We start from the raw sequence: 90,727 nt of genomic DNA, 5'->3' as shown, positions 1-90,727 counted from the left end.
CCCGCCCCCACGGGTGTGGAGGTTGGTCATCGGCGGGGTCAGCAGCAGCCGCCCGCGACGGCCGGCTCCTTGACGGTGGCGTCGGCCGGGGTGGCGCAGCAGGTGCTGCCCTGCTGCTTGGTGAGGGTGTCGGCGTCGGCTTTGACGACGTACACCTCCCAAGGCTCTTGGCCGGGGCCATGGACCCAGACCTTGTCCTGGAGGGCGTAGCAGCAGGTGGTGTCGTTCTCCTCGGCCGTGGCCAGGCCCGCCTCGCTCAGGCGGGCGGTGGCCGCATGGACAGCGTCAGTCGTCTCGACCTCGACGCCGAGGTGGTCCAGGCGGGTCGCCTCGCCATCGGTGCCTTCGATCAGGACGAGCTTGAGCGGGGGCTCCGTGATGGCGAAGTTGGCATAGCCGTCACGGAGTTTGGCGGGCTCGGTGCCGAACAGCTTGCTGTAGAAGGCGATCGAGGCGTCGAGATCCGGGACGCGGAGGGCGAGTTGCACGCGGGACATGGCGAACCTCCTTGGTGTGGTTGCGGGTTCAGCAGCCGCCAGTGGTGGTGATCGGGGCCGCGCCGATGCCGATCTGCAGGGTGGCCGGGGCCGCGCAGCAGCCTCCGCCCTCGCTGCTCTGAGTGGCGTCGGGGTCGTCGTAGAGGCCCGCGCCACCGCATACGCCGGTCTCCGGCAGGGTGAGTTCGACGCGCTCGGCAGCCTCCTGGTCGCCGGCGAGTGCGGCGGTGATGGAGCGGACCTGCTCGTAACCGGTCATCGCGAGGAAGGTCGGGGCGCGGCCGTAGGACTTCATGCCGACCAGATAGACGCCCTGTTCGGGGTGGGAGAGCTCGCCCACGCCGTGCGGATAGACCGTGCCGCAGGAGTGCACATTGGGGTCGATCAGCGGGGCCAGGGCGGTCGGGGCCTGGAGGCGTTCGTCGAGGCCGAGGCGGACCTCGGAGAGGAAGGACAGGTCAGGGCGGAAGCCGGTGAGCACGATGACCTCGTCGACCGGGTCCAGACGGCGGCCGTCCTCGGCGACGAGGACGAGCTGGTCGCCGTCGCGGTCCACCGCCTGGGTGCGGAAGCCGGTGACCGCACTGGCGTGGCCGGCCTCGACGGCTTCCTTGGCGCGCAGGCCGAGGGCGCCGCGGGCCGGGAGCTGGTCGGCGTCACCGCCGCCGAAGGTGTTGGCGCCGATGCCCCGGCGCAGGATCCACGCCGTGTGCGTACCGGGCTCCTCCTTGGCCAGATCGGCGAGGTAGGCGAGTGCGGTGAAGGCGGAGGCGCCGGAGCCGATGACGGCGGTGCGCCTGCCCGCGTACCGGGCCCGGGCGGCCGGGTCCTTCAGGTCGGGGACGCGGTAGGCGATGCGGTCGGCCGCAGTCTTCTCGCCGAGGGCGGGCAGGCCGTCGGCGCCCATCGGGCTGGGGATGGCCCAGGTGCCGGAGGCGTCGATGACGGCACGCGCGGTGAGGCGCTCCTCATGGCCGTCGGCCGACTGGAGGTGCACGGTGAAGGGCTGTTCGTCGCGGTCCGCGTCGACGATGCGGTCACGCCCCGCGCGGGCCACGCCGGTCACGGTGACGCCGTAGCGGACCTTGTCGCCGAGGACGTCGGCGAGCGGCTGGAGGTACTGCTCGGCCCAGTCGCCGCCGGTCGGGTAGATGGCGCCGTCGGGGCGGACCCAGCCGGTGGGGGCGAGGAGCTTCTCAGCCGCGGGGTCGGTGACCTCGGCCCACGGGGAGAACAGGCGGACGTGCGCCCAGTCGCGTACGGCGGTGCCGGCGGAGGGGCCGGCCTCCAGGACCAGCGGTTCCAGGCCACGCTCGACGAGGTGGGCGGCGGCGGCCAGCCCGATGGGACCGGCTCCGATGACCACGACGGGCAGCTGGTCGGTGGTGGGCACGCTGTTAATGGACACAGCCACGAGGTTCCCCTTTGTTTCGACGTCTGTCGATGTCTTGCGGGACCCAGGATGGCACCTGTATCGACAAGCGTCAACATAGACATTCACCGAATCAGTGGATCGGTCGGGGAGTGGATCAGAAATGCGGCAGTGATCGACGAGGGGCCACCGGGATGCCGTCCGCGTCGCGCGAAGCCTGGCGGCGCGCCCCGTCCGCGACCGAGCCGTTCACCGCTGGCCTGACTGGTTCGACGTGTGTCAACATAGATGCATGTCGAATACGAAGGTGCTGCCGCTGCTGGAATCCGAGGCGCCGGAGGCCGTGGCGCCGTGCTGCCCGCCCCTGACCGAGCGTCCGTTCACCGCGGAGGAGGCCGAGACGGCCGCGCGGATGTTCAAGGCGCTGGGTGACCCGGTGCGGCTGCGGCTGTTCTCCTTGGTCGCCTCGCACGAGGGCGGCGAGGCGTGTGTGTGCGACATCTCCGACGTCGGGGTATCCCAGCCGACCGTCTCCCACCACCTGAAGAAGCTCAAGGAGGCAGGCCTGCTCACCTCCGAGCGGCGCGGGACCTGGGTCTACTACCGGGTCGAGCCGTCCGTGCTGGCGGCCATGGGCAAGCTGCTCACCATGGCGCCGGCCGCTGCCTGACCACAGGCCGGACGGGGGCGGGTCCACCTGACCTTGCCCAGGCGCCCCGTTCAGTGGGCGATCTGCGTCACGCGCCACAGGCGGCGCGGCAGTTCGCCTTCTTCGAACGCGAACACTTCGGTCAGGTCCCACCCCGCGGCGAGTTCGTCGACCAGGCGTCGGGGGAAGAAGTGGACGGCGAAGCCGCCGTGTTCGTAGATGTCGTCGCCGTGTGCGACGCCGGCCCCGTAGTGGGCGTCGCCGGTGTGCCGCACGGTGTAGACGAACACCCCGCCGGGTCGTAGTACCCGTCGGACCTCGTCGATCAGGGCGTGGATCTCGTCGGTGGACAGTGCCATGCACAGCAGCATGTGCGCGAAGACCGCGTCGATGGAGGCGTCGGCCAGCGGCAGTGGGGTGCGGACGTCGTGCACCGTGGTGCTGATCCGCTCGGCGAGTTGCTCGGCGCGGGCGGCGTCGACGAGCTGGTCCAGGCCGACCGGGCTGAAGTCGGTGGCATGGACGCGGAAGCCCTCGCGGGCGAAGTGCAGGGCGTCGCGGCCGTGCCCGGCACCCAGCTCCAGCACGACCTCGGCACCGGCCTCGCGGAAGGCGGTGGCGGCGTATGCCGCGGGGCCGGAGGGTGCCGCGCCGTACATCCCGGGGTGGGCGGCGTAGGTCTGCTGCCAGTGCTCCTGCTGGGTGGCGGCGAGATCGCCGTGGTGCTGGTGCATCGGGTCTCCGGGCGCCGGTGAGTCTCCCGCCCGCGGGCGGTCTGTCCCGGCTGATCCTTCCACGGGGAGGTCGCTGCGCCGCGGGAGGGAGGCGGGTGTGCGTGGCGGAGGCCAAGTGCCAGGTGGGGGACCGGCAGGCGGCTTTCCGTCGTCGGTGGCCATGCGGGGTTCAGCAGCAGTCGCAGCCCGCGCGGCAGCCGCACCGGTCCGCCTCGGCGGCCGAGGGTGCTGTTACGGCGGTGGGCGCGGCGCAGCATCCCTTGCCCTGCCAGGCGTCACGGCCCTCCTTGAGGGCGATGACCGCGATGACCAGGCCGGCGACGGGGTCGGCCCAGGACCACCCGAGGGTGGCGTTGAGGACCAGTCCCGCCAGGAGGACGGCGGACAGATAGGTGCACAGCAGCGTCTGCCGTGAGTCCGCGACGGCGGACAGCGAGCCGAGCTCCCGTCCGGCGCGGCGCTGAGCCGCGGACAGGAACGGCATGACCAGCAGGGAGAGCGCGGCGAGCACGATGCCGGGGATCGATCGGTCGGCCTCACCGGTACCGGCCAGGGCGCGTACGGCATCGACGGTGACGTAGGCGGCGAGCGCGAAGAACGAGACCGCGATGATCCGCAGTGTGGTCTTCTCCCGGGCCTCCCGCACGGCGTGGTCGGCCGCGGAGAACTGCCAGGCCACGGCCGCCGCCGAGGAGACCTCGATGACGGAGTCGAGGCCGAAGCCGATCAGTGCCGTGGAGGACGCCAGTGTGCCTGCGGTGATCGCCACGATCGCTTCGACCACGTTGTATGTGATCGTCGCCGCGACCAGGAGGCGTATACGGCGGGTGAGTTGATCGCGCCGGGCCGGCGCGGGCCCCAGGGAGAGCGCGGTCATCAGCAGCAGCCCTTCTCGTCGGCCTCGGTGCAGGTGCGGTCCGTCTCGACCGCGACGACGGCGGTGCGCAGGTCGTCCAGGGCGTGCGCCAGACGCGGGTCGGCGAGTTCGTAGCGGGTACGCCGCCCGACGGGAACCCCGATGACCAGTCCGCAGTCGCGCAGGCACGCCAGGTGGTTGGAGAGCCGGGTGCGCGAGATGCCCAGCCGCTCGGCCAGGTCGGACGGATGCGCCGGGGCCTCACGCAGGGCCAGCAGCAGACGGCAGCGGATCGGATCGGCGAGGGCACGGCCGAAGCGCGCGAGCACCTCGACCTCGGAAGCGACAGTCAGCACGTCTTGACCGTACAAGAAATCCTGAATTCAGGAAACCGTGTACTCGTTCGCTTTGATGGAGGTGCCGTCACGCCCGGGCCCAGGGTGAGCTGGGCTCGGTGGGAGTTGAAGTGCTGGGTCGGCTTCCAGCGCCTCACAGCCGCCGCCGAGCGTCGGCACGCACACCGCCCGGGCCGTCGGCTACGTGGGGCGACGCCGCCGGTGTAGGTGCGGCCTGTCTCCAAGGTGCGGCAGCGGGCGGCGGCCGCGTCGAAGAGGGCGGGGCTGTCGATGGCGTCGGCCAGGTAGCGGGGCGGGTGCTGGGCGACCCAGGTCAGCTGGGTGTCGTAGGCGAGATCGGCGGCGATCTGAGCGCCGCAGTTGCCGCTTCGCACCACGATCACCCGGCGGCCGGACTGGGCCGACCGAGGAGAATCCCTCACTGGTCGCGGCCAGTCACGCAAACGCCCTGCGGGCCCTTGATTTCTCGGGCTGTTCGATTCGGCATTGCTCGTTCAACTTCCAAAGGCAGGCACCGATCTGTGCGACGCGTCTTGTCAATGGACGAACGGACTCCTACAGTCCGGCGACAAGTGGGGCGTGGGATCGCTCCCACGCCCCTTCGGTCGTCCAAGCAATGGAGCCGTGATGACCTCCATACCTCGTAGGCCGAGCCGCAGACGCGTACTTGGCGCCGCCCTGGCCGTGCCGCCCGCACTGATGCTCGGTGCGTCGGCGGCACGTGCCGATTCCTGGGGTGCGCCGGTGACGGTCAGCTCCTGGAACAAGATCAACGGAAGGTGGACTGCCAACAACGAGCTGGAGACGTACACGCCGGACTGCGTCTGGTACGAGGGCGACACGTTGGTGATCAAGGCGTACAACGCCGGGGGCGGGGTCTATTACTCGGGCCGCGTGGAGTCGACGGCACTGTACGGGTACGGCACCTACAGCTTCACTGCGAACATGCCCAACGGACAGGGCCTGCTCCCCGCGGTATGGGCGGCGTACCTGAATCCGTGGCTGCCGGAGTTCGACGCCGCGGAAATCGTGGGGCAGAACCCGAACGTCGTCCACCAGACGTCACATGACGTCAACAACGCCCAGCAACAGTTCTCGAAGACGAACACCTCCGGCTGGACGAATGCGTATCACACGTACTCGTTCAGCTGGTTCCCGGATCACATCGACTTCGCCGTGGACGGAACCATCACAGGTACTACGTGGTACCGCACTCCGGCCGGAACGGGCATGCACTTCATCGCCAACATCGCAGTGGGCGGTGACTGGCCCGGCAACCCGGACTCATCCACCTGGGCCACCGCCGACGGCGCCCGCTACCTCAAGATTTCCTCCATCACGCACACGCCGTACAACCCATGAGATGAACTGGGCCACGTCCCTGACCGGCAAGTCCGGGGGTGACCGTGGTGTCGAGCTGGTGCCTGGTCTCGGTCTCGATGGTCTCGTTCTCCACGTCCTCGCGCTTGACCTCGAGTCGGGCTGCTAGCGGTCCGGGTGATCGTGGTGGTCCGGGTCGGGGTTGAGCAGGGCGGCCCGCAGGTCGTCCTTGGTGATCTGGTCGGCAAGTTGGTGCAGAGTCCAGCGGCGAGCCGCGCCGTCCATCGGCAGTACAGCGACGACGGTCTCGACCGGCGGGCAGTCCGGCTCGGTGCGGGTGAGCTGGCGGACCATGACGGCGGTGTCGTCGTCGAGGCCGAGCAGGGTGCGCACGGTGTCCCTCAGCTCACGCAGTTGCGGGCTCGGCCCTGGGTGTCCGGGGCGCGCTCCAAGCGGCATGGCGGTTCTCCTTCTTCCCCGGAGGGCTGGCAGGTGGTGCAGATGCCGGTGAGTTCGACTGTGTGCTCCATCGCCGCGTAGCCGGTGGAGGCGGCGATCCGGCCGGCCCACTCCTCCACAATGGCCGAGTCCACGGGGCGGCTGCGGCCGCAGGCGCGGCACAGCAGATAGTGGCGGTGGCCGTCGGCGGGGCGGGTGCGATAAAGCCGTTCGCCGGCGTCGTCGCGTACGACGTCCGCGCCGCCCGACGCCTCCAGATCGCGCAGGGCGCGATAGACCGTGGTCAGGCCGACGCGGATGCCGTTCTCGACGAGCAGATTGTGCAACGCCTGGGCCGAGACGAAGTCCTCACAATCCGCGAGCGCGCGCATGACCGCCAGCCGCTGCCGGGTCGTTCGGCCGTCCATGCGGGGCACCTCCTCGCACTCGCCGAATCGGTGAGAACGAATCTAGATGAAAATGAAATCCATGTCCATATGATTCCTGGATCATGTATGGCGGCGGCGGGTGGCTTGCGGTCGCGGGCAGTGTGCGGAGGGCTCCGGCGTCTGCTGTCGAGGCGCCGGTGCTCGACGCGGTAGAGCGCGCCACTGCCGAGGAGCCGGCGGTCGGGTGTCGGACGGGACCAGCGGATGGTGGCCGCGACTCTCGCCGTGTTCGGTGCTCCGTCGGTGTCGGGCGAGGAGTTCTCCGAGGCGCTGCCGCGCGTCACCGATGTCCGGCCGTCGCCCGGATCCGGCCTGAGGGAGGGCGAGTTGCCGACGCCCGCCCCAGCGGCCGAGCATCCGCTGGCTCACGCGATCGTGGCCGCGGGGCGGGAGTGCGGCCTCGACTTGCCCGCCGCTGAAGGCTTGACCTCCGTGCCCGCCGTCGGTGTGAGGGTCGTCGCCGACAGCCGTACGGTCGACGTACTCGAAGAGTCCGGCCGCACCGTCGTACTGGTGCTGGTCGACGGCCAACCCGCCGGAGCCCTTGCCACGCTCATGGGCGCTGCTCACCTGGCCGCCGAAGCCGGCATCCAGGATGTGTGTGCCGGGCTGCTGCCGCAGGACGAGATGAGCGCGGTCAAGGAGTTGGAGGGCAACGGCTGCAAGGTGATGGTCATCGAGGGCAGGGTCCATGACGCGCCTGCACTGGCCACCGCCCACATCCGTGTCGCCATGGGCCAGCCGAACCTCGTCATCGCCAGGTGTCCATCGCCGGCCTCATCACCTGGGCCTGCTCGGCACCCTGCCGCTGCCGCTCGGCGTCGCGGGCCTCGTGGGTCTGAAGGGCCTGCGCCTGCTGCGGGAAGCGGCGTGGAACCAGGGCGCGACAGAACGGATCGGTTCACGGGATAGGGGTGTCCGTCTGGTTCACGGCAGCCGGAGCATGTTGCTCACGCCAGCCGGAACAGGCCGATTCGGTACTCGTCGACCTGCACCAGCCGCTGTTGGGCCAGCCCGGAGAGCATCTCCCGATACGCCGCCGGCAGCCGTTCGTGCAGCCGTGCCGGCAGGTCGGTGAGTGTGCATGAGGTGAGCAGCCGGGTTCCGGGACGCCAGCCGGTGATCTCGGCCGGGTCGGCGCAGGCCCACTGCATGCGGGCCTCGACCTTGCTCAGCGCGTCGTGCTCGTCCTGGGCGCCGGTGATTCCGGGGCCGGCCATGTCCAGGGCCAGCAGCGAGCCGGGGAAGTGTTCGGCGAGCAGGTCGACGGCGTGGCGGACGTCGCGCTCCTGAAGGAATGGCAGGACGGCTTCGGCCGCGAAGAAGCACGGGCCTTCGGCTTTAGAGGCGACGGACGTGGCCCAGGCGTCATCCGTCACCGACGCGGCGATCGTCGTCCGGCGTGGTGTGTCGGTGAAGAAGCTGCGGCGCAGGTCGATCACGTCGGGCAGGTCGAGGTCGAACCAGCGGGCCCGGCCGTTGTCGACGCGTTCGTAGCGGGTGTTGAGGCCGGCGCCGATCTCCACGACCGTGCTCACGGGGTGCTCGGTGAGGAAGTCCGACACCCACAGATCGAACAGGGCGGTGCGCAGGACGGTGCCCACGAGGCTGGGCAGGTTGTCGAAGCGGGCGAAGTCGTAGTCGATCGCTGCGACGATCTCCTGGGCCCGCGGATCGCTCAGAGCCGGCTCCTCCTTGCCGCTCTCCACCGCCCGGCCGTACAGCGGGATGAGGAGTGTTTCCTGCACCGTGCCCAGGCGCGTCTCGCGCTCTGTCGTCATGGCTGCCTCCCGGAGCGAGCATGCGCCTCGACGCTATATGAAAACGGGATCCATTGTAAGTAAGAAGCTCTGCGGCATGCGGGAAACTGGGAACGAGAACGGCCACCCGGGGCTGCCGGGTGGCCGTCGAGGTGGTGCCGTCTCGTGGCGGTGGACGCTACTCCTGTGCGTGGCGGATGGCGTCCAGCACGATGTGCGCCACGTGGTCGTCGGTGAGCGTGTACTGGGTTTCACGGGCCTGACGCCGGGCGGTGACGATCCGGGAAGTGCGCAGCACCCTCAGATGCTGGGAAACCAGCGGCTGGCTCACCCTCAGGGCGTCCACCAGTTCGTGGACGTACTTCCCGCCGTCGGACAACTCGCGCACGATGCCGAGGCGCACCGGTGACGCCAGTGCACGCAGCAGTTCACTGGCGGCCTGCAGGTCCGGGGTCGGCTCGTCCGCCGGAGGGCGGGGAATCGTTGCCATATGCACACATTAGCATGTGGTAATGACTCTCGGTTCCCCTGTCGCCGGTCCCCGAACTGGCGCGCCGACAGCCGGAATGTGGGTCAGTGATCGTCCCAGTGTCCCTCGTGGGCGGCGTGGCGGTGGCCGTCGTGCACATAGTCGGTGTGGTCGCCGTGCGGTACGGCGACGTGGCCGCAGCCGTCGCCGTGCGCATGGTCGTGCTCTTCGTGGACGGCGTGGCCGGATGTGGCGCACTCGTCGACATGGTCGTCGTGGGTGCGGTGGATGTGGCCGTCGTGGGCGTAGTCGGTGTGGTCGCCGTGCGGGATGGCGACGTGGCCGCAGCCGTCGCCGTGGGTGTGCGCGTGGTCGGCGTGCGTGCGGTGCTCTGTGGCGGTGGCCATGGAGGAACTCCTTGCTCGTGCTTGGTGCTGCCCCGGGCGGTGAGCTCGGGCTGCTCATAGCGACATTAACATATAGCGATCTATGCATGTGGAATGCGGATCGCTGTCGCCGTTCGCCAGTACGATCCTGCGCGGTAAAAGGTCATGGCGGGACCAAACCGTGGCAATAGGTTGTGGAATTGAGGCGTGGTGGGCGAATGCCGCAGCGACCGCTGCGGCGCAGATGCGTGGTGACGGGCGGGAGCGGCCTCAGGTGGTGGACTGCTCGGTGAACTGCTGGGCCGTCGTGGGGGAGAAGCTTCACACCGTTGCCCGGGCAGTGGAACTGGCGTCAGCGGATGGCGACGACGACGTGGCTGTCGTCGTGCTCCCGGCCCGCTTCGGTCCGTCCGAACCCCGGCTGCCGCAGCAGTCGGGCATGTGAGGCGGCGGCAGGGGTGCGGGGTGGCCGCCCGGGTCAAGGAGTCGCGGTTGCTGCGTTCGGCGAGGAGGTCCACGGCCGCGATGTCCGCGGTGGGGAGTCGCAAGGTCCGCAGCAGAGTCCACGACGAGGTGCCTGTCCGGGCGGCGCGCGCCGCTGTACTCAACGATGTCGGCGATGATCGTGAAGCGCTCGTCGAGGCCGACGGCGTACCGCTGTTGCCGACGTTCCCGTCGCTCGACTCATTGTTCTGCCCTCGTCGGTCACCCCACTCACGCGCGGCGAGGACAGTCACCGACCGGTCGGGCCTCGTAGGCGTCCAGATGACGCAGGCCGTCGGTGAGGCGTGTGGCCAGGCCGCCGTCCATCGCTCTATCCGGTCGGGGGTGAAGCCGTCGCCGAGCGCGTGCTGCAGCTCGCTCAGCGACGCGACGTCCACGCCGCGGACCATGGCGGCCAGCCGCCGGAGCAGGGCAGTTGGCCGGGGGCTTGTGAGCGAAGAACGCCTTGCGGACAAATGATGCCTGTCGTACGCCGACCGCAACTGTTCGTGATCCCCGCGTACTGAGCCGAGCCGCGGACCCGGCCGCGGCTCGGCGAGATGCAACGGACTCCCGCCCCATGCCCAGCCGGTGCGGTGTCGTTATGCGGCGAGTGCCGTCGGGATGCTTGCCGCATCCCGGACAGCGTTCCGCGAAGTGCGGTGCCACTTCGCCGAGTTACCGCTGGACTGGCTAGGGTCTGCCTTCGAACGGATCTCCAACAGAGCACCGGAGCAGGCGCGTCGGGGGGCAGGCATGGGGTCCGGAGTCCGTTGTGTTCGATCCGAACATCTGGCATTCGGAGCTGGCGTGCAGAAGACAGAGGAACTGGCCGAGGAGGCGGAGGCAGCCGTCGCGGCGCCTCCGGCGCCCGATGAAGCCCCCGAAGCCCGGCCCTGGTTATGGCCGCTCCTGTTATTGGCGGCGGCCACCCTTCCTGGTACAGCGCTCTTCGTGATCGGCCGGTGGGGGGACGAACCGGCCTTGCAGGCATGGCGGACCATCTGTCTCGCTGTCACTGTGCAGGCGCTGCCCTTCCTGCTGTTGGGAACCGCGTTGTCCGGCGCGATCAACGCGTTCGTACCGGCCCGGCTGTTCCGTCGGATGCTGCCCCGGAACCCTGTGCTCGCCGTCCCGGTCGCCGGAGCCGCCGGCGTTGTCCTGCCCGGCTGTGAATGCGCGTCGGTACCGGTCGCGAAGAGCCTGATCGGGCGCGGTGTCCCTGAGGCCGCCGCGTTCGCGTTCCTGCTGTCGGCGCCCGCCGTCAACCCGGTCGTCCTGACCGCCACAGCCATCGCCTTCCCCGGCAGTCCCGCCATGGTGGCGGCCCGGCCGCTCGCCTCGCTCGCCACGGCCGCTGTGATGGGCTGGCTGTGGCTCTTCCTGGGCCGTGCGGAGTGGCTCCGGCCGGGTGTGCGGCATACGGGACACCAGCCGGGGCGCAGCCGTTGGACGGAGTTCCGGCGCGGCTTGCGGCACGACTTCCTGCACGCGGGCGGTTTCCTGGTCCTCGGCGCCATGGCTGCGGCCACCTTCAATGTGACGGTCCCGCGCTCCGTCCTCGACACGTTCTCCGGCTCACTCTGGGTGTCGGTGCTCTTCCTCGGCGCGCTCGCCATCGTGCTCGCGGTGTGTTCCGAAGCCGACGCGTTCGTCGCGGCCTCGCTCACCGGCTTCTCACCTGTCGCGCAGCTGGCGTTCATGGTGGTCGGGCCGATGGTCGACCTGAAGCTGATCGCCCTTCAGGCGGGCACGTTCGGCCGGGCCTTCGCGGTCCGTTTCTCCGCTGCCACGACGGTCGTCGCCCTCCTGTGCAGCGCGTTGGCCGGAGGGGTGCTGCTGTGAAACGGCCCCTGCAGATGGTCCTGCTCGTCCTCATCGGCCTCGGCCTGCTGCATGCCTCCCTCTTCACCGACCTGTGCCTGAGGTACGTCAAGGAGGGGATGCGTCCACTGGTGATCGCGTCGGGAGTGCTGCTTGTCCTGCTGGGAGTGGCGGAGGCATTGGATGTGTGGTCGCACCGGCGGCCGGGCGGGGACGATGCGTCGCGCGAGGCTGGGAGCCACGACTACGGCGACCGCGGACATGGCCACGATCACTCCACCGCGCCCCATGTCGCATGGCTGCTGCTCCTCCCGGCGCTGAGTCTGCTCCTCTACGCCCCACCGGCCCTCGGCGCCTACACCGCCTCCCGCGAGGCGCCCAAGGTCGTCACGGAACGGGACCACTTCGATCCACTGCCCGCGACCTCCCCGGTCCCGCTGACTCTGACCGACTTCATCGGCCGCGTGCAGCAGGACCGCGACCAGGCCATCAAGGGGCGCAGCGTCGAGATGACAGGGTTCGTCACGCCCGACCGGCGGGGTGACGGCTGGTACCTGACCCGGACCATCTTCATGTGCTGCGCGGCGGACGCCCAGTTCGTGAAGGTACGGATCCACGGGAGTCCGGCCCCGCCCGCCGACACGTGGGTGTCGGTCACAGGGACCTGGCACCCCGGCGGAACCCTGGGGACGAGCACCGCCGTGGCCGCGCTCGACGCCCGTGCGGTCAAGCGGGTCGACCGTCCCGTGAACGCGTACACGGACGCCCTTCCGCTCGCCCCCTCCCCATGAGGCGTCCGCCCGACTACGGCTCTGGCCCGAAACCTGGGAGAACAGAGATGGAGGTCATTTTCAAACAGCGGGCGGCGCCGCTGTTCGGCAACGGTGGTGGAGGATCCCATGGCCGCCTCCTCGTCCCGGTGGCTGGTGCTGGTCCTCCCCGCTGTACGGGGACATCGCCGGGCAGGCAGGCGGCGAGAACGTGCCGATCCACGTCGCCTGCCGGCTGGCCGGCAATCACCGCCTCGGGCGCAATGGCCCCCCGTGAGCTGACGCCCCACGCGCGGGGCTCGTGCCGGCTCAACCTGAACACGGGCAACGCTGTTCCTTGTGCAACAAATGCGATGCAACGGCATAGGGGAGCACAATTGAGGTAGCTGTGCGATCCGCTGCACGGCCTGGACCCGGGGAGGTCCTCATGCATCCCGCCGCTCTCGCCGGTGCCACCCTCGGTCGCCTCGTTCATCACGCCGTATCCGGGCTGGTCGGCGTGGCTCTCGTGCGGGGCGCGAGCAAGGCCGCCCCCAAGGCCAAACCCGCGACCCGCAAAGCTGTGGTCGGCGGCCTCGCCGGAGGGATCGTGGCCGCCCGCTGGCTCGGGGCGGCCGCGGAGGAAGCCCGGCTCAAGGCGGGGGACATGATGGCGGAGGCACGCTCCTCACTGGGTGAGGAGGCACCACCCCCGTCCGCGGTCGACATCAGCGGTCACGACCACGATCACGAGCACTGATCATGACTGACGTCCTGGTCCGCTCCGCCGCCGCGGGTCGCGTGCGGCTGGCCGTCCCGTGGCTGAAGGCCCGGCCGGGCTGCGCCGGACTGGTCGACGATCGGCTCGCCGATCTCCCGGGTTTCCGAGCCCTGCGGATCTTCCCGCGCACGGGGAGCGTCGTCATCTGGGTCGCGCCCGAGCACCTCGATATCGACCGGCTGGTCGATGCGCTGGAAGAAGCTCCGCCTCCTTCCGTACCGGAGAAGCGGACCCGGTCGGTGCCCGACTCCTCCACCGGTGAGCTGGCCCGGCTGGTCGTGGGCGGGGCCGTGCTCGCCGTGGTGGCCGTGCACCGTCTGGTGCTCCGTCGGCCACCCTGGGTCACCGGAGCCCGTTTCGGCTTCCTCGGAGCCGTCACGGTCTTCAGTGGTCTGCCGTTCTTCCGCGGCGCGCTACGCACCATGACGGGCCGTCAGCATCCGGGCACCGACACCCTGGTCACCGCCGCGACGGTCATCTCCCTGCTGCTGCGCGAGAACGTGGTCGCACTCACCGTGCTGTGGCTGCTCAACATCGGCGAGTTCCTCCAGACCATCACCCTGCGCCGCACCCGCCGCGCCATCGAGGAACTGCTCAGCATCGGCGAGGAGCGCGTCTGGCTCGTACGCGACGACGTCGAGGTCGAAGTCGCGCTCGACGACGTCACACCCGGCGACGTGGTCGCGGTCTACGAACACCACAAGATCCCCGTCGACGGGACGGTGCTATCCGGCGAGGCGCTGGTCGACCAGGCCGCGATCACCGGCGAGGCCCTCCCGGTCTACACCCGGGACGGCTCCGAGGTGTACGCCGGCACCCTCGTCACGTCCGGCTCCCTCACCGTCCGCGCCACCTCCGTGGGCGGCGACACCACCGTCGGTCGGATCATCAGCCGCGTCGAGGAGGCCCAGGCCGACCGGGCCCCGATCCAGACCGTCGCGACCCGCTTCACCCGCCGTTTCGTCCCCGTGTCGCTGGCGCTGGCGACCGGGACGTACGCGCTCACGCGGGACGCCCGGCGTGCGATGACGATGCTGCTGGTCGCCTGCCCGTGTGCGGCCGGCCTGGCCACGCCCACCGCGATCAGCGCGGCCATCGGCAACGGCGCCCGCCACGGCACCCTGATCAAGGGCGGCACGCACCTGGAGGGCGTGGGCCGGGTCACTGCCGTCGTCTTCGACAAGACCGGCACCCTCACCTTCGGCCGCCCGCTGGTCACCAGCGTCGTCGCGCTCCACGCCGACTACACGGCCGACAACGTCCTCAGCCTGGCCGCCTCCGGAGAACTCCACGCCCGCCACCCGCTGGCCCAGGCCATCGTCAACCGCACAGAGGAACAGCACCTGCACATCCCGATCCACCAGGCATGCGAAGTAGTCCTGGGCATGGGCATGCGCGCCGAACTCGACGGCACCCGCCTCCTGGTGGGCAGCCCCGCCCTGCTGCGCCGGCACGGCCTGGAACTCACCCCGGTCGCCCAGGAGTGGACCGAGCAACTGCGCCGCCAGGGCGAGACCGTCATCTGCCTCGCCCACGACGAGGCCCTGATCGGCATGCTCGGCGTCTCCGACGCGGTGCGCGCCGGAGCCGGCACGGTCGTCCGGCAACTGCGCGACCTCGGTGTCCAGCGCATCATCCTGCTGACCGGCGATGCCCCCGAAACCGCCCAGGTCGTCGCCGACGCCCTCGACATCGCCGAAGTCCACGCACACGCTCTCCCTGAAGGCAAACTCCAGCTCATCCGCGACCTCCAGCAGGAAGGCCACATGGTGGCCATGGTCGGCGACGGCACCAACGACGCCCCTGCCCTCGCGCTGGCCGACGTCGGCATCGCCATGGGTGAACACTCCTCCCACGTCGCCCTGGAGACCGCCGACATCGCCCTCGCGGGCAACGACCTCCGCCAGGTCGCCGCCGTCGTGGAACTCAGCCGCCACACCCTGCGCGTCGTACGGCAGAACTATGGTCTCGCCATCGGCGTCAACCTCGCCGGCCTGGTTGCCGGCGCGGGCGGCTCCCTCAACCCGGTCGCCGCCGCCCTGCTGCACAACACCAGCAGCATCGCCGTCGTCGGCAACTCCGCCCGCCTGGTCAACCACACACCCCATCTGCCCAGCGAGGCGGGCCGGCCCACGCACGTGGCCCCGCTGGAGGAGACCCGGGTGCGCTGATCGCGCCGCCAAATCGCCCAGCTCTTCGAGGCGGCCGTATCCGGCTTGTTATTGAAAATGATTTTCGTCATGGGTAGGGTCGTCTACGTCGTATACCCCGGGCGTTCGACTGCCTGGGGCCGGTGTGTGTGCAAGGGGAGAGGGAACCAGAGTGATAACTCGGCGTGCCGCATTGCGCGGCGTCGCGGGAGGGGCGATGGCGGTGGCCGTCGGCGGGGTGCTGGCGGCCTGCGGAGGCGGGAGCGATGAGCAGCCCGCCGCCGCGAGGGCGTCCGCCACTCCGCGCAAGGGCGGGAAGCTGCGGGCGGCGTTCATCGGTGGCAGCACGGAGTCCACCGACCCGACGCTGGCCGCGGGCGTCGGCATCGACTACGTGAGGGCCCGCGTCGTCTGGGACGCCCTCGGTGAACTGGACGGCGGAAGGCCGGTGTGGCGGCTGGCGGAAACCGTCGAGCCCAACTCCGACGCCACCCAGTGGACCGTACGGATCAGAAAGGGCGTCACCTTCAGCGACGGACGCCAACTCACCGCGAAAGACGTGCTGTTCAGCCTGCGCACACTCGTCGAGAAGCGCAGCCCGCAGGCCGGGTTCATGACGCACCTCGACCTGAAGAAGGCACGCGCGCGTGACGCGCTGACCGTCGAGCTGCCGCTCACCATGGCCGACGGGTTCTTCGATCTCGCCCTCGCGCACTCGATGTTCGTCTTCCCCGACGGCACCAAGAACCTCGCGAAGGCCGTGGGCAGCGGGCCCTACGTGCTGAAGAAGTGGCAGGCCGGGCGCAGCAGCCTGCTCGTGCCCCGCGAGGACTACTGGGACGCGGACAACGGCGGCCCCTACCTCGACGAGCTGGAGCTGATCCCCGTCACCGACGCGGCGGCACGGCTCAGCGGCCTGAAGTCGGGCCAGTTCGAGTACGCGGGCGGGCTCGCCCTGACCGCACTGCGCACCGAACGCGGCAACAGCGCACTGCGCCTCGAAACCCCGTCCAAGGACCTGTGGGTCGACCTCAACCTCCCCATGAACCTCGGGCTGAAGCCGTTCACCGACGCCCGTGTCGTACGGGCTGTGAAGCTCGCGCTCGACCGTGAATCCCTGGTCCGGACGGTCACCCTCGGCCAGGGCGAAGTCGGCAACGACCTCGTGGGCGCGCACCAGCCGTACTACGACACGGGCATCGCGCAGACCGCCTACGACCCCGAGCAGGCCCGCAAGCTGCTCAAGGAGGCCGGACAGGAGGGGCTCGCCCTGCGTATCCGCACCTCCGACTACGACTACGGCACCGAGGAGAGCGCCACCGCGATGGTGCCGATGCTCGAAAAGGCCGGCATCAAGGCGACGCTCGACAAGGTGCCCGCCGCCGACTACTACAGCGACTTCAAGACCATCCTCAGCACGCCGGTCCAGACCGCCGCCTACCACCCCAACCCGCTGCCGCTGGCGATCCGGACGTACTACGGCTCGACGGCTTCGTTCCCGCTCACCGGCATCAAGGACGCGGCCGCGCTCGATCCGCTGATCGCCGCCATGAACCGGGCGACACGGGAGGAGCAGCGGCGGGCCCGGGTCGCGGACGTGCTGAAGCATCTGCACGAGCACGGCGGGGACGCGCTGTTCGCGCGCGTGCCGACCGTGTCGGGTTCGGCGGCGAAGGCGCATGGGGTCAAGTCGCGTGGTTACGCGGACTTCCCCAGCCTGCGGGACGCGTTCGTCGAATGAGCCGAACCGGCCTCATGGGTCGAACGGGCGGGAAGCGACTGGGGTTCTCGCGCTGGTGGCTGAACCGGATCGGCGGGGCGCTGCTCGTGCTGTTCGCCGTGTCGGTGCTGGTGTTCGCCGCCACCGAGGCCGCCCCCGGCGACGCGGCCACCGCCCGGCTCGGCCCGCAGGCCTCCGCGGATGCCGTCGCGGCGCTGCGGGACCGGCTGGGGCTCGACCGGCCCGCTCCACTGCGGTACCTCGACTGGCTCGGGCACGCCATCCGCGGTGACTTCGGCGCGAGTTACGCGAGCGGCCGTCCGGTGGGCGAGCTGATCGCCGACCGGTTCGGCAACTCCCTCGTGCTGGGACTCGCCGCCACGGCCGTGCTGGGCCCGCTCGCTGTCGGGCTCGGACTGTGGGCGGGGCTACGGTCCGGGCGGCGCGGTGACCGTATTGTCTCGGGCGGGGCGCTCGGCCTGGCTGCCGTGCCGGAGTTCGTCACCGGCGCCCTGCTGATGGCGGTGTTCGCGGCCGGCCTGGGCTGGCTGCCCGCCGTGTCCCTGCTCGGCGCCGGGCAGGGACCGCTCGACGATCCGGCCGTCCTCGTCCTGCCGGTGCTCACCCTCGTCTCGGTGAGCCTGGCGCAGAACCTGCGGCTCGTCCGGGCCGGAGTGGCCGAGGCCGCCCGGTCCCCGGCGGTGGACGCGGCGCGCCTGAACGGGGTGCCCGAACACCGGGTCGCCCTGCGCTACGTCCTGCCCGCCGGGCTCGGCCCCGCCGTCCCGATGCTCGCCCGCACCGTCGCCTATCTGCTCGGCGGGGCGCTGGTCGCGGAGTCCCTGTTCGGCTACCCCGGGCTCGCCGCACTCCTGGTGGACGCCACAGCGGCCCGGGACGTCCCCGTGGTGCAGGCGGTGGCCCTGCTCGGCGCCGCCGTCGCGGTGGCCGCGAACCTCGCCGCCGACCTGGCCGTACCGCTCCTCGACCCCGTGCAGAGGCAACCGCGATGACCCTCACACCCGTGCGCACGCCATCCGTGGCGGCCACGACGACCGACGCCCCGCCGCGACGGCGGTGGCGCGGGCGCGCCGCGCTCGCGGTCCTGCTGCTGGTCGTCGCCGTAGCCCTCCTCGGACCGCTGTTCGCGCCGCACGCCGTGACGGACCCCGTGGACATCCCGTACGCGCCTGGCAGCGCCCAAGCCCCCCTGGGAACCGACCGGTTGGGCTCCGACGTACTCAGCCGGGTACTGGCCGGCGGCCGCTCCCTGCTGCTGAACGGGCTCGCGGTCACGGCGGCGGTCTGCGCCCTCGCCGCGGCGGCCGGCATGACCGCCGCCTGGCGCGAGGGCTGGACCGACACACTGATCCTGCGCCTGGCCGACGTCCTGCTCGGCATGCCCGCCTTCCTGCTGCTGAGCGTGGTGGTCGTGGCCACCGGGCGCGGCCCGGCGGGCGTCGCGCTCGCCACGGGACTCGTACTGCTGCCCGAGAGCATCCGCGTGGTCCGCGCCGCGACCCTGCGGATCCTGGCCCAGGACTACGTGGAGGTCGCCGTCGCGCGAGGCGAGCGCACGGTGAGCGTGCTGTGGTGTGAGGTGCTGCCCAATCTCGCCCCGGTGCTCGCCGCCGACGCCGGGGTCCGCTTCCTCGGCGCGATCACCGTCGTCGCCACCGCCGCGTTCCTCGGCTACGGCGCCCAACCTCCGTCCCCCGACTGGGGGTTGATGGTGCTGGAGAACCGCGACGGGCTCACCCTGCAGCCCCTCGCGGTCCTCGCACCGGCGGCTCTGCTCCTCGTACTCCTGCTCGCCACGAACCTGTTGCTCGACGCGGCGTTCCCCGGGACCACCGCACGGGCGGTGGGCCGCCGCCGCACCCTCGCTCAAGCGGGCGACGTCTCGGGGAAGTCGGACGCCTTGCTCTCCGTGCGAGGGCTGCGTGTGGAGACCGAGGACGGGCGTACCGTGCTGGACGGAGTTGACCTCGACCTCGTTCCCGGTGAACTCCTCGCCGTCGTGGGGGAGTCGGGCAGCGGCAAGAGCACCCTCGTCCTCGCCGCCCTCGGACATGTTGCGGCGGGACTGCGGCACACCGGCGGCGAGGCACGGCTCGATGGCCACCCCACGCTGGCGCTCAACGAGCGCCGGCTACGGCGGCTGCGCGCATCCGTGTGCGGCTACGTCGCCCAGGACCCGCGCACCGCACTGGCACCGCACCTGCGGGTCGATGCCCAGATCGCCGAAGTGCTGCGGGCCCGCCGGGTACCCAAGGAGCAATGGCCGCAGAGGACGGAAGGGGCCCTGCGGCTCGCTGGACTGGACCGGCCCTCGCAGGTCGTGCACCGTCGGCCCCCCCAGCTGTCCGGAGGCCAGCGGCAGCGGGTCGCGCTGGCCGTGGCGCTGTCCGCAGAACCGCGGCTGCTGGTCCTGGACGAGCCGACCAGCGCCCTGGACACGGTCACCGCGGCCGCGTTCCTCACCGACCTGACCCGGTTGCGCCGCGAGACGGGCACGGCGGTATTGCTCGTCTCCCACGACCTCGGCGCGGTCGCCGCCGTGGCCGACCGGGTGGCGGTCATGGATGGTGGGCGGATCGTCGAACACGGCCCTGCCGAAGCCGTGTTGAGCGATGTGGGGGCGGGTATTGAGCCCCTCGCCGCGGTGGATGCGCAAAAGGGCTCCCTGCTGCGGGCCTCGGACCTCTCCCTCGCACGCCGCGACGAACCGGTCCTCGACGGCGTGTCCCTCGACCTGGGGCCCGGCGACTGCCTTTCCATCGTGGGCCCGTCCGGCTGCGGCAAGACGACGCTGCTGCGCTGCCTCGCCGGTCTCGACACCCCCACGAGCGGCGAGATCAGGCTGCACGGTGAGCAACTCGCGCGTGACGTGCGCGACCGCGCTCCCCGGCAGCGACGTCAGGTGCAGCTCGTACCCCAGGACCCGTACGCCTCACTCAACCCGCGGCACACCGTGGCGACGATCGTCGGCCGCCCGCTCGCCTTCCGCAGCGACATCCCGGCCGATCGACAACAGGCGGAGGTGGAACGGCTGTTGACGCAGGTGGGTCTCGACGCGGACCTCGCCAAGCGGCTCCCCGGCGCGCTGTCGGGCGGCCAGCGGCAGCGCGTGGCACTCGCACGGGCACTGGCGGCGAACCCCGAGGTGCTGCTCTGCGACGAGGTGACCAGCGCGCTGGACCCGTCCGTGGCGGCCGGCGTCGTCGAGCTGATCGCACGCCTGCGGACGGAGCTGGGCCTCGCCGTCGTCATGGTCACGCACGACCTGTCGGTCGCCGCACGCCTCGGCGGCCGGGTGGCCGTGCTGCACGACGGCCGGATCCGTGAGACGGGACCGGCATCGCGGGTCCTGAGCCGGCCCGAACACCACGTGACCCGAGCCCTGGTGGCGGCGATGCGCCCCGTGCGCGGGCCCGTGGAGAGGACGTGACACGGTGACTCTAGGGTGGCGGTATGCCGAGCACGACGACCGACAGCGACGGGACGAGCCCCGGGACCGGGAAGCGGCGCGTTCCGCTGAGCCGGGCGAGCGTCGTGGCCGCCGGTCGGCGGCTGGCCCGCGACGAGGGGCTGGCGGCGGTCACCCTGCGCCGGGTGGCGGCCGAACTCGGCGTGACGGCCATGGCGTTGTACCGGCACGTGGGCGACAAGCGCGAGTTGCTGGTCGCCATGCTGGACGGCGTGGCCGAGCAACTGGTGATACCGGACGGCACCGGCTCGCCCTCGGACCGCCTGGTGCTGGCCTTCCGCGCGCTGCACGACCATCTGACGGCCGAGCCGTGGGTAGCGGAAGTCCTCAGGGGTGGCGAGCTGTTCGGGCCGAGCGCCGCACGCTTCGTCGAGCATGTGCTCGCCCTCCTGGCGGAGGCCGGGCTGGACGACGAGCAGGCGGGCGACGCCTACTGGGCACTGTGGTGGTACACCTTCGGCCACCTGTCGTACCTGCCCGCGCTGGGGCCCGAGGGCCGCCCCGCCCGGCATGAGCTGATGACCCGAGTCCGTATGGACGACCATCCCCGACTGGCCCGGATGCTGTCCCGGCCGCCGCGCGCGGGCGCGGCGGAGGACGCGTTCGTGCCCGGTCTGAGGGCCCTCCTGCGGGGCCTGCTGGCGGACTGACCCGCCGTCCCCTCCCTGGGACGCGAAGTCCGGCGCACCGCTTCCTACGGTGCGCCGCTGCCGTCCGCCCGTTTGTATACGCCGTATATCCATGTCTGTGAGGGGTTTCCCATGACCCAGGACGTACGCCGGGAAGTGCCGGACGAGACCGCCCCGGCGGCCGGCAGCGGCTGGCTGCTCGCCACGACGTCACTGGCCGCCGTGCTGATGACACTGGACATCACCGTCGTCAACGTCGCGCTGCCCGAGGTGGCCGCCGACCTCGACGCCGGACTGACCGGACTGCAGTGGGTGGTGAACGCCTACACCCTCGTCTTCGCCGCCCTCCTGCTGCCCGCCGGATCGCTGTCCGACCGCATCGGCCGGCGTCGCTTGTTCCTGACCGGCGTCGCCGTCTTCACCGCCGCGTCGGCGGGCTGCGGCGCGGCCCCCGGCGTCGGCACGCTGATCGCCTGCCGCGCCCTCCAGGGCCTGGGCGGCGCGCTGGTGATGTCCACCGCGCTGGCGCTGATAGCCGGGGCCTACGAGGGCCGGCGCCGTCAGTCGGCCATCGGGATGTTCTCCGCGGCGGGCGGCGCCGCCGCGGCCCTCGGTCCGTTGGTCGGAGGTGCCGTCGTCGAGGGTCTCGACTGGCGGTGGATCTTCTACGTCAACCTGCCGGTCGGTGTCCTCATCGTGCTCGGCACCGCACTGCGCGTTCCTCGTGATGAGGCCGGTCAACTGCCGCGTCCCGAGGGACGGTTCGACCTCGTCGGGCTGTTGCTCGCCGCAGGGGCCTTGCTCGGCCTCAACTACGGCCTGGTGACCGGCCCCAGCGACGGCTGGACGTCCGTGTCAGCGCTGCTGCCGCTCGTCGGCGGGGCCCTGCTCATAGCCGGGTTCGTGGCGTGGGAGGTGCGGCAGCGGGAGGCGGCCCTGTTCGACGTACGGCTGCTGCGGGTGCCGTCGTTCAGCGGGGCGATCGTGCTGAGCTTCGTCTGCCGGGTGGTCAGCTTCGGTGTCCTGCCGTATCTGATCCTGTGGCTGTCGGGGATGCTCGGGCACGGCCCGCTCGGCACCGGGCTGCGGCTGCTCGCGATGACGGCTTTCATCATGCTGGTCGCCCCGTTCAGCGGGCTGCTGCTGAAGGTGCTGCCCACACGCGGCGTCATGGCGCTGGGCACGGGCATCACCGCGGTCGGGCTGCTCACCATGGCCCGGGTCGGGCCCGACGACTCCTGGCTGGTGATGCTGCCGGGGCTGGTGCTGCTGGGCACCGGCGGGGCGATCGCCTTCCCGCCGCTCATGGGCATCGCCGTCGGTGTCGTACCGCCGGAGCGGGCCGGAATGGCCTCGGGGATGACCAACACCTTCTTCCCGCTCGGCACGGCGGCCGGCGTCGCCGCCTTCGGCGCGGTGTTCAGCACCCGTATCGACCACGACCTCGACGACGCGCGACTCGCCGCGCTGCACGTCCCGGAGGGGATGCGCCAGCAGGTACGGGACGCAGTCGCAGCCGGGCAGTTCGGGCCACTCGAACGCGCCCTGCCTGCCGGTGCGCGCGAACCCGTCCTGGATGCGGCCCGCTCCGCGCTGACCGGCGGCCTCGCGACGATCTGCGTGACAGCGTCCGTGGTCAGCCTGCTGGCCGCCCTCGCCTCGTGGACGCTCATCCGGGACAAGGACCAGCTGACCGCCAAGGAGCAGGAGCCGGCCGATGTCCCTGCTGCCTGACACCGACCCTGATCTGTACGGCGGTGCGGCCGAGTTCTACGACCTGCTGGCCGGGCCTGCCTGGGCACGGCTCGGTCCGCTCCTGCGCCGCGCCCTCGATGGCGTCGACTCTGCGAACGGGCCGCTGCTCGATCTCGGCGCAGGCACCGGCCTGTCCACCGAGGCCGCCGCCGACGCCGTAGCCGGAGCGCGGGTACTGGCGGTCGAGCCGTCCGCCGGGATGCGCATCGCGCTGGCCACGCGGCTCGCCTGCCGTCCCGGGCTCGCCGAACGCGTCACCGTCACCGCGGGCACGCTCGACGACGTACGCCTCCCGCATCGCCTGTGCGCGGCCGTCGCCCTCGGCGTCGTCGGCCATCTCGACCCCGGCGAACGCGCCGCCCTGTGGCGGACGTTGGCCGAGCGGCTGGCACCGGGAGCCCCCGCCGTCATCGACGTCCTCGACCGCACCGCACCCCCGACCCGCGCCGCGCTGCGGCTGGCGACCCGCCGTGTGGGCGACCTGGACTACGAGTCGTGGAGCCAGGGCGCCGACGACGGCTGGACGCTGACCTACCGCGTACGCGACGGCGGGACGGTCGTACGCGAACACGCCGTACCCCTGCCCTGGTCCGGCATCGGCATCGACGCGCTCGCGGAGGAAGCCGCGGTGGCCGGACTCGTCTGCACCCCTCTTGCCCCCGATTTCGCAGTACTCCGTTCCACCCCCTGACCCGAGAGGAACAACCACCATGACCGGCGCGGCCCTCGCCGACACGCGAGAGGGCACCCCCGACACCCTCCCCGCACCCGAGACCCCGGCGAAGCCGCCGGGCCTCGGTGAACTGATCACCCCCATACGCGGGCGCCTGACCGCCGCGATCCTGGCCCAGGCGGCCGCCGCGGTCTGCTCGATGATCCCGTTCATCGCCGTCGCCGAACTGGCCCGGGCTCTGCTGGCGCCGGGCGGGCCGGACGAAGGCCGCGCCTGGGCGGCGGCCTGGACGGCCGTCGGCGCCCTCGTCGCCCGGCTCGTCCTGTACGCGGCCGCGGGCATCCTGACCCACCACGCCGACGCCGACTTCCAACTCGACCTGCGGCGACGGCTCGCCCGCCACCTGGGGCGGGTGCCGCTCGGCTGGTTCACCGACAACAGCTCGGGCGAGGTGAAGAAAGCGGCAGCCGACGACATCTCCACCCTGCACCACCTGGTGGCGCACACCGCGCTGGAGGTCACCGCCGCGCTCGTGGCCCCGCTGACCGCCCTCGTCTACCTCCTGGCGGTGGACTGGCGGCTCGCCCTCGTCGCGCTGTTGCCACTTGTCATCGGCGCTTACTTTCTCAAGCAGGCCATGTCGGGCGGCGAGGAGGTGACGGCACGCTTCTTCGGCTCGATGGGAGCCGTCAACTCGGCCGTGGTCGAGCTCGTGCACGGCATCTCGGTGATCAAGGCGTACGGCCGCACCTCCCGTGCCCACCGTGCCTACGACGACGCCGCCGACAGCTTCTCCGTCTTCTTCCGCGATTGGATCATGAGCACGACGCGGGCCAGCACCTCGGCCGCGCTCGCCCTCTCCGGCCCCGCCGCCCTGCTGCTCGCCACCGCCACCGGCACCCTCTTCGTCACCCAGGGCTGGGCCGACGCCGTCGACCTCGTGCCGTTCGTCCTGCTGGGACCGGCCATCACCGGCTCCGTGATGGGGCTCGCCCAGTCCGGGCACGCCGTCCAGGGCGGCCTGCAGAGCGCCCGCCAGATCCACGCGCTGCTGGCCGTTCCCCCGCTGCCCGAAGCAACCGAGCCGACGGCACCGGGCGAGGACGGCGGCCGGGTCGAACTGGAGGGCCTGAGCTTCAGCTACGACGGCGTCACCGAGGTCCTGCGCGACATCGACCTGACCCTGCGCCCCGGCACCGTCACCGCCCTGGTCGGCGCCTCCGGCTCGGGCAAGTCCACGCTCGCCCGGCTCGTGCCCCGCTTCTGGGACACCACCGCCGGAACGGTACGCATCGGCGGCACCGACGTCCGCGACATCGCCCCGGCCGACCTGTACCGGCAGGTGTCCTTCGTCTTCCAGGACCCCCACCTGCTGCGCACGACCGTCCGCGACAACATCCGGCTCGGCCGGCCGGACGCCGACGACACGGCCGTCGAGCGGGCCGCGCACGCCGCGCACATCCACGAGCGGATCACCGCACTGCCGCGCGGCTACGACTCGGTGATCGGCGAGGACGCCGTCCTCTCCGGTGGCGAGTCCCAACGCCTGTCCGTGGCAAGGGCATTGCTCGCCGACGCACCCGTCCTCGTCCTCGACGAGGCGACCTCCTTCGCCGACCCCGAGTCCGAGGCCGCCGTACAGCAGGCCCTGTCCGCGCTCGCCGCGGGCCGCACGCTCCTGGTGATCGCCCATCGGCTGGCGACCGTACGGGACGCCGACCACATCGCCGTCCTGGACGGCGGACGCATCGCCGAACAGGGCACGCACGACGAACTGCTCACCCTGGACGGCCGTTACGCCCGCATGTGGGCCCTGCAGAAGAAGGGAGGAGCGTGATGACCGCGCTCCTGATACGCGTCCTGGGCCGGGAGCAGACCGACAGGCTGCGCCGCGTCCTCCTCTGGGCGGCTCTCGCGGCGGTTCTCCAAGGCGTGGCGTACGCGCTCCTGGTCCCGCTGCTGACCCGGCTCCTCGGCAACGATCCTGCCGATGCCTGGCCGTGGGTCGGCGCACTCGCCATGGCCACCGCCGTCTACGGCGCCGTCGCGTTCGCCGCGACCGTGCGGGGCAACCGCTTCAGCGCGGAGCTCGGACGGCATCTGCACCGCCGTATCGGCGACCATGTGGTCGCGCTGCCGCTGGGCTGGTTCGGCGGCGAACGCACCGGTGCGCTGGGGCAGTTGGCGGGACAGGGCGTAGTGCAGGTGATGAACGCCGCCGCCAATCTGCTGCGGCCGCTGTGCAACGCCTTCGTCACCCCTGCCGTCGTCGTGCTGGCCATGTTCGCCTTCGACTGGCGGCTCGCGCTGGCCATGCTGGTGGCGGCGCCGGTCGCGGCCGGTGCCTACCGCTGGTCCGGTCGGCTGATCGGCCGGGTCGACCGGCAGTCCCATGCCGCGTCCGTCGAGACGGCGGACCGGCTGGTGGAGTTCGCCCGCCACCAGCCCGCGCTGCGCGCCTTCGGGCGGACCGCCGAGGACCACGAACTCCTCGACGCCGCCCTGCGCGAGCAGCGTGCCAAGGCCCGCGCCGCCGTCCGCATCGGCGTGCCCGGCATCGCGGGCTTCGCGCTGGCCGTGCAGCTCTGCTTCACCTGCGTCCTGATCCTCGGCACGGTTCTTGCGGTCGACGGCTCGGTTGGCGCCGGAGAGCTGATCGCGGTGCTGGTGCTCGCCGTGCGTTTCGTGGAACCCATGGGCGCCGCAGCCGAGTTGGGTGGTTCGCTGCGAATCGCCCGCGGCACCCTGGAGCGCCTGGAGGGGGTGCTCGCCTCTGATCCACTGCCGCAGCCCGCGATTGAGGGGCCGCTCCCGGAGACGTACGGGGTCGAACTCGACGGTGTCTCCTTCGGCTACGACGACGAGCGCATGGTCCTCGACGGCTTCGACCTGTGTGTCCCGGCCGGGCACACCGTGGCGCTCGTCGGGCCGTCCGGCTCCGGCAAGACGACGGTGACCCGCCTGATCGCCCGCTTCTGGGACGTCGGTGCGGGCACGGTACGCGTCGGCGGCACGGACGTACGTGACCTGACAACGGAACAGCTGATGTCCCGGCTGGCCATGGTCTTCCAGGACGTTTACCTGTTCGAGGGCTCCATCGAGGACAACATCCGCGCCGGACGCGAGGACGCCACGGACGAGGAGGTGCGGGCCGCCGGCCGGCTCGCCAGGGTCGACGAGATCGCCGAGCGGCTGCCGGACGGCTGGGCCGCCCGGGTCGGCGAGGGCGGCACGGCTCTGTCCGGCGGCGAGCGACAGCGGATCTCCATCGCCCGCGCCCTGCTCAAGCAGAGCCCGGTCGTCCTGCTCGACGAGGCGACCTCGGCCCTCGACGCCGAGAACGAGGCCGCGGTCCAGCAGGCCCTGGCCGCGCTCACCGCCGACCGCACGGTCCTGGTCGTCGCCCACCGCCTCGACACCATCCGCGGCGCCGACCTGATCGCCTTCCTGGACGGCGGGCGGGTCGTGGAGCAGGGCACGCACGAGGAACTGCTGGCGCTCGGGGGGCGGTACCAGGAGTTCTGGCGGGAGCGGGAAGGGGCACGGGGGTGGAGGCTGGCGGCGCGGTCCTGAGACCGGCTCCTTCTGGCCTTTCGGGTCCTTGAGAAAGGGGGACGGGCGGCACGGTTCATCACCGTGCCGCCCGTCCCCCGTGTGTCACTTGGCGCAGGTCACCAGATGAATGCCGGTCCCGGTGACGCGGCGCCTGGTCACGCGCAGACCCGCGCGGGACACCAGGTCGTCCAGCTGACGGGGCGTACGCTCGCGCCCGCCGAACAGCACAAGCAGCCGTAGATCCATGGCGGCGGCGACGTCGGCGCGGCGCCCTCCGGTGACCAGGTTCTCGACTATCAGGACCTCGCCGCTGCCGTCGGCCGTCGCCTCGGCGCAGCGGCGCAGGATGCGCACCGCGTCGTCGTCGTTCCAGTCGTGCAGCACCCAGGTGAGGAGATACAGGTCGGCACCGGCCGGCAGCGGGTCGAAGAAGCTCCCGGAGTGCACCGAGGCGCGTTCCGCGTGTCCGGCGGCCGCCAGCGCGCGGCCGGCCTCCTCCGCAGCCTCCGGCAGGTCGAGCAGCGTGCCGCGCAGCCCGGGGCGCGCGGTCAGCAGCCGGGTGAGCAGGGACCCGGAGCCGCCGCCCACGTCGACCACGTGCCCGCGCTCGGGCCACGGGTAGGCGGCGACGACCTCCGGGGCCGCGAAGGTGGTGTGTGCGGCCATCAAGTCGGCGTAGGAACGGGCGAGTTCGGGGTTCTCCAGAGTGTCCTGCCACAGGGGCCGGCCGTGGACGAGGGGATAAGCGGGCTCTCCGGTGCGCACGGTGTCGAGGAGGCCCCCGAATGCCTGGTCCATGCGCCCGCCCATGCCGTCCAGGTCGAACCAGGCCCGCAGCCCGAAGGCCCCGCTCTCTCTGAGGAGTTCGGCAGCGGGGGTCAGCGCATACGTGCCGTCCCGCGGCTCGGCGAAGATGCCACGACCGGTGAGCACGCGCAGCATGCGGCGCAGCGCGTCCGCGTCGGCGCCCGCGGCCCGGGCCAGGTCGGGCAGGGCCGTGTGGCCCGCGGCGATGTGGTCGGCCAGGCGCAGGGTCGCCGCGACCCTGATCGCCCACGGCGTGACGAGGTCGGCGAGCGCGGTCAGGTCGACGCGCGCGGGGGCCGCTTCCGGAAGGGTGGTCATGTCGCTCCAGTCAGGACGATCAGGTCAGGGGAACACCGGGTGGGCGGCGGGCGCCGACGCGCCGCACGCGTCGAGGACGGAGGCGACGACTCGCTCCACCTGCGGGACCAGGTAGAAGTGGCCGCCCGGCAGCACCAGGCTGCTGAACGCGCCCTCGGTCGCGGTGCTCCAGGCCGCGACGTCCGCCACCGGCGCCTCCTCGTCGCGGTCACCGGTGAGCGCGGTGAGCGGGCAGCTCAGCCGGGCCGCCGGATCCGGGCGGTAGGTCTCGATGAGGTGGTAGTCGGCGCGTACCGAAGGCAGCAGTACGGCCCGTACCTCCGGGTCTTCGAGCAGCTCGGCGTGGGTGCCGTCGAGGCGGCGCAACTCTGCGGCGAGGCCGTCGTCGTCGCGGAGATGAACGCTGCCGGGCCGCTGGCGGCGCGGGCCGGGGCGGCCGGAGACGAAGACATGCCGTGGCGGAGTGCCCGAGGCTTCCAGCCGTAGAGCGGTCTCCCACGCGACCGAGGCACCCATGCTGTGCCCGAACAGGACGCGTTCCCGGTCCGGACGGTCCGCGCGCAGCACCTCGGCGACGGCCTCGGCCAGCTCGTCCATGGACTCGGCGGCGGGTTCCGCGAGCCGGTCCTGCCTGCCTGGATACTGCACGGCGACGAGCTCGACGTGGGGCGGCAGGAGCCGGCCCCACGCGGTGTAGAACGCGGCACTGCCGCCCGCGTGCGGGAAGCACACCAGGGAGACCGACGCCGCCGCTCTGGGTACGGGTCGGCGCAGCCACAGCGACGGGGCGGAACTGGCGTTACTGGTCACAGGGGTCACTCATCACTCCAAAAGGACGGGAAGCGCCGCGGGACCGCGGCTCATGAAGTCGCCGGCACGGCGGAAACGGAAGTCGGGCGCGAGCCGCAGCCCCGGATACCGCTCGATCAACACCTCGGCGGCGACCCGCAGTTGGAGCCGGGTGAGCGAGGCACCGAGGCAGGCGTGCGGGCCCTTGCCGAAGGCCAGATGGGCCCGCAGCCCAGCCCGGCCGGGCCGGAACGCGTCGGCGTCCTCGCCCCACCGCGCAGGGTCACGGTTGGCGGACGCGACCACGGCGATCACCCGCTCCCCGGCCCGTACCGGCGTGTCCGCCAGGACGGCGTCCCGGGTGGCGGTACGCATCTGCCACAGGGCCGGCGGATCGAGCCGCAGCGACTCCTCGATCGCCTCCGCCAGCCCATCGGTCCGCCAGTGCTCCTCCCGCAGCAGCCGCAGCACCAGATTCCCCAGCGCATGGCGGAGGTTGGGCACGCCGGCCACGATCAGGAAGTGCAGGAAGGTCACGGCCTCCGTTCGGTCCAGACGCCCCAGTACGCCGCCCAGGGCAGGGCCTTCGGCGGCCCGCAGCGCCCACCGCTCGAACGCGGGCCACTCGGGACGGGCCCGATGGCCCAGCAGATCCGTGAACCCGGCCGCCCAACGGTCGTATTCCGCCGCGTCGCCCTCACCCACCCCGCAGAATGCGGCCAGCACGGCACGCGGCAGCGGAGCGGCGAACGCGGGCACAAGATCCGCCCCACCCTTGAGCTGGTCCGCCAGTGTCTCGGCCCGCTCCCGCACGACGGGTTCCAGCCCCGCCACGATGCTCCGCGCGAAGGCGGGGGAGAGGAGACGCCGAAGCCGCGTGTGTGCGGGCGGGTCGAGCTGTGACAGGGCCAACCCCCGGTCCGCTTCCGCGGTTTCCGGAACGGAGGTGTTGTTGCGTCGGCTCGACCACACCTCCGGGGCCGCCAGCACCGCCCGTACGTCGGCGTCCCGCACGACCACGTGCCAGCCCGGCAGCGGCATGGAGACCGGCCGCTCGCGACGCAGTGCGGCCAGCCGCGGGTACGGGTCGTCGGTGTGGCTCAGGTCGAGCGGGTTGAAGGCGGCGACCGCGCTGGTCACAGGCCCTCCCGCTCACGTACGGCCGCGGCCAGGTCCGGCGCGGTGACCGGCTCGGGGGCGGGGCGCCGGACCAACTCGGGATAGCCGAGCCGGGTCGTGAGGTCCTGCCAGATCTGGCTGAGGGTGAGGTGATACTGGCCGGCGCGCATCGGGTCCTCGCCCGCCTCCGCCGCGTCGACCATGGCGCGCAGGGCCCGCCGTACGCCCTCCGGCCAGACCTCGGTGTACACCTCGCGGTGCGTGGGAGCCTCGGCGGGGCCGACCGGCTGCACGCTCGGCAGGTGCACCAGCCGGTGTGCCTCGCTGTCGAAGTCCAGCTCGCCGTCGTCGCCGCGGGGCGCGGGCAGGGCCGGGCTCCACAGGACGGGGCCGTGCGTGCTCGCCAGGGTGAGGGTGCCGCCGGCGAAGCCGAGGGCGGCGCGGTGCAGCAGGTGGGTGTGGTTGTCCGGGTCCTCGGGATCGAGCTGGTTCAGGACGCGCAGGGTGACCGGGACACCGGCGAGACGGCCCTCCAGGGTGCTGAAGGGGCCGCCCCCGGGCGCGGGGTCGGTGAACTGCCAGGGCCGCAGCCCGCCGAGCGCCTGGCCGAGAATGTCGATCAGGTCGTACGCCACGTGGATGGCGCAGGCACCCTCCGCGTACAGCAGTTCCTGCCGCTCCGCCAGATGCCGGGCCGCGGCGAGAAACCGGCGTACCGGCGCGAGGTGCGGATAGAAGGTGTTGAGCCGGTACTGGACGCCCTGTCGGCGCGCGGTGCGCAGACACGCGGCCAGCTCCGACTGATGGATCGGGTGCTCGTGCAGCACATGCACCCCCCGCTCCATCAGCCGCTGCGCGAGCGCGGCGCCTTCCCCGCCGCCGACCCCGTTGGGCACCACCACACAGGCCAGGTCGGCGAGTTCGGGCACGTCGTCGGGGTCTGTGAGCAGGGGAACGCCGTAAGCCTCGGCACACGCCTTGGAGCGGGGGCTGCCCCGGCCGAGCACGCCGGTCAGTTGGAGCGCGAAGTCCGGCCCCGGCTTCCGGAAGGCACTGAGGTACACCCGGCCGAAACCGGTACCGCAGACGACGACTCGGGTCATAGGATTCCCTCTTCCACGGGGAGGTCGGCCAAGGGCCGGTCCAGCAGTCGCAGTTCGCGTACGGCCGGGCCGTGGGCGATACGACGGACGATGCGGCCGGGATCCGGAAGATCAGCGAAATGGCGCTGCCCAGGCGGGAGTTCACCGTCGAGCAGGGTGAGCGCGGCGTGCGCAGCGGCGCTGCCGGTCAGGGCGGAGGAGTCGGTGCCGGTGAGCACCAGGCCGCTGCGCCCGTCCAGTTCGCAAGTCACGACCTGGTACGGAGGCCGCCCTGCGAGGTCGGTGAGCGTCGCCCGCGACAACTCGGCCGCCGCCATCTCCACGGCCGGGCCCGGGGTGAGCCCGGCACGGTAACGGTCGAGTACGGCACGCGTGGCATCCCCGCCGAACACCGTGTACCAGCGCACTTCGTCGAGCCCGCACCGCCGGGCGACACCCACGGCCTCCTCGGTGAGATACGGGATCGCCGTCACGGCCCCGGGGAAGTACGGCAGTCGTATCCCTCGCTCCACCGCGAGCGCACCGGACACCCGACGCCCACCGCGCCAGACGGCCGTCACCTCGCCGCCCGGCCGCGCGAGCCGGTCCATGAAGTCCCGGGCGGCGGCGGGCGGGAAGTGCGGGAGCCCGCCGACGTGGACGGTCAGGGTGCCGTGCAATCCGTTGGACGCTCTGATGCCGAGCAGCCCCGGTAGCAGCCCCGCCAACCCCGGCATCAACCCGGCCCCGATCACCACCGTCCGCCACCGCAACAGCCGTGCGTACGAGGGAGGTTCGGGCAGCTCGGCGGTGTCGTTGACGTCGACCAGGTCCGCGCCCGACGCAAGGGCGGCCTCGGCGACACGGTGGCCGACCGCCCGAACAGGCCCGGTGGCATTGACGACGACCTGGCACTCGGCGCAGAACGCGGCGAGGGCACGGGCGTCGGTCACGTCCACCGGTTCGGACCACAGCTCCACCCCCGCGGGCAGGGCCCGGCGATGCGGGCGGCGCACCGCCGCCCGCACCGGCCCGACGCCGAGCCGCAGCAACTCCTCCAGCACGGCCCGGCCCACCGCCCCGGCAGCCCCGACCACGCCCACCGCGACCGGGGCGGTACGGCCCCGGTTCACGGTGTGCCGCCGGCCGCGAAGGCCACCTGGTCGACGTGCGGCGCGCGTAGGCAGCTGAAGTGGTCGCCGTCGACGTCGACCACCGTCAGATCGCCGAGGCACACGTCACGCCACAGCTCGTCCGCCTCCTGCCCGAACCCGGCGAGGAACCGCAGCCGACCCCGCGGCTGGACGAGGGTGATGTCGCCCGCGTACGGCTGTGTGGTGTGCAGCGAGCCGGCGGCGAAGGCGTGCCGGAACACCCGGTAAAGGCCCGGCACATGGGCCGCCTCGCTGCCGTCCCCGCCCAGGGTGCGCGCGATCGCCGCCAGCCGCTCCTGCTGCGGCACGTCACCCAGGGCCCGCATCCGGCGGGCCACCGCCTCCAACCGCGCCTCCCCGCACAGCGCGGCGAAGGCGCCGGCCGGCACCCGGCCCGGCGTGGCGTCCAAGACCGCCCGCAGCGCGGCCCCCAACTCCTCCTCGTCGCCCGGATATCCGGCCGCCTCCGGGTCCGCGCCCAGCACCCGCGCGAAGGCATGCTCGATCAGCAGCTCGTCCTCGCACACGAACGCGGGAGGGCTGCTGCTGACCACCGTCAGCCGCTCGACATGCGCCCCGCTCTCGGTGAGCTGCCGGGCGATCTCAGTGGCGAGCTGTCCACCCAGGCAGTAGCCGGTGAGCCGGAACCGTTCGGCCCCGGTCGCGGTCAACCGCCGTACGTGTTCGGCCGCGAGCCGCTCCACAAACGCGTCCGCCGGGAGGTCCACGCACGCTTCGACGTCGCCGACGGCCAGCCCGACGAGCGGACCGTACGCGCCCAGCCGGGCCGCGAGGTCGCGGTACGGGGCCATGGTGCCGATTCCCTCGTGCACCAGCACCTGGAGCACCCCGCCGTCCGGCGCGTCACCGAGGGGCAGCAGCGCGCTCGCCTCGCCCGTCCCAGAGCCGGTGACCTCGGCCGTGCCCCGCAGATGGAGTGCCAGGGCGGCGACCGTCGGACGGTTCAGCAACTCCCGAAGCAGCGTGTCGAACTGCTGGTCCGCGGCCTCCGGTACTTCCTCGATCAGCCGGGCCGACAGCTGCGCGAGGATCAGCGAGTCCGCACCGAGGTCGAACAGGCTGCGCTCCCGGTCGACGGCCGCGACACCGAGAGCCCGGGCGACGACATCGACGAGTCGCCCCTCCAACGCATCGGAAGGCTCGGCCACTTGGTCTGCCTGGGCCGTCCGCCTTGGGCCTTCCTCCGACACGACGGCGGCAGCAGCCCGCACTGTCAGCGCCTTGCGGTCCACCTTGCCGTTGGCCGTCAGCGGAAGCCCGTCCACGATGTGCAGCGCGGCGGGCAGCATGTAGGCCGGGAGCCGCGCCGCGAGGTGGTCGCCGACCTCATCCGCATCCACGGGCACCCGGTCGGTCTTGAAACGGACGGCGAAGACGTGCTGGCCCAACGGCTCCAGCGCATGCCCCGGCTTCGGCAGGCACACCTCGTTGCGCCCGCCCGCCTCCGCGAACAGCCGCAGCCACTGGTCGCGCGTGACGAAGGTGGCGTCCGCGTCGTCGGTGCGGCGCAGGTCCTCGGCGCCGGTCATCATGAACGCCTGCGAGATCAGGATCTCGTAGTGTTCCCGCGTCGGTTCGGTGACCAGCAGCAGCCCGCCGGGGACGAGGACCGAGCGCAGTGCGCTGAGTGTCGCCGCCGTGTCCCGGGCGTTGTTCAGCACGCCCGCGCAGACCACCACGTCGAACGAGTTGATGGCCAGTCCCTGCTCGACCGGGTCGCCGTCCACGTCATACAGCCCGTACCGCAGCCGCGGATCCGGCCCGAACCGTTCCCGCGCCCGGTCCAGGAAGAACGGGCTGACATCGGTGAACAGCCACTCCACCGGGAGTCCATCGAGCGCGGCGAGTGCACCCGCCGTGCTCGCCCCGGTCCCGGCGCCCACTTCCAGCACCCGCAGCGGCCGGCCGGGGGCCTGCGCCTCGGCGGCCGAACGCAGGGCCGCGGCGAGGACGCGGTTGAGGTAGGCGGACATGACGTTCTCGCGGTAGGCGGCGTCGGCCGTCTCCATGCGGGCTTCGGGGAAGAGCAGGTCGACGGCGGCGATCCGGTCCTGCATCAGCTCGCCCAACTGATCGGCGTTGGCACGCAGATAGGCCAGCAGCTCGGTCGGTCCCAGCTCATCGCTCCAGACAGCGGCCACCCGGTCCCAGGCCGCCGTCGCCGACGGGGGTTCGGCGGCGAGCCGGTAGCGGCCCGTGTCCAGCAGCTCGAGCAGGCCCTCGTCGGCCAGCACGGACAGCCAGCGCCGGATCACCCGGTGGTGACGTGGTGCGGCCGCCGTGGCGGCCACCTCGTCGGCGGTGTGGATGGCGTCGGGCGCCGTGAACAGGCCGCGGGCACGCAGTGCGTCGAGCATGGAGGCCAACGATGCCTCGTCCAGCAGCCGGGCGAACTCGTCGATCCGCTCCGGCTCGGCGACCTCGACCGCGTCACCCGCTTCGCGGGCCCGCCGTATCAGTGCCTGGTCCGGCTGGGCGGCCCGCCCGTTCGCGAGGCGCGCCGGTTCCGCGAAGGCGACCAGACGGCGTTGCAGCGGATCGTCGCCGACGGCGAGGGCGGCGGCCGCCCCGATCGCCGGATGCCCCGTCAACGCGGCCTCGACCTCGGCGAGTTCGATGCGGTGACCGCGGATCTTGACCTGCCCGTCCTTGCGGCCCAGGAACTCGATGTCGCCGCTCGGCAGCCATCGGCCCAGGTCACCGGTGCGGTACAGCCGCTCCCCGGTAACGGGATGGGTGATGAACCGCAGGGCCGTGGTCTCCGGGTCACCGTGGTAGCCGAGCGCCAGCCCGCTGCCGCCGATGCACAGCTCGCCCGGCACCCAGTCCGGGCGGGGCCGCAGGGCATCGTCAAGGACGTGGAAGGTCTGGTTGGTGAGCGGCCTGCCGTACAGGATGCTCGGCCGGTCGGTGTCGACGGGTTGCTCGATGGGATGGTGGATGGACCAGATCGCCGCCTCGGTGGCCCCGCCGAGGCTGATCAGCCGCAGCCCCGGCAGCAGCGCGCGTACCCGGTCCGGCAGCCGTACGGGAATCCAGTCACCGGACAGCAGCCCGAGCCGCAGGTCCGACAGGCCCGCCACGTCCCCGGAGCCGGTGGCGGAGGCCAGGTAGTCGTACAGCATCTGCAACTGCGCGGGCACCGAGTTCCACAGCGTCACGCGGTGGCGGGCCGCCAGCCGGGCCCAGTGCGAGGGGTCGCCGCGGCGCTCGGCGTCCGGCAGTACCAGCGTGCCGCCGTGGGCCAGCGGGCCGAACAGGTCGTAGACGGACAGGTCGAAGCCCAGCTGGGCGAGCCCGAGGACCCGGTCATCGGGTCCCACGCCGAACCGCTCGTCGATGTCGGCGATCGTGTTGAGCGCGGCCCGGTGCGAGACCTCGACGCCCTTGGGCTCCCCGGTCGAACCGGAGGTGTAGATGATGTACGCCGCCTCGCCGGGGTCCACCCGCCGGGGCTCGGGCGCGTACGGCGACGGCTCCAGCGTGTCGACGGCGATCGACGGCACCTCGTACGCGCCGTCGAGACGTGTCTGCGTGAGCACGACGCTCGCCCCGCTGGAGGCCAGCACCTGGGCGCGGCGCGCGGGCGGGTGGACGGTGTCGACCGGCACGTACACGCAGCCGGCGTGCAGGACACCGAGCACAGCCGGGACCTGCTCCCAGCCCTTGTCCATCACGATGGCCACCCGGTCGCCCGCCGCGACCCCCGTCTCACGCAGCCGCGCGGCCACCGCATGGGCGTGCGCGACGAGTTCGGCGTATGTGAGCGTGCGGTCGGCCGCGATGACCGCCGGACGGTCGGGATGTTCGGCGGCCGCGCCGAAGACCCGCTCATGCAGCAGCCCTTCCGGCAGCGGCCGTCCGGTGGCGTTGACCTCCGCCTGCCGGGCCGCCTGCGCCTCGGGCAGCCGCACCGGATCGGCGACGCCGTTCCACGGCTCGTCAGACGCGGCCAACTCCCTTACGAGCGCGGCGAACGCGCCGAACGCGTCCTCCGTCAGCCCCTCCGGCAGCACGCCCTCCCGCACGTCCCAGCCGAGCAGGATTTCGCCGCCCGACTCCATCACCTGGCAGTCGATCCACACCTGCGGCGTCTGAGTGACGCCGTAGACCACTCGCCCGGCGCCGGTCTGCGGCGCCTCGGCGCCCTGGAGGGTGCTGGTGAACACCACCGGCATCAGCGCGGGCCGCGAGCGGCGGGCAGCCTCGCGCAGCACCTCGACGCCCGAGTACAGCCCGTGGTCGAGATCCTCGAAGAGCCGCCCGCCGAGCGCGCGAGCCCGCTCCGAGAAGGAGACCTCGGCCTCCGGCTCGACCGCCAGCAGGGTCACGGACGTGAAGTCGCCGACCACCCGCCCGATGTCGGGGTGCACCGGACGCTTGGCGAACACCGGCAGGTTGAGCGTGAACCGCGGCTTGGCGCTCCATCGGCCGATGATCTCGGCGTAGGCGGCGAGCAGCACGGTGGACACGGTCAGATCGCGCGCGGCGGCCCGGCGCCGCAGGCCCACCGCCTCCTCGGCGGTCAGCCGGTCGGCCAGCCGCCGGAACCGCACCAGCTCGCCCGACTCCTCGGCCAGGACAGGGAGTTCGGGGGCGGGCGGCAGCGCGTCGAGGCGGTCCAGCCAGTAGCCGCGGTCCCGGGCCCACCGGGCGCTGTCGCGCAACCGCCGCTCGGCGAGCACGTGGTCACGGAAGGAGACGGGCACGGCCGCGAGCGCCCGGTCCGGCTCCAGGCACAACTGCTCCAGCTCACCGAGGAGTTGCTGGACACCGGAGAAGTCGGTGACCAGCAGATCGACGGAGAGGTGCACCAGCAGCCGCTCCGGGGAGTGCGTGAGCCGCACGTCGAACAGCGGCCACACGGCCGGGTCGTAGGTGCGCTGCGCCAGCTCCCCGCGCAGCCGGTCGGCCTCGTCGGCCCCCGCCACGGGGATGTCGTACGGCGGCAGGTCCTTGAGTACCTGCTGCCCGTCCGGGTGGTACACCGTGCGCAGCGAGTCGTGCCGTTTCACGAGCGCCCGCCACACGTCGGCCACCCGCTCGGGAGCAACGCTGCTGGGCAACTCGTACTCCAGATAGGCGTGGCAGCCGATCCCCCCGTGGGCGAACACGTCCGTGCGGCCCAGCAGGTACGAGGACTGCACCTCGGTCAGCGGGAACGGCAGGTGCCGCCCGTCCGGGTCGGGCACGAGGGGCTCGGCGAACGGGTCCCGGAGGTAGACGAGTACGGCGTCACGGTCGGCGCGCAGCCGCTCGCGCAGCTCCTCGGTGAGCGCGCCCTGCGGCGCCCGGAAGCGGATACGCCCGTCCTCCTCCCACAACTCGACTCCTACGGCGGCCAGTTCCGACACCAGCTCGGCGGCGCTCACAGTTCCCCCTCTTCCCAGTTCTGATTGATGGTGTGGTCGGTGTTGTCGTCGACGGCGGCGCCGAGAGCGGCCACGGTCGGGTGTGCGAAGAACGCCCTGAGCGGGACTTCCACGCCGGTCTGTTCGCGCAGTCGCGCGATCAGCCGGGTGGCCAGCAGGCTGTCGCCGCCGGCCGCGAAGAAGCCTTGTTCCCGGCCGGCGGGCGGGCTGTCGGGTAGCAGCTCGGACCAGAGCGCGGCGACGAATTCCTCGGTGGCGCCGCGCGGAGGACCACCCGCGTCGGTTCGGATGACCTGGGCCGTGGGAACCACGGCTCGCTCGCCGTCCTTGAGGCCCGTACCGAGGACCAGCGCGTCCCACTCCTCCACGGTGGACAGCTCGTCCAGCAGGGCGAGTTGGCGGCCCATCAGGGTCTCGGGCAGATCGTCGGGCAACAGCCCGGTCACCGTGTCCCAGGTGAGCCTGAGCCCTTCGGCGTCCTCCAGGACCTGGTGGTCGAGCCAGACCTGCGGAGTCTGGGACACGGACCAGTACGGCGGGGTCAGCAGCTGGGCCCGGTCGTCGTCGATGCCGAGCGCGCTGGTGAACACCACGGGCATGGCGGCCTGCTCCGGCCCGCGTTCCTGGGCGAGCTGCCGCATCACCCAGACCGCCGAGACCGCCCGGTGGTCGAGGTCGGTCCACAGCCGTGCCTGGAGTCCGCGCAGCCGCGCGAGCCAGGACTCGCCCACTCGCGGATGGTGGGCGGCGAGTAGCAGCGAGGTGAAGTCACCGGTGATCCGGTTGATGTGCGGATGGACCTCCTGTCGGTCGAACAGGGTGAGGTTCATGGTGAGTTCGGGACTCTCCGCCTGCTCGCCCAGTGCCTCCGCGTACACGCCCAGGAGTAGGACCGACGGGGTGATGCCGTGGGCCCGGGTCCGTTCCTGCAGCCGCGCCCACACGTCTTGCGGCAGGTGCGTCGCACGGCGCACGAAGTGTGGGCGCCCGACGGCGGACGGCTCGCGTAGAAGTGGCAGTCGGGGCGCCGGAGGGAGCCCCGGCAGCCGCTCGCGCCAGTACGCCTGGTCGGCGGCCACTGCTTCCGGCGCGGGCCGGACCGAGGTCAGGTAGTCCCTGAACGTCGGCTCCACCGGCGGCAGTTCGACACCCGGATCGTCCCGAAGCTGCCGCAGCTCGGTGAAGACGATCATCATGCTGAGGCCGTCGAGGATCAGGTTGTCGAGGCTGACGCCGATCCGGGTCCGGCGCTCTCCGCCCGCTGTCGTGTAGTGCACGGCACGGACGTCGAACAGTGGCCAGCGGGAGGGATCGAGGACCTGGTGGGACATCTCCTCGCGCAGGACGTCGAGCTGCTCCTCACCCTCCGCGACCGGGATGGTGAACTCGGGCACGGTCGCGAGGACTTGCTGCCGCCCGTCCTCGTCGAAGACCGCCCGCAGCATCGGATGCCGCTCGATCAACCGCCGCCAGGCCCGCTCCAGCGCACCGACGTCCGCATACTCCTCGTCCGTCTCGTTGTAGTAGTGCGAGCCGACGCCGCCCAGATCCAGCTGCGCGGTCCGCCCGATCCAGTACGCCCGCTGCACGTCGGTCGCCGGGAACGGCTCATGCGCGTGCTCCGGGTCCAGCACCAGCTCGGGCGCTACGACGGTCCGCTCGGCGTCGAGAGTGAGCGTGGCGGCGTACTCCTTGAGCACGGGACGGGTGAACAGGCCGGCGATCCGGGCCCCGCTCAGCCCGGCCTCGCGCAGCCGCGCCACGAGACGCGTGGCCAGCAGGCTGTCCCCGCCATGGGCGAAGAAGTCGTCGTCCCTGCCGACCTGTTCGGCCCCCAGCAGCTCCCGCCAGGCGGCGGCGACGAGCTCCTCCACCGGCCCGCTCGGCTCCCGGTCGCCGCCGGACGGCACGCCGATCGAGGCCGCCCGCTCGGCCAGCGCGGCCCGGTCCACCTTGCCGTTGGCGGTCAGCGGCAGTCCGTCGGGCAGCGGGACGAGCGCGGAGGGAACGGCGTGCGCGGGCAGATGGTCCGCGAGCCGCCGCTCCACCTCGGCCAGGTCGACGGCGCCTTCGGGCACCACGAACGCGGTCAGCCGCTGCTGGCCACGCGGCCCGGTCGCCACGGTCATCGCACGGGCGACGCCCGGCTGGGCGAGCAGCGCGGCGTCGACCTCGCCGAGCTCGGTGCGATGGCCCCGGATCTTCAGCTGGTGATCGCGGCGTCCGAGGAACTCCAGCAGCCCGTCTGGCCGGTAGCGCCCCATGTCACCGGTGCGGTACCAGCGCTCCCCGGCGTCCGTCACGAACCGGTCGGCGGTGCGCTCCGGATCGCCCCGGTAGCCGGTGGCCACCCCGGCCCCGCCGATCCACAGCTCGCCGGGCACCCAGTCCGGGCAGTCCTCGCCGAGCGGCCCGACGACCCGGAACCGCTGGGCGCGCAGCGGAGTCCCGTACGGCACCGACGGCCAGCCCTCCGGCGCGCCGCCCGTGGCGTCGTAGGCGTTGGACCAGATCGCGGCCTCGGTCGCACCGCCCATGGCGATCAACCGACATCGGCCCTGTGAGGCATCGGCCAGTCGCCCGGCCAGATCGAGCGGCACCCAGTCACCGGAGACCAGCGCCACCCGTAGCCCCGGCGGCGCCTGTCCGGCAGCGGCCGTGAGGAGCATGTCCAGGAGCATCGGTACGGAGTTCCAGACGGTGACGCCGTGCCGTACGGCCAGATCCCGCCACCGCTGGGCGTCCCTGCGCTCGTCCTCGGCCACCAGCACGAGCGCGCCGCCCGCGCCGAGCAGTCCGAAGATGTCGTACACGGAGAGGTCGAAGTCGAGGGCGGAGACCGCCAGGACCCGGTCGCCGGGGCCGATGCCGTGTCGCTCGTTGATGTCCTCGACGGTGTTCGCGGCCGCTCGGTGCGTCAGCTCGACGCCCTTGGGCTCACCGGTGGAACCCGACGTGAAGATGACGTACGCGCAGGAGTCCGGGTCGGAGGCCACGGGTGCCTCCAGCGGATCGGGCAGTGGTTGTGTGAGGAACTCCGCGTCGAGCACGCAGTGCGCCCGCGAGGCCCGCAGTATCCGCTCCTGTCGCACCGGCGGTTGGTCGGCGCCGACGGGCACGTACGCGGCGCCGACGGCGGCCACCCCGAGTACGGCGGCGATCTGTTCGGGCCCCTTGGGCAGCGAGACGGCGACCGTGTCGCCGGGCACGATTCCGCGCGCGGCCAGCCCGGCGGCGATGCGCAGCGCACGGTCGCGCAGCTCGCCCCGGGTCATGACACCGTCCTCGGCCCACAGCAGCGCGGGGGCGTCCGGGTCGGCGGCGGCCTGGTCGAAGAACGGCAGGTGCAGGGCCCTGTGGCCCCCGGCTCGGCCCGTTGCGTTGACGCGTTCGCGGACCGTGCGCTGCCCGTCGGGCAGCAGGGTCGGCCGGGCCGCCCGCCAGTCGCCGTCGCACAGTCGGCGCAGCAGCCGGTCGAACGTGGCGGACATCGTCTCGACGAGCCCGTCGGGGAACAGCTCGCGCACCGCGTCCCACTGATGGCGCAGCGCCCCGTCCCGGCCCTCGTAGACCTGAAGGTCGAGCCACACCTGCGGGGTCTGGCTGACACCCCACACCCGCGCAGGGAAACCGTCGGGAGCGTCCATGGACACCCCGTCGTCGACGCCGAGCGCACTGGTGAACACCACCGGCACGGCGGCGTCCCGCTCCCCGCGGGCCCGGGCCAGTTCGCGCATCACCCACACCGCGGAGACCGAGCGATGGTCGAGGTCGCGCCACAACTGCTCCTGCAGCCCGCGCACTCGGGTCAGCCAGTCCTCGCCGGGCCGCGGACGGTGGGCGGCGAGCAGCAGAGAGGTGAAGTCGCCCAGCACCCGGTTGATGTCCGGGTGGATCTCCTGGCGGTCGAACAGTGTGAGGTTGACGGTCAGTTCGGGGCTCTCGCTCCAGGTGCCGAGCACCTCCGCGTAGGCGGCCAGCAGCAGCGTCGACGGGGTGACGCCGTGCTCGCGGGCGCGTTCCTTGAGCCGCCGCCACCGCTCGGCGTCGAGCTCCCCGGAGGTGCGCACGAAGCGGGGGCGGCCCAGGGTGGCCGGGTCGCGCTGGAGCGGCAGCCGGGGAGCGGGTGGCAGCTCGGGAAGCCGCTCGCGCCAGTACGCCCGGTCGGCGTCCAGCGTCTCGGGCGCCGGCTGGACCGAAGCGAGGTAGTCCCTGAACGTCGCTTCCACGGAGGGCAGTTGCGCGTCCGGGTCGGTGTAAAGGACCCCCAGCTCGGTGAAGACGGTCATCATGCTGAGGCCGTCGAGGATCAGGTTGTCGAGGCTCACGCCGATCCGCGTCCGCCCGTCGCCGTACCGCACCGCGCGGACGTCGAACAGCGGCCAGCGGGAGGGGTCGAGGACCTGGTGGGACATGTCTTCGCGCAGGACGTCGAGCTGCTCCTCACCCTCCGCGATCGGGATGGTGAACTCGGGCACGGTCGCGAGGACGTGCTGTCGTCCGTCCTCGTCGAAGACGGCCCGCAGCATGGGATGGCGGTCGATCAGCCGCCGCCAGGCCAGCTCGAGCCGCGGCAGGTCGACCGCGACCCCGTCGAACTCCGAGTAGTAGTGCGCCCCGACCCCACCGAGCCGCATCTCTTCGTGCCGTCCCAGCCAGTACGCCCGCTGTACGTCGGTTGCGGGGAAGGGGTCGTGCGCGTGCTCGGGGTCGGCCACCAGCTCGGGGAGAGCGGCGGGTCGGCTGCCGTCCAGAACGAGTGTGGCGGCGTAGTCCTTCAGCACGGGGGCCGTGAACAGGTCGGCGATCCGGGCGCCGCGCACTCCGCGCTCGCCGAGCCGGTGCAGCATCCGCGTGGCGAGCAGGCTGTCACCGCCGAGCGCGAAGAAGTCGTCCTCGCGATGGACTGTGCCGGAAGCTGCGAGCAGGTCCCGCCACACCTCGGCGACCAGCTCCTCGGTACCGGGGCGAGGAGGCGTGCCCTGCCGCCCCTGTACAGAGACCCCGGACATGACATGCCGGTCGAGGAGTTCGCGTACGGCCCGCCGGTCGACCTTGCCGTTCGCGGTGAGCGGCATGACCGGCAGCAGGACCAGCCGGTCGGGGACCATGTACGAGGGCAACTGCCCGGCGGCGACGGCGCGTACGGCCTCGGTGTCACACGGCGCGGCGTCCGGGTCGCGGACCGCGCGGATCAGCAGCGCGGGCTCCTGACGGCGTACGGTCGTGTCCGCCACGGCGAATCCCTGGGCGCGCAGCACCTGCTCCCACGCGGCGGGCGGCAGCAGCGGACTGCCCGCTGCCCGACGAGCCGGGTCCGCGTTCGTGAATCCTCGGGTGGGCAGCGCGGCGCAGATCAGGCCGAGCGGCGGCAGACCGCCCTGCTCCACCGCGAGCAGGACGCCACCGGGAGCCAGCAGGGCCGCCGCCTGGGCGACACCGGCGGCCGGGTCGTCGAACGAGTGGAGTGAACCGAGCGCCAGAACGGCATCGAAGGCGCCGGGCAGTCCCTCAGGGAGCGCTCCGTCGGTCAGCGTCTGACAGCGCACGTCGTGCGGCGATACGGCGAACCGCTCGCGGGCCCGCTCCAGAAGAGCGGCGGAGGTGTCCAGCAGCGTCAACTGCACGCAATCGCGGGGGAGTTGTTCCGCCACCCGCAGGGCGCCAAGGCCACCGCGCGCCCCGACGACCGCGACCCGCAGCGCACGGCCGCCCGCCTCCGCCGCGAGCGCGCGCAGCGCGTCGGCGCAGGCCCTGGCGGCCTCCTCGCTGCCGGGCAGCGCGTCGAGCGCCGTCTCCGGGGCCAGCACGGGGTCGTCGAGGAGTTCGAGCGCGTCACGCTCACCCGTGAGCATGGCCCGCAGGTCCGGCAGCCGCTCCGTCAGCCGGGCGAGAACGGGCGCAAGCCGGGTCCCGGCGATGCGCTGAGCCAAACCGTCTCCGTCGACCGTGCCTGGCTGCCCGTGCAACCAGTCCCGCCACAGCCGCGCGAGGCCGCGCATGTGCTCGGCCGGGCGCGGCCCGTCCTCAAGGATGCGGCCGATGACGTATGCCACGACCTCCGTCTCCAGCGGATCGGGCCGCGCGGCCACGACCTGCGGTCGGACGCCCTCGTTGTGCTCGCTCCCGGACCTGGGCGCCGGGGCATAGGCCGCGACCAGAACAGCACTGCCGGACCCGCCCCCGCTCACCGCCGCGACCACGCGCCCCACACCCGGCGCCCGCTCCAGAGCCGACTCGACCTCGCCCAGCTCCACCCGATGCCCGCGCAGCTTGACCTGGGAATCGGCCCGGCCGAGGAACTCGACGGTGCCGCCGGGCCGGTAGCGGGCCAGATCGCCCGTGCGGTACCAGCGCACCCCGTCGTGGCGGACGAACCGGTCGGCGGTGCGCTCCGGATCGCCGAGGTAGCCGTCGGCCACCCCGTCCCCGCCGATCCACAGCTCGCCCGGCACCCAGTCCGGACAGTCCCGGCCCCGCGTGTCGACGACCCGCAGGCGCACGTTGCGCAGCGGGGTGCCGTAGGGGACCGCCGTCCAGTCCTCGGGCACCGCGGCGCCGACGACCTCGCACACCGTGGAGTGGATCGCGGTCTCGGTCGTACCGCCGAGCGCCACGAACCGGCAGCCCGGCGAGCGTTGTGCCAGCCGTCCCGGAAGATCGACGCCCACCCAGTCGCCGCCGAGCAGCACCAGCCGCAGCCCGGCGGGCCCTTCCCCGGCGGTGCCGAGCAGCATGTCCAGCACGGAGGGCACGCAGTTGAGGACGGTGACCCCGTGCCGCGCCATCAGCGCGTGCCAGCTCGCCGCGTCCCGCCGGTCCTCCTCCGCGACCAGCACCACCGCGCCGCCGACGGACAGGGGCCCGAACAGGTCGTACACCGACAGGTCGAAGTCGAGGGCGGACAGCGCGAGCGTCCGGTCGTCGCCGGTCAGCCCGAAGCGCTCATCGAGGTCGTCCACCGTGTTGCGGGCCGCCCGGTGCGGCAGAACGACACCCTTGGGCTCACCGGTGGAGCCGGAGGTGAACAGGATGTACGCCGGATCGCTCTCCGGGACGGGCACCAGCTCCTTGACGGGCGCGTGCACCAGCGAGTCCGCCACCGTCAGGCCGACCACATCCGCGGGCAGCGGTGCCGTGTCCTCGGTGATGAAGGCGACCCGTGCCCCGGCCCGGCTCAGGACGCGATCGCGGCGGGCCGGCGGATGGTCCCGTCCGACGGGCACGTAGGCCGCGCCCGCGGTCAGGACGCCCAGCACCGCCGCGACCTGGTCCGGCCCCTTGGGTAGACGGACGGCGACCCGGTCGCCGGGTCCGACCGCCTGCGCGGCCAGTGCGGCGGCGATCCGCCGTGCCCGCTCGGCGAGTTCGCCGTACGACAGGACACCGTCCGTGCCCCAGAGCAGGGCGGGGCGATCGGGCGCTTGCTCGGCACGGCTCAGGAAGTCCTCGTGCAGCAGCAGACCGCTGCGCGGCCCGTCCGTGGCGTTGGCACGCGTGCGTGCCTCCCGCTGGGATGCGGGCAGCAGGTCCGGGACGGGTGTGCCCCAGGGCGTGTCGGACGCGGCGAGGGAGTCCACCAGCGTGCGGTACGCGGCGAACATCGCGTCCAGCATCCCGTCGGGGAACGCCTGCTCCAGTGCGTCCCAGTTGACCAGCAGACCGCCGTCCAGCTCCGTGACCTGGGCGTCCAGCCACACCTGCGGGCCCTGCGAAATGATCCACACCGGGCGCCCGAAGCAGGCGCGGACGTCCTCGGAGAACAGCTCGCCCAGGTTCAGCGCACTGGTGAACACCACCGGTGCGAGCACGCGCCCGCCACCCCGCTGGGCGCGGTTCAGATCGCGCAGCACCTCGACACCCGAGTACGAGGCGTGCGCGGCGTCCCCGAGGAAGCGTTCCTGCACGGCCCGGGCCCGCTCCCGGAAGGGGGCCTCACCGGACATGTCGGCAGTGAGCAGCACGGATCCGGTGAAGTCGCCGACGAGCAGGGGCACATCGGGATGCAGCGGCTCGCGGTCGAAGAGCGGCACGTTCAGTAGGAAGCGGTGCTCGGCGCTCCAGGCGGCCAGCACCTCGCAGTACGCGGTGGCCAGCGCCATCGCCGGAGTGACCCCGTGCCGGTGCGCGCGGGCGAACAGGGCGTCCCGCGCCTCCGGCCGCAGCCAGTGGTGGCGCCGCGTGACCCGTGGCCGTACCGGACCCTGGGCGACGGGCAGCGCGGGCGCCCCGGGTAGATCCGGCAGCCGAGTAGCCCACCAGTCCGCATCGCGCTTGCGATCTCGGTCCCGCTCGGCGGAGGCGGCACGGTCCGCGAGGTAGCGGCGGTAGCTGTAGCCGATGGGGGAGAGGGTGTCCGTTCCGCGGTAGAGGACCGCCAGATCGGCGAGCAGGACGCGCAGGCTGAGCGCGTCGGCCGCGAGCATGTCGAGGTTGAGGTGGACGCGGGTGCGGCCGTCCGGCAGCAGCGACAGCTGCACGTCGAAGACCTCGCCCGCGCCGACCCGCAGCATGCGGTGCGACAACTCGTCCCGCAGCTCCGCCAGCCGGCTTTCCACCTCGTCCTCCGGCAGCTGGCGCAGATCGTGCACCCGCAGTCCCGGCCAGGCGGAGGCAGCCGGCGTGTGCTGGCGTCCGTCGTCGGCGAACACGGCGCGCAATTGCGCGTGGCGGGCCAGCAGCGCGCGTACGGCACGCTCCAGGCGCTGCGGGTCCACGCCCTCTCCGTCGAACTCGTTGTAGAAGTGGGCGGCCACACCGCCGAGTTCGTGCTCCGTGCCGCGGCCTACCCAGTAGGCGTGCTGCATGAGGGCCAGGTCGAAGGGCGAGGTCTCGTCGACGTCACCGTCGGCGGTCTCTTCGGGGGTGCTGTGGGCTTCGGCGTTTCCGGTCGGGGTGTCGCCGCTACATCGCTCGCCGGCCAGTTCCGCCCAGGCGTGCAGCGTCGGCGTACGGGCGAGGGCCGCGAAAGGCAGTCGTATGCCGTCACGGCGCAGTGCCGTGGACACGGTCATCAGGCGGATGGAGTCCAGGCCCTGCTCGATGAGGTTGTCGTGGGGGCCGACTCGCTCGGCATCGGGGCCGAGCCAGTCCGCCAGCAGGGGACGGATCGACCGCAGAAGATCGGGTTCTGACACTGCGTCACCAGCCTCGATGGCATTTTTATTGAAAATGATATTCATTTACTACAGTATGAATGGCGCGATGTACAAGCCCCGCGGAGCGGGATACGACCAGAGGGGGATTCACGTGCTGGACGGCTGTACGCCCTGGCCCGAGGACCTCGCCGCGCACTACCGGGCCTCAGGCCACTGGCGAGGAGAAACGTTCGACCGGCTGCTGCGCTCGTGGGCCCGCGCCCACCCGCACCGCACCGCGCTCGTGCACGGCACGCGACGGCTGGACCGGGCGCGACTGGCCCAGGAGGCCGAGCGCATCGCCCGCCGGCTCGCCGGGCTCGGAGTCGGGGCAGGGGACCGGGTGGTCCTTCAACTCCCCAACATCCCCGAGTTCTTCACCGTCTTCTTCGGCCTCCAGCGGCTGGGCGCGATCCCCGTCCTGGCCCTGCCGCTGCACCGCCGCAGCGAGATCGTCCACCTGTGCCGGCTGTCCCAGGCCGTCGCGTACGTCGTCCCGGACCTCCACCAGGGCTTCGACCACCGCGACCTCGCCACCGAGGTCCTCAAGGAGAGCCCCGCGCTTCGGCACGTCCTGGTGGCCGGCGACCCCGGCGCCCACACCCCGCTCGACGGCCCCGGCACTGCCGACCTGCCCCCCGCCCCCGACGACGCCTCCGAGGTGGCGCTGCTGCTGGTCTCCGGAGGCACTACAGGGCTGCCCAAGCTGATCCCGCGCACGCACGACGACTACGCGTACAACGTGCGCGCCAGCGCCGAGTCGTGCGGCCTCGGACCCGAGACCGTCTACCTCGCCGCCCTCCCCGTCGCCCACAACTTCGCCCTCGGCTGCCCGGGCGTCCTGGGCGCCCTGCACGCGGGCGGTACGGCGGTGCTCACCGACGAGCCCGACCCGGATGCCGCGTTCGCCCTCATCGAGCACGAACGCGTCACCGCGACCGCGCTCGTACCACCCACGGCCCGCATGTGGACGGCGGCGGCCGAATGGGGCGACGCGGACCTGTCGTCGCTGCGGCTGCTCCAGGTCGGCGGCGCCCGGCTGCTGCCCGAGCACGCCGCACAGGTGCGGGACGCCTTCGGCCCCGTACTACAGCAGGTGTTCGGCATGGCGGAGGGCCTGCTCAACTACACCGAACCGGACGCCCCCGAGGAGATCGTCCTGCACACGCAGGGACGGCCGCTGTCACCCGACGACGAGATCCGTGTCGTCGACGAGGACGACCGCGAGGTCCCGCCCGGCGCCACCGGACGGCTGCTCACCCGCGGCCCCTACACGCTGCGGGGCTACTACCGAGCCGACGAGCACAACGCCACCTCCTTCACCGCCGACGGCTACTACCGAACCGGCGACCTGGTCCGACGTACCCCCACCGGCCATCTCGTCGTCGAGGGCCGGGTCAAGGAGCAGATCAACCGCGGCGGGGACAAGGTGGCCGCCGCCGAGGTCGAGGAGCAGCTCGTGCACCATCCCGCGGTGCTGGACACCGCTGTCGTCCCCGTGCCCGACGACCTGCTCGGCGAGCGCACCTGCGCTTTCGTCGTACCCGCGCCCGGGGCCACCGCACCCGGCCGAGGAGAGGTGGCCGCGTTCCTCAAGGAGCGCGGGCTGGCGCCGTACAAGGTGCCCGACCGCGTGGAGGCCCTCGACGAACTGCCGGTGACGGCGGTCGGCAAGACCGACAAGAAGGCGCTGACGGAGCTGGCCCGACAGCTGAAAGGGAGTGCCCGCGCATGACCAGTACCTGGAGCTCCTGGGCCGACGCCCTGCCCGCGCCGGGTCCCGCGCACGTCGTGGAGGCGCCGCAGGACCCGGCCGAGGCGGCGGTACGGCTCGCCCGGGCGGGCCTCGGCGGCGAGTACGTCGTCTACGAGCGCGCCGGGACCTGGGTGTACGCCGCCGGACCGGCCGCGACCGTCACCCTGGACGCCGACGAGATATCCGCCCGCTGCGGGAACCGCTCGGTCACCCAACTCCTGGACCGCCAGGCACCGTTGGAGCAGCTCGCCGCAGCCCTCGCGAACCTGCCGCACCGCGACTGGCGGGCGTACGGCTGGGCCACTTTCGAACTGGCCCACCTCCTGCACCCTGACACGGGCGACCCGGGACGCGACCCGCTGCTCCACCTCATGCTGCCGGTCACCGAGGTCGACCTCACCCCGGGCACGGCACGCATCCGCACGGCCGACCCCGAACACGTTCCTCTCATCACCAAGGCGCTCTCCAGCCCCACGGAGCAGGTGGGGGAGGGCCCGGCCGACGCGGACCGACTCCTGAGGTCCGGATCCGACCGCTATCAGGGCGCCGTCGCCCGGACCGTGGCCGATATCCGTGCGGGGCACTTGCAGAAGGCCGTACTCTCGCGTTCCTTGCCGCTGCCGGAGCACCTCAGCCCCGACCTCGCGGCCACCTACTTGGCCGGACGCCGGGCCAACACCCCCGCCCGATCCTTCCTGTTGGACCTCGGCGGTTGGCGAGCGGCCGGCTTCAGCCCCGAAACGGTCGTCGAGGTGGACGCGGACAGCCGCCGCGTCTCCACCCAGCCGCTGGCCGGCACCCGCGCCCTGGGAACGGACCCCGGCGAGACCGCACGCCTGCGCTCCGACCTGCTCGACGACCCCAAGGAGATCCACGAACACGCCCTCTCGGTACGCCTCGCCGTCGACGAAGTGACCCAGGTCTGCGGCAGGGACGCGGCCGTGGTCGAGGAGTTCATGACGGTCCGGGAGCGCGGATCGGTGCAGCACCTCGCCTCGCGCGTCACCGGCCGGCTCGCCGACGACCGGGGCCCCTGGGACGCCTTCGCCGCACTCTTCCCGGCGATCACGGCCACCGGCTGCCCGAAACCGGGAGCCCTGCGGGCCATCGGCCGGTACGAGGGCGAACCCCGCGGGCTGTACGCCGGGGCCGTGTTCACCGCCGACGCGGACGGTGGCCTGGACGCCGCGCTCGTCCTGCGCACCGTCTTCCAGCGGAACGGCCGCAGTTGGCTGCGCGCGGGTGCCGGAGTGATGGGTCAGTCGACCCCGGAGCGCGAATGGGAGGAGACCTGCGAGAAGCTCCGGAGCGTGGCGCCGCATCTGCGGCTCGCCCAGCCGGAAACGCCCGCGGCGTCACGGTGAGCGACACGGTCGTGGCATGCGAACGTGGTGTCGGCGACTGATTCGACAGTGAGGGGACTCTCCCGTCGTGTCTTCTGCGGGGCGGGACCGTTCCCGGGTGTGCGGTGGTAGGACGGGGCTGTGATCGGCGCTGCGGGCAGCGGTCGGAGTGCGGGCGGAACGAGGGTTCCGTGGGAGGGGAGTTGGGCATGGCGGCAGAGAACATCGACGATGTCGTGGACGGGCTCGCCGGGATTGTGCGGGAGGCCGGCCGCGCCGGCGACCGGGTCGGGTACTTCGCGGCGCTGTACCGACAGGTGACCGTCGAGGTCCGCGCGGGTATTCGCTCTGGGCTGTTCGACGACGGCGCACGAATGGACCGTTTCGACACGCTCTTCGGCAACCGCTACTTCGACGCGTACGACGCCTGGCGTCGTGACCGGAGCGGGCCGCGTTGTTGGCGCGAGGCGTTCGGGCTGCTCGACGATGTCGACACCGTCATCGTCCAGCACCTGTTGCTCGGGGTGAACGCGCACATCAACCTCGACCTGGCGATCGCCGCCGCGCGGACAGCCCCGGGCGAGGCCATCCATGCGTTAAGGCGCGACTTTCTGCTGATCAACGACATCCTGGCGCGGGTGGTGCTGGTGATGCAGGACTCGGTCGGCGCCCTGTCGCCCTTGATGTCGCTGCTGGATCGGATCGGAGCCCGCACCGACGAGCGGATCCTCGACTTCAGTGTCCGTCGGTCTCGCGAGGAGGCGTGGCACAACGCCGTTCTGCTTGCCGGCCAGGACGAAGAGGAGCGCGAGGCCACGATCGAGCGGCTCGACATTCGGTCCGCCGTGCTCGCACGGTTGATCGCGCGGCCGGGCGGCCTCGTCCGGCCGGCCCTGCAGCTGATCCGGAGCACCGAGAGTGATGACGTGCCGGCCGTCATCACTCATCTGGACAACGCCATGGCGCGACCTTCCGCCCGGCAGGGGACGGGGTGAGCTCCGGCGGATTGACCGTCCTGCATCCCGCTGGAGCCGGGGCCGAACTCATGCTCACCCGGTGTCCTGAGTCGGTGATTCGGCTGCAGACCGCGGCCTGAGGCCCACGAGGCCACACACCTCAGAGGTGGTCATCGTGAGGACCACCAGGTCGACATGGTGACGGCGGTGAAGCCCAGCGACTGGTAGAGCGGCCGTCCGAGCCGTGAGGCGGTGAGTGTCACCGGCAGGCTCGCGATGGGCGCGAGCGAGCCGAGCATGACGGCCCGCCCGGCGCCGCGGGAGCGGTGCTCAGGCGGCGTGCCGACCCAGTAGTGGCTGCCGAACCCGTTGTCGCCGACGGTGACGCAGGCGCCGACCGCCTCGCCGTCGAGGACGGCGATGAACACGTCCACGCCTGGCTGCTCGGTCAGCGCCATGGGGAACATCTCGCCGGGACGGTAGGGGGCGAATCTGGTCAGCTCGAAGCCTGCGATCACGATCCGCTCGGCGGCCTGCAGATCCTGCACCTGCTCGACCCGGATCACCTCCATCGCCGGTGCTGAGACGGGGCCGGGCGGGCGCAGCATGATCGGCATCTGCCAGTTGCGCATGCCCAGGTGACTGAGGTCGGTCGAGCCGAACGGATCCTCGGCATCCACCGGGCCGGTCGACCGGCCCGCCAACTCGGTCAACTCGGCGAGCTCGTTCGCATCGGGGTCGGGTTCCTGCAGCAGGATTCGTGTCCCGGCGCGCTGGTCGCCGAGCACGGCGAGGAAGCCGCGGCGGTGGATCAGCTCGTGACTGCGGGATTTTCCGGTTGCGGCCCAGAAGGCGGCGGAGTTGCGGGCCTGGCGCATCGCCGCTTCGTCGAGGGCCGCGGGTTGATCCGGACGGTCCTCCTGGCTCCGGCCCCCGCCGCTGGCGTCGGGGGTGGTCTGTGACGTGGCGACCATGGGTGGCTCCTGTTCCGTCTCGCTCGGTGAAAGTCGGGGGGAAGGCGCACCAACCACCACCGGCAGCCGTGCGGGACCTGGTGCTGTGTGGCAGCACTTCTCAGTCGAAGCGCAGGCTCCCGGTCCGTGCCCGCTTGAGTTCGAAGAAGTCCGGGTGGGCTGCGAGGGTGCGGACGGCGTCGAAGAGGCGTGCCGCTTCATCGCCCCGGGGGATGCTGTTGAGCACCGGTCCGAAGAAGGCTGCGCCGTCGATGTGCATGGTGGGCGTGCCCACGTAGCCGCCTGCCGCCGGGTCCTTGCCCGCGTCATGGCTGCGCTGGAGGGCGGCGTCGTAGGCGGTGCTGCCGGCCGCGTCCGCAAGAGCTGCGGGAAGCCTGAGCTCGGCCAGCGCCTCGGCGGCGACGGCGTCGAAGTTCTCGTTGCCCTTGGTGTGAATGCGGGTGCCCAACGCGGTGTAGAGGTCGCGCAGCACGCTGGGTGAGTGGTGTTCCGCGGCGGCGACGGCGATCCGGACGAGGCCGAGGGAGCGGTCGACGAGGTCGCGGTACCAGTCGGGGAGGTCGTTGCCGTCGTTGTGCAGGTAAAGGCTCATGACGTGGAAGCGGACGTCGAGGTCGCGCAGCGGTTCCACCTCGAGAATCCACCGTGAGGTGATCCAGGCGAAGGGGCAGGCTGGGTCGAAGTAGAAGTCGACTCGGGTCTTCGGCATGCCTGCAACCTAACGACGTAATGGCCTGGACAGCTGGGCCAATCCCAACCAAGATTCTTGGGCCAGTGCAAAGCACCCGCCGCGGGGCTCGTCCCCGGCCCGGTGGACGACGGTGGCCCGGTAGTGCACTCGGGACACAGTGATGGAGCCGCGCGGCTCAGGTGTAGCGGCGAAGGACCAGGCGGCGTCGGCCGTCCTCTTCGAGTACGTCGGAGTCCACCTCGTAGCCATTCTCCTCGGCGTAGCGCAGGGCAGCGGTGTGGCCGTAGGCGCGGGCGAGCCGGGTCAGCCACCGATGGTCGTAGCGGGACCTGTCGTACTCGCTGATGACGGCTTCGAAGGTGCCGTCGTCACGTCGACGGAAGCCGATGTCGTTGCTGGCGCGCCCGATGTGGGCGCGGCGGATGATGACTTCGGCGCGCTCCGGGCGGGCGTCGCCCCGGTAGCCGTAGAGGGTCTGCGGAGTGGCGTGGGTCTCGACGGCGGTGAAGCCGAGCGTGGCAAGGGCTAGGACGAGCAGTTCGGGGTCGTGCAGTGCGGTGCGGACGCGGGTGAAATGAGACACGAGGACTCCTCGGATGTCGTGACAGGAGGGGCGGCGCCGGGTGATCACGCCAGACGGACGACCGGTTGCCGGTCCAGGACCAGGGTGTGGCGGTGCAGGTCGTAGGCGGTGACGGTGAGGCGTTTGTGGGCGTCGATGCGGAATTCGAGGCGGAAGCGGTCCTCTCCGGCCGTGGCGGGAGGGTCGGCTTCCAGGAAGGTGGGGCTGTCCTCGTTGAGCCAGAGCATGGACCGTTGCTGGCGTTGCTGCGGGGTGACGGCCACGGTGCGGGCGCCGCCGCCGGCGTCGAAGGCGATCTCCAGTTCGGCGCCTGCGTCGCGGTAGGTGGCGTGGGCGAGTTCGTAGACGGCGAGGCCGAGCCTGCGCTGCGTGTCGTGCACCGCCCTGACGGTGAGCGTCCTGACCGGTTCCTCGGTGGGGTAGGGGGTGCCGGCCTCCACCAGGGTCTCGAACTCGTAGGTGCCGGTGTCGTGGTCGATGTGCCGGATGGCGTAGTCGTGCTGGATGTGGTCGAACAGTTCGCTGCCGCCGGCGATTCCGGCCGCGCCCGCCGCGACCGCTTCCAACGGCCGGTCCAGGCGCACCACGTCGGGGTCGAAATACAGATGCACCAGGTCCTGTACGGCGGGGATGAGGCAGCTGCCGCCGACGAGGAAGACACCCCGGATGTTCTCGGTGCCGAAGCCGCGGGTTCCGGCCAGGTCGAGGCAGGAGCGCAGGGCCTGGTTGATCCGGCGCAGTACGCCCTTGTCGTGCAGGAGTGCGTCGAACTCGCCGCGGGTGATGGTGATTTGGTGTGCACGGTCGGTTCGGGTGTCAGCGGCGTGGATGACGGCACGTTCGGTGGTGGCCAGTTCCCTCTTGGCCCGTTCGGCGGAGGTCAGGAGGCGGCGGAAGACCTGGTTGCGGCCGATCTGGTCGCCGTGCGGCAGGGAGAGGTGGCCGATGGCGTGTTCGGCGAGGAGCGCGTCGATGGTGTTGCCGCCCAGGTCCAGGCCTCGCTTGGCGATCGTGCGCACCCCGGCGCCGGACCCGGCGTCGTCCGGTTCCTGCACGCGGACGACGGAGACGTCCAGGGTGCCCGCCCCGAAGTCGATCACGGCGAAGGCGTCGCCGGGATTCAGCCGGGCGCTGTAGCCGACGGCGGCCGCGGTGGCCTCGTCGACGACGCGCAGGCGGGCGGTGGGCAGCCCGTCGCGGACCTCGCGCACCAGCCAGTCGCGGTAGCCGTCGAAGGACTCCACGGGCGCGGTGGCGACGATCTCCAGGTCGTCGTCCTCGATGGCGAGCACGGCCAGTGCCATGACGTCGCTGAGGAACTGGGTGGCCGCCTCCCGGCCCGTGATCTTGCGGTCGCCGACAGGGCGGGCCGCGTCATAGGCGTGTCCGGCGACGTTGCTCTTGGTGGACGCGAAGACGATGTGGCCGGGGTCGTCGTCCATCTCGGGGGTGACCTGGGCGCCGAGGCGGCGTGTGGTGCCATCGTGGGCGTAGGCGATGAGGGAGGGCACCACGCGCTGGGTGGGGCCGGGGCCGGCCTCGCGCAGCACGTCGATGCCGGGCAGCGGGATCGGGACGCCGCGGCCCGCCTCCTGGTCCCAGCCCGCCACGACGGTGTTGGCGGTGCCGAAGTCGATGCCGATACGGGTGGTCATGCGTCTCCTTTTCGTTCCTGACGCTCGGCCAGTTCGAACTCGTAGTCGCCCGGCCCCACCGAGCCTGTCCCGGTGCCGATCCCGACGTCGTGCCGGAACCGGTGTTCCAGGCACGTCCGCAGCAGTCCCAACGCCTGCCGTGACGATTCGTCGAGGACCGGGTGCTCCATCACCGTGACCACTTTCGTCAGCTCCCCGTGGCCCATCCCGCCCATGGGTTTGGCGATGAAGGGACGAAGGGCGAAGGCGGTCAGGATGTAGATGTCGACGGTGCCCTCTTCCAGACCTGCCACCGCCAGCAGGTCTCCCCTCGGTGACACCCGTGCGCAACGCGCCCTGGCACGAGGCCTGTCGGCGAGTAGGGGGATCTGCTCGGACACGGGGTCTTCGGGCGTGGGCGTGTCACGCGTCGGTGGCACGTCGAGGAGTTGGAGATGCGTTCCCGTGACGGCGAGAAACTGGTCCAGTACGGGTGACCACGCGACGTGGATCGGAGCTGTCCCGTACGGCCAGGGCCGGGACGTGAGCGGCGCCTGTGACGTCGTCAGAGGTTCGTGCCACACATACAGACCGCCCGAGCGGGTACCGCAGACTAGGGCGGAAGGCGAGAGGGCGGCCGACTGGACGCCGTACCTCAAGGTTTCGGGGCGAATGAGCTGGTGCACAGCAGAATTGGCGAGGTCGGAGACCACGATGTTGCAGTCTTCGCTGATCACGGCGATCAGTCGCCCGTCCGCATCTACTGCGGAGCTCTTCGGAACGAAATACCCAGCCCCGTTCAGCATGTCGCTTTCGGTGAGGCGTCCGCCGGAGCGGCCGATGAACGCCGTCCACGTGCCCGACTTCCTCGCGGTCACGAGGAAGGCACGGTCTCCGGCGATGCGTTCCACGCCACGCGCATCGCCGGGCTGGTTGGCCAGCGTCAGCGTGCCGCTCTCCCCGGCGTAGTGGATCTGCTTACCCGCCACGAGGGCCATGGCATCGGAGCCCAGATGCGCGATCGGCCGTGCCGGATGCGGGAGGTTGTCGTCCAGCCACACCAGCGTGAGACTGGCGAGATCCACGATCCCGGCGCAATGCCTGGGCCCCCGTCCGGAGAACGCGAGTTGGCTGCCGTCCGGGGCGAAGTCGAGAGCGTGCACCGCGATCGCCTGCTCGTCGGGGTCGCTCGGCCAGATCCGGGTGCGGGGTATGGCGCTGAACGGACCTGCTCCGGCCAGGGCTTCCACGAACCGCGCTATGGCGATCGAGTCCGCCGCACGCAACGCTTCGAAGACGCGGCGGTCGTCCTCGCCGGACGGCCGCCAGTCGCCGAACTCGTCGGCCGTCCACACCGCTTCGTGCAGCGGCATCAGCAGCGTGAGGCGCCACAGGCGGTCCCAGTCACGTCGATCCGCCAACTGCTCTGCCACGTACATACGTTCGTGCTCGGAGAGGGAGGCGAAGTCCCCCTGCTGGGAACTCCGTCCGGCCAGCACGTGCAGCACATCCAGGACACCCAGTCCGCTCATCTCGGCCCGCAGAACTGAACGCTGCTCGTCGGAGGCAGCCCGGTAGCCGAGCGCCAGGAGAGAGCCGTCGGGATCCAGTGCCCGATACTGCTCCAGCTGCCCGGTACGCACGAAGAACACGGCGCGCTGGACCTGATCGGCGGGCGCGAGGTGGTGCTCGGCGCAGAAGGCCGCCGCCCTGTCGGAGTCCAGGGCCGCAGCGCAGAACAGGTCGATGGTCTCGGGGTCGTCCGACGCGAGCAGCCGGGCCCGGGCATGTTCGCCGAGCGGGTGGTCGAAGCGCAGCGCGGCATCGATGAGTGTGCCTTGTTCCAGGGGTACGTCGTCGCCAAGCGCGAGGCGGCTGAGGGGGCGCACCGGGGGTTCGGAGGCCGGCGGTGCGGGGCCCCACTGCTTCAGCAGTGACCACAGCTCGGCATCGTCCCGATCGAGCCAGTCCTGCCACGCGGCCTCGACGAGCATGGCCGGTACGGGTGTTGAACCCTTCGTGAGCTCCGCCACGAGAGGAGAAGCCCACCGCTTCGGAGTCGGTCCCGACACCGACGGCGTCAGCCAGCACCGGAACACCGCCTTCTGACCGTGGGTTTCCATCGCGCGGGCGACGGCGCGCAGAGCCAGGGGCGCGCCCGTGTCCGCAGCACGCAAGACGGCACCGAGAGCCCGGCGGCCCAGCCGGGACTCCGGCGTGGCCCGTAGCCGCAGCACCAGTACGGCAGTTCGCACACGCATCGGCCTCACCCCTCCCCGTTCTCGCCCAGGGCGATGTCCGTGGTGCCGCCCGCGGTCCTCGGGCCGGAGCCCAGCGTGATGTCCTGGCCGAAGCGCTCCTCGAGGCAGGTGGCCAGCAGGTCGAGAGCGTCCCGTACCGCGGGATCACCGACCTTCGTACGCAGTTCCCGTACGCGCAGCACGTCCTGGGGGCCGCTGTGCAGCAGGGGCTGTTCCAACAACTCGCGTGCGGAGGGCAGATGAGGGCTGTGCACTTCGCAGACATTCAACTTGTCCCACTCCAGGACCGTATTGGTGGCGAGCATGTCTCCCCACGGAGACAACGCCAGGAATTCCCTGCGCCCGTACCCATGCGGTGAGACCTGGCGCTGAAGCCAGGGCAGGTCATGGCGGACGTACCCATTGCGCCCATTTTCGGTGAGAATCCGCGCGGCGAAGGAGTTGTCGAGGGCCAGTCCCTGCCACTTCTCCGGCGGCCATCGGTCCAGAACCGCCCCCTCGTGCTCGGCGGTACGGCGCGGCGTGCCCTTCGGCGTGAACTCCCATATCTCGGAGTGCTGTTCGGCCTCCCCCTTGCCCGGGTGGGTCACAAATCGGTGCAGCGCGAGTGAATGGGGAGAGAGAAGAGAAAGTGCGGGACTGAAGGCGACCTTGTCGGCATGTGTGTCACTCACCTGCGCCGTCTGGATGATTTCCATGCCGCTCTCACTCACCACATGCCACTCCGAGCGGTTGATGAATGCGATGAGCCGGGATTCGGGAAGCGTCGTCAGTGTGCTGGAACTGTCCAGCCAGGCGGAAATGCGTGAGCCTCCTTGATTCTCGCTGAACCGAGGAAATTTCTCATACCGCAATTGATCCGCACCAGGGTCCACGAATGCCAGTCCGGCTGGGTGAAGCAGCACCGCGCCACGGCTCGATCTCCGCATGTCCGAGAGTTCGGACGACGAGCAGAGGATGTGCTGGTCGGGCAGGACCCGGATGATTCGGCAAAGCCTGGCGGTATCGCGCATCCTGACGATGATCTCGTCGCCGAGGTGCAGTATCGACTCATTCCCAAACGCAACCTCTCCGGACTTTCCGATGAAACGGGGTGTGGCCGCGCCCGTACTTATGCTGAGCGTCTCCATTGCGAACTCGCTGTATTTCCCCCATTTCCATATCGAATACTTCAGGGCCAGTTCGGATGCGCAGGGGGAGAAGGATGCTTGGGCTCTCGCGCCGCGAGTCCGGCGAGTGATCAGGCGATCCTGCGGCAACCGTTCGACCATGGCCCGCAGCTGTCCCCCGGACCGCTGGGCAAGGGTGTCGAGCAGTCCGACCGCATCGTCCGCACCGCCCGAGGTTCGCTCCCGCTCGGGCAGGAGTCCAGCGGCCGCGACCGCCTTGGCCAGGGGCAAGTCGCGGGCCAGCCGCCGCAGTTCGTCCCAGAGGCGATGCTCGGCCAGTTGGTGGCCGAGGTAGTCGAGTTCGGCGTACGACATCTCGGCGATCCGGTCGCGTTGGTCGCCGGTGACCACGACCCGGATGACGTCGGTGTCACCGTCGGCGGCCATGACCGTACGCAGCCGCTCCCGCACGTCCGTGGGCGCCGCTCGATATGCCAGGGCCAGTAGTGAGCCGTCCGGATCCAGCGCCCGGCTCTGGGCGCTCTGCCCGATGAGGGCCAGATAGGCGGCGGCGTCGGCGGGTTCCTGCGGGGCCGCGGCCAGCAGCTCCTGCACATCGGTCTCGGGCAGTTCGGCGGCCATGGCGCGCACCGCCTCCTGCGCGGCCGGATCACCCTGCGCGCACCCCCGCACCAGCCGCCGCCACGCTCCCCGCGACCACGGCCCCCGGGAACCGTCCGCCCGCCGCCGCGCGGCCCGCCCAATCAACCGGGCGGCTCTTTGCGTGCTGAGCATCATCGCCCCCCTACACCTCGCCCAGCTCGATCTCGAAGCCTCCCGCGACCGCCGGACCCACCGCATCCCTGATACCCACGTCGTGCCGGAACCGGTGCTTCAGGCAGGCCCGCAGCAGCGTCAGCGTCGTACGGGACTCCCTGTCGAGCTGCGGGTTCTCCAGCACCGCTGCCACGTGTGTCAGTTCCTGATGGGACATCTGGCCCATGGGCCGGGCGATGAAGGGGCGCAGGGTGAGGGTGGTCAGGTCGTACAGGTCGACCAGGCCCAGCGGTCCTCCGACTCTCACGGCCAGCACGTCGCCCTTCGGCGACAGCCGCGCGATGGGCGCCACGCCGATGTCGCCGGCGAGTGCCATCCGCTCGGACACGAGCTCGTCGGGCATGGGAGCGTCGCGGGTCGGCGGCACATCAAGGAGTTCCAGGTGCGGCTGGTCGCTGAAGTCGACCGCGACGAACCGGTTCAGTGCGGGCGACCAGGCGAGGGTGTCCGGAGGAGTCGCCGCTGACCAGGCGGGGATCGTCATCGATGGTTCCCTGGACGTGAGCGGCTCATGCCACACCTTCAGGTCGCCCGCCTCGCTGCAGCTGACAAAGGTGGAAGGCGACAGTGCCGCGGGCGGCACGGGGACGTTCTCCAGCGTTCCCGAGCCGTCATCGAGCTCGTTCACCACGGAGCTGCCGAGGTCGATGACCACGGCGGCCTCCAGGACGTCGACCATGGCGACGAGCCGGCCGTCGGGATCAACCGCGACGATCGCTGGTTCGAAGTCCTCTTCCAGATCGTCCAGTACTCCGCTGGCGACCAGGGACCCACCGGGCCCGCCGATGAACAACGCCGGATGCTCGTCGTCGTCCCAGTCCTCGACCCATGCGGACACGACGAAGGCACGGTCTCCGGCAATGCGCTCCAGGCCGCAGATCTCGTCGGCTTCCCAGCCGAGGGCCCACACGCCGCCGCTGTCCACGTAGTGGATCTTCGCCTTGTGGGAATAGTCCATATCCACGGCGTCTGTATCGGCGTACGGATCGGCCTCCCCGACGACCATGGTGTCGGAGCCCAGATGTGCGACCCAGTCCAGCGGATATGTGAAGTCGCAGTGCAGCCGCGACAGCGTTCCGCTGCCAAGGTCCACGATCCCGGCCCAGGCGACCGGTTCACCGGACGGCAAGGGGCCGTCGCCCTCCGTGCCGACGCCAACCGCTCCGACCAAGGCGAGTTGGGTACCGTCCGGAGCGAAATCGAGGCCAGTGACACCACGGAGCCGCTCATCGAGGTCGGCGAGCCTGATCCGGGTGTGCGGTGGGGCAGGCGAAGACGCGGATACTCCGGACAGAACGCTCATGCAGCGATTCACAGCCTGCGGATCCGCCGCGCGCAGTGCCTCGAAGACGTGGCGGTCGTCCTCGCCGGACGGCTGCCAGGCCCCGAAAGCGCGGACCGTAAGGACAGCTGCGGACAGTGGCATCAGCAAGGTGAACTGCCACAATCGGTTCCAGTCTCCCTGCTCTTTCAACTGCTGTATCAGGTAGGCGCGTTCCTGCCCGTCGAGGGAGGCGAAGTCCTCCTGCCGCGAGCTCTGCCCGGCCAGCACCCGCAATGTGTCGATGCCGCCGAGGCCGGTCATCACCTCCCGCAACGCCGAGCGCAACTCCGTTGACGCACCCCGATAGCCGAGCGCCAGCAGCGTCCCCTCAGGATCCAGCGCCCGGTACTGCTCGTGCTGACCGGTTCGTACGAAGAAGACCGCCCGCTCGACCTCATCGGTGGGCGCCAAGTGGTGCTCGACGCAGAAGGCCGTCGCCTTGGGCGAGGCCGGCGCCGCCGCGCAGTACAGGTCGATGACCTCGGTGTCGTTCAGTACCAGCAGCCGGGCTCGGGCCCGCTCACCGATGGGGTGGTCGAAGCGGGCGGCGGCTTCGGCGAGCAACCGGGCGTCGACCGCCCCGCCGTCGTCGCCCAGCGCGAGTCGGCTGAGGGCACGCACCTTCTCGCTCTCGGAGATCGTCGCGGCGCGGTCCCAACGCCTCAGCAGTGACCACAGCCGGGCCTCGTGGGCATCGAACCAGTCGCGCCACGCGGCGTCCACGAGCGCGTCGGGAACCGGCGTCGAATCGGCCAGCAGCTCTGTCACCAGCGGGGAAGCCCACCGTCGTCGGGTCGGTCCGGCCACCGGCGGCTCCGCCCACGTCCGCCACACTGTCTCAGGGCCGAGGGAGTCGAGTGCGTTCGCGACGGCGCGTACGGCTGTCGGCGCACCGGCGTCGGCGGCGCGCAGCACGGTCACCAGAGACCTCAGGCGCCAACGGGACGCCCGCCCAAGCGGCAGTCGCAGCACCAGCACAGCGGTCCGTAGCCGCATCGACCTCACTCCGTTCCGTCCCGTCCGAGAGCGATCGCGTCGCCGGACACGCTTGCCGGGCCGCCGATTCCGATGTCGCCTCCGAATCGCTGCTCCAGGCACGTCCGAAGCAGCGTCAGCGTCGCCCGCGACCGCTCGCCCAACAGGGGGTTCTGCAGGACCGCGACGACTTCCTTGAACTGCTCGTGGGTCATCAGTCCCATCGGCGTGTCGACAAAGGGGCGGAGGCTGAGGGCGGAGAGGGCCTGAAGCTGGATGACGGGGGTTGGGCCACCACCCACGGCCAGGACGTCGCCCTTCGGCGACAGCCGCATGAAGGGATGGTGCCCATTCATGGGCAAGTCGATCTTGAACGACTCGGAGACGAGGGACTGAGGGAGGGGGAGGGGGGTGTCGCGGAGCGCCGGAATGTCGAGGATCTCCACGAACAGTGACTCCCGGCCGTCCGTCCTCTCCTGGCTGAGCGCCAGGAACCGCCGCAGCGCAGGCGACCAGGCCAGGTCGATGAGCGTCCTCGTCCGCAACCAGTCGCGCCAGCTCTCCGGTTCCGGCCAGAGGCGCCCCTCCATCGGCGGCTCTGTGGACGTCATCGGTTCGTGCCATACGTGCACGTAGCCCTCGGGAAGGCCGCGGACGAGGACGGACGGTGACAGGGCTGCGCACGGTCTGCTGTCTCCGGCCTGCGGCTCCCGGCCGTCGAGTACGTTCACCCTCGAGTCGCCGAGGTCGGCGACCAGAGCGGCACGCCTGTCGACCACGGAGACGAGCCGACCGCCGGGATCCACCGCGACTGTCGGATTCAGATAGGTCATCCCGTGCAGCACGCCACTGTCGGTGACAGCCCCGCCGGCCCTTCCGGCGAGCAGCATCCACTCCTCGGCCCTGCCCCGCTCCCGCGCGGACAATGCGACGAAGCGCCGGTCACCGGCGATGCGCTTCACGCTGCGGATCCGGGAAATGGGGGTGGTCGGGAAGGAGAGCTCCCGTCCGCCGCGGTGGTCGACGTAGCGCAGACGAGTTGCCCGCGGATCCCTGTGCCTGTTCCATTCCTCTCCCGACTCCGCGACGACGATGGCGTCGGATCCCAGATGGGCGACTCCGGTCACGGAACCCGTAAAGTCGGGATACAGCCAGGGCATCGTGGTGTTGCCGAGCTCGATGACCCCTGCCCATCTGGAGATGCCGGCGAAGGCGAGCTCCTCGCCGTCCGGCGCGAAGTCCACGTCGAAGACGGCAGTCGCTCGTTCGTCCAGTTCGCGGAGCCGGATCCAGGTCCCTGGACCGGCCCTGGGTGACGGGCCGGAGAGGAACTCGACCTGATCACGCACGGTTCGTGGCTCCGCGGCCCGCAGTTCCTCGAACACGCGGCGGTCGTCCTCGCCGGACGGCCGCCAGGCATCGAAGGCTTGGACCGTGTCGACGGCCTGGCTCAACGGCATCAGCAGGACGAGCCGCCACAGGCGTTCCCAGTCACCCTGGCACGCCAACTTCTCGGAAAGATAAGTGCGTTCATCTGCGGAGAGTGAGACGAAGCCGGGACCTTCGGCACGCTGTCCGGCCAGGACCCGCAGCGTCTCGATGCCGTTGAGAACGGTCATCGCCTCCCGTATCGCCCGGCGCACCTCGGACGACACAGCCCGGTATCCGAGCCCCAGCAACGCCCCGTCGGGGTCCAGAGCTCGGTACTGCTCGTACTGTCCGGTGCGCACGAAGAAGACGGCCCGCTCCACCCTGTCGGAGGGCGCCAGTTGGTGCTCGGCGCAGAACGCCGTCGCGTCGGGTGAGTCCACCGCTGCCGTGCAGAACAGGTCGACGGCCCGGTCGTCGCCGCAGGCCGCCATTCGCGCACGGGCCCGCTCACCGAGGGGGTGATCGAAGCGGGCGGCGGCGTCGGCGAGTGCCTGGGCGTCGACCCTCCCGTCGGCCTCGTCCAGCGCGAGGCGGCTGAGGAAGCGCACGCGGTGGTCGCAGGTAGTCGCGGCGCGGTTCCAATGCCTCAGCAGCGACCAAAGGTGGGGATCGTGCTCATCGAGCCAGTCCTGCCACGCGGAGTCCACGAGTACATCGGGAACCTGTGCCGCACTGTCCAGGAGATCCGCGAGGAGCGGGGAGGTCCACCGCCGCGGAGACGGCCCGGACACCGACGGCTCCAGCCAGGCTCGCCACACCGCCTCAGGCCCGTGGACCTTCATGGCGCGGACAGCGGCGCGCCCCACCGCACCTTCGTCGGCATGGGCGGCACTCGACATCACCGTTCTCAAGGCCCGGTCGAGCCGCTCGGAGTTCCTGGCGAGGGGCAGTCGCAGGGCGAGCGCGGCGGTCCTCCAGCGCATGGTCCTCATTTCGCCCGGTCCTCTCCGAGGGCGATGTCATGAGGACCACCCGCGGCCACCGAGCTCGTGCCCAGCGCGACGTCACCGGCGAAGCGCTCCTCAAGACAACGCGCCAGCAGGCCGAGAGCATCACGCACCCGGGCATCGCCGATCTTCGGCCGCAACTCCTGTGCCAGGCGCAGGTGCTGTGGTTCGCCGCGCACCAGCGGCCGCTCCAGGAGTCCGCGTGCGGAGGGGAGGTGGGGACTGTGCACTTCGAGGTTGCGCGGCGAGTGAATGTATCGCTGCTCGCCCGCGACGAACATGTCCCCACCGGTGGCCATGGCGAACTGGTTCCCTGCCTCCAGACGGGGCCGGGCCGGGTCGGCGGGGTCCCGCAGCCAGGGAATGTCGATGTAGCACCCCGCATACGGCCGGTACTCCCTGGCGGACGTCAGTATGCGGGCGGCGAAGGAGTCGTCCAGGGGTATCCCGTGCCGCCTCTCCAAGGCCCATCGGTCCCGGATCGCAGCTTGCGGTTCGACGGTCGGTTGCCGGGGGTCCTCGGCCGGAAGTTCCCAGACTGTGATGGGCTGTTCTCCGTCCTTCCCGAAGCCCCGGTATCGGTGCAGGGCGAGTGAACGAGGCGAGAGGAAGGAGAGAGCCGGCGCTTTCTCATTGTCGGCACGCTTCGCGCTGATTCTGCGGAGTCCCTTTCCGCTCTCGCTCATGACCCAGAGGGTGTCGACTTCGATGAACGCCACGAGCCCATGGGAGGGAAGTGTCGCGAGCGCGGACCACGCGTCCGGGTCGTGCCACAGGGTCCTGGAGAATCGCGGCACCGGCACGTGCCGCAGCTCGGACGCGTCGCGTTCGGCGAAGGCGAGCCCCTCGTCGAAGACCATCACCGCACCCGTGCTGGACCGTCGCATTTCCGAGATGCCGTACCCCTCGCCCAGGACGACGGAGTCGGGTACGACCCGACTGATCCGGTGACGGCTCCGGCTCTCCTCCCTCAGCAGAACGGCATCGCCGAGGTGCAGTACGGAGTTGTAGAACCCGCCGTATTTCAGGAAGGCGCGTGCCCTGTGCTCACGGGTGACTTCTCCGGTGCCGATCCGGAACGTTCGCACCTGAATCTCGGCCTTCCTGGTCCGAGTCAGCCAGCACGCTGCCAGTTCGGAGGAGTCCGGGGAGAAGGATGCCTGCAGATGGCTGCCTTCGACTTCGTACAGGGCCACCTCCTCCCGGGGCAGCCTGGCGATGGTCGCCCGCAGCTGCTCGGGCGGCCATTCGGCGAGGACGGTGAGCAGGGCTGCCGTCTCGCCGGAGCGTTCCCGCGGTGGCAGCAGCCGGGCCGCTGCCACCGCCTCGGCCGGCGGCAGATCCAGCGTGAGACGCCGCAACTCGTCGAAGCGCCCGTGCTCGGCGAGCTGGCGCCCCAGGTAGTCCAGGTCCGCACGCGACATCCCGGCCACGCGGTCGCGCTGCTCGCCGGTGACGACGGCACGGACCGCATCCCCGTCCCCCTCCGCAGCCATGGCCGCACGCAGCCGTTCGCGCGCCTCGGGGCCCGCCGCCCAGTACGCCAACGCCAGCAGCGCCCCGTCCGCGTCCAGGGCCTGCCGTTGCTCCCGCTGCCCGATCAACGTCAGGTAGGCCGCCCGGTCGGCGGGTTCCTCCGGCCCCACCGCCAGCAGCTCCAGCACGTCGGTGTCCGGCAACTCCGCGGCTCGTACGGCCTCCTGCGTCGCCGCGTCCCCCTCCGCGCACGCCCGGACCAGCCGCCGCCACGCCCGCCGGGCGCGTATGGCCCGCGAGCCGTCCGCGCGCCGTGGCGCGGACAGCCGCAGCAGCCGGGCCGCACCGTCCTCCGTCAGCTGTGCCACCTCCGCTACACCTCCAGCACCGGAACCTGATGATCGGCCGCCCGGTCCGCCTCGTCGAAGGAGGCCGACTGGGCGCGGCCCTCGCGCAGCCAGGCGCGCAGGTCCTCGATGACCTCGCGCTGGGAGCGGCTCAGCGGGACGGTGCGGGCGGCGGCGCGGGCGATGTCGTCGGTGGTGATGTCACGGTCCTCGGCGAACGCCTCGTACATCGCGTCCACCACCACCTGCTCCAGCTCGGCGCCCACGAAACCGTCGCAGACCTGGGCCAGTTGGTGCACATCGAAGGCTTCCGGGCGGCGGCCACGTTTGCGCAGATGGACGGTGATGATGTCGCGGCGCTCCTCCTCGGTCGGCAGATCGAGGAAGAACACCTCGTCGAAGCGGCCGCGGCGCAGCGTCTCCGGGGGCAGCGCGCTGACGTCGTTGGCCGTGGCCACCACGAACACGGGGGCCGTCTTCTCCTGCATCCAGGTCAGCACCGTGCCGAAAACCCGCTGAGAGGTGCCGCCGTCGTGGCCGCCGGACGCCAGCGCCTTCTCCACCTCGTCGATCCACAGCACACACGGGGAGACGGTCTCCGCCAGCCGCAGCGCCCGCCGTACCCGCTCCTCCGACTCGCCGACCAGCGAGCCGAACAGGGCGCCGACGTCCAGGCGCAGCAGCGGCAGCCGCCATAGCCCGCCGATCATCTTCGCGGTGAGGCTCTTGCCGGTGCCGGGGATGCCGATGAGCGCGATGCCCTTGGGGGCCGGTAGGCGGAACTCGCGGGCGTCGTCGCCGAAGGCACGCTCGCGCAGCCGCAGCCACTCCTTGAGCGCCTCCAGGCCGCCCAGGTCGTCGGGGGTCTCCTCGGCGCTGTAGAACTCCAGGGCTTCGTTCTCGCGGATGACTGCCTTCTTCTCGGCCAGCACCGCCTCGATGTCGCGGTCGTCCAGAACCTCGTCGCGCACGATGGCCTTGGCGAAGGCCCGCCGGGCCTGGGCCGCGGTCAGACCCAGTGCGGCCTGCGCCAGACGGCTGCGGCCCGCCGGGGTGAGCGTGGACTTCACGCCCTTGGTGCTGTCGATGAGGTGGTCGAGCTCGCGGCGCAGCGCGTCGGCCTCGGGCAGCGGCATCTCCACCACCACTGCGTCGTCGCCCAGCTCCACGGGGAGGGTGCGCACCGGGGTGGTCACGACCAGCGAGGAACCGGTGAAGACGAGCTTGTGGGCGAGGTTGCGCAGGCGCCGGCGTACGGCCGGGTCGCGTTCCCAGAAGGCGTGGAAGTCCTTGAGTACATACAGGTCGCGGCGGCGCGGCTCCTTCTGCGCCAGTTCCTTGATCTTGGTCAGCGCGTCCGGCGGGGTGGCCGCCTTGGGTAGCTGGCGGCCCGACGCGGACTCCAGGCCGTCGGCGACGTCCCAGGTGACGAGGTCGGACGACGGATCCCGGTCCCGCCGCACTCGGTCCAGCACCTCCAGTGCCCGCTGCTCCTCGACCGTGACGAGCACGATCAGCGCCACCCGGGCGCGCAGATACAGCCGGATCTCGTCAGCGATGCCCACGGTGCCCTCGGTCCCCACGGAAGAACTCCCCTCCCGGCGCGGCCATGCCGGTGAACGTCACGGTCGCGTCGTCCGCGACAGTGATCTCCAACTCCGGTACGGCGGCCAGGTCGTCCGCCGTGTAGCGCCCGGTGCGCGTCCAGTACTCCTTGTTCGACGAGCCGCGCAGCCCTCGGGCCAGCCGCAGCCGCGCGTTGTACCGTCCCGCGACCACCAGATCAGCGTCGGCAACCGCCGCCGACCGGGCCGGGTCCGCCTCGATCTCGGCGCGAGTGAACCCGGTCAGCACGATCACCGACAGGCTGCTGCGCGCCCGTACTTCGGCGCAGAACGCGGCGACGGCGGCCGGCTGCTCCAGCGGCTCGCCGCCGGTCAAGGTGACGCCCTCGATATGCGCGGCGTCGGCCAGCGCCTCGTCGGCCACCTCGCCGACCCCGCGCACGAGACCGGGGCCCGGCGCGGAGTGTGTCTCGGGGTTGAAGCACCCTGGGCAGTTCAGAGCGCACCCCTGACTCCAGACGACGTACCGGACTCCCGGGCCGTTGGCGGCGCTTCGGGGCAGTACGGCGTGCAGCCGCCACGGCGTGGCAAGGCCGCTCACCCCTGCCACAGGCGGTCCTGCTCCTCGGCCGCGTCCTGCTGGTAGGCCTCCTCGGTGAGCACCTGGTGCTCAACGGCCCCGCCGAGCAGCCGGACCAACTCGTCGGTGTCCTGCAGACACCGCGTGCCCGAGACTCCTTGGACGTGCACCTCTACTGTGCCATCGGCCGCGATGACGACCTCGACGCTCTCCTCGGCCATCAACTCACCCTTCGCCACGGGGATACGACGCTCATCGCATAGTGCCGCGCAGGGCTCGGGAGGGGTCCCGGGCCCCGGAGAGAGCGCCTACGGCGCCGAACTTCGGGAGCGAGAGTAGAGGGCGTTGTCCACCGCCGTGTTGCGGCCTCGGGCCCGGGAGCGGGGTTGAACAATGACGGGCACCAAGACCGTTCTGCGAGCGGGGAACCTGGCCGGAGGCCGCCCGCCGAGCAGTCGTCTCCATGTGTCCATGATCCGCCACTTGATGTTGGCGCAGGTCGTGTATCCGCGCTTTCTTCCACGCCACCACGAAATCCGCTGCCACGTATCGGCGTCGGCGAAGTCATCCTGTGAGTCCCGGGCGGCGTCGAGTTCCTTGTCGATCGCGGGGATGGACTTGGAGCCGTCGTCGTGCCCGCCGAGCTTCGGCAGGAGGGGGACGAACAGCCGGTCATCGACACGACGACGGCCGCGAGGACCGCCCCGTCCGGGACCGGTCGCGCTCCGTTGGCTGGGACAGGACGCCGCCTCGGTCGATGGTTGCGCTACACGAGTTCGTGAAAGATCTCGTGGGCGCGGTCAAGGCGCCATCCGTCGGCAAGGAGGGTACGGGCAACATCGATCAACGCGGCGCGTCCGGAGGATCTCTCTTCGGTCCAGAGCGACCAGTTCGCATGGATCGTCACCTCCACTTGGCCGTAGTTGGTGGCGTACAGCGTGATGGGTGCGCGTACACCATGTCGTCGCATCTCGCGGGTCGGGCCGGCCAACCACGCAGCACCGTCACGCCACTGGCATGGCACGTTCGCGATCCACCGCGTCTCTGCTGCCTCGAGGGCGATGCTCGGGGTGGCGTCGGCTGGCGAGGTCGATGCCGACGAGGTCCAGAGGGCACCCGGCACGTGCGGGTGGCTGACCAGCGCGCGGGTGGCGTTGAACCATAGGCAGGTCCAGCCGACGCGATCTGTTTCCGGCTCCAGGGAAGGCTGCGCCTGCGCCCGTTCCAGCCAGGACCTGATGACCTCGGCAGACAACTGCGGCACGGCCTCGATGACCGGGTCGACATGCCATGGGTCTACGACATCGAGTGCCTGGTCGTCGGCCCGGTGCGGGTCCTCACCGAGGGCTGCGCTTTCGGAGACCGACAAGCGGTCATGGATGAACCAGTGCGGCCGCTGCGGCCCGACACCGCTGACCGGGTAGTCGAACTCACGGTCGAGGCAGCCGATGACGGCCTCAGCGGAGATGGGCTGGACCAGCGGCCAGAGCCGACGGATGCCGAGGATGAGCTGATCAATGCTGGGCACTTCCCGCTCCGGCCCGTGATCCGGCTCAACAAACGTCAGCGAAGGTCCGCCGTTCTGGTGCTCATGGCAGCTGTACGCACCAACGTCTGACACTGCGGCCTCAGCCAGTAAACGCCGCAGCTCGGCCACCTCTGGCTCCAACCGAACGACGCACTCGGCCAGATATGCGTTCGCGGCCGCCGCGCCCTTGTTTACGCTGATGATCCGGTGAGTGTCTGCGACATGCGCGAACAACGTACCGATGGCGAACGGCATGCCGATCATGTCGACCCTGCCAGGCTCCTCCGGGACTCCCGAGGTACGGCCACCGAACAGCAATGGCCCGTTGTCGCCGATCACGTCCCGGACCGTGCATAGCGTGGCGTCCACGATCTGCCACCGGGTAGGCGCATCGGCTCCGGGACCCGGGGCGGCTGGAAGCATCGGCAGGAGCCGCGCGGCCACTGTCCGTTCCGCGTCGCTGACCGACCACTCTCCCTGTAGGCCAATCTCAGGAAGCTCGACGTAGACCACGTCGGTGATCGTACGCCGCTCTCTCGGGACCCTTCCCAGGCAAGATCCTTCAAGCGCAGGGATGGGCAACTCACGCCGGAAACACGCCTGGCTCGGCGGCTGCTGGTCGAATTCACCACCAGCTCCAGCCCCATCCAGATCAACGGCACGAGCTGCTCCGCGACCCTCACACTCGAGACCTACGGCGACTTGGAACCGATCCTTCCGATGGGCGAGTACGGCAAGGCGTCCAAGTCCGATGCGAAAGCCGCCTTGCGGCCCCTGGTCGTCCGGTGAGCGGTGGCGTGGCCGCGGCGTCGGTCAGGTTCCTGGTTGGGGTGCGCCCCGCGCTGCCGAGCGATGCCGGTTGTCAGTCACGGATGTCCTGGAGCAGCCACTCGCGGGGGATCTCCCGGCCCAGGCCGTGTTCTCGGGCACGTTCGTAGACGAGGGCGGCGATGGCGTGGAACTGGGCCCCTTGAATGTTGCCGCGTTCTGAGAAGGTCACCTGGCTGTTGTTGTCGCGGGCGCGGGCGCGGCCTTCGAGTACGGCGTCGAGGCGCACCACCCGGGCAGTGTGCGGCGGCCGGCGGGCTTGCTTGCCGTGGTGGTGGCGCTGCCAGACGGGATCGTCGGGGCGAGCCCGGTAGGTCACGTACTCGTCGTCAGTCGCCCAGGTGGGCGTGGACGTGGGCGTGCTGGCGCTGCCCAGCCGGAGCCAGACGTCGATGCGGCGTAGCGCCTCGGCGTCCAGGTGCCCGCCGATGCAGGTGATGTGCGTTCCCGGCCGCAGCCGGTTTCCGAGGACGACGCTGCCGACCGCGTCGGTGCAGCCGGCCACTATGTCGGCGCCCTCGTGAGCCTTCTCGGGCGTGTCCACCGCTACGACTTCGATGCCGTGCTTTTCGCGCGTCTCCGCGGCGAATCGCTCCCTGTTCGTTCGGGTGGGGCTGTAGACCTGGACCCGTTCCAGCGGGCGTACCGTGCGGAACGCGTCGACGTGGCTGCGTGCCATGCCGCCCGAACCGAGCAGCCCCAGCACCCGGGCGTCCTCACGTGCTCCGAAACCCGCGCCGATCGCGGAGTCGGCCCCCACACGCAGGTGCTGCAGCAGTCCGTCGTTGAGCAACGCGACAGGTTCGCCGGTGCGGGCGTCGACCAGAAGAACCAGTCCGCAGTAGCTCCCCGGTTGTACGCAGTACTTCTCCTGGGTCCGGTTGCTCCCGGTGGTGACCTCCGTGAGCACGTCGGACTTCATGCGGATGGCGACGTAGCCGGTACGCGCCGATCCGCCTTCCATCGTTCCCCACCGGTAGACGCGCTCGTCCACCGGCAGGGACAGGTCGATGCGCGGACGGCAGACGGCGACACCCGCGGTCAGATCCCGATACGACTCTTCGAGGGCGCGCACGACGTCGGGCATCGTGAGCACGCCGGCCGTGATCTCGTTGTTGAGGACGAGCATGAGGCTCCCATCGATCGGCTTCCAGCTGGGCCGGGCCTCGTGGCCGAGGCCGGTCAGGGCCGCAGAGCTGCACCGGGCCCCTCAGCCTCGGCCCGGGCCACGAGGTGGCGCCACATCGTCGACACGTTGAATGCCGAGCCGAGGTCGGGCAGTTCGGCAAGGTCCTCGTCGGGGATCGGGCGCAGTGGCGCCCCGGTGGCGGCGACGGCAAGCGCTGTGCGGGCCAGGGAGTCGACGGCCAGAGCCCGGGTGACGGCCTCCGCGACCGCATGGGCCGGATCACCCGTACCCACGGCGACCAGGCCGTGGCCCCGCAGGACGACGACGGGACGCTCGCCGAGCGCGGCCACCATCGCCTCCGCCAGATCGCGACGGCGGATCAGCGCCGAACGGGGCCACACGGGGATGCCGTCATGCGCGAGCCGTGCGGCCGGGATGTCGTACGCCCCGACGAGCGGGAGCCAGGGCAGCTCCGCGGCGGACGCGGCAACGACCGCAGGGGGATGGGCGTGCACCACCGCCGTGACCTCCGGCCGGGAGCGCAGCACCTCGCTGTGGATGGGCAGTTCCGTCGGCGCGGCCCAGTCCGGGGCAGCCGTGCCCGCACCGTCGAGGGTGACCTGTTGTACGTCTTCCACGACGGTGAACGCCAGTCCGCGCTCCCTGGACCCGCGTCCGCGTACGAGGAAGGTGTCGGGGCCGGTCCGGACGCTGACGTGACCGAGGATGTGCTCGACCAGTCCGGTGACCGCGAGTACCCGGCACGCGAGGGCGACGCGCTCACGCAGTGCCTCGTGCGAACTCTGGGGCGGCTCGGTCACCGGCGACCCCGGAAGAGTGCGGCCGTGGGCGAGTGCGGAGAGTCCGCCGAACGGTGGGGCAATGTCATGGCCGTGTCGGCCTCCTCGCCTGGATCACCCGAAACCGCCGCGCCTGCGCCGCTGGGCCCAAAGCCTCGGGCGCACGCCGCATCCGGAATCGATCGATCTATAGGTCTGTTGGTATGACTTTAAGCCATTGCGGAAGACACCGTCAACGAAGCCTCTGATCATGGGAGAATGCAGCCATGCCATCGCGACCCGAGCAGCCCCAACCTGCTGAGACCGAAGCCGAGACCTCCGCCAAGAGGACGCCCTCGTCCCAGGGGATGTTCAAGACGGTCTCCTCAAGTCGCGTCTCCCAGCTGATCGTCGAGCAGATCCGGCTGCTGCTGAAAGAGGAGCGCCTGCAGCCCGGCGACCGGCTTCCCAGCGAGCGTGAACTGTGCGTGCAGTTCGGGGTCAGCCGGGTCACTGTGCGCGAGGCCCTGCGCAGCCTGGAGACCAGCGGGCTCGTCGAGATCCGGGTCGGCGCCCGGGGCGGCGCGTTCGTGACGGCGCCGTCGTCGCGCCGGGTGGGGGAGGGGTTGGCCGACCTGCTGACGCTGTCGCCGCTGTCCGCGTCCGAGGTCACCGAGGCGCGGCTGGTCTTCGAGCTCGGCATCATCCCCCTGATCGTCGAGCGCGCCACCGAGGAGGACCTCGACGCGCTGCGCGCGATGTGCGACGAGCACGCGGAGGCGGTCAAGCAGGGCACGTACGACATGGAGATGTCCGCCGCCTTCCACACCCGCGTCGCCGCGTGCACGCACAATGCCGCGATCGAGATGCTCGTGCAGTCCTTCCACGGCCCGCTGCTGATGAGTCTGCGTGAGGCGCAGAGCGTGGAGCCGAAGATGGGCCAGTACGGGTCGAAGGAGCACCGCAAGTTCGTCGACGCCATCGCCGCGCGGGACGCGGAGGCGGCGACGAAGATCATGCGCACGCATGTGGGCCGGACCGCCTCACGGGTGAAGGCCGACGACGCAGGCAGCTGATCGAAGCGCGGACGAGTCCCGGGTCCTGTCGGATCCGGGACTCTTTTATGCCCGCCGCTAAGGCATTATGGTTAGACCATCAGATGCTTGGAGATGGCTTCGGCCGGCACAGGAGGCAGCATGGGCAAGAAGGGACGAGTGTTCGTCCGCGGCCTGACCTCGGAGACGTACGGGCTCGGGGAGTTCCGGCGCAAGCAGTTGGCCGTCGACCGGGTGCGCGACGACTCCGTGGTCGTCGACGACGCGAAGGTGGCCCACTCGGGCGACAGCGAGAAGTCCCGGACGTGGTGGCGCGTGGGCCCGGGGGATGAGGACTTCCTCACCCAGACGATCCAGGTCCACTTCGTCGAACTGCCCCCGCAGTCCAGCAACCACGGGCACGGGCACCAGAACGAGGCGGCCTTCTACATCCTTCAGGGCCGCGGCTACGAGATCCACGACGACAAGCGCTACGACTGGACCAAGGACGACCTCGTGTTCGTCCACACCGACTCGGTGCACCGCCACTTCAACCCCTACGACGAGACCGCCACCGCCCTGGTCGTGAAGGCCAAGAGCACCTGGATGTTCATGGGCCTGTTGCAGCAGGGGCGCAGCGGCCCGGTCGAGGACGAGGAGAGGTTCGGGCCGCGCGAGGACTGGTCGCGGATCTGGACGCCCGGAGTCGAGGACCGTAAGAAGGTCATCGGCGTCGCGGACACGACCTGGGAGAACACCCCGCTCGGCCGCGTGCGCGTGATGTCCTCGCCGGAGCGCACCGACGCCCGGATCTTCTCGATCGACGCCTTCGAGCTCGACATCCCCGCCGGCAGCCGCTCGGGCAAGTACTGGAAGATGGCCGACGAGGTCCATTACGTGCTCGACGGCAGCGGCTACGCCCTCCAGTGGGAGGTCGAGGCGGAGATCGCCGAGAAGTACTACGCGCGGGTCGCCAAGGAGCCCACGCGGCACGAGATCACCAAGGGCGACACGCTGTACGTGCCGCAGAACCACGTCTGCCAGCTCTTCGCCTACGACGGCACACCGCTGCGCGTGCTCTCGGCGCAGAACCGTGTCTTCAAGCACCTGGGCTATGACACGGTGCACTTCATGGAGGACGCCCCCGAGTACGAGGCGCCTCGCGCCTGATCAAGATCGGCCGGAACGATCGTGGCCCCACACCGTGTCGGCGGTGTGGGGCCACGATCGTTCCGGCCGTGCGTGCTACATGCGCTCTGCCGCGGCCTCCTCCGCCGCCGACAAGAGATCGTCGAGCCTGAGCAGCGACGGCTCCCGGGCCGTCTCCAGGCGCAGCGCGAGCGCTCCGTGCACTGTCTTGCGGATTCGTCGGCCGTCCAGCCCGGTGAGCAGCTTGCCCATCCGCCGGTGCACGGCCGGGTCGTCGGCCAGCGGGGCCAGTTCGGGCCACTGCGCCGCCAGGCCGCGCAGCGAGTCGGCGACGATCTGAGGGACCACCGACTCGTCCGGCAGCTCCGTGCGGATGACGAGGTCGGCCCGGGAGAGGAACGCCTCGTCCACGGCTTCGGTGAAGTTCGTCGTGACGACGAGCAGGGTGCCGGGACGCTCGGCGCGCAGCGCGTCGAGACCGCTGAGCACCGCGTCCGTCGCCCGGTGCACGTCCACCGGGTTGGTGTCGAAGGACGCCGAGTGCCGCCGTACCGCGAGCGCCTCGACCTCGTCGACGAGGACCATGGTGTGCGGACGGCGCGCGGCCAGTTCGGGCAGCGTCTCGCGGAACAGCCGGGAGACCGCCCGCTGGCTCTCGCCCAGCATCTCGCTGGGGAAGGCGTGCGGATCGACCTCCACCAGGGTGCTCGCGCCGTGCGGGGCAAGGGCGCGAGCGGCGGCCTGGGCCAGCCCCTGGGCCAGGGTGGTCTTGCCGGTGCCCGGCGGCCCGGCCAGTACCACCAGACCGTGTGGTGCCAGGGCCGAGCCCGCGAGCCGCCGCCCGTGCCGGAGCACGAGGACGGCGGTCGCGAGCAGGCGTTCCTTGACCCGGGGATCAATGATCACGGAGTCCCAGGGGCCGTCGTGGTGGTCGGCCGGCAGAGCGTGGATCCCGCTGACGCCGTGCGGCAGTGCGGTACTCACCTCTTCTTGCCCCCGTTCACGGCCACGTGGGGCGCGTCAGCGCCGGCCACTGGATCGTCGACGGGTCACCGGCCTGCGCGTCGCGGATCTGCTCCGGCGGCTCCTCGAACAGCACCAGCGGATCGCACAGCGCGCGCATCGTCTCCAAAAGGCTGTCGAACATGTGGATGCGCACCACCTTCGCGGTGTGCTCCGGGTCGGTGTTGATGTGCTGATGCCACAGGAAGTGGTCGACGACGATGATGTCGCCCTTCTTCCACGGGTGCCGCTCGCCGCCCTCGGGCTCGGTGCCGAGGTAACTCTCGCCGGAGCCCTCCACGACGTACAGCCACGCCTCGCCCGGATGCCGGTGCATCGACTGCGCCCGTCCCGGCCCGATCTCGAACATCGCCATGGTGATGCCCGAGGCCTGGTAGCCGATGGCCCGGTCGAGCAGGAATGTCGTGCGGGTACCGCGGGGGGTGTTGCGCAGCTCGAGTTCGTCCCAGCTGGTGTGCAGCCGGCCCGAGCGACGGGACTCCTGCTCGCGTGCGAGCCGGCGCAGCCGCGCGGCGTACGGGTCGGAGCCGTCGCGGCCCGCCGAGAAGGCCGGGCGTGGCGGCAGTTCGGACACGGCCGTGTGACCGGCGTCCTCGAGGACGGACATGCCCATCGTCTCCAGCAGCGGCTCGCTGGAGAACGTGAGGTAACGCGTCGTCGTGTCCCCGTCGTTGCCACTGCGATGCCAGGACCAGGCCGGCAGGTGCAGCGAGTCGCCAGGACCCCATTCGATGCGTTCGCCGTCGATCTCCGTCCAGCCCCAGCCCGCCACGACGAACACCATGGCGTCCCACGAATGCCGGTGCACGGTGGTCGTCGTCCCCGGGTCCATCTCGTGCGCCAGCGCGTCCATGGTGCGGGTCGGCCGGTCGCCGTCGGCACCGACGAAGACACCCACGCGGCTGCCCCGTTCGGTCGGGTGCATCACGACGTCCTCGTGGGCGACGACCGTGCGGTGGTTGTTGCGCCACTCCTCGATGAAGGCGGCGCGGCGCCGTTTTTGCACGTGGTAGTGGGTGACCTCGGTTTTCGTACGGGTACTCAATGTGTCTCCCAACAAGCAGTAGGGGAACGCGGGAGCAGAGGAAGCGGTCAGGGGGTGGCGGGCTCGGGGCCGGGGACGCTGTACTCGCGCACGGTGCGGCTGCGCACCGCGCTCGCCGCGGACACGGCGGCGGGCACCAGACCGCCGAGGGTGAGGGCCGCGACCGGCCCGAGCGCACCCGCCAGGAGTCCCATCGCGGAGTCACCGATCGCGGGTCCGCCACGGGAACACATCTGGTAGATCGCCGAGACACGTCCGCGCAGCCCGTCCGGCGTCTCGATCTGCACGGCGGCGTGGCGGACGGTGGTCGCGACCGCGTCCGCCGCCCCCAGGGCGAGCGCCATGAGCATCGCCACGACGAAGGTGCGTGACTGGGCGAGCCCCACCACGGCCAGGCCGTAGGCGGCGGTTCCCCACAGCACGACACGTCCCGCGCGCGCGGTGCGCACGAGCCGGAACACCCACATCGATCCGATCAGTGCCCCGGCCGAGGGGGCAGCGGAGAGCAGTCCGTAGCCGGTCGCCCCCACATGCAGGATGTCGGTGGCGAAGGCCGGCAGCAGCACCCGGTAGGCGCCGAACACCGTGGCGGTCATGTCCAGGCCCATCAACTGCCAGATCACGGGGCGGTGTGCCACGTAGCGCACGCCTTCTCGCAGGCTCTCCACCAGCGACCGGTGCTTGTCCTCGGAGACGAGGGGCGGCACCCGCAGCAGGGCGAGGACGACGACGAGCACGGCGTAGGTGATGGCGTCGAAGACATAGACGGCCCCCGGTCCACCGATGGCGATGAGTACGCCGGCGAACGCGGGGCCCACCAGGATCGCGAGTTCGCGCGAGGGGTTGAGCAGTGCGAACGCCTCGACGAGCTGTTCGCGCGGCACCAGCGCGGGAATGAGCGCCTGGCGTGCCGGCTGGTCGAAGGTGGCCGCCGCTGTCGCCAGCAACGAGGAGACGACCACCGTCCACACGGTCGCGGCGTCCGCCAGGGTCACGGCGGCGAGCCCCGCCGACACCAGCAGGGCGACCGCCTGGGTGACCTGAAGCAGCCGGCGCCGGTCCAGCCGGTCGGCGTAGATCCCGCCGACTGGTGACAGGACCAGCAGCGCCACCGCCTGAGCGAGGCCGACGAGTCCCACCTGCGCTGTGGAGCCGGTGAGTTGGTAGACCTGGTAGAGATTGGCCGCGATGGCGCCCCGGGTCCCGATCTGGGACAGGACGACACCGCTCCAGTAGAGGTCGAAGTCGCGATTGCGCAGTACTTGGGGTATCGGCATCGCTCAGTCGACGGGGACCAGGGTCACCTTGTCCGGGGCGATGGAGAAATGGACCTCCGTCCCCGGCGGGATCGACAGGTTGGGGTTGGACCGGTTGCGGATCTCCAGCTTGCCGACGCCGACGATGTGGTCGACGACATCGCCCATGAACGCACGGGTGAGGACCTTGCCCGACCATTCGTTGGGTACGTTGCCGCGCGGCTGCCGGGACAGGTCCACGCATTCGGGCCGGATCGAGACCAGCACGCTCTCCCCGACGGCGGGCGCCTTGTCCACCTCGTGGGCCACCAGCCGGCCGTGCTCGGTGTCGACCTGGACCTCCTGGCCGTGCACCGAGGCGACCGTCCCCTCCAGGAAGTTGGAGGTGCCGATGAACTCGGCGACGAAACGGGTGGCGGGCTTGGTGTAGATCTCGCGGGGCTTGCCGATCTGCTCGATGCGTCCCTGGTTCATCACCGCGATCCGGCTCGACATCACCAGTGCTTCGGACTGGTCGTGCGTCACATAGATCGCCGTGAGGTGCAGCTCTCTTTGCAGCCGCTTGAGTTCGAAGCGCATCGTCTCGCGCAGCTTGGCGTCCAGGTTGGACAGCGGCTCGTCGAGCAGCATCAGCTCCGGGTGGGTCACCAGGGCGCGGGCCAGGGCCAGACGCTGCTGCTGACCGCCGGAGAGTTTGGTGGCGGGGCGTGATGCGTAGGAGCCGAGCTCGGTGACGTCGAGGACCTGCCCGACCCGTTCCTCGATCTCCTTGCGCCCGGGCCGCTTGGCGCGGGGCATGACCTCCAGGGGGAAGGAGACGTTCTTGAAGACCGACATGTGCGGCCAGATGGCGTACGACTGGAAGACCATGCCGAAGCCGCGCCGGCTGGCCCGCATGTTGACGCCCTGGGCGGCGTCGAACAGCACGCGCCCGCCGAGTGTGACGCGTCCGGACGTCGGGCGTTCCAGACCCGCGATCGAACGCAGTGTGGTGGTCTTGCCACAGCCGGAGGGGCCGAGCAGGGTGAACAGCTCGCCGTCGTGGACCTCGAAGTCGACCCCGCCGACGGCATAGGTGCGTGTGTCGTCGTGGCGGCCGGCTTTGCGTCCCGCTGTTTCGTCGTAGCTCTTCTTGAGGGATTCGACCGTCAACATCGCTGAAGGTCCCTTCGATCAGTTCGCGGAGTCGCCCTGCAACCCGAAGCGGGCACCCAGGCGGTAGGCAATGGAGACGAGCAGGACCAGCAGGAGGACCATCAGTACCCCCAAGGCGGCGAGGGTGGTGAACTGGCCGTTCTCGAACTGCTCCCAGATCAGCACCGACAGCACCTCCTTGCCGGGGCTGTAGAGCAGGATCGTGCTGGACAGTTCACGGAAGGACACGACGAGGATGTAGACCCAGCCGGCGAGGATGCCGCTGCTCATCAGGGGCAGCAGGACCCGCCGGAACGTCTGGAACCAGGAGGCGCCGGACACGTGTGCCGACTCCTCCAGCTCCGGTGACATCTGGGCCATCGCCGCCGACGAGTACCGCATGCCGTACGGCAGGTAGCGCGTGCAGTACGAGATCAGAAGGATGAGCAGGGTGCCGTAGATCGGCAGCGGCATGCGCAGGTACACGAAGGACAGCGCGAGACCGAGCACCAGGCCGGGGATGACGATGGGGGTGAAGGCGAGCAGGTCGAGCAGCCGCCTGCCCGGTGCCTTGGTCCGCAGGACGACCCAGGAGACCACGGCCGTCAGGACCATCACCGCGGTCGCGGCGCCCACCCCGAGCAGGAGCGAGTTCTTCGGCGCGGTGAACGCGAGCGGCATGTCGAGCACCGCACGGTAGTTGTCCAGCGTCATCGAGCTCAGCGCCTTGCGCGACGGCGCCGCGTAGTACTTCAGCAACGAGGCGTACACGAGGACGGCGACCGGCAGGACGACGGTGATCAGGAAGTAGAGGATCACGGCGACGCCGACGAAGGGACGCGCGCGGCCGAGCTCGACGGGGCGGGGCCGAAACGCTTTGCCTGTCACCGTCTGGAAGTTGCGTGAGGAGCGCTGCAGCCAGCTGGAGAGCAGCACGCCGGCTGCGGCGATCAGCAGCAGGCCGATGGCGTAGGCGCCGGCCGCCCCGTAGTCGACCGGGTAGGCCCGCAGCACGAAGTAGATCCGGCTGGTGAAGACGTAGATGCCGTTCTGCAGGCCGAGCAGGCCCGGCACCTCGAAGCTCTCCAGGGACTGCACGAACATCAGCAGCGCGGCGGAGATCATCGCCGGCCGCAGCAGCGGCACCGTCACCCGCCGCAGGACGGTGAGCCGGTTCGCCCCCGACATGGCGGCGGACTCCTCCAGCGAGGGGTCCATCGCCCGGAAGGCGGCGACCATGAGCAGGAATGCCACCGGCGCCAGGTGCAGTCCCTGGACCCAGATCATGCCCCAGACGCTGTAGATGTTGATCGGTGTCGCGCCGAAAAGGGGCTCGAAGACGAGGGAGTTGAGGATGCCGGTCGACGGGTCACCGAGGAAGATCCACGAGGTGGCGTAGAGGATGCCGGGCACGATGAGCGGCACCAAGGACGCCGCGAAGAACAGCCCCTTGAAGGGGGTGTCCGTGCGGACCTGCACATACGCCAGGGTCGTGCCGAGAACCAGGGCGAGCGCCGCCGAACCGAGTGCGAACCACATCGAGTTGAGCAGCATGTCGCCGGCCTGCGCGTTGCCCCCGTAAGCCCGGGAGAACGCGCCGAAGGAGACACCGGTGCCGTCGGAGCTCAGGAACGTGTCGTGGATGAGGTAGCCCAGCGGCACGATCGCGAGGTAACCGACGATGACGACGGCACCGCCGACCAGCAGACCCTGGAAGGAGAGCAGTGACCGCACTATCCGCATGAGGCGACCGGGTGCGGAGCTCGCGGCCGGCGCCGGGCCGAGATCCGCATCCGATCCGGGGCCCGGACCGTCACCCTGGGGCCTGGTGGGAGTGGGTACGAGTGTCATGGGCGGTCAGTTCCCCACCGTGTCGACGCCGCGCAGCAGCGCGTCGTACTTCTTGTCCCAGGTGCCGGTGGCCGAGCTGAGAGTCTTCACGTCGAAGGGGGCGAGCGTGAGGCCGTCCAGGCTCTTGTCGCCGGGGACCTTCGTCGACGGTGTGAGCTTGAGCTTGACGAGTTCCTTCTGCCCGTCGGTCAGCAGCCAGTGGTAGAACAGCCAGGCCGCGGCCGGGTGTTGGGCCCCCTTGATCATGCCGACGCCGTTCGGCCGGGCGAAGGCGGGTATCTTGGACACCCCGCTCGCGGGGAGATGGGTGACGGGAGCGCCCGCCGCTCTGGCCCGGTCGGTGATGTAGGTGTAGTTCATGGCCTCCATCGACGTCTGTCCCGCCGTGAGGAACTGCATCATCGTCGTGTGGCCCTTGGCGGCCTTGCCGTTGGCGGCGATGGCCTTCCACAGCCTGTCCACCTCGGCCTGGCTCTTGCCGTGATCGAGCCACCACTTGGTGACGCTCTGGTACCAGTCGCTGTCGCTGATCTCCAGGGTGAGTTTGCCCTTGTACTTGGGCAGCGCCAGGTCCTCCCAGCTCTGCGGCTCGTCATCGGGCTTGATCAGATCGGTGTTCCAGGCAGGCTGGAAGACGTTGAGCCGGCTGGCCGTCCAGTCCTGGAACTTGCCGGTCTTCTCCACTTTGTCGAGCGCGGAGCCGTTGAAGGGCACCAGCATGCCGTTGCCGGACAGCGCGGTCATCTCCAGGAAGTTGGTCTCCACCGCGTCGGCGCCCGGTTTGCCGGCCTGCCCCTCCTGGAGGGCTCGCTGGAGCACTGTCTCGGAGTTGCCGCGGAAGACGCTGACCCGGATGCCGTACTTCTGCTCGAAGGCCTTGGCGACCGGCGTCGCGATGTCCGCGGTCATCGAGGTGTAGAGGGAGAGGGTCTTGCCCTCCTTGCCGGCCAGCTCCTGGGCCTTGGCCACTTGCTGGTCCTTGGGCAGCTTGGCGATCTGCGCGTAGACGCCGTCCGCCTTGCTGTTGGACGCGGTCGGAATGGCGCCCCCGCAGCCGGTGACGGTGGCGACCAGCAGTCCGGCCACGGCGAGGGTGGTGTTACGGGTCCTCATGCGGTGCTCTCCTGAAAGAGGCGAAAAGGGATGTGCTTGTCAGCCCGCCGCGGGGACGCCGCGCAGCAGGGCGTCGTAGGCGGTGTTCCATTTCTTGGTGTCGGTCTCGGCGCTCTTAGAGAGGCTGTAGGTGGTCGTGCCGGCGGGGATCGGATCCTTGAAGCCCGGCACGGACTTGGCGGCGGGGATGCGCAGGGAGTCCGCGATGATCTTCTGGCCGTCGCTGAGGACCCAGTCGGTCCACAGCAGCGCCGCCGCGGGGTGGCGCGGGTTGGCCATCAGGCCGATGCCGTTGGGGCGCAGGATCACCGGCTCGACGACGGGCCGCCAGGCCACGGGCGCGCCCTTCGCGGCCGCCTTGTCGATGGTGTGGCTGTAGACCGAGAGGGCGACACCGAACTGTCCGGCGCTGAGCAGTTCGCCCTGCACCGTGTGGCCCTTGGTCACCTTGACGTTGGCAGCGATCTTCTTGAAGAGGGCGTCCACGTCCGAGGAGCTCATCTTCTTCTCCTCGGTCAGGTACGTGTACATCGAGGCGTACCAGTCCCAGTCGCCGACCTCGACGGCCAGCTTGCCCTTCCACTTCGGGTCCGCGAAGTCGGCGAAGTCCACGGGCTCCTCGCCCTTCTTGACCTCGTTGGTGTTCCAGCCGACGACGAAGGCGTTGAAGCGTTCGGCCGTCCAACCGCCGAGATTCTTCGCGGCCTCCTTCAGCCCGGCCTCGGCGGGGCCGTCGTAGGGGTGGAGCAGGTGCTGGGAGTCCAGCGCCCGCAGTTCGAGGTCATTGGTGTCGATGACGTCGTTCTGCGGCTTGTTCGCCTGGTTCTCCTGAAGGGCGCGTTGCAGGACCGTCTCGGAGTTGGCGCGAAAGGCGTGCACCTTGATGCCGGGGTAGGCCTTCTGGAAGCCGTCTACGAGGTCCTGGATATCGGTGTTGGAGGTGTAGAGATCGAGTACACCGCCCTCGTCCTTGGCGTCGGCGATCAGCTTGTCGGTGCGTTGCGTGCCGGTGAGTGAGTCGTACTTGGCGTAGGGGTTCTTGTCGGGGGCGGATCCGGGTGCGCCCGTCGTCGGCGAGGCGCCGCAGGCGGTGAGGAGGAGACCGGCGGCCAGCAGGCCGACGGGGAGAACACCATGACGCATCGCACACTCCTTAAAGGAAGCGGACGGGTCCGAGGACGGACGGAGGAGCGCAGGTGTGGGGGAGAGGGTGCCGTCGCTCGGGCGGCGAACGCGGGGTCACCGGGGGAGGTATCGGCCAGGTTCAGCCGGCCGGTAAGTGACCGGGGTTCGCTTCCGTCCAAGTGCTCGACGGATGGTGATCGCACATCGGTGACACCTTCCGTCGGCTCGTTCCCTGCATAGAACAGCAGGTGTGGTCTTATGGTCTAACCATCGGACAAGAGCTTTACTTCATTGTTACTTGGCGGGTTCGGCCGGTTCACACGACTGGGCCCCGACGCACCGTAGCCGGTGGGCCGGACCAGCGGCGGAGCGCTCAGCGGGGGTCGTCGCCGAAGACGAGGGACTTGATGGTGACGGGCACCGTGTTCGACGGGAAACGCAGCCGCCCGATGTCCACATAGTCGAAGTCCCGCAGACTCAAGCCGTCGATGACGAGGAGATCTGTGGCGACTCCCAGCTCCTCGCGCAGCAGCCGACCGAGCGTCATGGCCACGTCCCCGTCGAGCACGATGTACAGGGGGCTGCCCTCGTTCGTGCGGTCGGCGAGCGCGTCCCGGACGCCCCGCGCGAAGGGCAGCAGCCGCTCGTAGCTCGGCAGTCCGCTCCACGACAGGGTGAGCGCGACGTCCACGCCGGTCTGTGCGACGTCGAGGGCGAGCAGACGGCTGCGCACCGCGGCCGCGATCTCTTCCGCCCGTACCGTCTCACCGAGTTCGTATACGGGTCGGACGACTTGGAGATTGCGCCGCGGCAGCAGCGCGTCGGGATGCGAGATGTACCCGGTGTTGCCGCTCAGCTGGACACTGAACTCCGATGCGCCCAGCGCCGTGGCGCGGATGCACTCGCCGGCGGGCAGCAGGGGGTAGGGGAGCCGGCCGGAGTCCACCCGCCGACGCAGTGCGCGGCCGAGGGGGCGGCCGAGGTCACCGAAGTGCACCTGCTCCCGGTCGTACACGTACTCCGCCACGCCGCCTGAGAACATCACCCCGTCGATCGGGCCGGCGTCCGCCAGCGGATCGGTGAGGTACAGGTCCCGCACGTGTGCGGGCGGGTGACCGGCCGTGAGGGCGTCCACCAGCGCGTCTGCCATGGACTGCGCGACCCGCTCCACCTCGGCGTCGTGCGCGGTGTCGCCCACCTTCCAGGTGAACCCGGCGCGCGCAGCGTGTTCACCGCCGGCCGGGTCGAGACGGACGATCCGACCGGTTTCGTCCACCACCTGGAGTCGGCCGCCGATGTGGACGGCGGCGGTCGCCACGACCCGGCCCCCGTCGAGGACGGCGAGCTTGGTGGTCCCGCCGCCGATGTCGATGTTCAGGATGCGCTGCCCGGTGTCGAACGACGCCTTCGCCGCCCCCGACCCGTAGGCGGCGAGCATGGCCTCCATGTGGTGCCCGGCGCTCGCGGTGACCAGTTCGCCGCCGCGCTCGGCCAGGATGCCTGCGATCACCTCGGCGTTTCGGCGGCGCAGCGCCTCGCCGGTGAGGATGACGACACCGGTGTCCACGGCTGCCGGGTCCACGGCCGCTTCGCGGTAGGCGGTGTCGATGATCGAACCGAGCGCGCCCGCGTCGATGTACTCGGCATCGACGTAGGGCGTGAGTTCGACCGGGGACCGGTGAAGGGTCTCCCGGCGCACCACGTGGTAACGGCTCGTCAGGTCCTCGCCCGTGCGGCGAAGATGCAGACGGGAGAAGACGACCTGGGTGCCGGACGAGCCGATGTCCATCCCGACGCTGTGCAGCGTGACGTTGTCCTGCTGCCAGATCGGGTTGTCCTGCAGAGTCCCGGCCGGCTCGTCGTCGTGAGTGTGGTCGTGGTCGGGGGTGTAGGCCGAGTAGACCGTGCGCACCCCGTCGTCATGGTTGTGTTCTTCGGTGTGCCGCACGGTCCCGCTCCTTTGCGGACGTCGGGATGTCAGGCGGTGACGGACTGGCCCGGCTTGGGGGGAAGCGTTTCGAGCTCGGCCTCGTAGACAGGGTCCATCTGCGGCTCCATGCCGTTCTTGGCAAGCGCGTCGCGGAACGTCTCGCGTACGTACGGCGACTCGTCGGCGTAGTCGATCTGGTCGCCGCCGATACGCCGGCTGATCCAGGCCTTCGGCACGCCCTGGGCATTGCGCACCGAGACCACCTCGTGCTTGAAGGCGAGATAACGACCAGGCTCGGTCCCGGTGTTGAAGTGCTGGTGGAACCACATGTTCGGCGGGACGATCAGCGTGCCGGGGCCCCACTCGTAGCGGCGCGGCTCCTCACCGTCGGGCCACATCAGGCTGTAGCCCTCGCCGGAGAGGATGATGACGTGGGCGCCCGGCCCGTGCCGGTGCCCCTTCTTGTACGTCGCGGTCGGGAACTGTGAGATGTGGCTGTTCATCGACCCCTTGGCCATCGCGAAGCGGATGTGCCCGCCGCCCGCGCCCCGCTCCTTCGCCTCGATCAGCGGCAGATTGACCGCGTCGGCCACGAAGTTCGTGTCGAGCAGCAGGCCCTTCTGCTCTCCCCTGGGAGAGAAGTATTCGGGTTCGCCGTTGAAGCGGTCGGGGAAGTCCCGCGGGGTGTTGAAGACGAAGTCGGCGTCGTCGTAGAGGTTGATGATCGGCGGCATGTTCGTCGACGACACGAAGCGCGCCGGCTTGCTGCCGGAGCTGTTGAAGTGCTGGTGGTTGGCGTTGAGCGGGATGGCGAACATCGAACCGGCCTGCCATTCGAACGTGGCCTCGGCTCCGGCGTCGTTCCAGACCTTGGTCGATCCCTGGCCGTCGAGGACGAGGATCATCTCCTCGAACAGCTGCCGCTGCGGAGCCAGCTTCCCGCCCGCCGGGATCTCGCAGACGTAGCAGTCGTTCGAGGTGCGGGTGGCCTCGTGGTTGATGAACACGCCCCGGCCGCCGCGCCGCTCCCACGGCTTCAGCTCGACCGTGCGCAGGTCGGGCACATAGTGGGCGGCGATGATGTCCAGCCCCTCAGCGGCGACCCATCGTGTGTAGGGGGAGTCCTTCTCGGTGGCGAACTTCGCCGCCAGGTTCTCGTTGACGATCGCATCCTTGGCCATGGGCGGCCCTTCCTGGTCGGCTCCGGTGACGCACCGTGCATGGGTACGGACGAAAGGGGTGCGGATTGGTAGAACCATAAGTCCACCGTTGTTGGGCGTCAACGACACGAGCCGAGTCGCCCGCCGCCCTGGTCGGCAACCTCGGCAGCGGCTGCGGCCGCCGCATCCAGGTCCAGGTAGCGGCCGCCCCGGACCAGCGGGACCAGGTCCTCGCCGAGGTCGTAACGCAGCGGCATGCCCGTGGGGATGTTCAAGGTCAGCAGCTCCTCACGGGTCAGCCGGTCGAGATGTGCGACGAGGGCTCTGAGTGAGTTGCTGTGCGCGACAACCAGCACGGTGTGCCCCGGACGCAGATCGGGGACGATCGCGTCGTGCCAGTACGGCAGCAGGCGCGCGGTGACATCCGCGAGGGACTCGGTGCGCGGCAGGAGGTCGCGGGGCAGGCCCGAGTACCGGGGGTCGCTCGAGACATCTCCCGGTGAGCCCTCGGCGACCGGCGGCGGGGCGGCGTCGTACGAGCGGCGCCACAGGTGGAACTGGTCCTCGCCGAACTCGCGCAGTACCGCCGCCTTCTCGCGGCCCTGGAGGGCGCCGTAGTGCCGCTCGTTGAGCCGCCAGTGCCGGTCCGTTGGTACCCAGGGGTGGCCGGCGCCCTCCATGGCCAGCGTGCCCGTGCGGACTGCCCGGGTCAGAACGGAGGTGTGCACGCGCGTGGGCAGCAGGCCGGCGGCGGCGAGTGCCTTCCCGCCGAGCAGGGCCTGTTCTTCGCCGTGGGCGGTCAGGTCGACGTCGATCCAGCCGGTGAACAGGTTCTTCGAGTTCCAGTCGCTCTCGCCGTGGCGAAGCAGGATCAGGGTGCGCATGCCGCTGATTGTGACCCCGCGTCCGGTCTCTTGTTTCGACTTCGGGACATCTGGTCTAATGGACAGACCATCAGCGCGGGCGAAACCCTCTCGGCATGCCCGGTCGCGATGGATTCCGCCGATCGCGAGAGGAAGTTGGGATCTTGCCCAAGGTGATCTTCGTCGGCGCCGACGGTCCCGAGTACACCGTCGATGCGACGGTCGGGGAGTCGGTCATGGCGGCCGCGGTGAAGAACGGTGTGCCCGGGATCGTCGCGGAGTGCGGCGGCAACCTGTCCTGCGCCACCTGCCACGTCTGGGTGCGCGAGGAGTTCGCGCCGCTCGTCGGCCCGCCCGGCGAGATGGAGGACGACCTGCTCGACCTGGCCGTGGCCGAACGCCGCGACACCAGCCGCCTGTCGTGCCAGATCGGCGTCACCCAGGAACTCGGCGGACTGACCGTCGAGATCCCCCCGGAGCAGCCCTGAGAAGAGGCAACCCGGACGAACCGTCCGGCATCGATGTTCACGACCCGCCGGAGGGTCGGTACCTGAAAGGGAAACGGCTGTGCTCAGAAAAGACATCAACGAGCTGCTCACCCAGACCGGTCCGGGCACGCCGATGGGCGAGTTGTTCCGCCAGTACTGGGTTCCCGCGCTGCTGGCCGAGGAGCTTCCTGAGAACGACTGCCCGCCGGTGCGCGTGAAGCTCCTGTCGGAGCGCATGGTCGCCTTCCGTGACAGCGAGGGGCGCTACGGCCTGGTCGACGAGTTCTGCGCCCACCGCGGCGCATCCCTGTGGTTCGGCCGCAACGAGGGCGCCGGTCTGCGCTGCCCGTACCACGGCTGGAAGTACGACATCACCGGCCAGTGCATCGAGGTCCCCTCGGAGGCCGACAACAGCAGCTTCTGCCAGAACGTGCAGCTCACGTCATATCCGTTGGTGAAGCTAGGTGACGTGCTGTGGACGTACATGGGCGACACGGCCACCCAGCCGCCCCTGCCGGAGTTCGAGTGGGTGCACGTCCCCGACGAGCAGACCTATACCTCCAAGCGCTGGCAGCAGAGCAACTGGCTCCAGGCATTCGAGGGCGGCATCGACTCCAGCCATGTGACGTTCCTGCACTCCGGCGGCCTGAAGAGCGACCCCCTGTTCAAGGGCGCCAAGGGCAACGAATACAACATGAAGGACACCAAGCCGTTCTTCGAGGTGGCCGACAGCGACGGCGGACTCTTCGTAGGCGCCCGGCGCAACGCCGAAGAGGGCACGTACTACTGGCGTATCACCCCCTGGGTGATGCCGGCCTTCACGATGGTCCCGCCCCGCGGCGACCACCCCGTGCACGGCCACTTCTGGGTGCCGATCGACGACGAGAACTGCTGGACCTACTCCTTCGACTACCACCCCGTGCGCGCCCTCACCGACACCGAGCGCCAGGCCATGATCGACGGCCACGGCGTCCACACCCGGACCATCCCGGGCACCTACCGGCCGGTCGCCAACATGGACAACGACTACCTGATCGACCGTGAGGCGCAAAAGCGCGGCGACACCTACTCCGGCGTGGCCGGCATCGCCATGCAGGACGCCTCGCTCCAGGAGAGCATGGGTCCCATCGTCGACCGCAGCAAGGAGCGCCTCGTGCCCGCCGACAGCGGGATCATCAAGGCCCGCCAGAAGCTGCGCAAAGCCGCGATCGCCCTGCGCGACGAGGGCGTCACGCCCCCCGGCGTGAACCCGGAACACCACCGGGTACGGTCCGCGGCCGTGGTGCTGCCGCAGGCCGAGTCGTTCCTGGACTCCTGCCGCGACGCCGTCAAGGTGAACCCCGGCGTCTCGCAGACCTCGGTCTGACATGACGACGCCAGCGACCATGAGTCTGAGCGAGAGCGCCCGAGCGGCCTCCGCGAGCGAATCCCGGTTCCGCATCGACGTGCCGATCGCGCCGGCCCGCGCCGCCCGCGTCATCGCTCTGGACGACAGAGCGGTCACGGTCGCACGCCGGCTCGCCGAACGGCCCTGGGCCCATGCCCGCTTCTACACGGCAGCGGGCATCCGGGACACCGACGGCCTCCTGCACGGTCTCAACGGCGGGATCAGCCCGCTCGAAGAGGCACTGACCGGGACTGACGTGGTCGTCGTCCTCGCCACCGAGGACGGCGGCCGGGCCGCCGCTGCCGCGATCGGCCGGATCTGCCGGCAGCGGAGTATCACCACCGCCGGTGTGGTGCTGGGCGACGGCTTCGAGGCCGATGACGCCGTCGCGGCGCTGCGACCGTACGCCCGCGTACTGCTGCTGACCGCCGACGAGAGCGACGCCTTCGAACTCCTCACGGCGCTCAGGGTCTAGGAGGACCGCATATGTCCGACAGGGTCACGTTGCGCGATCTCCAGCGGATGAAGGACGAGGGGAACAAGATTGTCGGTGTGGTGGCCTGGGACTACCAGATCGCCCGCATCGTGGACCGGGCCGGAGTCGAGCTCGTCTCGGTCGGCGACACGGTGGGCGTCAACCTCTGGGGTCACACCAACCCGTTCGAAGTGACGATGGACGAGATGATCGTCGTCGCCCGAGCGGTACGGCGGGGGGTCCACCGGGCCCTGGTCTGCGTGGACTTCCCGTTCGGCCCCCTGCAGGAGGGCACGGACAGCGCGGTGCGCGCGGCCATCCGGTTCGTCAAGGAAGCCGGGGTCGATCTCGTCAAGCTGGACGGCGCCGCCGACTTCCCGGACGCCGTCACCGCGATCACGCGCGCCGGCATCCCGGTGTTCGCCCAGTTCGGGATCACCCCGCAGACGGCGCTGCGTTATGGCGTCGAATACAACGCCGTGCCCTCCGCCGCCGACCAGGTGCCGACCGCGATGCGGGAGGCTTTGGTCACCGAGGCCAGGCAACTCGAACAGGCCGGCGCCGCCCTGCTGAACTTCACCAACTCAGGTCCGGTGGTGGGTGCCGCCGTTGCCGAGGCCGTCTCCATCCCGGTGGTCGGCGGTTTCGGGGGCGGCCCCTGGCTCGACGGCCGGATGCGTATGGTCCACGCGGCTATCGGCTACGCCGCCTCGGCCCTGGACGATCCGCCGGACACCTACGCCAACGTCGCCCGCATCACGCTCGACGCGATCACGGCCTACGCCGAGGACGTGCGGGCCGCTCGTCAGGTCGTCGGCGGTGTACCCGTCCCGCCGGCGGCCTGATCCTGTGTGGTCGACACCGCCCGAGAGGAGCACTCCATGCCCACCGACGTCATCGACGCCATCCCCACGCGTTACGAGGTCACCGGCTCGGGACCGCCCCTTCTGATGTTCTCACCCGGCGGATTCGACTCCAGCCTGGAGAGTTGGCGGACGACGGGCGTATACCGGCGCCTGCGTTTGCTGGACCACCTCACCGAGAGGTTCACCTGTGTCACCTTCGACCGGCGCGAGTCGGGCGGTTCGGGCGGGCGGCTGGAGCGGATCTCCTGGGCGGACTACGTTCGGCAGGGAATCGGCCTGCTCGACCATCTCGGCATCGAACGGGCGCATCTGATGGGCGGCTGCGTCGGATGCTCCACAGTCGCGGCCGTCGCGGTGGAACACCCCGAGCGCGTACGGAGCATGGTGCTGTACTCGCCGGCCGGAGGCGTGAAGTACCGGATGAAGCAGCACGAGCGGTTCGAGCGCCACCTCGTCTACGCGGCCGAGCACGGTCTTGAGCAGGTCGTGACGCTGGTACGGGGGTCCGAGGCGGGCTTCACCAAAGATGCCCGGGTCGGGCCCTGGGCCCAGGTGATCCGTCGCGACGCGGAGTTCGCCGACGCGTACGTGCGCACCGATCCGGGCCGCTACCGGGCGATGGTGAGCGGCATGGCTCGGTTGCTGTTCGACCGGGACACGGTGCCGGGACCTGAGCCGGAGGACCTGCTGGCGCTCGATGTGCCGGCCCTCATCGTTCCCGGGCAGGACACCTCGCATGCGCCCTCGGCCGCCCGGTACTTCCAGGAGTGCCTCCCGCACACCGAGTACTGGGACGTGCCGGTGGCGGAGCAGACCGAGGCGTCGGCACCGGCCCGCATCATGGACTTCCTTTCGGCGGTGCCATAGCGGAAGAGGCGTGG

General features: G+C 70.8%; 67 protein-coding genes and 1 pseudogene. 25 read left to right on the top strand and 43 right to left on the bottom strand.

Translation table 11 applies throughout. The features are described 5' to 3' along the window. Positions 1–38: 38 nt before the first annotated feature. Both IE325_RS12595 and IE325_RS12590 read right to left on the bottom strand, forming a co-directional pair. A complete protein-coding gene (locus IE325_RS12595) occupies positions 39–497 on the bottom strand; it encodes an ArsI/CadI family heavy metal resistance metalloenzyme (protein ID WP_190069922.1) in 459 nt (152 codons plus the stop codon). A gap of 28 nt (positions 498–525) precedes the next feature. Continuing rightward, entirely contained in the window at positions 526–1,905 is a 1,380-nt protein-coding gene (locus IE325_RS12590; protein WP_229911816.1) for an FAD-dependent oxidoreductase, read from the bottom strand. 256 nt (positions 1,906–2,161) lie between these two features. Here IE325_RS12590 and IE325_RS12585 point away from each other — a divergent pair, with 256 nt between their 5' ends. Continuing rightward, positions 2,162–2,539, top strand: coding sequence for an ArsR/SmtB family transcription factor (locus IE325_RS12585; protein ID WP_190069921.1), 378 nt, complete (start codon positions 2,162–2,164; stop codon positions 2,537–2,539). A 50-nt stretch (positions 2,540–2,589) separates the two neighbouring features. On the opposite strand, the gene IE325_RS12580 is transcribed toward IE325_RS12585, so the two are convergent. The 4 genes and pseudogenes from IE325_RS12580 to IE325_RS12565 all read right to left on the bottom strand — a co-directional run. Next, the gene (locus IE325_RS12580; protein ID WP_190069920.1) at positions 2,590–3,252 is read right to left on the bottom strand and encodes a class I SAM-dependent methyltransferase; all 663 of its coding nucleotides are present in this window, start codon (positions 3,250–3,252) and stop codon (positions 2,590–2,592) included. A 169-nt stretch (positions 3,253–3,421) separates the two neighbouring features. Continuing rightward, positions 3,422–4,129 carry a cation efflux transmembrane domain-containing protein gene (locus tag IE325_RS12575; RefSeq protein WP_190069919.1) on the bottom strand — a complete coding sequence of 236 codons (708 nt, stop codon included), beginning with the start codon at positions 4,127–4,129 and terminating at the stop codon, positions 3,422–3,424. Further along, complete coding sequence (locus IE325_RS12570; RefSeq protein ID WP_190069918.1) at positions 4,129–4,464, bottom strand: ArsR/SmtB family transcription factor; 336 nt, start codon at positions 4,462–4,464, stop codon at positions 4,129–4,131. Before IE325_RS12570 ends, IE325_RS12575 begins: the two co-directional genes overlap by 1 nt. A 188-nt stretch (positions 4,465–4,652) precedes the next feature. Beyond that, a pseudogene (locus tag IE325_RS12565) lies at positions 4,653–4,859 on the bottom strand (pyridine nucleotide-disulfide oxidoreductase); the annotation flags it as partial. A gap of 232 nt (positions 4,860–5,091) precedes the next feature. Here IE325_RS12565 and IE325_RS12560 point away from each other — a divergent pair. Continuing rightward, on the top strand, positions 5,092–5,826 hold the full coding sequence (locus IE325_RS12560) for a glycoside hydrolase family 16 protein (RefSeq protein WP_190069917.1): 735 nt from the start codon (positions 5,092–5,094) through the stop codon (positions 5,824–5,826). A 123-nt stretch (positions 5,827–5,949) separates the two neighbouring features. Here the strand turns inward: IE325_RS12560 and IE325_RS12555 are convergent, their stop codons facing one another. Beyond that, positions 5,950–6,177 (bottom strand): hypothetical protein, encoded by a 228-nt coding sequence (locus IE325_RS12555; protein WP_229911788.1) that lies wholly within the window; start codon positions 6,175–6,177, stop codon positions 5,950–5,952. An 8-nt stretch (positions 6,178–6,185) separates the two neighbouring features. Beyond that, the gene (locus tag IE325_RS12550; protein ID WP_190069915.1) at positions 6,186–6,650 is read right to left on the bottom strand and encodes a Fur family transcriptional regulator; all 465 of its coding nucleotides are present in this window, start codon (positions 6,648–6,650) and stop codon (positions 6,186–6,188) included. A gap of 225 nt (positions 6,651–6,875) precedes the next feature. On the opposite strand from IE325_RS12550, the gene IE325_RS12545 reads away from it, so the two are divergent. Then, positions 6,876–7,583, top strand: a complete 708-nt coding sequence (locus IE325_RS12545) for a hypothetical protein (protein WP_190069914.1) — start codon at positions 6,876–6,878, stop codon at positions 7,581–7,583. 38 nt (positions 7,584–7,621) lie between these two features. On the opposite strand, the gene IE325_RS12540 is transcribed toward IE325_RS12545, so the two are convergent. The 3 genes from IE325_RS12540 to IE325_RS12530 form a co-directional block, all read right to left on the bottom strand. Beyond that, positions 7,622–8,452 carry a class I SAM-dependent methyltransferase gene (locus IE325_RS12540; protein ID WP_190069913.1) on the bottom strand — a complete coding sequence of 277 codons (831 nt, stop codon included), beginning with the start codon at positions 8,450–8,452 and terminating at the stop codon, positions 7,622–7,624. Between the two features lie 157 nt (positions 8,453–8,609). Continuing rightward, entirely contained in the window at positions 8,610–8,921 is a 312-nt protein-coding gene (locus tag IE325_RS12535; protein ID WP_190069912.1) for an ArsR/SmtB family transcription factor, read from the bottom strand. 83 nt (positions 8,922–9,004) lie between these two features. Next, positions 9,005–9,307, bottom strand: a complete 303-nt coding sequence (locus tag IE325_RS12530) for a hypothetical protein (RefSeq protein ID WP_190069911.1) — start codon at positions 9,305–9,307, stop codon at positions 9,005–9,007. A 1,272-nt stretch (positions 9,308–10,579) separates the two neighbouring features. On the opposite strand from IE325_RS12530, the gene IE325_RS12525 reads away from it, so the two are divergent. The 12 genes from IE325_RS12525 to IE325_RS12470 all read left to right on the top strand — a co-directional run bounded on the left by IE325_RS12525 (position 10,580) and on the right by IE325_RS12470 (position 27,113). Then, complete coding sequence (locus IE325_RS12525) at positions 10,580–11,614, top strand: permease (RefSeq protein WP_229911787.1); 1,035 nt, start codon at positions 10,580–10,582, stop codon at positions 11,612–11,614. Continuing rightward, positions 11,611–12,384, top strand: coding sequence for a TIGR03943 family putative permease subunit (locus tag IE325_RS12520; RefSeq protein ID WP_190069909.1), 774 nt, complete (start codon positions 11,611–11,613; stop codon positions 12,382–12,384). The genes IE325_RS12525 and IE325_RS12520 overlap by 4 nt, the downstream gene beginning before the upstream one ends. 406 nt (positions 12,385–12,790) lie before the next feature. Further along, entirely contained in the window at positions 12,791–13,102 is a 312-nt protein-coding gene (locus tag IE325_RS12515) for a DUF1490 family protein (protein ID WP_190069908.1), read from the top strand. Positions 13,103–13,104: 2 nt separating this feature from the next. After that, complete coding sequence (locus IE325_RS12510; RefSeq protein ID WP_190069907.1) at positions 13,105–15,294, top strand: heavy metal translocating P-type ATPase; 2,190 nt, start codon at positions 13,105–13,107, stop codon at positions 15,292–15,294. A 196-nt stretch (positions 15,295–15,490) separates the two neighbouring features. After that, complete coding sequence (locus IE325_RS12505; RefSeq protein ID WP_190069906.1) at positions 15,491–17,014, top strand: ABC transporter substrate-binding protein; 1,524 nt, start codon at positions 15,491–15,493, stop codon at positions 17,012–17,014. A 14-nt stretch (positions 17,015–17,028) separates the two neighbouring features. Continuing rightward, positions 17,029–18,006 (top strand): ABC transporter permease, encoded by a 978-nt coding sequence (locus IE325_RS12500; protein ID WP_190069905.1) that lies wholly within the window; start codon positions 17,029–17,031, stop codon positions 18,004–18,006. Between the two features lie 11 nt (positions 18,007–18,017). Beyond that, entirely contained in the window at positions 18,018–20,444 is a 2,427-nt protein-coding gene (locus IE325_RS12495) for an ABC transporter ATP-binding protein/permease (RefSeq protein ID WP_229911786.1), read from the top strand. A 23-nt stretch (positions 20,445–20,467) separates the two neighbouring features. Further along, positions 20,468–21,133: a TetR/AcrR family transcriptional regulator gene (locus IE325_RS12490; protein ID WP_190069903.1), complete on the top strand. Its 666-nt coding sequence runs from the start codon at positions 20,468–20,470 to the stop codon at positions 21,131–21,133. A gap of 111 nt (positions 21,134–21,244) precedes the next feature. Beyond that, a complete protein-coding gene (locus IE325_RS12485) occupies positions 21,245–22,846 on the top strand; it encodes an MFS transporter (RefSeq protein ID WP_190069902.1) in 1,602 nt (533 codons plus the stop codon). After that, positions 22,830–23,558 carry a class I SAM-dependent methyltransferase gene (locus IE325_RS12480; RefSeq protein ID WP_190069901.1) on the top strand — a complete coding sequence of 243 codons (729 nt, stop codon included), beginning with the start codon at positions 22,830–22,832 and terminating at the stop codon, positions 23,556–23,558. Before IE325_RS12485 ends, IE325_RS12480 begins: the two co-directional genes overlap by 17 nt. A 19-nt stretch (positions 23,559–23,577) precedes the next feature. Then, positions 23,578–25,377, top strand: a complete 1,800-nt coding sequence (locus IE325_RS12475; RefSeq protein ID WP_190069900.1) for an ABC transporter ATP-binding protein — start codon at positions 23,578–23,580, stop codon at positions 25,375–25,377. Beyond that, on the top strand, positions 25,377–27,113 hold the full coding sequence (locus IE325_RS12470; RefSeq protein ID WP_190069899.1) for an ABC transporter ATP-binding protein: 1,737 nt from the start codon (positions 25,377–25,379) through the stop codon (positions 27,111–27,113). The genes IE325_RS12475 and IE325_RS12470 overlap by 1 nt, the downstream gene beginning before the upstream one ends. Positions 27,114–27,197: 84 nt before the next feature. Here the strand turns inward: IE325_RS12470 and IE325_RS12465 are convergent, their stop codons facing one another. The 7 genes from IE325_RS12465 to IE325_RS12435 are packed head-to-tail and all read right to left on the bottom strand — an operon-like array spanning position 27,198 to position 46,894. Then, positions 27,198–28,220 carry a methyltransferase gene (locus IE325_RS12465; protein ID WP_190069898.1) on the bottom strand — a complete coding sequence of 341 codons (1,023 nt, stop codon included), beginning with the start codon at positions 28,218–28,220 and terminating at the stop codon, positions 27,198–27,200. A gap of 24 nt (positions 28,221–28,244) precedes the next feature. Continuing rightward, complete coding sequence (locus IE325_RS12460; protein ID WP_190069897.1) at positions 28,245–29,030, bottom strand: thioesterase II family protein; 786 nt, start codon at positions 29,028–29,030, stop codon at positions 28,245–28,247. Between the two features lie 12 nt (positions 29,031–29,042). Beyond that, positions 29,043–30,149, bottom strand: coding sequence for a cytochrome P450 (locus IE325_RS12455; protein ID WP_190069896.1), 1,107 nt, complete (start codon positions 30,147–30,149; stop codon positions 29,043–29,045). Beyond that, complete coding sequence (locus tag IE325_RS12450; protein ID WP_190069895.1) at positions 30,146–31,231, bottom strand: Gfo/Idh/MocA family oxidoreductase; 1,086 nt, start codon at positions 31,229–31,231, stop codon at positions 30,146–30,148. Before IE325_RS12450 ends, IE325_RS12455 begins: the two co-directional genes overlap by 4 nt. Continuing rightward, a complete protein-coding gene (locus tag IE325_RS12445; protein ID WP_190069894.1) occupies positions 31,228–32,343 on the bottom strand; it encodes a saccharopine dehydrogenase NADP-binding domain-containing protein in 1,116 nt (371 codons plus the stop codon). Before IE325_RS12445 ends, IE325_RS12450 begins: the two co-directional genes overlap by 4 nt. After that, positions 32,340–37,757 carry a non-ribosomal peptide synthetase gene (locus IE325_RS12440; RefSeq protein ID WP_229911785.1) on the bottom strand — a complete coding sequence of 1,806 codons (5,418 nt, stop codon included), beginning with the start codon at positions 37,755–37,757 and terminating at the stop codon, positions 32,340–32,342. The genes IE325_RS12445 and IE325_RS12440 overlap by 4 nt, the downstream gene beginning before the upstream one ends. Continuing rightward, the gene (locus IE325_RS12435) at positions 37,754–46,894 is read right to left on the bottom strand and encodes a non-ribosomal peptide synthetase (protein ID WP_229911784.1); all 9,141 of its coding nucleotides are present in this window, start codon (positions 46,892–46,894) and stop codon (positions 37,754–37,756) included. The genes IE325_RS12440 and IE325_RS12435 overlap by 4 nt, the downstream gene beginning before the upstream one ends. Before the next feature lie 67 nt (positions 46,895–46,961). Between IE325_RS12435 and IE325_RS12430 the strand changes: the two genes are divergently transcribed. From IE325_RS12430 to IE325_RS12420, 3 genes are all read left to right on the top strand, one after another. Further along, complete coding sequence (locus IE325_RS12430; protein WP_190069892.1) at positions 46,962–48,629, top strand: (2,3-dihydroxybenzoyl)adenylate synthase; 1,668 nt, start codon at positions 46,962–46,964, stop codon at positions 48,627–48,629. Next, on the top strand, positions 48,626–50,014 hold the full coding sequence (locus tag IE325_RS12425) for a salicylate synthase (protein ID WP_190069891.1): 1,389 nt from the start codon (positions 48,626–48,628) through the stop codon (positions 50,012–50,014). The genes IE325_RS12430 and IE325_RS12425 overlap by 4 nt, the downstream gene beginning before the upstream one ends. 188 nt (positions 50,015–50,202) lie before the next feature. Then, a complete protein-coding gene (locus IE325_RS12420; RefSeq protein WP_190069890.1) occupies positions 50,203–50,988 on the top strand; it encodes a DUF5995 family protein in 786 nt (261 codons plus the stop codon). 131 nt (positions 50,989–51,119) lie between these two features. Here IE325_RS12420 and IE325_RS12415 read toward each other — a convergent pair whose 3' ends face one another. The 15 genes from IE325_RS12415 to phtC form a co-directional block, all read right to left on the bottom strand. Further along, positions 51,120–51,923 (bottom strand): GNAT family N-acetyltransferase, encoded by an 804-nt coding sequence (locus IE325_RS12415; RefSeq protein ID WP_229911783.1) that lies wholly within the window; start codon positions 51,921–51,923, stop codon positions 51,120–51,122. Positions 51,924–52,023: 100 nt separating this feature from the next. Next, positions 52,024–52,632 (bottom strand): mycothiol-dependent nitroreductase Rv2466c family protein, encoded by a 609-nt coding sequence (locus IE325_RS12410; RefSeq protein WP_190069889.1) that lies wholly within the window; start codon positions 52,630–52,632, stop codon positions 52,024–52,026. A gap of 157 nt (positions 52,633–52,789) precedes the next feature. Continuing rightward, positions 52,790–53,197, bottom strand: a complete 408-nt coding sequence (locus IE325_RS12405) for a DUF1257 domain-containing protein (RefSeq protein WP_190069888.1) — start codon at positions 53,195–53,197, stop codon at positions 52,790–52,792. Between the two features lie 44 nt (positions 53,198–53,241). Beyond that, on the bottom strand, positions 53,242–54,852 hold the full coding sequence (locus IE325_RS12400) for an Hsp70 family protein (RefSeq protein ID WP_190069887.1): 1,611 nt from the start codon (positions 54,850–54,852) through the stop codon (positions 53,242–53,244). Further along, on the bottom strand, positions 54,849–57,092 hold the full coding sequence (locus tag IE325_RS12395) for a WD40 repeat domain-containing protein (protein ID WP_190069886.1): 2,244 nt from the start codon (positions 57,090–57,092) through the stop codon (positions 54,849–54,851). The genes IE325_RS12400 and IE325_RS12395 overlap by 4 nt, the downstream gene beginning before the upstream one ends. A gap of 5 nt (positions 57,093–57,097) precedes the next feature. Further along, the gene (locus IE325_RS12390; RefSeq protein WP_190069885.1) at positions 57,098–58,843 is read right to left on the bottom strand and encodes a hypothetical protein; all 1,746 of its coding nucleotides are present in this window, start codon (positions 58,841–58,843) and stop codon (positions 57,098–57,100) included. Positions 58,844–59,006: 163 nt separating this feature from the next. Further along, complete coding sequence (locus IE325_RS12385) at positions 59,007–61,358, bottom strand: hypothetical protein (protein WP_190069884.1); 2,352 nt, start codon at positions 61,356–61,358, stop codon at positions 59,007–59,009. A gap of 5 nt (positions 61,359–61,363) precedes the next feature. Next, the gene (locus IE325_RS12380; RefSeq protein WP_190069883.1) at positions 61,364–63,691 is read right to left on the bottom strand and encodes a hypothetical protein; all 2,328 of its coding nucleotides are present in this window, start codon (positions 63,689–63,691) and stop codon (positions 61,364–61,366) included. Positions 63,692–63,696: 5 nt separating this feature from the next. Next, the gene (locus tag IE325_RS12375; RefSeq protein WP_190069882.1) at positions 63,697–65,559 is read right to left on the bottom strand and encodes a hypothetical protein; all 1,863 of its coding nucleotides are present in this window, start codon (positions 65,557–65,559) and stop codon (positions 63,697–63,699) included. 5 nt (positions 65,560–65,564) lie between these two features. Next, positions 65,565–67,121, bottom strand: coding sequence for a Ycf46 family AAA ATPase (locus tag IE325_RS12370; RefSeq protein ID WP_229911782.1), 1,557 nt, complete (start codon positions 67,119–67,121; stop codon positions 65,565–65,567). Continuing rightward, positions 67,090–67,713 carry a 4Fe-4S single cluster domain-containing protein gene (locus IE325_RS12365; RefSeq protein ID WP_190069881.1) on the bottom strand — a complete coding sequence of 208 codons (624 nt, stop codon included), beginning with the start codon at positions 67,711–67,713 and terminating at the stop codon, positions 67,090–67,092. Before IE325_RS12365 ends, IE325_RS12370 begins: the two co-directional genes overlap by 32 nt. After that, positions 67,701–67,904, bottom strand: a complete 204-nt coding sequence (locus tag IE325_RS12360; protein WP_190069880.1) for a DUF2997 domain-containing protein — start codon at positions 67,902–67,904, stop codon at positions 67,701–67,703. The genes IE325_RS12365 and IE325_RS12360 overlap by 13 nt, the downstream gene beginning before the upstream one ends. A gap of 545 nt (positions 67,905–68,449) precedes the next feature. Further along, positions 68,450–69,724: a hypothetical protein gene (locus tag IE325_RS12355; RefSeq protein ID WP_229911781.1), complete on the bottom strand. Its 1,275-nt coding sequence runs from the start codon at positions 69,722–69,724 to the stop codon at positions 68,450–68,452. A gap of 349 nt (positions 69,725–70,073) precedes the next feature. Further along, positions 70,074–71,168: an ornithine cyclodeaminase family protein gene (locus IE325_RS12350; RefSeq protein ID WP_190069879.1), complete on the bottom strand. Its 1,095-nt coding sequence runs from the start codon at positions 71,166–71,168 to the stop codon at positions 70,074–70,076. A 53-nt stretch (positions 71,169–71,221) separates the two neighbouring features. Continuing rightward, positions 71,222–71,989, bottom strand: coding sequence for a 3,4-dihydroxyphthalate decarboxylase (gene phtC / locus IE325_RS12345; RefSeq protein ID WP_190069878.1), 768 nt, complete (start codon positions 71,987–71,989; stop codon positions 71,222–71,224). A 245-nt stretch (positions 71,990–72,234) separates the two neighbouring features. Between phtC and IE325_RS12340 the strand changes: the two genes are divergently transcribed. Then, positions 72,235–73,023 (top strand): FadR/GntR family transcriptional regulator, encoded by a 789-nt coding sequence (locus tag IE325_RS12340; RefSeq protein WP_190069877.1) that lies wholly within the window; start codon positions 72,235–72,237, stop codon positions 73,021–73,023. Positions 73,024–73,143: 120 nt separating this feature from the next. Beyond that, positions 73,144–74,151, top strand: a complete 1,008-nt coding sequence (locus IE325_RS12335; RefSeq protein WP_190069876.1) for a cupin domain-containing protein — start codon at positions 73,144–73,146, stop codon at positions 74,149–74,151. A gap of 75 nt (positions 74,152–74,226) precedes the next feature. Here the strand turns inward: IE325_RS12335 and IE325_RS12330 are convergent, their stop codons facing one another. From IE325_RS12330 to IE325_RS12285, 10 genes are all read right to left on the bottom strand, one after another. Continuing rightward, positions 74,227–75,114: an AAA family ATPase gene (locus IE325_RS12330; RefSeq protein WP_190069875.1), complete on the bottom strand. Its 888-nt coding sequence runs from the start codon at positions 75,112–75,114 to the stop codon at positions 74,227–74,229. A gap of 16 nt (positions 75,115–75,130) precedes the next feature. Further along, positions 75,131–76,159 carry a cupin domain-containing protein gene (locus IE325_RS12325; RefSeq protein WP_229911780.1) on the bottom strand — a complete coding sequence of 343 codons (1,029 nt, stop codon included), beginning with the start codon at positions 76,157–76,159 and terminating at the stop codon, positions 75,131–75,133. Between the two features lie 86 nt (positions 76,160–76,245). Continuing rightward, the gene (locus IE325_RS12320; protein WP_190069873.1) at positions 76,246–77,475 is read right to left on the bottom strand and encodes an MFS transporter; all 1,230 of its coding nucleotides are present in this window, start codon (positions 77,473–77,475) and stop codon (positions 76,246–76,248) included. Between the two features lie 3 nt (positions 77,476–77,478). Then, the gene (locus IE325_RS12315; protein ID WP_190069872.1) at positions 77,479–78,609 is read right to left on the bottom strand and encodes an ABC transporter ATP-binding protein; all 1,131 of its coding nucleotides are present in this window, start codon (positions 78,607–78,609) and stop codon (positions 77,479–77,481) included. Positions 78,610–78,627: 18 nt separating this feature from the next. Beyond that, on the bottom strand, positions 78,628–80,331 hold the full coding sequence (locus IE325_RS12310) for an ABC transporter permease (protein ID WP_229911779.1): 1,704 nt from the start codon (positions 80,329–80,331) through the stop codon (positions 78,628–78,630). A gap of 114 nt (positions 80,332–80,445) precedes the next feature. Continuing rightward, positions 80,446–81,552, bottom strand: a complete 1,107-nt coding sequence (locus IE325_RS12305; RefSeq protein ID WP_190069870.1) for an ABC transporter substrate-binding protein — start codon at positions 81,550–81,552, stop codon at positions 80,446–80,448. A 39-nt stretch (positions 81,553–81,591) separates the two neighbouring features. After that, positions 81,592–82,695 carry an ABC transporter substrate-binding protein gene (locus tag IE325_RS12300; protein ID WP_190069869.1) on the bottom strand — a complete coding sequence of 368 codons (1,104 nt, stop codon included), beginning with the start codon at positions 82,693–82,695 and terminating at the stop codon, positions 81,592–81,594. Positions 82,696–83,050: 355 nt separating this feature from the next. After that, complete coding sequence (locus IE325_RS12295; protein ID WP_190069868.1) at positions 83,051–84,625, bottom strand: ethanolamine ammonia-lyase reactivating factor EutA; 1,575 nt, start codon at positions 84,623–84,625, stop codon at positions 83,051–83,053. A 29-nt stretch (positions 84,626–84,654) separates the two neighbouring features. Continuing rightward, positions 84,655–85,788, bottom strand: coding sequence for a cupin domain-containing protein (locus IE325_RS12290; RefSeq protein ID WP_190069867.1), 1,134 nt, complete (start codon positions 85,786–85,788; stop codon positions 84,655–84,657). A 98-nt stretch (positions 85,789–85,886) separates the two neighbouring features. Beyond that, a complete protein-coding gene (locus IE325_RS12285; RefSeq protein WP_190069866.1) occupies positions 85,887–86,651 on the bottom strand; it encodes a 2,3-bisphosphoglycerate-dependent phosphoglycerate mutase in 765 nt (254 codons plus the stop codon). A gap of 152 nt (positions 86,652–86,803) precedes the next feature. On the opposite strand from IE325_RS12285, the gene IE325_RS12280 reads away from it, so the two are divergent. The 5 genes from IE325_RS12280 (at position 86,804) to IE325_RS12260 (ending at position 90,713) form a co-directional block, all read left to right on the top strand. Continuing rightward, positions 86,804–87,118 (top strand): 2Fe-2S iron-sulfur cluster-binding protein, encoded by a 315-nt coding sequence (locus tag IE325_RS12280; RefSeq protein ID WP_308437658.1) that lies wholly within the window; start codon positions 86,804–86,806, stop codon positions 87,116–87,118. A gap of 79 nt (positions 87,119–87,197) precedes the next feature. Then, positions 87,198–88,484, top strand: coding sequence for an aromatic ring-hydroxylating dioxygenase subunit alpha (locus IE325_RS12275; protein WP_190069864.1), 1,287 nt, complete (start codon positions 87,198–87,200; stop codon positions 88,482–88,484). Between the two features lie 19 nt (positions 88,485–88,503). After that, positions 88,504–88,980 carry a 3-methyl-2-oxobutanoate hydroxymethyltransferase gene (locus IE325_RS12270; RefSeq protein WP_229911778.1) on the top strand — a complete coding sequence of 159 codons (477 nt, stop codon included), beginning with the start codon at positions 88,504–88,506 and terminating at the stop codon, positions 88,978–88,980. A gap of 11 nt (positions 88,981–88,991) precedes the next feature. After that, the gene (locus IE325_RS12265) at positions 88,992–89,825 is read left to right on the top strand and encodes a 3-methyl-2-oxobutanoate hydroxymethyltransferase (RefSeq protein ID WP_190069862.1); all 834 of its coding nucleotides are present in this window, start codon (positions 88,992–88,994) and stop codon (positions 89,823–89,825) included. 36 nt (positions 89,826–89,861) lie between these two features. After that, positions 89,862–90,713: an alpha/beta fold hydrolase gene (locus tag IE325_RS12260; RefSeq protein ID WP_190069861.1), complete on the top strand. Its 852-nt coding sequence runs from the start codon at positions 89,862–89,864 to the stop codon at positions 90,711–90,713. Positions 90,714–90,727 lie beyond the last annotated feature (14 nt).

It is taken from the genome of Streptomyces lanatus (assembly GCF_014655715.1).
Lineage (GTDB): Bacteria > Actinomycetota > Actinomycetes > Streptomycetales > Streptomycetaceae > Streptomyces > Streptomyces lanatus.
Note: the sequence above shows the minus strand (reverse complement) of the source record. Positions and strands in the feature narration are given on the sequence as shown.

Excerpts from the sequence above, each read along its gene's own strand:
- IE325_RS12390 (WP_190069885.1), bottom strand. The coding sequence starts at position 58,843 with ATGGCCGCCGAACTGCCCGAGACCGATGTGCAGGAGCTGCTGGCCGCG.
- IE325_RS12400 (WP_190069887.1), bottom strand. The coding sequence starts at position 54,852 with ATGACCACCCGTATCGGCATCGACTTCGGCACCGCCAACACCGTCGTG.
- IE325_RS12475 (WP_190069900.1), top strand. The coding sequence starts at position 23,578 with ATGACCGGCGCGGCCCTCGCCGACACGCGAGAGGGCACCCCCGACACC.
- IE325_RS12305 (WP_190069870.1), bottom strand. The coding sequence starts at position 81,552 with ATGAGGACCCGTAACACCACCCTCGCCGTGGCCGGACTGCTGGTCGCC.
- IE325_RS12500 (WP_190069905.1), top strand. The coding sequence starts at position 17,029 with ATGGGTCGAACGGGCGGGAAGCGACTGGGGTTCTCGCGCTGGTGGCTG.
- IE325_RS12425 (WP_190069891.1), top strand. The coding sequence starts at position 48,626 with ATGACCAGTACCTGGAGCTCCTGGGCCGACGCCCTGCCCGCGCCGGGT.
- IE325_RS12290 (WP_190069867.1), bottom strand. The coding sequence starts at position 85,788 with ATGGCCAAGGATGCGATCGTCAACGAGAACCTGGCGGCGAAGTTCGCC.
- IE325_RS12430 (WP_190069892.1), top strand. The coding sequence starts at position 46,962 with ATGTACAAGCCCCGCGGAGCGGGATACGACCAGAGGGGGATTCACGTG.
- IE325_RS12510 (WP_190069907.1), top strand. The coding sequence starts at position 13,105 with ATGACTGACGTCCTGGTCCGCTCCGCCGCCGCGGGTCGCGTGCGGCTG.
- IE325_RS12540 (WP_190069913.1), bottom strand. The coding sequence starts at position 8,452 with ATGACGACAGAGCGCGAGACGCGCCTGGGCACGGTGCAGGAAACACTC.
- IE325_RS12270 (WP_229911778.1), top strand. The coding sequence starts at position 88,504 with ATGAGTCTGAGCGAGAGCGCCCGAGCGGCCTCCGCGAGCGAATCCCGG.
- IE325_RS12530 (WP_190069911.1), bottom strand. The coding sequence starts at position 9,307 with ATGGCCACCGCCACAGAGCACCGCACGCACGCCGACCACGCGCACACC.
- IE325_RS12415 (WP_229911783.1), bottom strand. The coding sequence starts at position 51,923 with ATGGTCGCCACGTCACAGACCACCCCCGACGCCAGCGGCGGGGGCCGG.
- IE325_RS12320 (WP_190069873.1), bottom strand. The coding sequence starts at position 77,475 with ATGCCGATACCCCAAGTACTGCGCAATCGCGACTTCGACCTCTACTGG.
- IE325_RS12550 (WP_190069915.1), bottom strand. The coding sequence starts at position 6,650 with ATGGACGGCCGAACGACCCGGCAGCGGCTGGCGGTCATGCGCGCGCTC.
- IE325_RS12315 (WP_190069872.1), bottom strand. The coding sequence starts at position 78,609 with ATGTTGACGGTCGAATCCCTCAAGAAGAGCTACGACGAAACAGCGGGA.
- IE325_RS12480 (WP_190069901.1), top strand. The coding sequence starts at position 22,830 with ATGTCCCTGCTGCCTGACACCGACCCTGATCTGTACGGCGGTGCGGCC.
- IE325_RS12395 (WP_190069886.1), bottom strand. The coding sequence starts at position 57,092 with ATGCGTGTGCGAACTGCCGTACTGGTGCTGCGGCTACGGGCCACGCCG.
- IE325_RS12580 (WP_190069920.1), bottom strand. The coding sequence starts at position 3,252 with ATGCACCAGCACCACGGCGATCTCGCCGCCACCCAGCAGGAGCACTGG.
- IE325_RS12490 (WP_190069903.1), top strand. The coding sequence starts at position 20,468 with ATGCCGAGCACGACGACCGACAGCGACGGGACGAGCCCCGGGACCGGG.
- IE325_RS12260 (WP_190069861.1), top strand. The coding sequence starts at position 89,862 with ATGCCCACCGACGTCATCGACGCCATCCCCACGCGTTACGAGGTCACC.
- IE325_RS12485 (WP_190069902.1), top strand. The coding sequence starts at position 21,245 with ATGACCCAGGACGTACGCCGGGAAGTGCCGGACGAGACCGCCCCGGCG.
- IE325_RS12335 (WP_190069876.1), top strand. The coding sequence starts at position 73,144 with ATGGGCAAGAAGGGACGAGTGTTCGTCCGCGGCCTGACCTCGGAGACG.
- IE325_RS12385 (WP_190069884.1), bottom strand. The coding sequence starts at position 61,358 with ATGCGGCTACGGACCGCTGTGCTGGTGCTGCGACTGCCGCTTGGGCGG.
- IE325_RS12560 (WP_190069917.1), top strand. The coding sequence starts at position 5,092 with ATGACCTCCATACCTCGTAGGCCGAGCCGCAGACGCGTACTTGGCGCC.
- IE325_RS12285 (WP_190069866.1), bottom strand. The coding sequence starts at position 86,651 with ATGCGCACCCTGATCCTGCTTCGCCACGGCGAGAGCGACTGGAACTCG.
- IE325_RS12585 (WP_190069921.1), top strand. The coding sequence starts at position 2,162 with ATGTCGAATACGAAGGTGCTGCCGCTGCTGGAATCCGAGGCGCCGGAG.
- IE325_RS12265 (WP_190069862.1), top strand. The coding sequence starts at position 88,992 with ATGTCCGACAGGGTCACGTTGCGCGATCTCCAGCGGATGAAGGACGAG.
- IE325_RS12310 (WP_229911779.1), bottom strand. The coding sequence starts at position 80,331 with ATGCGGATAGTGCGGTCACTGCTCTCCTTCCAGGGTCTGCTGGTCGGC.
- IE325_RS12420 (WP_190069890.1), top strand. The coding sequence starts at position 50,203 with ATGGCGGCAGAGAACATCGACGATGTCGTGGACGGGCTCGCCGGGATT.
- IE325_RS12465 (WP_190069898.1), bottom strand. The coding sequence starts at position 28,220 with ATGACCACCCTTCCGGAAGCGGCCCCCGCGCGCGTCGACCTGACCGCG.
- IE325_RS12545 (WP_190069914.1), top strand. The coding sequence starts at position 6,876 with ATGGTGGCCGCGACTCTCGCCGTGTTCGGTGCTCCGTCGGTGTCGGGC.
- IE325_RS12410 (WP_190069889.1), bottom strand. The coding sequence starts at position 52,632 with ATGCCGAAGACCCGAGTCGACTTCTACTTCGACCCAGCCTGCCCCTTC.
- IE325_RS12350 (WP_190069879.1), bottom strand. The coding sequence starts at position 71,168 with ATGCTCGTCCTCAACAACGAGATCACGGCCGGCGTGCTCACGATGCCC.
- IE325_RS12340 (WP_190069877.1), top strand. The coding sequence starts at position 72,235 with ATGCCATCGCGACCCGAGCAGCCCCAACCTGCTGAGACCGAAGCCGAG.
- IE325_RS12300 (WP_190069869.1), bottom strand. The coding sequence starts at position 82,695 with ATGCGTCATGGTGTTCTCCCCGTCGGCCTGCTGGCCGCCGGTCTCCTC.
- IE325_RS12575 (WP_190069919.1), bottom strand. The coding sequence starts at position 4,129 with ATGACCGCGCTCTCCCTGGGGCCCGCGCCGGCCCGGCGCGATCAACTC.
- IE325_RS12380 (WP_190069883.1), bottom strand. The coding sequence starts at position 63,691 with ATGCGCTGGAGGACCGCCGCGCTCGCCCTGCGACTGCCCCTCGCCAGG.
- IE325_RS12505 (WP_190069906.1), top strand. The coding sequence starts at position 15,491 with ATGGCGGTGGCCGTCGGCGGGGTGCTGGCGGCCTGCGGAGGCGGGAGC.
- IE325_RS12595 (WP_190069922.1), bottom strand. The coding sequence starts at position 497 with ATGTCCCGCGTGCAACTCGCCCTCCGCGTCCCGGATCTCGACGCCTCG.
- IE325_RS12535 (WP_190069912.1), bottom strand. The coding sequence starts at position 8,921 with ATGGCAACGATTCCCCGCCCTCCGGCGGACGAGCCGACCCCGGACCTG.
- IE325_RS12360 (WP_190069880.1), bottom strand. The coding sequence starts at position 67,904 with ATGGCCGAGGAGAGCGTCGAGGTCGTCATCGCGGCCGATGGCACAGTA.
- IE325_RS12515 (WP_190069908.1), top strand. The coding sequence starts at position 12,791 with ATGCATCCCGCCGCTCTCGCCGGTGCCACCCTCGGTCGCCTCGTTCAT.
- IE325_RS12470 (WP_190069899.1), top strand. The coding sequence starts at position 25,377 with ATGACCGCGCTCCTGATACGCGTCCTGGGCCGGGAGCAGACCGACAGG.
- IE325_RS12450 (WP_190069895.1), bottom strand. The coding sequence starts at position 31,231 with ATGACCCGAGTCGTCGTCTGCGGTACCGGTTTCGGCCGGGTGTACCTC.